The 105,989-nt window shown below is 72.1% G+C and carries 139 protein-coding genes, 2 tRNA genes and 1 pseudogene (2 of these 142 running past the window's edge); 113 read left to right on the forward strand and 29 right to left on the reverse strand.

Translation table 11 applies throughout. The features are described 5' to 3' along the window. Both ABZ883_RS14455 and ABZ883_RS14460 read left to right on the forward strand, forming a co-directional pair. On the forward strand, positions 1–1,211 hold the 3' portion of the coding sequence (locus ABZ883_RS14455; protein ID WP_360905941.1) for a PucR family transcriptional regulator ligand-binding domain-containing protein. The gene continues 295 nt to the left of window position 1, outside the view; 1,211 of the gene's 1,506 nt are visible here — the last part of the coding sequence; its start codon lies beyond the left edge, outside the window; it ends in the stop codon at positions 1,209–1,211. Positions 1,212–1,329: 118 nt separating this feature from the next. Beyond that, positions 1,330–2,130 carry a phosphatase gene (locus ABZ883_RS14460; RefSeq protein WP_360905942.1) on the forward strand — a complete coding sequence of 267 codons (801 nt, stop codon included), beginning with the start codon at positions 1,330–1,332 and terminating at the stop codon, positions 2,128–2,130. Between the two features lie 25 nt (positions 2,131–2,155). Here the strand turns inward: ABZ883_RS14460 and tesB are convergent, their stop codons facing one another. Genes tesB through ABZ883_RS14475 form a run of 3 tightly spaced genes read right to left on the reverse strand, consistent with a single transcriptional unit; the run spans position 2,156 to position 4,896 of the window. Next, a complete protein-coding gene (gene tesB, locus ABZ883_RS14465; RefSeq protein WP_360905943.1) occupies positions 2,156–3,040 on the reverse strand; it encodes an acyl-CoA thioesterase II in 885 nt (294 codons plus the stop codon). A 34-nt stretch (positions 3,041–3,074) separates the two neighbouring features. Next, positions 3,075–4,232 (reverse strand): acyl-CoA dehydrogenase family protein, encoded by a 1,158-nt coding sequence (locus ABZ883_RS14470; RefSeq protein WP_360905944.1) that lies wholly within the window; start codon positions 4,230–4,232, stop codon positions 3,075–3,077. Positions 4,233–4,272: 40 nt separating this feature from the next. Continuing rightward, entirely contained in the window at positions 4,273–4,896 is a 624-nt protein-coding gene (locus ABZ883_RS14475) for a TetR/AcrR family transcriptional regulator (RefSeq protein WP_319661518.1), read from the reverse strand. 139 nt (positions 4,897–5,035) lie between these two features. On the opposite strand from ABZ883_RS14475, the gene ABZ883_RS14480 reads away from it, so the two are divergent. From ABZ883_RS14480 to glmS, 6 genes are all read left to right on the forward strand, one after another. Next, positions 5,036–6,664: a carboxyl transferase domain-containing protein gene (locus tag ABZ883_RS14480; protein ID WP_360905945.1), complete on the forward strand. Its 1,629-nt coding sequence runs from the start codon at positions 5,036–5,038 to the stop codon at positions 6,662–6,664. A gap of 22 nt (positions 6,665–6,686) precedes the next feature. Next, the gene (locus ABZ883_RS14485) at positions 6,687–8,699 is read left to right on the forward strand and encodes a biotin carboxylase N-terminal domain-containing protein (protein ID WP_360906157.1); all 2,013 of its coding nucleotides are present in this window, start codon (positions 6,687–6,689) and stop codon (positions 8,697–8,699) included. Further along, positions 8,696–9,652 carry a hydroxymethylglutaryl-CoA lyase gene (locus tag ABZ883_RS14490; protein WP_360905946.1) on the forward strand — a complete coding sequence of 319 codons (957 nt, stop codon included), beginning with the start codon at positions 8,696–8,698 and terminating at the stop codon, positions 9,650–9,652. Before ABZ883_RS14485 ends, ABZ883_RS14490 begins: the two co-directional genes overlap by 4 nt. Before the next feature lie 8 nt (positions 9,653–9,660). After that, a complete protein-coding gene (locus ABZ883_RS14495; RefSeq protein WP_360905947.1) occupies positions 9,661–10,827 on the forward strand; it encodes an acyl-CoA dehydrogenase family protein in 1,167 nt (388 codons plus the stop codon). Positions 10,828–10,899: 72 nt separating this feature from the next. Continuing rightward, on the forward strand, positions 10,900–11,175 hold the full coding sequence (locus ABZ883_RS14500) for a hypothetical protein (protein WP_360905948.1): 276 nt from the start codon (positions 10,900–10,902) through the stop codon (positions 11,173–11,175). Positions 11,176–11,264: 89 nt separating this feature from the next. Next, the gene (gene glmS / locus ABZ883_RS14505) at positions 11,265–13,079 is read left to right on the forward strand and encodes a glutamine--fructose-6-phosphate transaminase (isomerizing) (protein WP_360905949.1); all 1,815 of its coding nucleotides are present in this window, start codon (positions 11,265–11,267) and stop codon (positions 13,077–13,079) included. 73 nt (positions 13,080–13,152) lie between these two features. Here the strand turns inward: glmS and ABZ883_RS14510 are convergent, their stop codons facing one another. Together ABZ883_RS14510 and ABZ883_RS14515 are read right to left on the reverse strand one after the other, a co-directional pair. Beyond that, positions 13,153–13,749: an acetate uptake transporter gene (locus ABZ883_RS14510; RefSeq protein WP_360905950.1), complete on the reverse strand. Its 597-nt coding sequence runs from the start codon at positions 13,747–13,749 to the stop codon at positions 13,153–13,155. 107 nt (positions 13,750–13,856) lie between these two features. Further along, a complete protein-coding gene (locus ABZ883_RS14515; protein ID WP_360905951.1) occupies positions 13,857–14,378 on the reverse strand; it encodes a universal stress protein in 522 nt (173 codons plus the stop codon). A gap of 992 nt (positions 14,379–15,370) precedes the next feature. On the opposite strand from ABZ883_RS14515, the gene ABZ883_RS14520 reads away from it, so the two are divergent. From ABZ883_RS14520 to ABZ883_RS14535, 4 genes are all read left to right on the forward strand, one after another. Beyond that, positions 15,371–16,639: a helix-turn-helix domain-containing protein gene (locus ABZ883_RS14520; protein WP_360906158.1), complete on the forward strand. Its 1,269-nt coding sequence runs from the start codon at positions 15,371–15,373 to the stop codon at positions 16,637–16,639. Positions 16,640–16,644: 5 nt separating this feature from the next. Further along, complete coding sequence (orn, locus tag ABZ883_RS14525; RefSeq protein ID WP_360905952.1) at positions 16,645–17,256, forward strand: oligoribonuclease; 612 nt, start codon at positions 16,645–16,647, stop codon at positions 17,254–17,256. Positions 17,257–17,346: 90 nt separating this feature from the next. Further along, a tRNA-His gene (locus ABZ883_RS14530) sits at positions 17,347–17,419 on the forward strand. Between the two features lie 109 nt (positions 17,420–17,528). Continuing rightward, positions 17,529–18,797: a site-specific integrase gene (locus tag ABZ883_RS14535; RefSeq protein ID WP_360905953.1), complete on the forward strand. Its 1,269-nt coding sequence runs from the start codon at positions 17,529–17,531 to the stop codon at positions 18,795–18,797. 14 nt (positions 18,798–18,811) lie between these two features. Here the strand turns inward: ABZ883_RS14535 and ABZ883_RS14540 are convergent, their stop codons facing one another. Further along, the gene (locus ABZ883_RS14540) at positions 18,812–19,276 is read right to left on the reverse strand and encodes a hypothetical protein (protein WP_360905954.1); all 465 of its coding nucleotides are present in this window, start codon (positions 19,274–19,276) and stop codon (positions 18,812–18,814) included. A gap of 180 nt (positions 19,277–19,456) precedes the next feature. Beyond that, on the reverse strand, positions 19,457–19,870 hold the full coding sequence (locus ABZ883_RS14545; protein ID WP_360905955.1) for an XRE family transcriptional regulator: 414 nt from the start codon (positions 19,868–19,870) through the stop codon (positions 19,457–19,459). Between the two features lie 309 nt (positions 19,871–20,179). Between ABZ883_RS14545 and ABZ883_RS14550 the strand changes: the two genes are divergently transcribed. The 47 genes and pseudogenes from ABZ883_RS14550 to ABZ883_RS14780 all read left to right on the forward strand — a co-directional run bounded on the left by ABZ883_RS14550 (position 20,180) and on the right by ABZ883_RS14780 (position 40,829). Continuing rightward, on the forward strand, positions 20,180–20,449 hold the full coding sequence (locus tag ABZ883_RS14550) for a helix-turn-helix transcriptional regulator (RefSeq protein WP_360905956.1): 270 nt from the start codon (positions 20,180–20,182) through the stop codon (positions 20,447–20,449). Next, positions 20,446–20,697: a DNA-binding protein gene (locus ABZ883_RS14555; protein WP_360905957.1), complete on the forward strand. Its 252-nt coding sequence runs from the start codon at positions 20,446–20,448 to the stop codon at positions 20,695–20,697. The genes ABZ883_RS14550 and ABZ883_RS14555 overlap by 4 nt, the downstream gene beginning before the upstream one ends. 98 nt (positions 20,698–20,795) lie before the next feature. After that, positions 20,796–21,335, forward strand: coding sequence for a hypothetical protein (locus ABZ883_RS14560; protein ID WP_360905958.1), 540 nt, complete (start codon positions 20,796–20,798; stop codon positions 21,333–21,335). Continuing rightward, entirely contained in the window at positions 21,332–21,748 is a 417-nt protein-coding gene (locus ABZ883_RS14565) for a hypothetical protein (RefSeq protein ID WP_360905959.1), read from the forward strand. The genes ABZ883_RS14560 and ABZ883_RS14565 overlap by 4 nt, the downstream gene beginning before the upstream one ends. After that, positions 21,745–22,161, forward strand: coding sequence for a hypothetical protein (locus tag ABZ883_RS14570; RefSeq protein ID WP_360905960.1), 417 nt, complete (start codon positions 21,745–21,747; stop codon positions 22,159–22,161). Before ABZ883_RS14565 ends, ABZ883_RS14570 begins: the two co-directional genes overlap by 4 nt. Before the next feature lie 44 nt (positions 22,162–22,205). Further along, complete coding sequence (locus tag ABZ883_RS14575) at positions 22,206–22,613, forward strand: hypothetical protein (protein WP_360905961.1); 408 nt, start codon at positions 22,206–22,208, stop codon at positions 22,611–22,613. Then, positions 22,610–22,792, forward strand: a complete 183-nt coding sequence (locus tag ABZ883_RS14580; protein ID WP_360905962.1) for a hypothetical protein — start codon at positions 22,610–22,612, stop codon at positions 22,790–22,792. The genes ABZ883_RS14575 and ABZ883_RS14580 overlap by 4 nt, the downstream gene beginning before the upstream one ends. Then, a complete protein-coding gene (locus ABZ883_RS14585; RefSeq protein ID WP_360905963.1) occupies positions 22,789–22,998 on the forward strand; it encodes a hypothetical protein in 210 nt (69 codons plus the stop codon). Before ABZ883_RS14580 ends, ABZ883_RS14585 begins: the two co-directional genes overlap by 4 nt. Continuing rightward, positions 22,995–23,252: a hypothetical protein gene (locus tag ABZ883_RS14590; RefSeq protein ID WP_360905964.1), complete on the forward strand. Its 258-nt coding sequence runs from the start codon at positions 22,995–22,997 to the stop codon at positions 23,250–23,252. Before ABZ883_RS14585 ends, ABZ883_RS14590 begins: the two co-directional genes overlap by 4 nt. Beyond that, positions 23,249–23,608, forward strand: a complete 360-nt coding sequence (locus ABZ883_RS14595; protein WP_360905965.1) for a hypothetical protein — start codon at positions 23,249–23,251, stop codon at positions 23,606–23,608. The genes ABZ883_RS14590 and ABZ883_RS14595 overlap by 4 nt, the downstream gene beginning before the upstream one ends. Next, the gene (locus ABZ883_RS14600; RefSeq protein WP_360905966.1) at positions 23,605–24,078 is read left to right on the forward strand and encodes a hypothetical protein; all 474 of its coding nucleotides are present in this window, start codon (positions 23,605–23,607) and stop codon (positions 24,076–24,078) included. Before ABZ883_RS14595 ends, ABZ883_RS14600 begins: the two co-directional genes overlap by 4 nt. After that, on the forward strand, positions 24,075–24,299 hold the full coding sequence (locus ABZ883_RS14605) for a hypothetical protein (RefSeq protein ID WP_360905967.1): 225 nt from the start codon (positions 24,075–24,077) through the stop codon (positions 24,297–24,299). Before ABZ883_RS14600 ends, ABZ883_RS14605 begins: the two co-directional genes overlap by 4 nt. Beyond that, entirely contained in the window at positions 24,296–25,345 is a 1,050-nt protein-coding gene (locus ABZ883_RS14610) for a lambda-exonuclease family protein (RefSeq protein ID WP_360905968.1), read from the forward strand. The genes ABZ883_RS14605 and ABZ883_RS14610 overlap by 4 nt, the downstream gene beginning before the upstream one ends. Further along, complete coding sequence (locus tag ABZ883_RS14615) at positions 25,342–26,124, forward strand: ERF family protein (protein WP_360905969.1); 783 nt, start codon at positions 25,342–25,344, stop codon at positions 26,122–26,124. The genes ABZ883_RS14610 and ABZ883_RS14615 overlap by 4 nt, the downstream gene beginning before the upstream one ends. Next, a complete protein-coding gene (locus ABZ883_RS14620; RefSeq protein ID WP_360905970.1) occupies positions 26,121–26,945 on the forward strand; it encodes an exonuclease domain-containing protein in 825 nt (274 codons plus the stop codon). The genes ABZ883_RS14615 and ABZ883_RS14620 overlap by 4 nt, the downstream gene beginning before the upstream one ends. Beyond that, a complete protein-coding gene (locus ABZ883_RS14625; RefSeq protein ID WP_360905971.1) occupies positions 26,942–27,262 on the forward strand; it encodes a hypothetical protein in 321 nt (106 codons plus the stop codon). Before ABZ883_RS14620 ends, ABZ883_RS14625 begins: the two co-directional genes overlap by 4 nt. Then, positions 27,259–27,387 (forward strand): hypothetical protein, encoded by a 129-nt coding sequence (locus ABZ883_RS14630; RefSeq protein WP_360905972.1) that lies wholly within the window; start codon positions 27,259–27,261, stop codon positions 27,385–27,387. The genes ABZ883_RS14625 and ABZ883_RS14630 overlap by 4 nt, the downstream gene beginning before the upstream one ends. Next, complete coding sequence (locus ABZ883_RS14635) at positions 27,384–27,911, forward strand: RusA family crossover junction endodeoxyribonuclease (protein ID WP_360905973.1); 528 nt, start codon at positions 27,384–27,386, stop codon at positions 27,909–27,911. The genes ABZ883_RS14630 and ABZ883_RS14635 overlap by 4 nt, the downstream gene beginning before the upstream one ends. Further along, entirely contained in the window at positions 27,908–28,678 is a 771-nt protein-coding gene (gene dcm / locus ABZ883_RS14640; RefSeq protein ID WP_360905974.1) for a DNA (cytosine-5-)-methyltransferase, read from the forward strand. Before ABZ883_RS14635 ends, dcm begins: the two co-directional genes overlap by 4 nt. Continuing rightward, positions 28,675–29,022 (forward strand): WhiB family transcriptional regulator, encoded by a 348-nt coding sequence (locus ABZ883_RS14645; protein ID WP_360905975.1) that lies wholly within the window; start codon positions 28,675–28,677, stop codon positions 29,020–29,022. Before dcm ends, ABZ883_RS14645 begins: the two co-directional genes overlap by 4 nt. Next, a complete protein-coding gene (locus ABZ883_RS14650) occupies positions 29,019–29,348 on the forward strand; it encodes a WhiB family transcriptional regulator (protein WP_360905976.1) in 330 nt (109 codons plus the stop codon). The genes ABZ883_RS14645 and ABZ883_RS14650 overlap by 4 nt, the downstream gene beginning before the upstream one ends. Continuing rightward, positions 29,345–29,560, forward strand: a complete 216-nt coding sequence (locus tag ABZ883_RS14655) for a hypothetical protein (protein WP_360905977.1) — start codon at positions 29,345–29,347, stop codon at positions 29,558–29,560. The genes ABZ883_RS14650 and ABZ883_RS14655 overlap by 4 nt, the downstream gene beginning before the upstream one ends. A gap of 38 nt (positions 29,561–29,598) precedes the next feature. Then, entirely contained in the window at positions 29,599–30,036 is a 438-nt protein-coding gene (locus tag ABZ883_RS14660) for a hypothetical protein (RefSeq protein WP_360905978.1), read from the forward strand. Positions 30,037–30,115: 79 nt separating this feature from the next. Beyond that, a complete protein-coding gene (locus tag ABZ883_RS14665; protein ID WP_360905979.1) occupies positions 30,116–30,892 on the forward strand; it encodes a hypothetical protein in 777 nt (258 codons plus the stop codon). Continuing rightward, positions 30,892–31,773 carry a hypothetical protein gene (locus ABZ883_RS14670; protein WP_360905980.1) on the forward strand — a complete coding sequence of 294 codons (882 nt, stop codon included), beginning with the start codon at positions 30,892–30,894 and terminating at the stop codon, positions 31,771–31,773. Before ABZ883_RS14665 ends, ABZ883_RS14670 begins: the two co-directional genes overlap by 1 nt. Positions 31,774–31,845: 72 nt before the next feature. Next, on the forward strand, positions 31,846–32,709 hold the full coding sequence (locus ABZ883_RS14675; protein WP_360905981.1) for a hypothetical protein: 864 nt from the start codon (positions 31,846–31,848) through the stop codon (positions 32,707–32,709). 3 nt (positions 32,710–32,712) lie between these two features. Then, on the forward strand, positions 32,713–33,072 hold the full coding sequence (locus ABZ883_RS14680) for a hypothetical protein (RefSeq protein ID WP_360905982.1): 360 nt from the start codon (positions 32,713–32,715) through the stop codon (positions 33,070–33,072). 44 nt (positions 33,073–33,116) lie between these two features. Next, the gene (locus ABZ883_RS14685; protein WP_360905983.1) at positions 33,117–33,458 is read left to right on the forward strand and encodes a hypothetical protein; all 342 of its coding nucleotides are present in this window, start codon (positions 33,117–33,119) and stop codon (positions 33,456–33,458) included. A gap of 112 nt (positions 33,459–33,570) precedes the next feature. After that, positions 33,571–33,786, forward strand: a pseudogene (locus tag ABZ883_RS14690) (LuxR C-terminal-related transcriptional regulator); the annotation flags it as partial. Next, positions 33,783–33,938 carry a hypothetical protein gene (locus ABZ883_RS14695; RefSeq protein WP_360905984.1) on the forward strand — a complete coding sequence of 52 codons (156 nt, stop codon included), beginning with the start codon at positions 33,783–33,785 and terminating at the stop codon, positions 33,936–33,938. The pseudogene ABZ883_RS14690 and the gene ABZ883_RS14695, both read left to right, overlap by 4 nt. 50 nt (positions 33,939–33,988) lie before the next feature. After that, on the forward strand, positions 33,989–34,150 hold the full coding sequence (locus ABZ883_RS14700; protein ID WP_360905985.1) for a hypothetical protein: 162 nt from the start codon (positions 33,989–33,991) through the stop codon (positions 34,148–34,150). Positions 34,151–34,227: 77 nt separating this feature from the next. Then, a complete protein-coding gene (locus ABZ883_RS14705) occupies positions 34,228–34,908 on the forward strand; it encodes an SAM-dependent methyltransferase (RefSeq protein ID WP_360905986.1) in 681 nt (226 codons plus the stop codon). Continuing rightward, a complete protein-coding gene (locus ABZ883_RS14710) occupies positions 34,905–35,102 on the forward strand; it encodes a hypothetical protein (protein WP_360905987.1) in 198 nt (65 codons plus the stop codon). The genes ABZ883_RS14705 and ABZ883_RS14710 overlap by 4 nt, the downstream gene beginning before the upstream one ends. Positions 35,103–35,113: 11 nt before the next feature. Then, the gene (locus ABZ883_RS14715; protein WP_360905988.1) at positions 35,114–35,479 is read left to right on the forward strand and encodes a hypothetical protein; all 366 of its coding nucleotides are present in this window, start codon (positions 35,114–35,116) and stop codon (positions 35,477–35,479) included. After that, a complete protein-coding gene (locus ABZ883_RS14720; protein WP_360905989.1) occupies positions 35,476–35,868 on the forward strand; it encodes a hypothetical protein in 393 nt (130 codons plus the stop codon). Before ABZ883_RS14715 ends, ABZ883_RS14720 begins: the two co-directional genes overlap by 4 nt. Next, positions 35,865–36,074, forward strand: coding sequence for a hypothetical protein (locus ABZ883_RS14725; protein WP_360905990.1), 210 nt, complete (start codon positions 35,865–35,867; stop codon positions 36,072–36,074). The genes ABZ883_RS14720 and ABZ883_RS14725 overlap by 4 nt, the downstream gene beginning before the upstream one ends. A 2-nt stretch (positions 36,075–36,076) precedes the next feature. Beyond that, the gene (locus tag ABZ883_RS14730; RefSeq protein ID WP_360905991.1) at positions 36,077–36,463 is read left to right on the forward strand and encodes an SLOG family protein; all 387 of its coding nucleotides are present in this window, start codon (positions 36,077–36,079) and stop codon (positions 36,461–36,463) included. Then, a complete protein-coding gene (locus tag ABZ883_RS14735) occupies positions 36,460–36,663 on the forward strand; it encodes a hypothetical protein (protein WP_360905992.1) in 204 nt (67 codons plus the stop codon). The genes ABZ883_RS14730 and ABZ883_RS14735 overlap by 4 nt, the downstream gene beginning before the upstream one ends. A gap of 13 nt (positions 36,664–36,676) precedes the next feature. After that, positions 36,677–36,979, forward strand: a complete 303-nt coding sequence (locus ABZ883_RS14740; protein ID WP_360905993.1) for a hypothetical protein — start codon at positions 36,677–36,679, stop codon at positions 36,977–36,979. Between the two features lie 34 nt (positions 36,980–37,013). After that, positions 37,014–37,463: a hypothetical protein gene (locus ABZ883_RS14745; protein ID WP_360905994.1), complete on the forward strand. Its 450-nt coding sequence runs from the start codon at positions 37,014–37,016 to the stop codon at positions 37,461–37,463. 57 nt (positions 37,464–37,520) lie between these two features. After that, complete coding sequence (locus tag ABZ883_RS14750) at positions 37,521–37,700, forward strand: hypothetical protein (RefSeq protein ID WP_360905995.1); 180 nt, start codon at positions 37,521–37,523, stop codon at positions 37,698–37,700. After that, positions 37,697–38,314, forward strand: a complete 618-nt coding sequence (locus ABZ883_RS14755) for a hypothetical protein (RefSeq protein WP_360905996.1) — start codon at positions 37,697–37,699, stop codon at positions 38,312–38,314. The genes ABZ883_RS14750 and ABZ883_RS14755 overlap by 4 nt, the downstream gene beginning before the upstream one ends. Further along, positions 38,307–38,462, forward strand: coding sequence for a hypothetical protein (locus ABZ883_RS14760; RefSeq protein ID WP_360905997.1), 156 nt, complete (start codon positions 38,307–38,309; stop codon positions 38,460–38,462). The genes ABZ883_RS14755 and ABZ883_RS14760 overlap by 8 nt, the downstream gene beginning before the upstream one ends. Beyond that, a complete protein-coding gene (locus ABZ883_RS14765) occupies positions 38,459–38,686 on the forward strand; it encodes a hypothetical protein (protein WP_360905998.1) in 228 nt (75 codons plus the stop codon). Before ABZ883_RS14760 ends, ABZ883_RS14765 begins: the two co-directional genes overlap by 4 nt. Before the next feature lie 106 nt (positions 38,687–38,792). After that, a complete protein-coding gene (locus tag ABZ883_RS14770; RefSeq protein WP_360905999.1) occupies positions 38,793–39,149 on the forward strand; it encodes a hypothetical protein in 357 nt (118 codons plus the stop codon). A 99-nt stretch (positions 39,150–39,248) separates the two neighbouring features. Further along, positions 39,249–40,028, forward strand: a complete 780-nt coding sequence (locus ABZ883_RS14775) for a hypothetical protein (protein WP_360906000.1) — start codon at positions 39,249–39,251, stop codon at positions 40,026–40,028. A 15-nt stretch (positions 40,029–40,043) separates the two neighbouring features. After that, positions 40,044–40,829, forward strand: coding sequence for a hypothetical protein (locus tag ABZ883_RS14780; RefSeq protein ID WP_360906001.1), 786 nt, complete (start codon positions 40,044–40,046; stop codon positions 40,827–40,829). Between the two features lie 123 nt (positions 40,830–40,952). On the opposite strand, the gene ABZ883_RS14785 is transcribed toward ABZ883_RS14780, so the two are convergent. After that, positions 40,953–41,372, reverse strand: coding sequence for a DUF6221 family protein (locus ABZ883_RS14785; protein ID WP_360906002.1), 420 nt, complete (start codon positions 41,370–41,372; stop codon positions 40,953–40,955). Next, on the reverse strand, positions 41,365–41,643 hold the full coding sequence (locus ABZ883_RS14790) for a hypothetical protein (protein WP_360906003.1): 279 nt from the start codon (positions 41,641–41,643) through the stop codon (positions 41,365–41,367). The genes ABZ883_RS14785 and ABZ883_RS14790 overlap by 8 nt, the downstream gene beginning before the upstream one ends. 147 nt (positions 41,644–41,790) lie before the next feature. On the opposite strand from ABZ883_RS14790, the gene ABZ883_RS14795 reads away from it, so the two are divergent. The 13 genes from ABZ883_RS14795 to ABZ883_RS14855 all read left to right on the forward strand — a co-directional run bounded on the left by ABZ883_RS14795 (position 41,791) and on the right by ABZ883_RS14855 (position 51,616). Then, a complete protein-coding gene (locus ABZ883_RS14795; protein WP_360906004.1) occupies positions 41,791–42,057 on the forward strand; it encodes a hypothetical protein in 267 nt (88 codons plus the stop codon). Beyond that, entirely contained in the window at positions 42,057–42,236 is a 180-nt protein-coding gene (locus ABZ883_RS14800; RefSeq protein WP_360906005.1) for a hypothetical protein, read from the forward strand. The genes ABZ883_RS14795 and ABZ883_RS14800 overlap by 1 nt, the downstream gene beginning before the upstream one ends. Before the next feature lie 80 nt (positions 42,237–42,316). Next, complete coding sequence (locus ABZ883_RS14805) at positions 42,317–43,642, forward strand: glycosyltransferase (protein WP_360906006.1); 1,326 nt, start codon at positions 42,317–42,319, stop codon at positions 43,640–43,642. A gap of 131 nt (positions 43,643–43,773) precedes the next feature. Beyond that, on the forward strand, positions 43,774–44,520 hold the full coding sequence (locus ABZ883_RS14810) for a DUF2637 domain-containing protein (RefSeq protein WP_360906007.1): 747 nt from the start codon (positions 43,774–43,776) through the stop codon (positions 44,518–44,520). Continuing rightward, entirely contained in the window at positions 44,520–44,693 is a 174-nt protein-coding gene (locus ABZ883_RS14815) for a hypothetical protein (RefSeq protein ID WP_360906008.1), read from the forward strand. The genes ABZ883_RS14810 and ABZ883_RS14815 overlap by 1 nt, the downstream gene beginning before the upstream one ends. After that, positions 44,690–45,241 (forward strand): hypothetical protein, encoded by a 552-nt coding sequence (locus ABZ883_RS14820; protein WP_360906009.1) that lies wholly within the window; start codon positions 44,690–44,692, stop codon positions 45,239–45,241. Before ABZ883_RS14815 ends, ABZ883_RS14820 begins: the two co-directional genes overlap by 4 nt. Continuing rightward, the gene (locus ABZ883_RS14825; RefSeq protein WP_360906010.1) at positions 45,238–45,873 is read left to right on the forward strand and encodes a hypothetical protein; all 636 of its coding nucleotides are present in this window, start codon (positions 45,238–45,240) and stop codon (positions 45,871–45,873) included. Before ABZ883_RS14820 ends, ABZ883_RS14825 begins: the two co-directional genes overlap by 4 nt. A 503-nt stretch (positions 45,874–46,376) precedes the next feature. Then, on the forward strand, positions 46,377–46,601 hold the full coding sequence (locus tag ABZ883_RS14830; protein WP_360906011.1) for a hypothetical protein: 225 nt from the start codon (positions 46,377–46,379) through the stop codon (positions 46,599–46,601). Positions 46,602–46,704: 103 nt separating this feature from the next. Then, entirely contained in the window at positions 46,705–47,019 is a 315-nt protein-coding gene (locus ABZ883_RS14835) for a hypothetical protein (RefSeq protein ID WP_360906012.1), read from the forward strand. Between the two features lie 140 nt (positions 47,020–47,159). Then, positions 47,160–47,699 carry a helix-turn-helix domain-containing protein gene (locus ABZ883_RS14840; protein ID WP_360906013.1) on the forward strand — a complete coding sequence of 180 codons (540 nt, stop codon included), beginning with the start codon at positions 47,160–47,162 and terminating at the stop codon, positions 47,697–47,699. Beyond that, positions 47,689–48,972 carry a PBSX family phage terminase large subunit gene (locus ABZ883_RS14845; RefSeq protein WP_360906159.1) on the forward strand — a complete coding sequence of 428 codons (1,284 nt, stop codon included), beginning with the start codon at positions 47,689–47,691 and terminating at the stop codon, positions 48,970–48,972. The genes ABZ883_RS14840 and ABZ883_RS14845 overlap by 11 nt, the downstream gene beginning before the upstream one ends. 24 nt (positions 48,973–48,996) lie before the next feature. Beyond that, complete coding sequence (locus tag ABZ883_RS14850; protein WP_360906014.1) at positions 48,997–50,532, forward strand: capsid protein; 1,536 nt, start codon at positions 48,997–48,999, stop codon at positions 50,530–50,532. Beyond that, positions 50,513–51,616, forward strand: coding sequence for a phage minor capsid protein (locus tag ABZ883_RS14855; protein ID WP_360906015.1), 1,104 nt, complete (start codon positions 50,513–50,515; stop codon positions 51,614–51,616). The genes ABZ883_RS14850 and ABZ883_RS14855 overlap by 20 nt, the downstream gene beginning before the upstream one ends. On the opposite strand, the gene ABZ883_RS14860 is transcribed toward ABZ883_RS14855, so the two are convergent. Then, entirely contained in the window at positions 51,613–51,927 is a 315-nt protein-coding gene (locus tag ABZ883_RS14860; RefSeq protein ID WP_360906016.1) for a hypothetical protein, read from the reverse strand. The two genes, ABZ883_RS14855 and ABZ883_RS14860, sit on opposite strands and share 4 nt — an antisense overlap. Before the next feature lie 147 nt (positions 51,928–52,074). On the opposite strand from ABZ883_RS14860, the gene ABZ883_RS14865 reads away from it, so the two are divergent. The 5 genes from ABZ883_RS14865 to ABZ883_RS14885 all read left to right on the forward strand — a co-directional run bounded on the left by ABZ883_RS14865 (position 52,075) and on the right by ABZ883_RS14885 (position 55,168). Further along, the gene (locus tag ABZ883_RS14865; RefSeq protein WP_360906017.1) at positions 52,075–52,887 is read left to right on the forward strand and encodes a hypothetical protein; all 813 of its coding nucleotides are present in this window, start codon (positions 52,075–52,077) and stop codon (positions 52,885–52,887) included. 12 nt (positions 52,888–52,899) lie between these two features. After that, positions 52,900–53,823: a P22 phage major capsid protein family protein gene (locus tag ABZ883_RS14870; protein ID WP_360906018.1), complete on the forward strand. Its 924-nt coding sequence runs from the start codon at positions 52,900–52,902 to the stop codon at positions 53,821–53,823. An 87-nt stretch (positions 53,824–53,910) separates the two neighbouring features. Beyond that, positions 53,911–54,294: a hypothetical protein gene (locus ABZ883_RS14875; protein WP_360906019.1), complete on the forward strand. Its 384-nt coding sequence runs from the start codon at positions 53,911–53,913 to the stop codon at positions 54,292–54,294. Then, entirely contained in the window at positions 54,291–54,656 is a 366-nt protein-coding gene (locus ABZ883_RS14880; protein WP_360906020.1) for a hypothetical protein, read from the forward strand. Before ABZ883_RS14875 ends, ABZ883_RS14880 begins: the two co-directional genes overlap by 4 nt. Then, on the forward strand, positions 54,656–55,168 hold the full coding sequence (locus ABZ883_RS14885; protein ID WP_360906021.1) for a hypothetical protein: 513 nt from the start codon (positions 54,656–54,658) through the stop codon (positions 55,166–55,168). The genes ABZ883_RS14880 and ABZ883_RS14885 overlap by 1 nt, the downstream gene beginning before the upstream one ends. A gap of 21 nt (positions 55,169–55,189) precedes the next feature. Here ABZ883_RS14885 and ABZ883_RS14890 read toward each other — a convergent pair whose 3' ends face one another. Further along, positions 55,190–55,954: a hypothetical protein gene (locus ABZ883_RS14890; RefSeq protein ID WP_360906022.1), complete on the reverse strand. Its 765-nt coding sequence runs from the start codon at positions 55,952–55,954 to the stop codon at positions 55,190–55,192. A 32-nt stretch (positions 55,955–55,986) separates the two neighbouring features. Between ABZ883_RS14890 and ABZ883_RS14895 the strand changes: the two genes are divergently transcribed. The 15 genes from ABZ883_RS14895 to ABZ883_RS14965 all read left to right on the forward strand — a co-directional run bounded on the left by ABZ883_RS14895 (position 55,987) and on the right by ABZ883_RS14965 (position 71,980). Further along, entirely contained in the window at positions 55,987–56,433 is a 447-nt protein-coding gene (locus tag ABZ883_RS14895) for a hypothetical protein (protein ID WP_360906023.1), read from the forward strand. Between the two features lie 16 nt (positions 56,434–56,449). Continuing rightward, complete coding sequence (locus ABZ883_RS14900) at positions 56,450–59,386, forward strand: hypothetical protein (protein WP_360906024.1); 2,937 nt, start codon at positions 56,450–56,452, stop codon at positions 59,384–59,386. Positions 59,387–59,388: 2 nt separating this feature from the next. Then, the gene (locus ABZ883_RS14905; protein WP_360906025.1) at positions 59,389–60,063 is read left to right on the forward strand and encodes a hypothetical protein; all 675 of its coding nucleotides are present in this window, start codon (positions 59,389–59,391) and stop codon (positions 60,061–60,063) included. A gap of 142 nt (positions 60,064–60,205) precedes the next feature. Further along, entirely contained in the window at positions 60,206–60,523 is a 318-nt protein-coding gene (locus ABZ883_RS14910) for a hypothetical protein (protein WP_360906026.1), read from the forward strand. A 9-nt stretch (positions 60,524–60,532) separates the two neighbouring features. Then, positions 60,533–60,883 (forward strand): hypothetical protein, encoded by a 351-nt coding sequence (locus ABZ883_RS14915; protein WP_360906027.1) that lies wholly within the window; start codon positions 60,533–60,535, stop codon positions 60,881–60,883. A 66-nt stretch (positions 60,884–60,949) separates the two neighbouring features. Further along, positions 60,950–61,384, forward strand: a complete 435-nt coding sequence (locus tag ABZ883_RS14920) for a minor capsid protein (protein WP_360906028.1) — start codon at positions 60,950–60,952, stop codon at positions 61,382–61,384. Positions 61,385–61,394: 10 nt separating this feature from the next. Beyond that, a complete protein-coding gene (locus ABZ883_RS14925) occupies positions 61,395–61,856 on the forward strand; it encodes a hypothetical protein (RefSeq protein WP_360906029.1) in 462 nt (153 codons plus the stop codon). Beyond that, entirely contained in the window at positions 61,856–62,359 is a 504-nt protein-coding gene (locus ABZ883_RS14930; RefSeq protein ID WP_360906030.1) for a hypothetical protein, read from the forward strand. The genes ABZ883_RS14925 and ABZ883_RS14930 overlap by 1 nt, the downstream gene beginning before the upstream one ends. Before the next feature lie 202 nt (positions 62,360–62,561). Continuing rightward, complete coding sequence (locus tag ABZ883_RS14935; protein WP_360906031.1) at positions 62,562–65,891, forward strand: hypothetical protein; 3,330 nt, start codon at positions 62,562–62,564, stop codon at positions 65,889–65,891. A gap of 8 nt (positions 65,892–65,899) precedes the next feature. Beyond that, positions 65,900–69,238, forward strand: a complete 3,339-nt coding sequence (locus ABZ883_RS14940; protein WP_360906032.1) for a hypothetical protein — start codon at positions 65,900–65,902, stop codon at positions 69,236–69,238. 10 nt (positions 69,239–69,248) lie between these two features. Continuing rightward, positions 69,249–69,767, forward strand: coding sequence for a hypothetical protein (locus tag ABZ883_RS14945; protein WP_360906033.1), 519 nt, complete (start codon positions 69,249–69,251; stop codon positions 69,765–69,767). A gap of 59 nt (positions 69,768–69,826) precedes the next feature. After that, positions 69,827–70,777, forward strand: a complete 951-nt coding sequence (locus ABZ883_RS14950) for a peptidoglycan-binding protein (protein WP_360906034.1) — start codon at positions 69,827–69,829, stop codon at positions 70,775–70,777. Between the two features lie 50 nt (positions 70,778–70,827). Beyond that, positions 70,828–71,184: a hypothetical protein gene (locus tag ABZ883_RS14955; protein ID WP_360906035.1), complete on the forward strand. Its 357-nt coding sequence runs from the start codon at positions 70,828–70,830 to the stop codon at positions 71,182–71,184. 29 nt (positions 71,185–71,213) lie between these two features. Further along, positions 71,214–71,606, forward strand: a complete 393-nt coding sequence (locus ABZ883_RS14960) for a hypothetical protein (RefSeq protein ID WP_360906036.1) — start codon at positions 71,214–71,216, stop codon at positions 71,604–71,606. Between the two features lie 119 nt (positions 71,607–71,725). Further along, on the forward strand, positions 71,726–71,980 hold the full coding sequence (locus ABZ883_RS14965) for a hypothetical protein (protein WP_360906037.1): 255 nt from the start codon (positions 71,726–71,728) through the stop codon (positions 71,978–71,980). A 66-nt stretch (positions 71,981–72,046) separates the two neighbouring features. On the opposite strand, the gene ABZ883_RS14970 is transcribed toward ABZ883_RS14965, so the two are convergent. Genes ABZ883_RS14970 through ABZ883_RS14980 form a run of 3 tightly spaced genes read right to left on the reverse strand, consistent with a single transcriptional unit; the run spans position 72,047 to position 73,308 of the window. After that, complete coding sequence (locus ABZ883_RS14970) at positions 72,047–72,334, reverse strand: hypothetical protein (protein ID WP_360906038.1); 288 nt, start codon at positions 72,332–72,334, stop codon at positions 72,047–72,049. A gap of 10 nt (positions 72,335–72,344) precedes the next feature. Next, positions 72,345–72,524, reverse strand: coding sequence for a hypothetical protein (locus ABZ883_RS14975; protein ID WP_360906039.1), 180 nt, complete (start codon positions 72,522–72,524; stop codon positions 72,345–72,347). 19 nt (positions 72,525–72,543) lie between these two features. Further along, positions 72,544–73,308 carry a GntR family transcriptional regulator gene (locus tag ABZ883_RS14980; RefSeq protein WP_360906040.1) on the reverse strand — a complete coding sequence of 255 codons (765 nt, stop codon included), beginning with the start codon at positions 73,306–73,308 and terminating at the stop codon, positions 72,544–72,546. 124 nt (positions 73,309–73,432) lie between these two features. Here ABZ883_RS14980 and ABZ883_RS14985 point away from each other — a divergent pair, with 124 nt between their 5' ends. Then, positions 73,433–73,846, forward strand: coding sequence for a hypothetical protein (locus ABZ883_RS14985; RefSeq protein ID WP_360906041.1), 414 nt, complete (start codon positions 73,433–73,435; stop codon positions 73,844–73,846). A gap of 226 nt (positions 73,847–74,072) precedes the next feature. Further along, positions 74,073–74,582 carry a hypothetical protein gene (locus ABZ883_RS14990; RefSeq protein WP_360906042.1) on the forward strand — a complete coding sequence of 170 codons (510 nt, stop codon included), beginning with the start codon at positions 74,073–74,075 and terminating at the stop codon, positions 74,580–74,582. 265 nt (positions 74,583–74,847) lie between these two features. Here ABZ883_RS14990 and ABZ883_RS14995 read toward each other — a convergent pair whose 3' ends face one another. From ABZ883_RS14995 to ABZ883_RS15005, 3 genes are all read right to left on the reverse strand, one after another. Continuing rightward, a complete protein-coding gene (locus ABZ883_RS14995) occupies positions 74,848–75,087 on the reverse strand; it encodes a helix-turn-helix transcriptional regulator (protein WP_360906043.1) in 240 nt (79 codons plus the stop codon). Between the two features lie 515 nt (positions 75,088–75,602). Then, on the reverse strand, positions 75,603–76,397 hold the full coding sequence (locus ABZ883_RS15000; RefSeq protein ID WP_360906044.1) for an SAM-dependent methyltransferase: 795 nt from the start codon (positions 76,395–76,397) through the stop codon (positions 75,603–75,605). Positions 76,398–76,523: 126 nt separating this feature from the next. Beyond that, positions 76,524–76,733, reverse strand: coding sequence for a hypothetical protein (locus tag ABZ883_RS15005; protein WP_360906045.1), 210 nt, complete (start codon positions 76,731–76,733; stop codon positions 76,524–76,526). Between the two features lie 108 nt (positions 76,734–76,841). Between ABZ883_RS15005 and ABZ883_RS15010 the strand changes: the two genes are divergently transcribed. Then, on the forward strand, positions 76,842–77,621 hold the full coding sequence (locus tag ABZ883_RS15010; RefSeq protein WP_360906046.1) for an isocitrate lyase/phosphoenolpyruvate mutase family protein: 780 nt from the start codon (positions 76,842–76,844) through the stop codon (positions 77,619–77,621). A 7-nt stretch (positions 77,622–77,628) separates the two neighbouring features. On the opposite strand, the gene ABZ883_RS15015 is transcribed toward ABZ883_RS15010, so the two are convergent. The 7 genes from ABZ883_RS15015 to ABZ883_RS15045 all read right to left on the reverse strand — a co-directional run bounded on the left by ABZ883_RS15015 (position 77,629) and on the right by ABZ883_RS15045 (position 82,988). Further along, positions 77,629–78,132 (reverse strand): pyridoxamine 5'-phosphate oxidase family protein, encoded by a 504-nt coding sequence (locus ABZ883_RS15015; RefSeq protein ID WP_360906047.1) that lies wholly within the window; start codon positions 78,130–78,132, stop codon positions 77,629–77,631. A gap of 55 nt (positions 78,133–78,187) precedes the next feature. Further along, positions 78,188–78,376: a hypothetical protein gene (locus tag ABZ883_RS15020; protein ID WP_360906048.1), complete on the reverse strand. Its 189-nt coding sequence runs from the start codon at positions 78,374–78,376 to the stop codon at positions 78,188–78,190. A 120-nt stretch (positions 78,377–78,496) separates the two neighbouring features. Beyond that, a complete protein-coding gene (locus ABZ883_RS15025) occupies positions 78,497–79,525 on the reverse strand; it encodes a LacI family DNA-binding transcriptional regulator (protein WP_360906049.1) in 1,029 nt (342 codons plus the stop codon). A 52-nt stretch (positions 79,526–79,577) separates the two neighbouring features. Then, the gene (locus ABZ883_RS15030; protein WP_360906050.1) at positions 79,578–79,856 is read right to left on the reverse strand and encodes a DUF397 domain-containing protein; all 279 of its coding nucleotides are present in this window, start codon (positions 79,854–79,856) and stop codon (positions 79,578–79,580) included. Then, entirely contained in the window at positions 79,853–80,668 is an 816-nt protein-coding gene (locus ABZ883_RS15035; protein WP_360906051.1) for a helix-turn-helix transcriptional regulator, read from the reverse strand. Before ABZ883_RS15035 ends, ABZ883_RS15030 begins: the two co-directional genes overlap by 4 nt. 51 nt (positions 80,669–80,719) lie before the next feature. Next, complete coding sequence (locus tag ABZ883_RS15040) at positions 80,720–81,490, reverse strand: GNAT family N-acetyltransferase (protein WP_360906052.1); 771 nt, start codon at positions 81,488–81,490, stop codon at positions 80,720–80,722. 154 nt (positions 81,491–81,644) lie between these two features. Further along, on the reverse strand, positions 81,645–82,988 hold the full coding sequence (locus ABZ883_RS15045) for a tetratricopeptide repeat protein (protein ID WP_360906053.1): 1,344 nt from the start codon (positions 82,986–82,988) through the stop codon (positions 81,645–81,647). A gap of 261 nt (positions 82,989–83,249) precedes the next feature. Here ABZ883_RS15045 and ABZ883_RS15050 point away from each other — a divergent pair, with 261 nt between their 5' ends. Together ABZ883_RS15050 and ABZ883_RS15055 are read left to right on the forward strand one after the other, a co-directional pair. Then, positions 83,250–83,615, forward strand: a complete 366-nt coding sequence (locus tag ABZ883_RS15050; RefSeq protein WP_360906054.1) for a hypothetical protein — start codon at positions 83,250–83,252, stop codon at positions 83,613–83,615. A gap of 31 nt (positions 83,616–83,646) precedes the next feature. Beyond that, positions 83,647–84,501 (forward strand): fused MFS/spermidine synthase, encoded by an 855-nt coding sequence (locus ABZ883_RS15055; protein ID WP_360906055.1) that lies wholly within the window; start codon positions 83,647–83,649, stop codon positions 84,499–84,501. A gap of 15 nt (positions 84,502–84,516) precedes the next feature. Here the strand turns inward: ABZ883_RS15055 and ABZ883_RS15060 are convergent, their stop codons facing one another. Then, the gene (locus ABZ883_RS15060) at positions 84,517–85,092 is read right to left on the reverse strand and encodes a hypothetical protein (RefSeq protein WP_360906056.1); all 576 of its coding nucleotides are present in this window, start codon (positions 85,090–85,092) and stop codon (positions 84,517–84,519) included. Positions 85,093–85,202: 110 nt separating this feature from the next. Here ABZ883_RS15060 and ABZ883_RS15065 point away from each other — a divergent pair, with 110 nt between their 5' ends. The 4 genes from ABZ883_RS15065 (at position 85,203) to ABZ883_RS15080 (ending at position 89,351) form a co-directional block, all read left to right on the forward strand. After that, entirely contained in the window at positions 85,203–85,880 is a 678-nt protein-coding gene (locus ABZ883_RS15065; protein WP_360906057.1) for a response regulator transcription factor, read from the forward strand. After that, the gene (locus tag ABZ883_RS15070) at positions 85,877–87,268 is read left to right on the forward strand and encodes a HAMP domain-containing sensor histidine kinase (RefSeq protein ID WP_360906058.1); all 1,392 of its coding nucleotides are present in this window, start codon (positions 85,877–85,879) and stop codon (positions 87,266–87,268) included. The genes ABZ883_RS15065 and ABZ883_RS15070 overlap by 4 nt, the downstream gene beginning before the upstream one ends. Positions 87,269–87,336: 68 nt before the next feature. Beyond that, complete coding sequence (locus ABZ883_RS15075; RefSeq protein WP_360906059.1) at positions 87,337–87,597, forward strand: hypothetical protein; 261 nt, start codon at positions 87,337–87,339, stop codon at positions 87,595–87,597. Between the two features lie 263 nt (positions 87,598–87,860). Further along, positions 87,861–89,351, forward strand: coding sequence for a cellulose binding domain-containing protein (locus ABZ883_RS15080; RefSeq protein WP_360906060.1), 1,491 nt, complete (start codon positions 87,861–87,863; stop codon positions 89,349–89,351). 120 nt (positions 89,352–89,471) lie between these two features. On the opposite strand, the gene ABZ883_RS15085 is transcribed toward ABZ883_RS15080, so the two are convergent. Continuing rightward, positions 89,472–90,170, reverse strand: coding sequence for a TetR/AcrR family transcriptional regulator (locus ABZ883_RS15085; protein WP_360906061.1), 699 nt, complete (start codon positions 90,168–90,170; stop codon positions 89,472–89,474). 243 nt (positions 90,171–90,413) lie between these two features. Here ABZ883_RS15085 and ABZ883_RS15090 point away from each other — a divergent pair, with 243 nt between their 5' ends. The 7 genes from ABZ883_RS15090 to ABZ883_RS15120 all read left to right on the forward strand — a co-directional run bounded on the left by ABZ883_RS15090 (position 90,414) and on the right by ABZ883_RS15120 (position 96,636). After that, on the forward strand, positions 90,414–91,343 hold the full coding sequence (locus ABZ883_RS15090; protein ID WP_360906062.1) for a phosphatase PAP2 family protein: 930 nt from the start codon (positions 90,414–90,416) through the stop codon (positions 91,341–91,343). Between the two features lie 46 nt (positions 91,344–91,389). Beyond that, positions 91,390–92,493, forward strand: a complete 1,104-nt coding sequence (locus ABZ883_RS15095) for a hypothetical protein (RefSeq protein WP_360906063.1) — start codon at positions 91,390–91,392, stop codon at positions 92,491–92,493. After that, positions 92,484–94,025, forward strand: coding sequence for a hypothetical protein (locus ABZ883_RS15100; RefSeq protein ID WP_360906064.1), 1,542 nt, complete (start codon positions 92,484–92,486; stop codon positions 94,023–94,025). Before ABZ883_RS15095 ends, ABZ883_RS15100 begins: the two co-directional genes overlap by 10 nt. Beyond that, on the forward strand, positions 94,022–95,362 hold the full coding sequence (locus ABZ883_RS15105) for an AAA family ATPase (RefSeq protein WP_360906065.1): 1,341 nt from the start codon (positions 94,022–94,024) through the stop codon (positions 95,360–95,362). The genes ABZ883_RS15100 and ABZ883_RS15105 overlap by 4 nt, the downstream gene beginning before the upstream one ends. A gap of 87 nt (positions 95,363–95,449) precedes the next feature. Next, on the forward strand, positions 95,450–95,818 hold the full coding sequence (locus ABZ883_RS15110; protein WP_360906066.1) for a hypothetical protein: 369 nt from the start codon (positions 95,450–95,452) through the stop codon (positions 95,816–95,818). 144 nt (positions 95,819–95,962) lie between these two features. Beyond that, the gene (locus ABZ883_RS15115) at positions 95,963–96,490 is read left to right on the forward strand and encodes a bifunctional DNA primase/polymerase (RefSeq protein ID WP_360906067.1); all 528 of its coding nucleotides are present in this window, start codon (positions 95,963–95,965) and stop codon (positions 96,488–96,490) included. Positions 96,491–96,563: 73 nt separating this feature from the next. Next, positions 96,564–96,636 (forward strand) — tRNA-Lys (locus ABZ883_RS15120). A gap of 3 nt (positions 96,637–96,639) precedes the next feature. Here ABZ883_RS15120 and ABZ883_RS15125 read toward each other — a convergent pair. Together ABZ883_RS15125 and ABZ883_RS15130 are read right to left on the reverse strand one after the other, a co-directional pair. After that, entirely contained in the window at positions 96,640–97,938 is a 1,299-nt protein-coding gene (locus ABZ883_RS15125) for a M6 family metalloprotease domain-containing protein (RefSeq protein ID WP_360906068.1), read from the reverse strand. A gap of 3 nt (positions 97,939–97,941) precedes the next feature. Then, entirely contained in the window at positions 97,942–99,102 is a 1,161-nt protein-coding gene (locus ABZ883_RS15130; RefSeq protein WP_360906069.1) for a M6 family metalloprotease domain-containing protein, read from the reverse strand. A gap of 462 nt (positions 99,103–99,564) precedes the next feature. Between ABZ883_RS15130 and ABZ883_RS15135 the strand changes: the two genes are divergently transcribed. Then, positions 99,565–101,433, forward strand: coding sequence for an EAL domain-containing protein (locus ABZ883_RS15135; protein WP_360906160.1), 1,869 nt, complete (start codon positions 99,565–99,567; stop codon positions 101,431–101,433). Positions 101,434–101,500: 67 nt separating this feature from the next. Next, on the forward strand, positions 101,501–102,592 hold the full coding sequence (locus tag ABZ883_RS15140) for an LLM class flavin-dependent oxidoreductase (protein WP_360906070.1): 1,092 nt from the start codon (positions 101,501–101,503) through the stop codon (positions 102,590–102,592). Positions 102,593–102,642: 50 nt separating this feature from the next. On the opposite strand, the gene ABZ883_RS15145 is transcribed toward ABZ883_RS15140, so the two are convergent. Beyond that, the gene (locus ABZ883_RS15145) at positions 102,643–104,127 is read right to left on the reverse strand and encodes an NAD-dependent succinate-semialdehyde dehydrogenase (RefSeq protein ID WP_360906071.1); all 1,485 of its coding nucleotides are present in this window, start codon (positions 104,125–104,127) and stop codon (positions 102,643–102,645) included. Between the two features lie 141 nt (positions 104,128–104,268). On the opposite strand from ABZ883_RS15145, the gene ehuB reads away from it, so the two are divergent. The 3 genes in view from ehuB to ehuD are tightly spaced (at most 9 nt apart) and all read left to right on the forward strand, a layout consistent with a single transcriptional unit that may run on beyond the window. Then, positions 104,269–105,186 carry an ectoine/hydroxyectoine ABC transporter substrate-binding protein EhuB gene (ehuB, locus tag ABZ883_RS15150; RefSeq protein WP_360906072.1) on the forward strand — a complete coding sequence of 306 codons (918 nt, stop codon included), beginning with the start codon at positions 104,269–104,271 and terminating at the stop codon, positions 105,184–105,186. Between the two features lie 9 nt (positions 105,187–105,195). Further along, positions 105,196–105,897 (forward strand): ectoine/hydroxyectoine ABC transporter permease subunit EhuC, encoded by a 702-nt coding sequence (gene ehuC, locus ABZ883_RS15155; protein ID WP_360906073.1) that lies wholly within the window; start codon positions 105,196–105,198, stop codon positions 105,895–105,897. Continuing rightward, on the forward strand, positions 105,897–105,989 hold the start of the coding sequence (gene ehuD, locus ABZ883_RS15160) for an ectoine/hydroxyectoine ABC transporter permease subunit EhuD (RefSeq protein WP_360906074.1). Its footprint extends 543 nt past the window's final position; only the first 93 of its 636 coding nucleotides appear in the window; it begins with the start codon at positions 105,897–105,899; the stop codon falls past the right edge of the window. Before ehuC ends, ehuD begins: the two co-directional genes overlap by 1 nt.

The following is a 105,989-nucleotide window of genomic DNA, read 5'->3' on the forward strand; positions in this document are numbered from 1 at the left end:
GCCTCGCCCCTGTGCACGACCGGATCCCGGCGGCACTGGTGGAGGCCTGCGACCGCCACGGGCTGCCGCTCCTGGAGGTGCCGCCGCGGACCCCGTTCACGGCCGTGGCCCGCGCCGTCTGGCAGGCCATGGGCGAGGCGCGGACCCGTGAGCTGCGGCATGTGACCGAGGCGCAGCAGGCGCTCGCCGCGGCGGCCGCCCGCCCCGACCCCGTCCCGGCCGTGCTGCGCCGGCTGGCCGGGCGCCTCGGCGCCTGGGCGGCGCTCGTCGGGCCGGACGGGTCGGAGGTGTACGCGGCCGGTACCGCGCCGGAGGCCGGAATCCGCGCGGCGGCGCACCGGCTGGCCCACGTGGTCGGCGACGCCGGGCCCGCGGATGCCGCCCGGCCGCCGTCCTCGGCCACCGACACCCACGACGGGACGCGGCTGTCCGCGTACGCCCTGGCCGGCGGCGGCACAGGGGGGCGGCCGGCGCTCGTCCTCGCCTCCGCGCACCCCGACCCGGCCGACCACGCGGTGGCCAATGTGGCGGCCGTCCTGCTCTCCCTCCTCACCGGGCCGCACCTGGGGACGGCGGAGGCCGCGCGGTCGGCCGCACTGGTGCGGCTGCTGCTCGGCGCGGCCCCCGAGGAGGTCGCGCCCCTGCTGGGGCCGGACGGGCCGTGGCTCGTCGTGCACGCCCTGCGCCGCGGCGCCCCCACCGACCCGCGGGCCGCCGCCGCACTCGGTGCCGCCCTGGGCACAGCGCTGCTGGAGGCCGGGGAGGAGGCGGTGCGCCTGCTGCTCCCCGCGGACCGCGAGGTCCCGGCCCAGCCCGGCTGGACGCTCGGGGTGAGCGCGCCGGTGCCCGCCGCCGCGCTGGCCGACGGGGACCGCCAGGCGGCGGGAGCGGTGCGCCGGGCCGTCGCGGGCCGCGACGCGCTGGTACGGCACCGGAGCGGGCACGGCGGCATGGCGGACCTGGTCGCGCCCGACGACGCCAGAGCACGGGCCCACCAGGTGCTGGCTCCCGTCGCCGGCTCCCCCGCCCTGGTGGAGACCCTGCGCACCTGGATCGGGCTGCACGGCAGCTGGGACCGCACCGCCCTCGCGCTCGGCGTGCACCGCAACACCGTGCGGCAGCGGATCGCCCGCGCCGCCGCCGCACTGGACGTCGATCCGGACGACCCGGACGTGCGCATGGAGCTGTGGTTCGCGCTCCGCTGGCTGTGAGCGGGAGCCGGGGCGCGGCCGGACCTCCCGGCTTTCTGACGCCCCGGCAGGAGATCACGCCTCGGCGTCGATCCCGTCCCGGCCGCACGGACCTCCGGCGGCACGGGAGAATGGGGGCATGCTGCCCCATGTCACCGTGCCCTCCCGCCAGGAACTCGCCGACCACCTCGTCGCCACGCGCATAGCGGGCGACGTCGCCACTCCCCGCGAGAACAACCGCTCCCACTACGCCCGGCTCGCCGAGGGCGACCGCCACTACTGGCTCGGCCTGGAACTCGCGGACCGGTGGACGGACGAGGAGGCGGTGCTCGCGGTCATGGCCGAGCGCTGCGGCGTCGTGGCCGACCCCGGGTACCGCGTCGGGCAGGACACGATCGACCCCGAGCTCACGATCAGCGCTCTGGAGCGGGCCGCCCGCGTGCTCTGCAAGGCCGTGGAGGACGGGCAGCGGGTGCTGTTCGCCACCGGCCACCCCGGCGGCCTCCTGGACGTCCACCGCACCCTGGCCGCCGCCCTGCGCGCGGCGGGCTGCGAGGTCATGTCCGTCCCCGGCGGCCTGTCCACGGAGGAGGGCGGGGTCTTCCAGTTCTGCGACGTGACGATGCTGGAGCGCGGCGCCACCTTGTGGCACACCCACTCCCCCGCCCCCATGGCGGCGGTCCTGGACGCGCTGGAGGCGCAGGACCTGCCGCTGCCCGACCTGGTGGTCGCCGACCACGGCTGGGCCGGATGCGCGGGACAGCGCGGCATCACCGCGATCGGCTTCGCCGACTGCAACGACCCGGCGCTCTTCCTGGCCGAGGCGGAGGGCACGGTGTCCGTCACCGTCCCCCTCGACGACCACGTCACCGACCCGCGCTTCTACGACCCGATGACCGCCTTCCTGCTGGACGCCGCGGGGCTGAACCGCCCGGCGTGACCGGGGGTCCCCGTGGGCGGCGCGGTCAGGACGTGCGCGGGACCCGGACCAGGCCCTCCTGGATGACGGAGACGGCCAGCCGCCCGTCCTGGGTGTAGATGCGGGCGGTGCCGAGCCCGCGGCCGCCGGAGGCGGACGGGCTCTGCTGGTCGTAGAGCAGCCACTCGTCCGCGCGGAACGGCCGGTGGAACCACATGGCGTGGTCCAGGCTCGCGCCCACCACGTCGCCGAGCGCCCAGCCGCCGCGTCCGTGCGCGAGGAGGACGGAGTCCAGCAGCGTCATGTCCGACACATAGGTGGCCAGGCAGACGTGGAGCAGGGGGTCGTCGGCGAGCTTGCCGTTGGTGCGGAACCACACCTGGGAGCGGGCTTCGCGCGGGCCGCGCTCATGGGCGAGGAACGGCGGCTCGTCCACGTACCGCAGGTCGACGGCGGCCCGCGCCTCCAGGAGGCGGTCCACGACCGTGGGGTCGGGGAAGAGGCCCGCGTGCGGCCGCAGCAGTTCCTCGCCGGTGGGCAGGGACTCCGGGTCCGGGGCGGCCGGCATCGGCTCCTGGTGCTCGAGTCCCTCCTCGTACGTCTGGAAGGACGCGGAGAGGTGGAAGATCGGCTGCCCGTGCTGCACCGCCACCACGCGCCGGGTGGTGAAGGAGCGGCCGTCGCGGATCCGGTCGACCTGGTAGACGATCGGGGCGCCGGGGTCGCCCATGCGCAGGAAGTACGCGTGCAGGGAATGGGCGTCGCGCCCCTCGGGCACGGTCCGCCCGGCCGCCACCAGCGCCTGGGCGGCGACCTGGCCGCCGAAGACGCGGGGCACGACGGCCGAGCGGCTGGCGCCGCGGAAGATGTCCTGCTCGATCCGCTCGAGGTCGAGCAGATCGAGCAGGGACTGCAGGCTCGTGTTGGTCACAGCGCTCTCTCGGGCCGGGCGGCGGACCGCTCGGTCACAGGCCCATCGACTTGGCGATGATCGACTTCATGACCTCGCTGGTGCCGCCGTAGATGCGGTGCACGCGGTTGTCCGCGTACAGGCGGGCGATCGGGTACTCCAGCATGTAGCCGTAGCCGCCGTGCAGCTGGAGGCAGCGGTCGATGACCCTGGCCGCCGTCTCGGTGCAGAACAGCTTGGCGCGGGCGGCGTCGGCGGCGTTGAAGTCGCCCTGCTCGTGGGCCTCCAGCGCGCGGTCGACGACGGCCTGCATGGCGTCCACGTCCGAGGCGCACTCGGCGAGCACGAACTTGGTGTTCTGGAACTCGGCGACGGCCTTGCCGAACACCTTGCGGTCGCGCACGTACTGGCCGGCGAAGCGGACGGCCGCGTCGGCCTGCGCGTAGGAGCCCACCGCGATCGCGAGGCGCTCGACCGGCAGGTTGTGGGCCAGGTAGGAGAAGGCCTTGCCCTCCTCGCCGAGCAGGTCCTCGACGGGCACCTTGACGTCGCTGAAGGAGAGCTCCGCGGTGTCGGAGGTGCGCAGGCCGATCTTCTCCAGCTTGCGGCCGACCGCGTACCCCTCGCTCTTGGTGTCGACGACGAGGATCGACAGGCCGCCGCGGCGGTCCTCCGCGGTGGCGGGCGCGGTGCGGCAGACCACGAGCACGCGGTCGGCGACGACGCCGCCGGTGATGAAGGTCTTGGCGCCGTTGAGGACGTAGTGGGTGCCGTCCGCGGAGAGCTTGGCGTTGGTGGTCATGCCGGCCAGGTCGGAGCCGGTGCCGGGCTCGGTCATGGCGATGGCCGTCATCATGTCGCCGCTGATGAAGTCGGGCAGCCAGCGCTTCTTCTGCTCCTCGTTGGCGAACTCCAGCAGGTACGGGAGCACCAGGCCGGTGTGCACGCCGCTGCTGCCGAAGCTGACGCCGGCGCGGGCGCACTCCTCGGTCACCACGGCGCTGAACTTCCAGCCGGTGACGCCGGCGCCGCCGTACTCCTCCGGCACCTCGATGCCGAAGATGCCCAGTTCGCCGAGGCGGTTGTAGAACTCACGGGGCGGGTAGCCGGACTCCTCCCACTGCGGGTAGACAGGCACGACCTCGCGGGCGATGAAGTCCCGGACGGTCTCCCGGAACGCCTCGTGGTCCTCGTTGAACACCGTGCGCCGCACGTGGCGCCTCCTCTGCAGACCGAGCGGAATAAGCAAGCGCTCAGTAAGTTACTTCCCGGTCGCGCGGACTGTCCAGAGCGGCAAAGGCGCCCAGGGCCAGCCGGTGCAGCAGCACGGCGGTCGCCGCGCGCCCGGGCAGCCCGCCGTGCGGTCCGAGGTGCGGCGTGGAGTTGAGCAAGCCGAAGACGGCGTGCACGGCCGCCCGCGCCTCGGCCTCGGCGGCCCCCGGATGGACCTGCCGGACGACCGTGACCCACTGCTCGACGTACTGGCGCTGCAGCTGGCGGACCAGCTTGCGGTCGGACTCGCGCAGCCGGTCCAGCTCCCGGTCGTGGAGGATGATCAGCGCCCGGTCGTCCAGGGCGAAGTCGATGTGGCCCTGGACCAGCGCGTCCAGCGCGGCGGCGGGGTCGCCCGCCTCGGCGACGCGCATCCGGCCCGCCGCGTGCAGCCGGCCGCTGATGCCGACGAGCAGCTCGGCCAGCATCGCGTCCTTGCCCGCGAAGTGCCGGTACAGGCCCGGGCCGCTGATGCCGCAGGCCGCCCCTATCTCGTCCACACCGACGCCGTGGAACCCGCGTTCGGCGAAGAGCCGCGCGGCCTCCTGAAGGATCTGGTCGCGTCTGCCGCTTGCCGCCCTCGCGGCCGTCCTCGTGGGCTCCACACCGCACCTTTCCGGGCGGCGCCCGGCGTCCGGCCGCCCCCGCGATCTCGTGGTCCTCATATTCTAGACAGCCGTGTTAACGACCGCTAACGTAGGGGACATCACAGTTAACGACCGCTAACACCCGGGGGCCCGCGACATGGAAGCACCCGTCCTCGCCAGCGCCGCGGATCCGGCGGGCGAGGCCTTTCACGCCAACGCCAAGGCACACGAGGAGCTGTCCGCGCAGCTGCGCGAGAAGCTCGCCGCGGCCGCCCTCGGCGGCGGCGAGCGGGCCCGCGCCCGGCACACCGCGCGCGGCAAGCTGCTCCCCCGCGACCGCGTGGACGGACTGCTCGACCCCGGATCGCCCTTCCTCGAACTGGCACCGCTGGCCGCCGACGGGATGTACGACGGGCAGGCCCCGGCCGCCGGCGTCGTCGCCGGGATCGGCCGGGTCTCCGGCCGCGAGGTCGTGATCGTCGCCAATGACGCCACGGTCAAGGGCGGCACCTACTACCCGATGACGGTCAAGAAGCACCTGCGCGCGCAGGAGATCGCCCTCGACAACCGGCTGCCCTGCCTCTACCTCGTGGACTCCGGCGGCGCCTTCCTGCCGCGCCAGGACGAGGTCTTCCCCGACCGCGACCACTTCGGCCGGATCTTCTTCAACCAGGCCACCATGTCGGCGCGCGGCATCCCGCAGATCGCCGCCGTGCTCGGCTCGTGCACGGCGGGCGGCGCCTATGTGCCCGCGATGAGCGACGAGGCGGTCATCGTGCGCGGCCAGGGCACGATCTTCCTGGGCGGCCCGCCGCTGGTGAAGGCCGCCACCGGCGAGGTCGTGACCGCGGAGGAGCTGGGCGGCGGCGAGGTCCACTCCCGTGTCTCCGGTGTCACCGACCACCTGGCCGAGGACGACGCCCACGCCCTGCGCATCGTGCGGAACATCGTGGCGACCCTGCCCGCCCGCGGAGAGCTGCCCTGGACGGTCGCGCCCGTGGAGGAGCCCGCCGTCGACCCCGCGGGGCTCTACGGCGCGGTCCCGGTCGACCCGCGCACCCCGTACGACGTCCGCGAGGTGATCGCCCGCATCACCGACGGCAGCCGCTTCGCGGAGTTCAAGGCCGAGTACGGCACCACCTTGGTGACCGGCTTCGCCCGCATCCACGGCCACCCGGTCGGCATCGTCGCCAACAACGGCATCCTGTTCTCCGAGTCCGCCCAGAAGGGCGCGCACTTCATCGAACTGTGCGACCAGCGCGGCATCCCGCTGCTCTTCCTCCAGAACATCTCCGGCTTCATGGTGGGCCGCCAGTACGAGGCGGGCGGTATCGCCAAGCACGGCGCCAAGATGGTGACCGCGGTCGCCACGACCCGGGTGCCCAAGCTGACCGTGGTCATCGGCGGCTCCTACGGCGCGGGCAACTACTCGATGTGCGGGCGCGCCTATTCGCCGCGCTTCCTGTGGATGTGGCCCAACGCCAAGATCTCCGTCATGGGCGGCGAGCAGGCGGCCTCCGTGCTGGCCACGGTCAAGCGCGACCAGATCGAGGCGGCCGGCGACACCTGGGCGGCGGAGGACGAGGAGGGCTTCAAGTCCCCGATCCGCGCGCAGTACGAGGAGCAGGGCAACGCGTACTACGCGACGGCCCGGCTGTGGGACGACGGCGTCATCGACCCGCTCCAGACCCGCCAGGTGCTCGGGCTCGCCCTCACCGCCTGCGCCAACGCGCCCATTCCGCAACGCGATCCCGGGGCGCCCGGCTACGGCGTCTTCCGGATGTAGGGGGACGACCGTGACTCCGCAGATGTTCGACACCGTCCTGGTCGCCAACCGCGGCGAGATCGCGGTCCGGGTGATCCGCACCCTGCGGCGGCTCGGGGTGCGCTCGGTCGCCGTCTTCAGCGACGCGGACGCCGACGCCCGCCATGTGCGCGAGGCCGACACCGCCGTGCGCATCGGCCCGGCGGCCGCCGCCGAGAGCTACCTGTCCGCCGAGCGGCTGCTGGAGGCGGCCGCCCGCAGCGGCGCCCAGGCCGTCCACCCCGGTTACGGCTTCCTCGCCGAGAACGCCGCCTTCGCCCGCGCCTGCGAGGACGCCGGGCTCGTCTTCATCGGCCCGCCCGCCCGCGCCATCGAGCTGATGGGCGACAAGATCCGCGCCAAGGAGACCGTCCAGGCGGCCGGGGTGCCCGTGGTGCCGGGCAGCAGCGGCAGCGGCCTCACCGACGGGCAACTGACCGCCGCCGCGCTGGAGATCGGCACCCCTGTGCTGCTCAAGCCGTCGGCGGGCGGCGGCGGCAAGGGCATGCGCCTGGTGCGCGACAAGGCGCTGCTCGGCGAGGAGATCGCGGCCGCCCGGCGCGAGGCGCGGGGCTCCTTCGGCGACGACACCCTGCTGGTGGAGCGGTGGATCGACCGCCCCCGGCACATCGAGATCCAGGTGCTCGCCGACGGCCACGGGCATGTCGTCCACCTCGGCGAGCGCGAGTGCTCGCTGCAGCGCCGCCACCAGAAGGTGATCGAGGAGGCGCCCTCCGTCCTGCTGGACGAGGAGACCCGCGCCGCCATGGGCGCCGCCGCCGTGCAGGCGGCGCTGTCCTGCGGCTATGTCGGCGCGGGCACGGTGGAGTTCATCGTCCCCGGCGCCGACCCGGCCGCGTACTGCTTCATGGAGATGAACACCCGGCTCCAGGTCGAGCACCCGGTCACCGAACTCGTCACCGGGCTGGACCTGGTGGAGTGGCAGGTGCGGATCGCGGCCGGCGAACGGCTGCCCCTCGCGCAGGAGGACATCGCCCTCGACGGCCACGCCGTCGAGGCGCGGATCTGCGCGGAGGTCCCCTCCCGGGGCTTCCTGCCCTCGGCCGGCACGGTGCTGGCGCTGCGGGAGCCCGCGGGCGAGGGCGTCCGGGTCGACTCCGGCCTGACCGAGGGCAGCGAGATCGGCACGTCCTACGACCCGATGCTGGCCAAGGTCGTCGCGCACGGCCCGGACCGCGCCACCGCGCTGCGCCGGCTGCGGGCGGCGCTGGCCGGTACGAGCGTGCTGGGCCTGGAGACCAACACCGGCTTCCTGCGGCGCCTGCTGGCGCACCCCGACGTCGTCTCCGGCGAGCTGGACACCGGGCTGATCGACCGCGAACTGGCCGGGCTCGTACCGTCCGAGGTGCCCGAGGAGGTCTACGCGGCGGCCGCGCTGCTGCGGCACGCCGCCCTGGAGCCCGCGACCCCGCCGGCGGCGTGGACCGACCCCTTCTCGGTGCCGAGCGGCTGGCGGCTGGGCGGCGAGCCCGCGTGGACGCCGCACTGGCTGCGCGTCCCGGGGCGCGAGCCGGTCGCGCTGCGCGTGCGCGGCCGGGCGGGGGACGCCACGGTGCGCGTCGGCGACGGCCCCGCGGTGCGGGCCCGCCTGGTCGCCGGGGCCGGCCCGCGGGTCACGGTGGAGTGGGACGGCGTCATCCATGCCTTCGACCACGCCGGCGAGTGGCTCGGCCGGGACGGCGACGGCTGGCACGTGCAGGCGTACGACCCCGTCGAGGCGGCACTGCGCGGCGGCGCGGGCACCGGCGGGATGGACACCCTCGCCGCGCCCATGCCCGGCACGGTGACCGTGGTCAAGGTCGGCAAGGGCGACGAGGTCACGGCGGGCCAGAGCCTGCTGGTGGTCGAGGCGATGAAGATGGAGCACGTCATCACCGCCCCGCACGACGGCACGGTCACCGAGATCGACGTGAGCCCCGGCAGCACGGTCGCCATGGACCAGGTGCTCGCCGTCGTCGCGCCGCATCAGGACCCGCGTGAGGAGGAGGCGAAGTGACCGCCGGGGACGAACGTCTCGGACTGCCGCTGTCCGTGCCCCTGGACGGGCTCCCGCGCCGGGTGCGCATCCACGAGGTGGGCGCGCGCGACGGCCTGCAGAACGAGAAGACGACCGTGCCGACCGAGGTGAAGGCGGAGTTCGTGCACCGCCTGGCCGGCGCCGGGCTGACGACCATCGAGGCGACGAGTTTCGTGCACCCCAAGTGGGTGCCCCAACTGGCGGACGCCGAGCAGCTGATGCCGCTGCTGGGCGACCTCGGCGAGGGCGTGCGGCTGCCGGTCCTGGTGCCCAACGACCGTGGTCTGGAACGTGCGCTGGCCCTCGGCGTGCGTGAGGTCGCCGTCTTCGGCAGCGCCACGGAGTCCTTCGCCAAGGCGAACCTCAACCGCACGGTGGACGAGTCCCTGGCGATGTTCGCACCGGTGGTCGCCCGCGCCCGCGCGGCCGGCGCCCGGGTCCGCGGCTATCTGTCGATGTGCTTCGGCGACCCCTGGGAAGGCCCGGTGCCGGTGGCCCAGGCCGCCTCCGCCGCCCGCCGCCTGTACGAGCTGGGCTGCGACGAGCTGAGCCTCGGCGACACCATCGGTGTGGCGACCCCCGGCCATGTGGTGGCCCTGCTGGACGCCCTGACCGGTCTCGGTGTGCCGGTCGACCGGCTCGCCGTGCACTTCCACGACACCTACGGCCAGGCGCTGTCCAACACCCTGGCCGCCCTCCGGCACGGCGTCGGTGTCGTCGACGCCTCCGCCGGAGGACTCGGCGGCTGCCCGTACGCCAAGAGCGCCACCGGCAACCTCGCCACCGAAGACCTGGTCTGGATGCTCGACGGCCTCGGCGTCGAGACCGGGGTCGACATCGGCCGTCTCACCGCCACCAGCGTGTGGATGGCCGGGCACCTGGGCCGACCCAGCCCGTCCCGTACCGTCCGCGCCCTCTCCCACCAGGAGTGATCACTGCCATGACGACCGCCCACCGGCTCCCCGCCGAGTACGAGGAACTCCGCCGCACGGTCGAGGAGTTCGCGCACGACGTCGTAGCACCGAAGATCGGCGAGTTCTACGAGCAGGACGAGTTCCCCTACGAGATCGTCCGCGAGATGGGCCGCATGGGCCTGTTCGGGCTGCCCTTCCCCGAGGAGTACGGCGGCATGGGCGGCGACTACTTCGCCCTCTGCCTGGCCCTGGAGGAACTGGCCCGGGTGGACTCCTCGGTGGCGATCACCCTGGAGGCGGGGGTCTCCCTCGGCGCGATGCCGGTCTTCCGCTACGGCACCGAGGAGCAGAAGCGGGAGTGGCTGCCCCGCCTGACCGCGGGCGAGCAGCTGGGTGCCTTCGGCCTGACCGAGCCGGAGTGCGGCTCGGACGCGGGCGGCACGCGCACCACCGCGCGGCTGGACGAGGCGACCGGCGAGTGGGTGATCAACGGCACCAAGTGCTTCATCACCAACTCGGGCACGGACATCACCGCCCTGGTCACGGTCACCGCCGTCACCGGGCGCGGCGAGGACGGCCGCCCGGAGATCTCCTCGATCATCGTGCCGTCCGGCACGCCCGGCTTCACGGTGTCCAAGAAGTACAGCAAGGTCGGCTGGAACGCCTCGGACACCCGGGAGCTGTCCTTCGCCGACTGCCGGGTGCCCGCGGCCAACCTGCTGGGCGAGCGGGGCCGGGGCTACGCGCAGTTCCTGCGCACCCTGGACGAGGGCCGGATCGCGATCTCGGCGCTGGCCACGGGCCTGGCGCAGGGCTGTGTGGACGAATCGCTGGCGTACGCCAGGGAGCGGGTCGCCTTCGGCCGCCCGATCGGCACCAACCAGGCGATCCAGTTCAAGATCGCCGACATGGAGATGCGCGCCCACACCGCGCGGCTCGCCTGGCGGGACGCGGCCTCCCGGCTGGTGGCCGGCGAGCCGGTCAAGAAGGAGGCGGCGATGGCCAAGCTCTACTCCTCCGAGAGCGCGGTCACCAATGCCCGGGAGGCCACGCAGATCCACGGCGGCTACGGCTTCATGAACGAGTACCCGGTGGCCCGTATGTGGCGGGACTCCAAGATCCTGGAGATCGGGGAGGGCACGAGCGAAGTGCAGCGCATCCTGATCGCGCGCGAGCTCGGCCTTCCGGCGTAGTTTCCACCGCCCCCTGCCCGATATCGGGCAGGATTCTTGCAAACCCTCCCGCCCGTCCCTCAGTATCGAGCGGTGCTCGAACGCCGGACGCCGCATGACGACCTGGTGGACCACCTGGTGCGGACCACGCCGCTGAGCCGCGGCGAGGCCGCCCGGGTGGTCCTCGACGTCCTGGCGTACTTCGACGAGACGGCCGAGGACTTCGTACGGCGGCGTCACCGCGAGCTGCAGTCCAAGGGGCTGCAGAACGCGGAGATCTTCGAACGGATCACCGCCGAGCTGCCGCACCGCGCGGTGGCCCCGCCGGAGTTCTCGCTGCGGCAGCTGCGCCGCATCGTCTACGGCTGACGCACGGTCCGCGGGCGCCTCGCGTCCGGGGCCGGCCCGCCGCACCCCACGGCGTTCGGGCCGCACCACGATCGGGAGGGACAACCACCATGTGCGGAATCGTCGGATACATCGGCAGGCGCGATGTCGCGCCGCTGCTGCTGGAGGGCCTGCAGAGACTGGAGTACCGCGGGTACGACTCGGCGGGCATCGTCATCACGGGCAAGTCCGGCGGCCTGAAGGCCGTCAAGGCCAAGGGCCGGGTCCGCGAGCTGGAGGCCCGCGTACCCAAGCGCTTCGCGGGCACCACGGGCATCGCCCACACCCGCTGGGCCACCCACGGCGCCCCCAGCGACGAGAACGCCCACCCCCACCTGGACACCGAGGGCAAGGTCGCCGTCGTCCACAACGGCATCGTCGACAACGCCGCCGAACTGCGCGCCAAGCTGACCGCCGACGGCGTGGTCTTCGCCTCCGAGACCGACACCGAGGTGCTGGCCCACCTCATCGCGCGCTCCGAGGCGGAGACGCTGGAGGAGCGCGTCCAGCAGGCCCTGTCGCGTATCGAGGGCACCTACGGCATCGCCGTGCTGCACGCCGACTTCCCGGACCGGATCGTGGTCGCCCGCAACGGCTCGCCCGTCGTGCTCGGCATCGGCGAGCACGAGATGCTGGTCGCCTCCGACGTCGCCGCCCTGGTCCGCCACACCCGCCAGGTGGTCACCCTGGACGACGGCGAGATGGCCACCTTGAAGGCCGGCGACTACCGCACGTACACCACGGCCGGCAGCCGCACGTCGCCCGAGCCGACCACCATCGAGTGGGAGGCCGAGAACTACGACCTCGGCGGCCACGACACGTACATGCACAAGGAGATCGCCGAGCAGCCGGACGCGGTGGACCGCGTGCTGCGCGGCCGGATCGACGACCGCTTCTCCACCGTGCACCTGGGCGGGCTGAACCTCGACGCCCGCGAGGCGCGCGCGGTGCGCCGGGTGAAGATCCTCGGTTGCGGCTCCGCGTACCACGCGGGCCAGATCGGCGCCCAGATGATCGAGGAGCTGGCCCGCATCCCGGCGGACGCCGAGCCGGCCTCGGAGTTCCGCTACCGCAACCCGGTGGTGGACCCCGACACGCTCTACATCGCCGTCAGCCAGTCCGGCGAGACGTACGACACCCTCGCGGCCGTCCAGGAGCTCAAGCGCAAGGGCGCGCGCGTCCTGGGCGTGGTCAACGTGGTCGGCAGCGCCATCGCCCGGGAGACCGACGGCGGCATGTACGTGCACGCGGGCCCCGAGGTGTGTGTGGTGTCCACCAAGTGCTTCACCAATACCGCGGTGGCCTTCGCGCTGCTCGCGCTGCACCTCGGGCGGATCCGCGACCTGTCGGTCGCCGACGGCCGGCGGATCATCGAGGGCCTGCGGAAGCTGCCGGGCCAGATCGCGGAGGTCCTGGCCGGCGAGGACGAGATCAAGAGGCTGGCGGCGGAGTACGCGGACGCCAGGAGCATGATGTTCGTCGGCCGCGTGCGCGGCTACCCGGTCGCCCGTGAGGCCTCGCTGAAGCTCAAGGAGGTCTCCTACGTCCACGCGGAGGCCTACCCGGCGTCCGAGCTCAAGCACGGCCCGCTGGCGCTCATCGAGCCGTCGGTGCCGACCGTGGCGATCGTCCCGGACGACGAGCTGGTGGACAAGAACCGGGCGACGCTGGAGGAGATCAAGGCGCGCAGCGGCCGCATCCTGGCGGTGGCGCACCAGGTGGAGGCGAAGGCCGACCACACCATCGTCGTCCCGCGCAACGAGCCGGAGCTCGACCCGGTGCTGATGGGCATCCCGCTGCAACTGCTGGCCTACCACTCGGCGCTGGCGCTGGGCCGGGACATCGACAAGCCGCGCAACCTGGCGAAGTCGGTCACCGTGGAGTAGGTCCCCGCGCCCCCGTGCACAGGGAACGGCCCCCCGCGCCGCTGGGCGCGGGGGGCCGCTTCGTACCGGTGGGTCAGGCCGCGTGCCCGCGGTGCGGGACGCCGAGCCGCCAGCCGTCCGCCAGGGCCCTGCGGCCCCAGGCGGCGTTGGTGAGCAGTGCGGTGCCGCCGTACCAGGCGACCACGCCGGCCACCAGGCCGATCCAGCCGGCCACCTTGCCGAGTCCGCCGTTGGAGGCCAGGGCGGCGATGCCGGACAGTGCGGCGGAGACGGTCAGCAGCCCGAAGGCCGCCTGCGCCACGCCGCCCATCTGCCAGGCCGCCATCGTGAGGGTGAGTGCCAGCAGCGCCCACAGGAGCATGAACAGCCCGACGACCTCCTTGCTCGCACCCGCGCCGGACCCGCCGGACCAGGTCACCCAGAAGGCGCCCAGTGAGGCGAACGCGGTGCCGGTGAAGCCGTTGCCGCCGTAGAACTCCCACATGCCGGCGACGAATTGGGTGATGCCGCCGACGAAGAGCGCGAGCCGCGCGGCGTCGGCCGCCGCGGCGTTGTCGATGACGCCCGTGCTGAACAGCCCGTAGGCGATCAGTGTCAGGCCGAGTGCCAGATATCCCAGAGCCGCTGCGCCGACTCCTGCTGAACGTGCCGTGGAGACGTCGTTGTCCACCGCCGGCCCCCTTCGTGTTCGAGGGAAGAAACTGCAGGTGAGATACCCTTCACAAGGGCACAAGCAATCCCGCGGAGCCGACATTCACGGCAACTGGCGCCGAATCGTTATGGAATGACCACGACAGGCCGCTGGGCACGCCGGGCGAGCCGTCCGGCGACCGATCCGAAGATCTTGCCGATGATCCCGTGCGTCCCGCCCACCACGATGGCGTCGGCCTCGTACTCCCGGCCGACCTCCTCCAGCTCGTGGCAGATGTCCCCGCCGCGCTCGACGAGGATCCAGGGAACCTCCGACAGGTGGTCGGCGCAGGCGAGTTCGAGGCCGAGCACCTCGGTGCGGTGGTCGGGGACGTCGACGAAGACGGGCGGTTCGCAGCCGGCCCACACGGTGGCCGGCAGGCGGTTGGCGACATGCACGATGATCAGCGCGGAACCCGAACGGCGCGCCATGCCGATGGCGTACGCGAGCGCCCGCTCGCTGGACAGGGAGCCGTCGAAGCCGACCACCACCCCGTGCCTGAAGGCGGGGTCGCAGGCAGCGCGCGGCTCGGAGTCCGCCTGCGGCACCGCCGCCGATTCGGCGAGCGGCTTTCCGTCGGCGGGCTCGGGGAGCTCGTAACCGGCCATGATGCGGTTTCTCGGCAAGGTCGGCGCCGGTGGCACCGAGTGGGCGGACAACAACAGTGCGGGGGCCGCGGGACCGACCGGATTTCGACCGGTAAGGGGCTGCCCTTCCCGCTGACTCCAGAGTACGGCGACCCCGTGCCAGTGCCCAGAGGTGCGCGGACCCTCACAGCGTCCCCTTACCCCGGAGTTTCCAGGAGAATGCCGGAGCGAGGCGCCGAGCGCAACGCCACGTCGCCAACCGGACAAGTCGCCCCTCCGCCCCGCGCCGCGGCCTGTCCGCCACCGGCCATATCCGGAATCGTCCTCAGGTCTCCTTCGGGCCCTGGGGGCGCACTCGTTCATCGGCCACATGGGGGGCGCACGACGGGGCGCTGACCTGGGGCGCGTACACTGATTCCCCTCATTTTCAGCCAACTTCCTTGTGGCAAAGGCCACTTGGGACACACCACCGCCAACCGCCCTGTCGCCGGTGAGGAACCGGAATGAGGGGGCGCACAAGCCTTGTGCGCCTGTCCACCGCTTCAAGGCACACTTCACGAGCGGAACTCTTCGTGATCGAATGCTTCACGCCACGTGGTCATGTCGACATACCGGCAGGTGATGAACTTGCCATTGCGGATGCAACTGAGCCAGTAGATTCGATCTTGAGAGACAACGGCGGGGGATCCGTGCAGGACCGAGAGGACGAGTCGACCGAGGGGGGCCCCAGCTCCATGAACCAGGAGTCCAGGACCGGCACCATGGCGGAGATCCAGTCGGCCGCCGGCATGTCCACCGCACTGTCCGTGTCTTCGGGGGCCTTGGGTGCCCCGGGCGTCCCGGCCGCTGCCGCAACTCCGGCGGCTCCGGGTGCCCACGGCTTCCCGAGCCTCCCGGGGGTTCCCGCGGCACCGGCCGCCGGCGCTTCCGCGGCGGGCCCGTCGGTCGCCGCCGCGGCCGGCCGCTCGCCCCGCAAGCTGTCGGCGCGACGCCGTCAGGAGGTCGTGGCCGTCATGCTGTTCAGCGGCGGCCCCATCTTCGAGAGCTCGATTCCCCTCTCGGTGTTCGGCATCGACCGCCAGGACGCCGGGGTGCCCCGCTACCGGCTGCTGGTCTGCGCCGGCGAGGACGGCCCGCTGCGCACCACCGGCGGCCTCGAACTGTCCGCGCCCTACGGGCTGGAGGCCCTGTCGCGGGCCGGCACGGTCGTGGTGCCCGCCTGGCGCTCCATCTCGCAACCGCCGCCCCCCGAGGCGCTGGACGCGCTGCGCCGCGCCCACGAGGAGGGCGCGCGCATCATCGGCCTGTGCACCGGCGCCTTCGTGCTCGCCGCCGCCGGGCTGCTGGACGGCCGCCCCGCCACCACGCACTGGATGTACGCGCCGACGCTGGCCAAGCGCTACCCCTCGGTCCATGTCGACCCCCGCGAACTCTTCGTCGACGACGGCGACGTGCTCACCAGCGCCGGCACCGCCGCCGGGATCGACCTGTGCCTGCACGTGGTGCGCAGCGACCACGGCAGCGAGGCCGCCAACGCGCTGGCCCGCCGGCTGGTCGTACCGCCGCGCCGGGGCGAGTGGGGCGGCCAGCCACGGCATCTGGACCGCTCTTTACCGGAGGAGATCGGGGGCGATCCCCTCGCCGAGGTCGTCGCCTGGGCCCTGGAGCACCTGCACGAGCAGTTCGACGTGGAGACCCTCGCCGCGCGCGCCTACATGAGCCGCCGCACCTTCGACCGCCGCTTCCGCACCCTGACCGGCAGCGCGCCCCTTCAGTGGCTGATCACCCAGCGCGTCCTCCAGGCGCAGCGGCTGCTGGAGACCTCCGACTACTCCGTGGACGAGGTGGCCGCCCGCTGCGGCTTCCGGTCCCCCGTCGCCCTGCGCGGCCACTTCCGCCGCCAGCTGGGCTCCTCCCCCGCCTCCTACCGCACCGCCTTCCGTGCCCGGCGCCCCCACGACGAGGCCGACGCACCCGCGGCCGCCAAGGACCCGCGCGGCCACGAGCCGTCCGGCGGCCCCGTGCCCGCGCCGCGCCGCGGCTCCCCGCAGCAGGCCGAGCGCACCGGCGGCGTGCTCCCGATCCCGGGCCAGGGCGGTCCGCCGGCCGGCGCCGGCATCGTCAAGCAGGACCCCGACGGCTACGCGGCCCGCATCCCCGAGCAGGCCGGCAGCCGCTTCGACGCCCGCGAGGTGCACCCGCTGCGGCGGTCCCGCGACGGCCGGGACGGACGGAGCAGGAACGCGGCTATGCCTGCTCCACGGGATCGCCCCGTAGGGTGAGACGTATGAACGACCGGATGGTGTGGATCGACTGCGAGATGACCGGGCTCTCCCTGGCCCAGGACGCTCTGATCGAGGTGGCGGCGCTCGTCACCGACTCGGAGCTCAATGTGCTCGGGGAGGGGGTCGACATCGTCATCCGCCCTCCCGCGGAGGCGCTGGAGAGCATGCCCGACATCGTCCGCACGATGCACACCGCCTCGGGGCTGCTGCAGGAGCTGGACGGCGGCGTGACCCTGGAGGAGGCCGAGAAGCTCGTCCTGGACTATGTGCGCCAGTACGTGAGGGAGCCCCGCAAGGCGCCGCTGTGCGGCAACTCCGTCTCCACCGACCGGGGCTTCCTCGCCCGCGACATGCCGACGCTCGAGCAGCACCTGCACTACCGCATCGTGGACGTCTCCTCGATCAAGGAGCTGTCCCGCCGCTGGTACCCGCGGGCCTACTTCGCCAGCCCCGACAAGAACGGCAACCACCGCGCGCTCGCCGACATCCGCGAGTCCATCGCGGAGCTGCGCTACTACCGCGAGGCGGTCTTCGTCCCCCAGCCGGGACCCGACACGGAGACCGCCCGCACCATCGCCGCGAAGCACGTCCTGCCTGCGGAAACGGCGAAGTGACCGACCCGCGGAAAAGGTAGGCGCGAGCACCCTCCCGGACCCTGTACACTTTTCCTCGGCCGGTGCGAAGGAAACAAAGCGCCGGACATGGTGGGTGTAGCTCAGTTGGTAGAGCACCTGGTTGTGGTCCAGGTGGCCGCGGGTTCGAGTCCCGTCACTCACCCTGAACGATCAAGGGCTGACCTGGTAAAACAGGTCGGCCCTTTTTCGTGCCCCGACTTTGGGAACACAACGGGAACACAGACCCCCTGCCCCGGTCCTATCGTCGATCCATGGCGAGCATCGTGGAGCGACCCAAGGCAGACGGAACGATCACCTTCCAGGTGAAGTGGCGCGAGGGCGGCGGGCGCACCGACCCCGGCCAGACCGAGCGGTTCGGCGACCGCCCCAGCGCCGAGCAGTTCAAGAAACTGGTCGACGCCCACGGCCAGCACTGGCCCCCCGGCTGGGTACGCGGCGAGGGATTCGTCGAGCAGCCGGCCACCCCCGGGGACATGCCGTTCGAGCAGTGGGCCACCCGGTACGTCAGCCGCCTCACCGGGATCGACGACCGGACCCGCGACGACTACTACCGAGACGTCCGCCTGCACCTGTCCCTGCTCCAGCACACCGAGCCGTCCGGCCGGGTCGTACCGGCCACCATCTGCAACCTCGTGGCAGACGACATCCAGGACTGGGTGCGCCTCCAGGAGGACGGCCTCCCCGACCCGGAGAAGCCGGAGAAGTGGGAGCGCCGGCCCGCGGACCCGAAGTCCATCCGCAACAGGCACGGACTGCTGTACTGCGTCGTGCAGGCCGCGGTCGAGGCCGAGCCGCAGCTCCGCACGAAGAACTGCTGCAAGTCCACCCGCCTGCCGCGGGTCGACGACCACACCGACGAGGAGATGACGTTCCTCGAACACGACGAGTACGCCCGGATCCGGCTGGAGATCAAAGACCCCGCCGCGCGGGACCTCGCCGACTGGCTCGTTGGTACGGGCATGCGCTGGGGCGAGGCAACCGCCCTCATGGTGAAGGACATCAGCCTCACCGGGGCGACTCCGACCGCGAACGTCCAGAGGGCCTGGAAGCGGGCCAAGAAGGGGTCGACCAAGTCTTTCTACCTCGGGCCCCCGAAGACCCGCCGAGCGCGCCGCCTGGTGGCTCTGTCGCCCGATCAGGCGGACATGGTGCGACGGCTGGTGGCGGGCCAGCCGCCGGAGGCGTTCGTCTTCCGGGCCGCGCGCGGCGGGGAGTGGCGGCACGGGAACTACTACAACCGCAAGTGGGTGCCCGCGGTGAAGGCCGCGATCGAGAAGGGCCTGCCGAAGCGACCCAGGATCCACGACCTGCGGCACACGCACGTGTCATGGCTGATCGCGGCGCGGATCCCGCTGCCGGCGATCCAGATCCGCGTGGGGCACGAGTCGATCTCAACGACCGTCGACCGGTACGGGCACCTGGTGCGCGGGCTGGACGACGAGATCACGGCCGCCGTGCAGGCCGCGATGCGGGGAGGAGTGCCGCATCAGGGCCTGCACGCTGTGCGCGACGCGGGCTGAGAAGGGAGCGGCGCTCAGCGGCCGTTACGGCCGGTCCAGCGCTGCTCCCACAACCCCTGCTGGTTGAACACCCGGTCGAGATAGTCGTTGATCTCGTCGACCGCGGGCTGCTCGATGTGCCTGGGATGCAGGAGGGTAAGGATGAACCCCTCCTTGATGACGGGCGCGACGATAAGCCCGTCGGGCAGGGCCCCGTCGTGGTCGATGACGTAGCGGGCGATGAGCCTGCCCTTGCGGTCCGGGTGTTCACCAGCGTCCACCCCCCAGTGGCGCACGAGTCCGCCGTCGTTGAGCATGCTGGCGTACAGCGCGTTCAACTCGGCGCACAGTTTCTTGCTGATGAGTCCTTCGCGGACGCCCACGAACGCGCGGCCTGGTTCCTCCGCGATGATGCAGGCTCGGCCGTCGGCCATGTGGTGGCCGGGAATGGTGGTGAACCACGCCTCTGTTCGCTCGGCGAGGTCGTCTTCGTCTGGCATCTGGCCCCCTATCGGAGCTGGCGCTCACGCTCCAAACATACGACCGCATGTTCGAATAGCCGCGCAAGCGTTCCCAGTGATCACACGCCCCCCAGGCGGATCACCCATGATGCACAAACGGTCACTCTCTGACTAGAGCCGATCCCTAAACTCACGCTTTGGAGGGATGGTGCACGTGCCTCAGGCCTTGTCGTCATCGCTTCGACGCCGCCAGATCGTCTCCGCGAAGTCGAACAACATGGCCTGCTGCTCCTCCGTCATCTCCTCTGTCTGATGCACCAAGACGCGGATCTCGTCAGATGGATGCCAGTGCGTCTGCACGCCGAAGAACTGGGCGGCAGCTGCTTCACGTACACGGCCCAGTGGGATCTGGCCGGCGGCGGCGAGGCCGCGAAGCTCAGCCGGGGTGGGTGGGGTGACGTTCGGCTCCGCGTTCTCCAGGTTGCGGTAGCGGCCGAACTTCCAGGTGGGTCCGGCGTCCTGATCGTCCGGGTCGATGGTGAGGTCGGCGAAATCGCGCAGGCTCAGGCGCAGGGCGGCGCGCCGCTCCCTCACCAGGTCAGAGAGATCTGTCCTGACTTTCTGCTCAGCCATGCCGATCATCCTGCCACTCCGGTCTGCGTAATGGGCCGTGGGGTGTCCATGTAGGGGTTAGTACGCGGACCGGATCGGCCCAGCTCAACACACACCGATGTTCGTTGAGATGGACAGAGTGTCCATCCTCCGATACGGCGCACGCTAGGGCGCAAAGTAGCCATTTACCAAATCCACATACGCGGTCGCGTTCACTCCAAAAAACAGGATGTTCAACACGCTGGACACCGCGTCCATCCCCGCCTATGCTCGTGTTCACCACAAAGAACAACACGTTCTCCGAGGTGAACAGTGACACCAGGACCACCCATGTTCGCGCTGGTCAGCGCGGACCTGCTGCGGACCCTGATGGAGCGCACCGGCACCGGCCAGCCCATCAGCATCCGGCAGCTCGCCGACAGCGTCGGCGTCCCGCACGGCACGATCGGCAACCTCCTCACGGGTGAACAGAAGAGCGTCCCCCAGGACGTCGCCTACAGCATCTGCGAGCGCATCGGCGTAGACCTCCTCATCCTCTTCGCTCCCCTCGGCCGTCAGCGCTCCGTTGCCGCTCCGGTCATCGCGGCGGTGCCGGCATGACCGCGCGGCACACGTACGCCGAGGCCGCCGCGATCCTCCGGGTCGACGAGCGGTGGCTGCGCCGGAACATCGCCCGGCTGCCCCGCACGAAGAAGGGGCGCGTCGTCACCTTCTCTGATGACGACCTGGCACGGATCGACGCGATGTTCCACCGCGAGCCCGAGGCCGAGGCCGGGGCGATCACGACGACGGCCGGACCGCATCCGCTTGCTGCCCTGAAGCCGCTGCCTGCACGGCGCGCCGGCTGACCTACCCCGAGCACAACTGAGGGCCACTCCCGACTTCCCGGCCCGGAGCAGCCCTCTCGACGCTCACCCCGCCCAATCCAGAAAGCGAGGCGCACGCCTTGAGCACCATCATCCCATTCACCTTCCCGGAGACCGGACCGGCTATCTATGCCGTCCGATTCAGCAACGACGTGGTGAAGGTGGGTTACAGCGCACGCCCCCTCAGCCGCCTGCGAGTCCACGACAGGGCCGCCCGGCAGATGGGCATCCAGATCGTTCAGGCGTGGGCGTCTGAGCCGCACGAGAACGCGCGCAAGAACGAGCGCCTGCTCATCGACTTCTGTGCGGCCAACGCGCCACGTGTAACGGGAGAGGGGGCGGGAGAGTACTTCGCTGGAATCGACTTCGGTGACGTCGTGGAGTACGCATCCTCGCTCTGCTGCGAGCTCGTTGCGCCTGCCCACCCGCAGCCCGCGGTGAAGACCTGCGCAGCGTGCGACACCGTGCACGACCGTCCGCTCACGGCGCAGGGGCTCCTGCATCAGGTTGCCCACGGCGAGCTTCGGATCATCGACCGGTTCGGGCGGGACGTCAGCGCCGCGTGGGCTGGGGCTAAGCCCGCGACTTGCTCCGCCGCCCTTGAGGGCGGTGCGCGATGAGTGAGCGCATCACTGAGTTCCCCATCCCCAGGGACCGCACGGTCGTCGTGACCCGCATCCCCGAGCCCGAGGAGCCGTTCGCGGTCCGCTGGGCCCGCAAGCGGGACAACGAGACCACGTTCGAGGTCATGTGCAACCTGGCCGAACGCCGCCTTGTCCGTACCTGGCGCTACATCTCCGCGGACGGCGCGTTCGTGAACGTCCCGGACATCGACGACCTGGCCGACTGGCTCTACGAGTTCGGTGGCGATCTGAAGGTCAGCCGGCCGTTCGAGGGCTTCCGCCAGTACGTCCTGCACACCCGGTCGGAGGCCTTGTCGGACGGCTCGTTCCTGCGGGTGCGGGTGGCGTGTTCGGTGCCGGAGGACGTGGTCGTGCACGAGGACATCCGCTCGAAGGCGGTTGCGGCATGAGCGCCCCGCAGACCGTGACCCGCGCCTCGGCCGAGATCGTGGCCCGCGCCCAGGCCGCCGACGACGTGTTCGGCTGGGCCCGGGAAGTCCTCTTCGGCTACATCGACTTCGAGCACGCCAAGCCGTTTCTCCACGACGACGTAACCGCCGAGCAGTGGGCGGAAGCCGTGCCGGACCCGGCGAAGGTCCGCGACGAGGCGCACGCCTACTACGTGTTCACTCTCGGGAAGATCGAGGACGAGCGGGGGATCTCCGCCGAGCGGTCCGTGATCAAGCTGCGCGAGTACGCGTGGCTGATGGGCCTGGACGACGTGGTCGCAGCGATGGACGAGGCGGCGTACGCGCCGTATGGGGCGCCGAAGGTGGCTGCGTTCGCGGCCGGCCTCGGCTTCACGCCGGACGGTGCGCTGTGAACGTTCGGGCCATCAACGCAGCGGCGGGCGTGATCCTCGCGTCGATGCAGCGGAAGCGGACTGCGGCTGGGATCGCGGCGGACGTCGAGGCCGCGGGGTTGCTGATGTCGCCGGAGACCGCGGCCGAGCTGGCCGGGCTGCGGGCGCGCGTCGCCGAGCTGGACGCCGGGATCGCCTGGCGGGACGCGGAGCGCGAGCGCTGGGCGGACGTCCACTCTCTGGTGGAGCGGGCCATCGACAAGGGCTACAGCAGCGTCGACACGTACCAGTTGGAGGACGCGCTCGGCCCCGAGCCGGAGCCCGCCACCGTCGAGACCACCCAGCCGACTGAGCAGCCGCGTTGCGGCAACGCCAAGTGCGGCACGCCGATCACTCGGGGCGCGCAGTGGTGCAGCACGTGGTGCCACCAGGCCGACGACGCCGCGAAGGCGGAGCCCGGCGGTGCGTCGTGAGCGCATTCGTGAGGGCGTTCCTCTTCTGCGACAAGTGCGGATCGTCGCACGACAGCTCCGCTGTGCCTGCCGCAGAGAACATCGCCAAGGCCCGCAAGGCGGCCCGGGGGTACGGCTGGCACCGCACACGGGCTGGCCGCGACATCTGCCCCGACTGCTGGGCGGAGGGCCACCGATGAGCGACATCGTCTGGCTCGCCTGGCCCACCGGCCTCTACCTCGCCGTGCTCGCTGCGTTCGGCGTCCCGCACCTGATCTGGATCGCGAACGGGCGCCCGGCCGCGCCCGCGGTGACCGACCCCGGGGCCGACGCCCGCCGCGACCTCACCTCCCCTCAGCCCATGCCGACGGGTCGGCACCGACTTCCCTGGAGCTGCACGCGATGACTGGACCCGAGCACTACCAGCAGGCCGAGAACCTGATGACCGAATACGAAGCGATCGTCGAGAACGGCGGCGACCCGGGCGACATGCTCCAGGCCGCACAGATCCACGCGACGCTTGCGCTTGCTGCCGCCACCGCAATGGGCGCACCGGTCGACGGCGAAGCCGACAGCGGCCTCCCGCCGCGCGACGCCAAGGCCTGGTACGACGCGGCTGGCGTCAAGGCGGAGCAGCAGGCGGGCGGTGCGTCCGCGTGACCGACAACCGAACCCGCATCGACGGACCCCACCCCATCACCATCCAGGCCATCCCCGCCGGCGCCCGCATCGACATCTCCCGCACGCTGGAAACGTTCGTCCTCGCCCTGCTCCGCGACTACCGCGAGGAACTGGAGGACCTCGGCAAGATCGACGACGCCGCGGAACACCAGCGCTCGCACGGCAACACCGACTCCTACGCGGGCCACGAGCGGGACGCGAAGCTCCAGGCGCTCATCGAGGCCGTGGGCGGCGACATCGTCATCCATGGCGCGAAGGTCGGCGAGATGGCCGACGCGCTCGGTGAGATCGCCCGGCCGAAGCCGGTCCCGGGGCAGAGCCGGAGGGCGTCATGAGCGCCTACCACGAGCTGCTCGCGCACCTGCGCTGCGGCACCGACGAAGGCTCGCGCCGCGCCAAGGAGCTGATCGGCGACTACCGCGCCGAGGTCCTCGCCGAGACCAGCACGTGGCTGGTCAAGAAGGCCCGCGAGTTCCGCGCCGCCAGCCGGAAGCGCGAGCGGGAGCAGGGCGACACGTGCGCCATTCTCGCGTCACAGATCGCACGCGGTGCCGTCCGGCCGAACAACCTCCGGATGCTGCCCGACGCCGGGTTCTTCGAGGTCGACCGCGAGTACGTCAGCGACACCCAGAAGTTCCGGTGCGAGGCCATCACCCCCAGCCCGGCAACCGGCGAGCGCCGCGCCATCGGGTGGAAGTTCGCGCCGGTCTACGACGTCCACCACTGGCACGCCACCGCGCTCGACCCAGACGACTGGGCGCACGGCGGCTGGACCGAGGCCCCGAAGGCCGGTGAGCAGCGATGACCGAACAGCCCACCCGCCGCACCGTCCTCGCCGCCGCCATACAGCGCGAGACCGGCCCCTGGACCACCACCCACGCCATGGCCATCAACGCCGCCGCCGGATACAGCGGCCACCGCAACACCGCCCGCAAGGACATCCGTGCACTCGTCCGCGCCGGCGTCCTGGCCCCCGCGACGGGGACCGGCAACTGCACCTACGTACTCCCCGGAGGCGACGCATGACGACCACGACCGAGGCCGGGGCCGCCGCCCCGGCCCCGGGCCGCCGCGTCACACCGACCGGCCGCCTCATCCTCCCCGCCGACGCCGACCGCGCCGACTGGCTCACCGCCCGCCGCTCCGGTCTCGGCTCCAGTGACATCGCCGCGATCCTCGGCATCTCCCGCTTCGGAAACGCCCTCACGGTCTGGCACGACAAGTCGGGCGGACTCCCGCTGGAGGGCGACGACTCCGAGCCCGCCCTGTGGGGACGCCTCAACGAGGAGACCGTCGCCCGCGAGTGGGCACGCCGCAACCGCTCGCACGTCCGCCGCGTCGGCCTCGTCGCCAACGTCGACCGACCGTGGCAGATGTGCACCCTCGACCGCCGCGTCCTGGCCTGCCCCATCTCGCAGGACACCACGGAACGCTGCGCCGTCGAGATCAAGTGCCGCGACAAGATGAAGGCCGGCCAGTGGCGCAAGGGCACCCCGGACGACGTCCTCGCACAGACCCTGTGGCAAGCCGACGTCTGCGGCTTCGACCACATCCACGTCGCGTGCCTCATCGGCGGCAACGACTACCGGCAGTTCGTCGTCCGCGTCGCCGACCACACCGACGTCGTCGCCGACTTGCGGGCCGCCGGCGAGCAGGCGTGGCAGCAGATCGTCGCCCGCCGCCCGCCGCTGCTGACCGGCGAGGAGGAGCCCGGCCCGCTCCTCGACCTGTACGCGCAGCTCCACCCGGAGCGGTCCGGATACGTCGAGATCGACCGCGACGGCGACGCGCAGGACGACCTCACCGCGTACATCGAGCAGGCCGCCGCCGAGTCCGCCGCGAAGAAGGCGAAGGAGAAGGCGAAGGCCAAGCTCATCGGCCACCTCGGCGGTAAGCAGGCCGCGTTCTACCAGGACCGCCCGGCCTACTCCTACGACGAGGAGTCCCGCGAGTACGTCGACCGCGAGCGGCTCCGCGAGGAGTTCCCCGCCGCCTACGAGGCGTGCGTCGAGGACCGGGTGTCCCGCCGCCTCAACATCCCCCGCAACGTCCGTGAGGAGTTCACCTCGTGACGACCCTTGCCGATCGTGCGGCCGCTGCTGCTGGCCGCACCGACACCACCACATCGGACGAGGCGGCACCGGCCTACGAACCGCCGACCGTGACCGCTCTGGCACCCGACCTGTCCGCCTACGAGCCCGGCCCTGACGATCCGCCCATGGTGCCCGTGCACATGGCGTGGCTCCGCGTCCGCAAGGACATCCGCAGTATCGAGAAGGGCGAGGAGTACAACGACGGGTACTCGCGCTACAACTTCCGCGGCGTCGACGCCACCGTCACGGCCTTCGCCCCGGTCACCCTCCGGCACGGCGTCAACGTCATCCCGCGCCAGGTCGACGCCACCTACCGCGACACCAAGACCGCCAAGGGCAAGGCCACCCGCGAGTGCACCGTCTCCGTGACGTGGCACATCATCGGCCCGATGGGCGACGTCATCGTTGCCCAGTCGCAGGGCGAGGCCCTCGACTCCGGCGACAAGGGCACTGCCAAGGCACAGTCCGTCGCACTGCGCGTGCTCCTCCTCAACGGCGGCCTCGTGCCGACCGGCGACCCCGACCCCGGCAGCTCCACCATCGACCGCGGCGAGGCCAACGTCCGCTCCGCAGTCAGCTACCTCGACGAGATCACCGACCCGCAGACCAGCGCCGGTCGACTCCGGCAGATCCACCACGAGCTGAAGCAGTCGCAGCAGCTCGGTGCGCTCGTCACGAACGAGGTCGGCAATGAGGAAGCCGTGGGTGACATGGTCGTCCGCATCGGCAAGGAGCGCGCCGCCGGGGGTGGCCAGTGACCCCCTGGCACCTCGGCCGCATGGCCGCCCTTGACTTCGAGTCGAGCGACAAGATCCCCGAGACCGCGCGCATCGTGACCTGCGCCCTCATCCTCGTCGGCGGCGGACTGCCCACCGACACCCGCGAGTGGCTCCTCAACCCCGGCATCCCCATGGAGCCCGGCGCCATCGAGGTCCACGGCATCACCGACGAATACGCCGCCGAACACGGCCAGCCCGCCAAAGAAGGCGTCCACGACATCGCCCAGGCCATCGCCGAAGTCGTCACCGCCGGGATCCCGCTCGTTGGCCACAACCTCGGGGGCTACGACCTCAACCTCCTCAACCACGAGTGCGCCCGGCACCTCGGCGACACCCTCGAAGGGATCTGCCGGGCCCGCATCGACCGTGTCCTCGACACGATGGTCCTCGACCGGCACGTCGCCCCGTACCGGCGCCGCGTCTCGGAGACCCAGGGCCCGTACCAGATGCGTACGACCGCCGAGACGTACGGACTGGGCTGGGACGAGGACAAGGCGCACGGCGCCACCTACGACGCGCTGATGTCCGCCCGGGCCGCCTACAAGATGGGCGCCATTGCCCACGCGGCGCCCCAGGACCGCCCGGTGTGGGTGCACCAGCTGAGGACGCAGCGCTTCGACTCCCTGGCAGGTGTCTCGCTCGAGCACCTGCACCAGATGCAGATCGAGTGGGCCCGGAAGGACGCCGCCAGCTTCCAGGAGTGGCTGCGTACGAAGGCGCCCGCGGAGAAGCGGGATCCGAACGCGGTGATCGACGGCACGTGGCCGCTGCGCCCGGTCGCCGAGGAGGTGCTGGCATGAGCCTCTTCGGACGCCGAGAGAAGAGCCGCATCGCCGAGCTTCAGGCTCGCGACCTCGTCCGCCTCGACCGCATCAGTGACCTGGAGAAGGCCCTCGCCTCCGCCCAGCGCGACCCCTACCTGGCCAAGCGCCGCGAAGCCGACATGGCCGAGCGGATCGTCCGGCTGGAGAAGCAGGTCCGCGCGAAGGACGCCGCGATCACCCTCCTCGGCGAGCAGCTCGACAACGCGATCGGCACGAACAACGAGGGCGACCTCGACGCTGCCGGCCGCCGCGAGACCACCCGCCGCAGCGCGGCGAAGGCAGGTGGCCGGTGAACGTTCCGCTCGCCGTCGGCGGCCTGGTGCTGCTCCTCAGCCTCTCCCTGGCCGCCGTGACCTGCCGCTACCTCCCGCCGCCCCACCGCGGCCGCCACGCCCGCACCACCGGAGGCAACCCGTGACCGCACCGCCCACCGAAACCCCCGTCCCCGCGCTGACCACCCGCGCGGGGGCGGGCACCACCCCCGACCTCACCGTCATCGTCCACGACCACCGCCCGGCCCCGCAGGGCAGCAAGCGCCACGTCGGCCGCGGCCGGCTGCTGGAGCAGTCCAAGCGCGTCGCCCCCTGGCGCGTCGCCGTGGAAGCCGCCGCCAAGGACGCCATGAACGCCCGCTGGCTGGCCGGTGGTGGCGAGGACACCCTCGACGGCCCGCTGTCCGTCGAGGTCGCCTTCACCGTCCGCAAGCCCGCCAGCGCCCCCAAGCGGCGCATCACCTGGCCCGTCACCCGCGACAGCGGCGACATCGACAAGCTGCTCCGCAGCACGTTCGACGCCCTCACCACCGCGGGCGCCATCGTCGACGACTCCGCGATCGTCGAGGTCGTCGCCCGCAAAATGCACCCCGAGGAGGGCCTGGACGCCCTCACCGTCCCGGGCGCGGTCATCCGCGTGTGGCGCCTGGTCCCGGCGGTGACCCGGTGAACGTCCTCTCCCTGTTCTCCGGCATCGGCGGCATCGAACTCGGCCTCGAACGAGCCGGCATGACCACCGTCGGCCAAGTCGAGATCAACACGTTCTGCCGCCGCGTGCTGGCCCACCACTGGCCGGAGGTCCCCCGCCATGACGACGTCCGCACCGCCAACGCCTGGTGGGACTCCGAGCCCCGCCCCCGGGTCGACGTCGTTGCCGGCGGCTTCCCCTGCCAGCCCTTCTCCGTCTCCGGCAAGCAGCTCGGCATCGCTGACGAGCGGTGGATGTGGCCCGCAATGGCTGCCGTTGTGCGCCACGTACGACCCCGATACGTCTTTGTGGAAAACGTCGGAGACCTTGTTCGAGACGCCGACGCCTTCGGATGGCTCCTCGGTGACCTGGCCGCTATCGGGTTCGATGCGGAATGGGCAGTGCTTTCTGCGCTCCAGTTCGGAGCCCCCCACGCAGCCCGTAAACGGGTCTACCTCGTGGCCCACCCCCAGGGCGGCGATGGACACGCACGGGATCGCATGGGCCAGAGCGGAGAGCGGAGAGCACCGTTCGCTACTGGACGACTATCTGGCCTTCCTGTGGCTACGCGAAGGCAGGCCGCGCGTGAGTGGCTTGAAGCCGAACCCCGTGTGGATCGGCTGGTTGATGGGCTTCCCGGCCGGGTGGACGAGCTTGCCGCCTACGGCAACGCCGTCATCCCCGCCGCCGCCGAGCACATCGGCCACCTGATCGTCGCGGATGCTGCCGCTCGGGCGGTGGCCGCATGATCTCCGTCCTGGCGTGCCTGACCGGCACCCGCCACCCCGACACCTGGCACTCCACCAACCCGGCCGAACAAGCCGAAGCCCGAGCCGTCTGCCAGGCCTGCCCCGCCCGCGTCGCCTGCCGCACCCGCATCCTCGCCGCCGAAGCCGGACTGCCCGCCCTGGACCGGGCCGGGATCCACGCCGGCCTCGACCCCGAGGAGCGCGCCGCCCTCGACCCGACCATCCCCACCGCGCCCGTGCGCCAGCTGAAGGGGTGCGGCACCGAAGCCGCACAGCGCCGACACCAGCGCAAGGGCGAGACCTGCGACCGCTGCCACGTCGGCACCAAGGCGGTGGCCGCATGAAGTACAGCCACTACTCCCTCACCCTGCGCCGCTCCGCACCCGACAACCTCGACCCCCCCACCAACTGGCAGAAGAACGGCGCCTGCCGGAACGAGGAATTCGACCTGCACTTCCCCGCAGGCACGACGGGCATCCACTTCGTCCAGGCACAGGAAGCGAAGGCCGTGTGCCGCCGCTGCCCCGTCATGGAGCGCTGCGCCGCCTGGGCGCTCCAGAACCGCGAACCCTTCGGTATCTGGGGCGGGATCGACGAGGACGAGCGGCGCTCCATGCTCCGCCGGCTGGCCCGCGATCGGACGGCCGCCCGCAAGGAGGCTGCGGCGTGACCGGGGGGCCGGGGCAGCCGGTGTGTCTGGACTGGCGGGACTCCCGCCACTGGGGCGGAACCGACAAGCCCTGCCGGTACTGCGGCAAGCCCACACCGCTGCGCGACTCCAAGCGCTCACCCGCCCACAAGGTCTGCGCCGAGAAGCGACTCGTCGAGCAGGCCGCCGAAGCCACTGAGGCCTACGAGAGCGAACGCCTCCAAGGCCTCTGACCCCAACCAGCGCACCACCCACAGAGAAAGGCCACACCGTGCCCAAGCTCAACAGCTTCGACATCCCCAAGGTCAAGCTCGACGCCGCAGCCGCCGCCGTCGAAGCCTCCCTCACCACCGAACAACGCCGCGGCCTCTTCGAGAACCCCGGCACCACCGTCTACGTCATCGCAGCGCTCACCTCCAAGGCCTACACCGGCCACGCCGACGGCGAGGAGAAAGACCCCGAGGTCAAGGTCCGCGTGACCGAGTGCGAAGTCGCCGCCGACGAGGAGGAGGCCGCCGCCCTCGCCGACGCCAAGCGCGCCATGTGGAGGCGCCGCCGCATGGACGGAACCCTCGACGAGATCGGCAACGGCATGCGCAACGGCGGTGCTGTCCTCGACGCGGCGTTCGCCGGCTATCCCACCGAGGCCGAGTACCGGCAGCAGGAGATCGAGAAGGAAGCCGCACGCCGCGGCGACTTCGTTCGCTGACAGCGCTCCTGGCGGCCCGGGACGTGGCACCCCGGGCCGCCCTGGCACCGATCCCCCTTGATGACGAACAGAGGACAGCGTGACCGAGATCGTTAAAGCCTCGACGGCGGAGGAAGCCCGCACTCGCGCGGACCGCATCAGGTCCGGCATGCGAGTCCTCGCCGAGTGGCAGCAGGACGTCATCGCCGCCTACGCGGCCCGCGACTGGGACGCCCTCGGCTACGACACCTGGGACGGCTACCTCGACGGTGAGTACGGCGAGCACCGGGTCCGGCTCCCGCGCGAGCAGCGGCGGGAGATCGTCGCCGGGATGTCGGCCGCCGGGATGTCCACCCGGGCAATCGGCTCTGCCGTCGGGGCTGGCAACGCCACGGTGCACCGCGACATTCAGGCGACTGTTTCAGATGGAACAGACGGTCAGCCGCAGGCGGTGCTTTCCCTCGACGGCCGCGAGCGCCCCGCAACCCGACCGGCTTCCGAGCCGAACATCTGGGTCGAGCCCAGGGCGGACGAGGTAGTCGACGCCGAGGTGATCGACGAACCGCGCCCCGAACCGAAAACCAAACGGCGCCCACTCCCCGAAGCATTCACCGACGCCGGCCGCGACCTCACCCGAGCCGCCGAACGCCTCACCCGACTCACCGAAGACGACCGGTTCGCCAAAAACCGCGACACCACCCACCACCAGGTCCCCGAACTCATCGGCGCCCTGGAACACACCGCACGCCTCATCACGGCCATGAACCTCCCGGCCGCCCAGGCAAGCGAAGAGGCCCGCCGCTGGTGGGCGACGAGCCTCCACAAGATCAGCGACGCCCTCACCGACGTCGCCAACTCCATCGAACAGGAGCAGTAATGCCTAACCCCACCGTACCCGGTCAGAACCCGAACGGCCCCGTCTACAACATCGTCGACATCACACCCGACCTCGCCCGCAAGTGGCTCGCCCAGAACACCCACAACCGCAACCTCCGCGAACGCGTCGTCAACGGCTACGCCGCCGACATGCGCAACGGCAACTGGGTCGAGGACGGACAGAGCATCAAGTTCGCCCAGGGCGACACCGTGCTCCTCGACAACCCGCTCATCTTCGGAGGCCCGCTCCTCGACGGCCAGCACCGTCTCAGCGCCATCGTCACCGCCAACGTCGCCGTCCGCATGCTCATCGTCTCCAACCTCGACGACAGCACGCAGGAAACCATGGACACCGGCGCCAAGCGCAGCCTCGCCGACGTCCTCAAGCTCCGCGGAGAAGAACGGTACGTCCCCCTCGCCGCAGTCCTTCTCCGCGCCTACCTGTGGGAAGTGCAGGGGCAACGCCGCAGCATGAAGGGGGACCGCGCCCGGCCGACCCACCGCCAGCTCCTCCAGTTCCTCGCAGACCACGCCGAACTCCGCCGTGCCGCCGAGATCGGCTCCCGCGTACGAGGCGCCGTAAGCATCTCGGCCAGCACCGCGGGGCTGTGCCACTGGCTCTTCAACCAGATCGACAAGAGCGACTGCGCCTTCTTCTTCGCGCGCCTCACCGACGGCGCCGGCCTCGACACCGACGACCCCATCTACGCCCTCCGCCGGGTCGCAGACAACTTCGCCAAGGACAAGGGCCGGATCAGCGACGAGCACATGACTGCGCTGGTCATCAAGGGCTGGAACGCCTACCGCGAAGGCCGTTCGATCCGGCTCCTCACCTACAAGCCCGGCGGGGCCGCGCCCGAGGCGTACCCCGAGCCCAAGTAGCCGACCCCGCGGGCCCGTCCACCTCGGCGGGCCCGCCCCGGCCCTACCCGCACCCCGGAGAGAAGAGCACACGTGAGCAACGAAGAGCAGGAGCAACGCACCGGAAGCGTCGCCCACGCCTTCGGCCAGGCCCTCGCCACCCAATGGGCGCCCACCATGCCCACCGCGCTCAAGCGGACCGGCCTGCCCATCCTGCTCTACGCGATGCGCCAGCTCTCCAACGCCACCGGCGCCCTGCGCTACACCCGCGACGGGAAGCCCGTCCGCCTGAAGCAGATCGCGGCCGCCGCCTGCTGCGCCGAGAAGGACGCGCGCCGCTACGTGGAGGCCGCACTCCTCGCCGGTGTCGTCCAGATCGACGGGGAGCGGAAGCGTGGATCGATCACCGCCTACCAGCTGATCGTGAACCCGTTCCCGGATTGGGACGCCGCCGTCTCCTACCTGAGGGCGAATGCACGTAAGTCGGGCAAGGCGCGGACGGTGTGGCAGACCGCCAACACCCCCGAAAGTTCGGGTCACCGCGACCCCAACTCGGAAGAGCCGACCTCGGGTCACCGCGACCCCAACTTGAGGCCCGAAACCGACACCGAACCTCGGGTCACCGCGACCCATTGGAGTTCGGGTCACCGCGACCCATTGAGTTCGGGTCACCGCGACCCCAACAACCCATGGAATACCCATGAGGTCTCCCACGACGGGGCTGAGGTAGTTCCCCAACCTCAGGTAGTGGACGGCTGGGATCGCGAAGAACCCGAACCCGACGACCACGAACACGACCACGAGGACGACGAGGCCGCTCCGCGACCCGACACCGCTCAGACCGCCACCGGCTTCGCCCGCTGCGCGATCTGCCACCGCCCCCTCGTGCCCGACCCCAAGCGCCCCGCCCGCACCACCCACGCCCACTGCACCGCGCCTCACGCGAAGGCGAGCTGACCCATGCCCATCCGACCCGAGAACAGGAACCGCTACCCCGCGGACTGGAAGGCCATCAGCCTCCGCATCCGCACCATCCGAGCCGCCGACCGCTGCGAATGCATGGGCGAATGCGGCCGAGGCACCCACACCGGCCGCTGCCCCAACCGCCAAGACCAGCCCGCCTACGGCACCGGCTCGAAGGTGCAGCTGACCGTCGCCCACCTCGACCACACCCCCGAACACAGCAACGACGACAACCTCCGCGCCATGTGCCAGGGATGCCACCTCCACTACGACCGCGACCACCACCGCGAAACCGCAGCAGCCACCCGCCGAGCAGCCCGAGAAGCCTCCGGACAGACCGCCCTCGACATCACCTGACCGCCAACCGCAGACCGCCCCCGCCAACCCCGAAGGAGCCCCGCATGGGCATGCACCACTCCACCTACTTCGCCTACGGCATCCACGTCACCACCGACCGCTACGCCTGGGAGGAGTCCGAGCACGCCGACGAGGCGCTGTCCGAGATCCAGCAGAGCTGCCCGGACATCAGGACCCTCTCCGCCGGCGACTACGACCGCGACCACTTCTTCCTCGTCACCAAGTCGCACGAGGTCAAGCTCGGCACCTTCGAGCACGTCACGCCCAGCACCGCCACCCCCCAGCAGATCACCGACTGGGACCGCCAACTCCTCGCCGCCGCCATCGCCCTCGGCTACACCGACACCTCCGCACCCGGCTGGCTCGTCGTCCCCGATTGCAGCTGAAGCCCAACGCACGGCCGCACCAACGAGACCACCCGTCAACAAGGAGCAGCAGATGACCACCGAAACGGAACCGGTTCGTCCCGGCCGCGCGCACAGGCCCGCCCTCGGCCCGCGTGAGCGGCAGGTGCTGGAGGGCATGGCCCGGGGCCAGTCGAACGGGGAGATCGCCCGGGAGCTGTGCCTGTCCGTGGACACGGTGAAGACGTACGCCCGGGGCGTGTTCGATGCGCTGGGGCCTCGGACGCGGGCGGGCGCGGTGCGTGAGGGCCGGCGGTTGGGTCTGGTGGGCGGGCCGTGCCCGACGTGCGGACGGGACGGCCAGCGATGAGCCCGGCCCCCGCCAGTTGCGAGCAGTGCGGACGAACCGGCAGCCGAGGCTTCCGGACCCTCACCGCCCCCGACATCAAGCCGATCACCGTCTGCGCGAACAAGGCCGCCTGCCGCAAGCGCTGGCCCAAGCCCGCCATCGACGAAGCGTGATTGCCCGCCTGTACGCCGCCCACCCCACCACACACCGAAAGGACCAGCCGATGAACGACAAGCCCCCGCAGCCGCCCGGCGGCCATCTCGCCCGCACCTGCCGCCACTGCTGGACCTGGATCCGCTGGGTCGAAGGCGGCACCTGGACGCACGTCAACCGATCCGACGTCGGCCACACGCCCGAACCGCCCCCGCTTACAGCCGCCCCGTGACCACGCACGGACGCTGCCCCCGGGACCTAGCCGGGGGCAGCGCCGGACCAGCATCCCACCCCGACAAGGAGAACCCCGTGACCGACCTGCCGCCGCTGAACGGCCTCCGCGTTCTCGACGCCTACTGCTGCCAGGGCGGCGCCGGATGGGGCTACCGCCAAGCCGGGTTCGACGTCACCGGCCTCGACCTCGACCCGCAGCCCCGCTACCCGTTCGAGTTCATCCAGGGCGACGCGATCGCCTACATCGCCGAGCACGGCCACGAGTACGACTTCATCCACGCCAGCCCGCCATGCCAGGGCTACAGCGACGCCCAGGTCTTGCAGGGCCGCGACCACCCCATGCTGATCGCCCCCACCCGCGACGCCCTCAACGCGACCGGCCGGCCCTGGGTCATCGAGAACGTCCCCGGAGCCGTCGCCCACCTCCACGACCCGGTCGTCCTGTGCGGGCTCATGTTCGGACTGCGCACCTACCGCGACCGGTACTTCGAGTTCGGCGGCGGCGCCAGCCTGCCGCAGCCGCACCACCCCCGCCACGACAAGCCGATCACCAAGATGGGCCGGCCCCGCCGCGAAGGCGAGATGGCCCACTACGTCGGCAACTTCTCCGGCGTCGCCGAGGCCCGCGACGACCTCGGCGTGCCGTGGATGAACCGCGACGGCATCCGCGAATGCATCCCGCCGGCGTACACGCGCCACATCGGCCAGCACATCGCCGCCGCCCTGCCCGTTCCGGCCGGGGAGGTAGCTGCGTGACTGCCGACGCCTACCTGACCATCCGCTGTGACGACTCCGCCTGTGACGCCGAGGGGTCCTGGCCAGTCCGCCACGACCCGCATACCCATCGCGAACTCCGCCGGCTGCTGAAGGGGCACGGCTGGCGCCGGACCCGGGACGGCCGCGACCTCTGCCCCGACCACGCCCCCGCTCCGGCCGTGTCCGCGGCCTAGGAAGGACCCCCATGACCACGAGCCAGCCGACCTACCCGCACTCCGACGGTGACGTCACCGTCCTCGGCCCCGAGATCTTCGCCAGCCTCGACGGCCAAGTCATCTGCTGGAAGGGCCAGAACTACGTTCAGCAGGCCGAGCTCGACGGCACCGTGCGCCAGGCCGTCGAGTACTTCCTCCAGTCGCAGCAGCCCGACGGTACGTGGGAGTGCGCCAGCAGCTACACCGACGACCCGGAAGAGGCCGCCGGTCGTCTCGTCCGCCGCCGGGAACTGATGCCGGACTTCACGTTCCGGCTTGCCGTGCGCATCGCGATCGTCGCCGTCCAGCCGCTGCCCGAGCAGGACGCCAGCACGGCCGAGGAGGCGCAGCAGTGACCCGCCCGAACCCCTCCCCGGAACAGCAGCTCCTCGACCTCGTCACCCGCGCCGAACGCGGCGCGCTCCTCCCCGACGAGGCCGCACTCCTCCGTACCGCGATCCAGGCCGGCGCCGAGGCGCGTCGCAGCGCGGGCGGGTTGCAGCGTGCGTTGCAGACCGAGCGGGCCCGGGTCCGCGAACTGGAGCACGCGGCCCGGCTTGTGGCTGCGGTCGCCGAGATCGTCGAGGCGAACGGCCTCTGGTGGGCCGCTGACTCGGTACGCCGCGCCCTGACCGGGTCGCTGGCGCCGCAGGAGCCCGCTGGAGGCCCGCACGGCGCCCCGGACACCCAAAGCCCCACCCGAGCCGCGACAGGCGCCACACAGGCCGCAGGAGACCCGCGATGACCACACCCACGCCCGAACCCACCACCACCCACACCACCGCGTGGTTCATCGAAGCCAGCCGCAACGGCAAGTGGCGCGCCACCAGCCTCGACTACGACACCCGCGACGAAGCCCTCGAACGCCTCGCCATCACCCGCGAAGCCGTCCCCAGCCAGCAGTACCGCCTCGTCCGCAGCGAGACCACCGAGACCGTCGAGGAGGCGTAGCGATGACCCCGCAGCCGTACCGCATCCTCGTCACCGGCTCCCGCGACTGGAACCAGATGGACATCGTCCACGGCGCACTCGCAACCGCCTGTTTCCAGAACGTGCCCGCGGTCATCGTCCACGGCGCCTGCCCCTCTGGCGCCGACGCCATCGCCTCCTGGTGGGTCCGGGGCCACCGGATCATCGGCCTCACCGAGGAGCGCCACCCTGCCGATTGGCGCCCCGGCGGCCGCTTCGACCGGGCCGCCGGCTTCCGCCGCAACGCCCACATGGTCGCCCTCGGCGCCGACGTCTGCCTCGCGTTCATCCGCAACGGCAGCAACGGCGCCTCCCACACCGCGGCCCTCGCCGAGCAGGCCGGCATCGAGGTCAGGCGGTGGACCGCGTGAGCCAGTCCGTGGGCGTCCTCGTCGGCACCACCCTCGCCGGGATCGTCGTCGGCGGCTGCGTCCTCCTCGCACTGCTCTTCCTCGGCGCGGGCCTCCGCGACGCCTGGCAGTACCGGCCCCGGTTCCGGCGCGCCATGCCCGCGGTGATCGTCGCCCTCGCCATCGCGGCCGTGCTCGCGGCCGCCGCCTACATCGACTGAACGGACCACCGCCATGCCCAACATCACCCGCGTCTTCACCACCGACGAGCTGGAGGAGGTCGGCGTCCCCTTCGAACTCGACGGCGAAGGCTGCGCCACCGAGATCGTCAACGAGCCGTCCTCGTCCGGCCGCTGGCACGAGACCCGCCGCCTGATCTTCCGCGCGCCCGACGACGGCCACGCCTACCTCATCCGCTACCGCGTCGGCCTCACCGAGCAGCAGGACGTCGAGCCGTTCGACGGCGACACGGTGACCGCGACGCGAGTCGAGGAGCGCGAGGTCACCCTCACTCGCTGGGAACCCGTCCAGGCCTGACCCGGCCGCCCGACGACCGAAAGGACCACCCGCCATGGGCTGGAGCTCCGCCAACAGCATCTTCGACCCCGTCGCCCACGCCCTCATCGACGCCAAGGCCACCCCCGAGGCGAAGCGCAAGGTCCTCGGCGACCTCATCAAGGGCTTGCAGGAGGGCGACTGGGACACCGAGGACGAGTCCCTCGAACTGTTCCTCGGCGACCCGGCCATCGTCCAGGCCTTCGCCGACAACGAGGTCCACCTCTCCGATCGCCGCTGCTGCCGCGTCCTCCTCGCCGACGACCCCCGCGCGCAGCTGCACGCCATGCGGTCCACGGACGCCACCAAGTCCGAGATGGACCGCGCCCTCGACGCCTACGCCCACCAGCTCGCCGAGCTGCTGCGCAAGGACGCCGACCTGCGCCAGACCGAGGGCGAGCAGGACCTCGCGCGGTACGGCCGGGAGCTCGCGCACTACATCGATCCGACCGTCCAGAAGCCCTGACCTGCCCCGGCCCGGCCGCCACCGCGCGCGGCCGGGCCCCACACCCCGGAGCACCACATGACCCAGCCCAGCGCCCTCGACCTCCTCAAGCGCACCGAGCACTACCTCTCCGCCCTCCACACCAGCGTCGGCCGCCACGACAACCTCGCCGCCAACTACGGCTGCGCCGGCTGCGAACTCCGCGACCAGATCGAGGCCGCGCTACCAGCCCTCACCGCGCCCAGGAGCACCACATGACCCCGACCCTCGACCGCATCCTCGCCGCCCTCAACCGCGCCGTGAAGAACGCCGCAAACGCCGACCAGACCGACTACACACTCACGCCCGGGCCGGTGTGCGCTGCGCCCGAAGGCTGCCACCGCGTCGTGCCCTGCGACCCGGGGTGCGGCGCGCGGAAGCCCGTCCGGCCCGCAGCCCAGCAGCCGGTCCGCGACGACGAGGGCCAGCCGATCTGCACTTGCACCTACCGCGAACGCTGCCCCGGCTGCCTCGCCGACGCCATCGAACGCGTCCGGCAGCTCCACACCCGCGTCGAGCCCGAGTCCGGCAGCCCCGCCTACTGCGCCCACTGCGTCCAGTGCGAAGACCGCGCCCCGTGGCCCTGCGACACCATCCGCGCCCTCGACGGCATCCCCGACGCCAAGGAGGCCGAACCGGAACCGCTCACCACCGGCACCGACGACGACTACTGCGGCATCGACCCTCCCCAACGCGCCGACGACCCCGACAGCCAGTGGGGCGACTGCTGGTGCACCCGCCCGTCGGACCACGAAGGGGAGCACCGCTGCGAGCCGTGCACCTCGCGGCACGGCGCGCCGGGCTGGGACGAGAACGGAGCCGTCCGTGCGTGACCTCGCCCGCGCCGTACTCGCCGGCCTCACCACCGCACTCCTCGCCTTGGCCGTGGCCGCGCTCGCCATCGCCGTCGAAGCGCACCACGCGTACCGCGACGCCACCACCGCGCCCAGCCCGAGCCCGAACCAGGAGCCCACACCGTGACCGAACGCACCGTCCGCACGCCCTACGAACACACCCTCGCCGAGATCAACGAGACCAACGCGACGCTGAACGCCATCGGCACCAACCCCGACGGCACCTCGCGCGGCCTCGACGGGCCGACCGCCGTCGGCGCGCTCACCGTCCGCTCGAACCTCACGATCGCCTCGGCGCTGCTCGCCGTGGCCGACGCGCTCATCAACACCGCGAAGGAGCCCCGCCCGTGACCGGCCTCGACCTCGCCGCCGTGATCGCCCTGTGCATCACCGCGATCCTCTGCACCGCCCTCTGGGCCTCGACCAAGACCACCCGCAACCGGAAGGGTTCCTAACCATGCCGTCCCGCCCCCTCGCCGTCGGTGACGTCATCCACGGCTTCGCCCGCGGCATCTTCGGCCGCGACCACTACCACTGCGTTCGCGTCGAAGCCGTCGGCCCGGACTGGATCGTCGCCCGAGGCGGCAGCGACAGCGAGGACCACCCGAGCTTCGCCACCGGCCGCCGAAGCCTGGGCATGGCCATCCAGACCCGCGACGAGCCGTGCGACCGTGACGACCCGTGCCCGCTGGCTTCGAAGCCGCCGCTGACCACGGCAGCGCCCCGGATCGTCGTCGAGCTCAACGGCGGCGAGGACAGGTTCACCGAGTTCGTTCGCGAGTACGTCCGCCGCGAGGGCGGCCCGCTCACCTGACATGGCGAAGGGCGCGCCCAGACCTCCCCAGGACAGACGCGCCCCACAACACCGCAACGCTCCGAGCCTACGCCCCGCCAGCAACACCAGGAGCACGCGATGACCCGCACCCCCATCGACAACCTCACCACCGTGCTCCGGCACTGGGACGACCTCCACGACATGCTCACCACCACCCACGGCACCACCTGGCCCCCCGCCGGCCGCCTCCGCGACCACCTCGCAGCGCTCACCGCCGCCGAACGCGACGAACGAGCCCAACGCCGCGCCGACGAACGCGCCGACTCCACCCCCGACGCCCTCGGCGAATCACCCGCACCGATCCGCCTCCAGGTCCTCGACACCATGCGCGACGTCCAACAGGCCCTCGTCTACTGCGCCGACACCATCGCCGCCGCCGTCCAACGCCCGCCCATGCGCCCGGCCCCCCGCGGCGCCGGCTGGACCCCCGCCGAGATCGCGCAGCGGGATCAGCTCGCCGCGAACGACGCCGACGACCCCCGCCGCTGGACGTGGCCGACGCTCGCCCGCGGCGCCAACGGCGCTGTCACGCGCCCGTACCGCGACCGGCTCGGCGGCCCGCCGATGGCGAGGACCGCGCGGGAGGCCGCGAACTGGCTGATCCTGCGCCTCCAGGGCGAGCCGGGCCCGTTCGTGCCGCTGACCGCGCTCCACCGCGAGCAGATCGCGCAGGCCGCCCGCGCGTGCGCGGAGCAGGTGCAGCGCGCGATCGACCTCGTCCGCGACGCGCACCGCCTCACGGAGCCGTGCCCCGGGTGCCGCGGCCAGCTGCTGCTCCACTCCGGCGACGGGCAGCCGCCGGCCGTGCAGTGCGCGGACTGCGGGCGGACGTGGACCGAGACCGAGACAGCAGCCTGACCGAAGGAGAGAGCGATGACCGAGAACACCGAGCCCGAGTACCTCGCCCGCGTCCGACAGGCATGGGCCAACACCGACGACTCCGGCGAACGCCTCGCCGAACTCGACATGGACCCCCACCGCTTCAAAGCGATCATCGACGGCCAGCAGCGCGCCACCTCGCTGGACCTGGCCGTCATGGCCAGCGCCTTCCGTGTCACCGTCGACTGGCTCCTGGCGGGGGAGCGTCCACGCTTCGGGCTGCCCTGGGAGTCAGGCGTCCAGCACCGCTTCACCGCCTGCCCGGTGTCCGCCGACGAAGAGCGGGCCGCCACCGAACGCGCCCGCCAGGCCGCAGCCGAGGGCGAGAAGGCCACCGCGTGGTCCAGGGACAGCACCACCGAGCGCTACGCCTACGACCTACACCAGGCCCTTGGCCTCCCCGCACACGACGGCGTCCCGCACCAAGGCCACCCGTCCGCGGAAGCGTGGTGGACCGAACTCCTCGCCACCGCCCGCGCCCTCGCCACCCGCCCGACGCCGGCCGCGCGCGCCGACTGGGCCGAAGACCTCGACGACTGGGGCGACCGCGACACCTGCCGCGTCATCGACGTCGACGGGGAACCCATCCGCCTCCACGGCGCCAGCGCACTCACCGAGGACGGCATCGCAGCCGTGGGCCAGGTCATCGCAGCCGCCCGACGCCACGCGGACGCGCACCCGCCGGTCGTGCCAGACGACGACGGCACCGAGTCCGCACTGACCCGCCGTATCCGGGCGCAGCAGCGGGGCGCCATCGTTGCGCCGGACGTGCCAGACTGAGACCCGTTCGGCGTGCGCGAGCCCCAGGCAGGCTCCGGGTGCACCTCGCCGGACACGCGTGTTGGACAGGCAGATGGGCCCGCCCCCAAGCCCGGGGCGGGCCCATCGTCATGCCTGCTGGGGCTACGGGCGCCAGTCGTCGGCGCGGTAGTCCGGATGCCCGGCGTACGGCCGGGCGAGAGCTTCCACCGTGCGGCGCAGCGAGCTGACAGAGCCCGTCAGCCGGTCATAGCTCGACAACGCGGGCCCCGAGTCGTTGAATGCGGCGACGGCGTCCTCGTAGGCCTGCACAATCTGCCGCTTCGCGTCGACCTCGGCGAGCACCCGCCGAGGATCGTGTACCGCGACGTGCTTGCCGACGCCACCCAGTACGTCCGGGATCAGATCAGCGCCACGCGCGGACGCCACCTTGCCGCCGAGTTCGCCCTCCGGCCGGTACACCCAGTCCAGGTTCACCTTGCCGAGCGAGTCGTCCGCCGCGTAGGCGGTTCGCTCGTCCTCGTCGAGCCGGGCCCGCAGGAACTCCACCAGGCCATCAGCCATCTTGCTGCTCCTCGCTCTCCGCCGGGGGCTTGCCCCTCAGGTCCGTACGCCACCCAGGCCGCGTCACCCGATTCCGGAAGTACGGCGCAGCCAGTCGATAGTCCACGGCGTTCGAGCTGCCCACCTTCGAGATAGGCGGGAAGTCCGGATCCGCCTGGGCGATCTTCGACAGCCGCTGATGCGTGATCCGCTCCACGATCCCCTCAGCGACCAGTCTCCGCGCGAGTTCACGGAACGACACCATGTCCGGCCCTCCTTCGGCCTCGGCCATGGGCACCATCCTGTCTGACCCTGTTGCCACATGGCAACAAGGTCTGTACTTTGAAGCTGGCAACAAGACGGCCCTCGTCCCGGCGCCTGGCAGCAAACGGGACGAGGGCCAGACCTCCGAAGCCCGCGAAGACAGACGGAGATCCACGTGAAGCGTACCGACGCACGCCGTCCCCAGCCCAGTACCGCGCCCCAGCTCGGCAACGACGCCCCCGCCCTGCCCGACATCGTCACCAGGCCCCAGCCGCAGCCCCCCACGCCCGCCGTGCTCCAGCTGCTCGCCGACGCTGCCGAGGACTACGCCCAGGCGCAGCACCCCGTCGCCAAGATCGCCTACATCGAGCAGGGCATCGCCGCGCACGCCTCCCTCGTCGAAGCCCTCCACCTCCGGGAGCAGATCCGGAGCGCCAGCTGATGCGCTTCAAGCTGTTCGGCCGCGACGCCGAACTCGCCAAGACGAAGTACGCCGGCCGCGAGTCCGCCACGGACAAGGCCGCCCGCGAACGCCGCACCGGCCACCGCAACGGCGGCGCCGACCGTGCGGCCCGCGCCGGACAGGCCTGGACCGACCGCGAGTTCGACCGCCTCAGGTAACACCCCAGATCGGCCGCGCCCTCGGGTTTCCGTCCCCCACGGCCCGAGGGCGCGGTCTTGACCACCGGAGACCCACGCTCGTGAACCTGCACTGGTACGGCCTCGCCGTCGGCGCCCTCCTCGGCGCCAAACTCCTGCTGTCCATCCCCAGACCCCGCCGCACCCGCACCCAGGCGCAGCGGGCGCTCCCGAGCCTCACCGTCCACGGCGTCGTCACGGTCTACAACGAGGCACCGGCCATGCTCCGGCGCTGCCTCGAATCCCTCCTCGCCCAGACCCGCCGCCCCGCCTCCCTGACCGTCATCGACGACTGCTCCCGCACCCGCGACGCCGAGCACGTCGTCGACCAGCTGCGCCCCGCGTTCACCGAGGCCGGCATCGACCTCCAGCTCATCCGGTTCCCCGTGAACCGCGGCAAGCGCCACGGCCTCGCCGCCGGCTTCAGTGCACAACCGAAGGCGGACGTGTACCTGGCCGTCGACTCCGACACCGTCCTGGCCCCGCATGCCTGCGCCGAACTGCTGCGCCCCTTCGCCCGCCGCCGCGTCCACTCCGTCACCGGCCTCGTCCTCGCCCACAACCGCGCGAGGAACCTCCTCACCCGCCTCATCGACATGCGGTACGTCAACGCGTTCCTCGGCGAACGCGTCGCCTACTCCCGCCTCGGCTCCGTCCTCTGCGCCTGCGGCAGCCTCGCCATGTACCGCGGCTGGGTCATGCGCAAGCACCTCGACGACTTCCTGCAGCAGCGCTTCCTCGGCCAGCCCGCCACGTTCGGCGACGACCGCCGCCTCACCTACTACGCCCTGGCAGAGGGTCAGTCCCTGATCCAGCCCACCGCCGTCGGCTGGACCGACGTCCCCGAGACCCTCAGCCATTACGTCCGCCAGCAGATCCGCTGGGGCAAGTCCTTCATCCGCGAAGGCGCGATCCTCGTCCCGAAGCTCCGGTTCATCACCCGGGCGTTCTGGTGGTTGAACCTTGTCGAGCTCCTCACCTGGCTCGGCTTCACCGCCGGCCTGTTGACCGCGCTCGGCCTCACCGCCGTCCACCCGGCCGGCCTGCAGATCCTCGGCGGGTACGCGGTGTGGGTCTGCGCCATGGCCTGGCTGCGGTCGGTGCACTACCTGCGCTCCGCCCCCGGCGTGCCGCTCGGCGACCGGCTCGGCACGTTCGCCGCGGCCCCGCTGTACGCGCTCCTCAACCTGTGCCTCCTCCTGCCGCTGCGCCTCTACTCCCTCGCGACGCTGCGCCGGAACGGCTGGGGCACCCGCGGCGCCGTCGAGATCGGCGCCCCCGCCGAGCAGCTGGCCGACGACGACACCCTCCGCATCCCCGTCGCCAAGCTCTACGACCCCGACAGCGAGACCACCCTCACCCTCGCCATCCCCGGGCGCCCCGCATGATCCGCCGCCTCATCCGCGACTGCCAGCACGCATTCGTCCTCGGCGCGGCCGTGAGCACCGCCGTCACCGTCCCCGCCCTCATCGCCTACCTCGCCTGCCGCTGACCGACCGCCCCGACGCCTGGAGCCCTCGTGAAGAACCCGACCGCCGCACTCGCAGCGGGCGCCGCCCTCGTCACCATCGCCCTCACCGGCGCCGCCTTCTGGCTCTCCTACGAGCACCTCCACGACATCGCCAGCGGGAATGGCCTCGACGGAGTCCGCGCCTGGGCCTGGCCCGCAACCGTCGACCTGTTCATCGTGGCCGGCGAACTCCTCGTCCTCCGCGCCTCGCTGCGCGGCGTAGTCGACCCGTGGGCGTACGCACTCGCCGCAATCGGCTCCCTCGGCTCCATCGCACTCAACGTGTTCGGCGTCGGCGCCACCGCGCAGCCGATGGAGTACGTCGTAGCCGCCGTCCCGCCGTCGGCTGCACTCGTCGCATTCGGCGCACTCATGCGGCAGGTCCACGACGCGCTGCACCGCATCCAGGACGCAGCCGCCCCCGCTGACGGCGACTTCGAGCGCGCAGCCGAACAGGCCGTCGAGGTCGCCGACGACACCCGCACCGGCCTGGTCCTCGACCTCGCGCCGATGTGGCCGCAGCCGCATCCCGACGTGTGCGCAGCCGCATCCCTCGCAGGCCACGCCCCGTACGCCGTGGCGGAACTCCCGACCGCGGATGCGGACGCGGCGCTGCTGCAGGATGCGCGACGCGTCAACGCAGCCGCACTCGCCGAGACCGGCCGCCCGGCTTCGCTCCGGCGGCTGCAGGCCGATCTCGGCATCGGGCAGCGGCGGGCGCAGCGCATCCAGGCGCAGCTGGCAAGGAGCGCGTGATGCCCCTCGGACTGATCGTCTTCCCGATGCTGACCGTCCTCGCAGCCGCCTGCCTGGCTGCACTCGCGCCCGGCCAGCCGTGGCGGTGGCTACTCCCGGCCGCGCGCACCGCATTCGTCCTCAGCGCCGCCGCCGCCTACATCGTGATCCTGTTCTCCCTGGGGCACTCATGAACCTGTCCGACATCCTGACCACGCCCTACGTGACCCTCGGCGCCCCCACCCTCGGCACGATCGTCTTGCTCCTCGTCCACCTGCGCTGGTGGAAGAAGAGCGGCGGGAAGAAGACCGACGACGGCGGGGGAGGCCGCAGCGTCCTCGCACTGCTGCCGTTCTGGCTGTCCTGGTGCTACGGCATGATCGCCGTCCTCGCCTCGCCCGGCATCAGCGTCCTCGGTATCACCACCCGCGCCGTCCTGTGGAGCGGCAACGGCCTCGGCTACGCCTACCTGGTCTGGGGCATCGGCGGCGACTCGCCCACCGCCACCCGCGCCGCGCCCGTCGTCCTCACCGCCGGCGGCTACGCCGTCTTCGCGATCTGGACCGCCATGGTCATCGGTCATCACCTGTGGTCCAAGCGCATCCCCCGCCAGATGAGCCTGTTCGGGGTCCTGTCCGGCATCTTCATGGGCATGGCCGCCGGTATCGCCGGCGTCGCCGCCGTGCCCCTCGCGAGCGCCATCAACATGGGCGGCGCCTGGTACACGGGAGTCATGCAATGAGCAGCCCTGCCCCCTTCACCACCGTGCACCAGGTCGCCCACGGCGCCGGCATCCTGCTCCGCCAGGCCGGGCCCGCGCTGCGGGCGGGGGAGTGGCGCGAGACCGCCGCCCGCTGGGTCGTCGCGATCATCGTCGGCTCGCTGCTGATCAGCGCCGTCTACCAATACCCCCTGGCCTGGTGGGTCCTCGCTGCTGCGTTCGTGCTGGCCGCACGCGCCGCGGGCAAACCGGAGGAGACCGAGGAGGAGCAGGAGGAGACCCTCGCCGAGGTGGAGCCGCTCACCCCCGAGGGCGTCCTCGAAGTCGTCTGGGACGTCGTCGGCGACCAGCGCGGCGCGCTCCTCACCCTGCTCGCCGCCGAGCTGGGCGCCGCGGACACGAAGGCTGCGCGCGAGCTGCTGGCCGAGGCCGGCATCCCCGTGCGCGCCGGCGTCCGTACACCCGCCGGCAACGGCCCGGGCGTTCACCGCCTGGACCTCCCCTCCCCTGACTCTGGCCGGGCCCCTGTTGGCGTTGTTGCCGCAGGTGAGGCCCCCAACGCCAACGCCAACAACACGTCGGTGGAGGAGGTCGCGGACGGGGTTCGGATCGTGAAGCACGGGCCGTCGCGGCGGCAGGAGGCGGTCCGATGATCCGTCGACTCCTCGTGCGCCTGGTCCCGACGTACTGCGCCAAGTGCGGCTGGTGGACGGAGAACTGCGGGCACTGATCTGCCACACTCGACCCGAGGCCCCGTCGTCACCCCCGTGCGGCGGGGCTTCGTCGTGCACGCCCTCTGTGCAAGTGGATCATTCCGGCGCATACTGGCGGTCCGCTTCACGCCCGGTAGAGGGGCCTCTGCGCGCCTGTTGGTGCGTACCCGAGTTCACGGGACCAGCCGGGCGTGGAGCGCTCCCCGTGCCACACTGGACACGCGCGACCAACGCACCGGGCCGTCACGGCGGCCCTCGTCTGCCGGATCAGGTCGGGCGGCGGCAACGCCAGTCCCTCCCGCAAGCGGTGCCCGAATCAGCGGGACTACATCGCGCGGGGCAGAGGCCCCCGGAGACGTTCGCCCTCGCCCCTCTCGGCCTCTTGCCGTGAGGGGCGTCGTACGCCAGGCTCCTCCCCTCGATGGGACACACGAGGGGGACCGATGCCGCCTTACCAGTCGTCCGACCTGACGCCCGAGCGCCGTTCAGCCCTGGAAGCCGAACTCGTCTTGTACCAATCGTTGGCCAAGCGCGCCGAGATGGACCTGAAGAAGCACGTGGCCAAGGCGAGTGCCGAGGGCTTGACGCTGCGAGACATCGCCAGGGTTCTGAAACTCCAGAGTCCGACCACAGCGTCCCGATGGCGGGACGAGGCGCAGCAGGAGTAGCCGCGCCCACTCCGTCACGAAACCGTCACAACGCCCACAACCCCCGCCGCACCCCGCCACCCTGGGCGCACCCACACGCATCACTACACCGGGGGACAAGCCCATGTACCAGCCGCCGCAACCCCAGCGCCAGGTCATCGAGCAGGGCGCGAACCACACGCTGCACATCATCTTGAGCATCTTCACATGCGGCCTGTGGCTGCCGATCTGGGCCATCGCCGCGGCCATGGGACGCAAGAAGACCATCACGTCGTACGGGCCGCCGGTACAGCAGTCGTACCCCTCGCAGTACCCGCCGCAGGGCCAGTACGGGCCGCCACCCGGCCAACTCCCGCCCGGGCAGACCCCGCCGCCCGGCTACGGCTACCCGCCGCCCCAGCCACAGCAGAACTGGCAGCAGCCGCCCCCCGGGGCGTGACGATCGTCTGCACCTAGTTGCAAAACTGGTGATCGTCCGTCATCCTGGCCTCACGTCCGGCGTGCCCGGACCCATACGACTCCCAACGGCCCCCCGCCACCAGGCAGGGGGCCGTTCTGCATGCCCAGGAGGTGACCGCCATGTCCTACCGCGACAAGGTTGATCCCCTCCCAGAGGAAGAGCGCGACGAGATCCGCGCCCTGCATGCACAAGGTCTCGGCCGCAACGAGATCGCCCGCCGCCTCGGACGCTCCGGCCGTACCATCACCGTCGTCGCCCAGGACATGGGACTGACCTTCGACCGCACCGCCACCGAGGAAGCCACCCGCGCCCGTGTCGCCGACCTCGCCGAGAAGCGCACCATCCTCGCCGAAGCCCTCACCGACGACGCCCTGCGCCTCACCGAACAGCTCTGGCAGCCCGCCGTCGTCTTCAACATCGGCGGCAAGGACAACAAGTACACCGAGAAGCACGTTGACCAGCCCCCCGCGGACGCCAAGAAGAACCTCGTCGCGGCAGCAGGCATGGCCATCGACCGCTCGCTGCGCCTTGTCCCGCCCGCCAACAGCGACGGCGGAGACGACGCCCGATCCGTGCTCGGCCGCATGATGGTCGGCCTCGCCGAGGTCTACCAGCAGAGCCAGGCCGCGCAGGAGAGCGAGGCCGGTGATGCTCCGTGACCTGCCCGTCCCGCTCTCGCACCGGCAACTCGACTACATCGTCAACAGCAACGCGTTCGTCAACCTGTCCGAAGGCAGCATCCGGTCCGGCAAGACGTTCTCCTCGCTCCTGCGCTGGCTCGTCTACGTAGCCACCGCCCCCCGCGGCGGGGAACTCGCCGTCGTCGGCCGCACCCGCGACTCCATCAACCGCAACGTGTTCGGCCCGCTCATGGACCCGTCCCTGTTCGGCTCCCTGGCCAAGCACGTCCACTACACCAACGGCGCCAGCACCGCGACGATCCTCGGCCGCACCATCCACATCCTCGGCGCATCCGACGCCAAGGCCGAGAAGGTCCTCCGAGGCCTCACCTGCGCGGGCGCCTACATCGACGAGCTCACCGTCATCTCCGAGGACTTCTTCCAGCAGCTCCTCGGCCGCTGCTCCGTCGATGGCGCCCAGATCTTCGCCACGACCAACCCCGACTCCCCGGCCCACTGGGTACGGCGCCGCTTCCTGGACCGGCTGGGCAAGCTGGAGGACTGGCGGGTCTGGCACTTCCAGCTCGACGACAACCCGGCCCTGTCGGAGAAGGTCAAGAACCGCTACAAGCGGATGTATACCGGCCTGTGGTTCCGTCGGTTCATCCTCGGCGAATGGGTTGCCGCCGAGGGCGCGGTCTTCGACATGTGGGACCCGGCCCGGCACGTCGTCCCCTGGCAGCGCCTGCCGGCGATGCAGCGGATGCTCGCGCTCGGCTCCGACTACGGCACCACCAACGCGTCCACGGGCCTGCTCCTGGGCCTCGGCGCGGACCGCCGCCTGTATCTGGTCGACGAATGGCGGCATGACCCGCTGCACGCCCAGGCTCGTCTCACCGACGGCCAGCTGTCGGCATCGCTGCGGGACTGGATGACCGAGCCGCACCTGCCGAACGGCGGCCCGGCGTGGCCGGAGTGGGTGGCTGTCGACCCGGCCGCGGCGAGCTTCCGCCTCCAGTTGTTCCGGGACGGCTTGACCTCGCACGAGGCCGACAACGACGTGCTGCGCGGCATCACGATGCTCGCCACGCTCCTTGCCGAGGGCCAGCTCCTGGTGTCCGACCGGTGCGAGGGCTTCATCCGCGAAGCCCCGGGCTACTCGTGGGACCCCAAGGCCACCGAAGAGGGCAAGGACAAGCCGCTGAAGATGGCCGACCACTCGCTGGACGGCGGCCGGTACGCGGTCGCGACGACCGAGGCCCTGTGGCGGCCGCACCTGATCACCCCCGAAGAGCTGGAGATGGCCGCGTAGCAGGCCGCGAGGAGGCGACACCGTATGGCCCTGCCTACCGGCAACATCGAGTGGCCGCCGCCCCGCCTCCGCCCCGCGCTCACCGCCATGAACTGCTGGGACGCCTGGTACGGCGGCGACCCCGAACGCCTCACCGCGCTCTACGGCGGAGGCAGCGCCGGGCCCGACCCCAAGCCCCTCCAGTACAGCACCGGCGTCATGGGCCGCTTCGCCCGCTGGTGGTGGGGCACCCCTCCCGCACCCGGCGAGCAGCGCACCAAGCTCCACGTCCCCATCGCAGGCGACATCTGCGGCGCATCCTCCGACCTCCTCTTCTCGGAGGCCCCGGTGCTGCGAGCCGGCGACGACACCACACAGAAACGCCTCGACGCCATCTCCGACGAGGGCATGCACGCCTCACTGCAGACCGCGGCCGAAGTCGCCGCAGCCCTCGGCGGCGTGTACCTGCGCCCCGTGTACGACCCGAAGCTCCGCGACCGGCCGTGGCTCGACGCCGTCCACCACGACCGCGCCGTCCCCGAGTTCACCTGGGGCCAACTGTCCGCGGTCACGTTCTGGCGGATCCTCGCCCAGGACAACGGCGAAGTGTGGCGGCACCTGGAGCGCCACGAGCCCGGCGCCACCCTCCACGGCCTGTACAAGGGCACCAGCGACAAGCTCGGCATGCTGATGCCGTTGGAGGAACACCCGGCCACCGCCGGATTCGCTTCCCTCGTCGACGAGCAGGGCGCCATCCCCACCGCCTACAAGGGCCTCGACACCGCGTACATCCCTAACCAGAACTCCCGTCGCTGGCGCGGCATCCCCGCCCTCACCGACCTCGGCCGCTCCGACCTGGAATCCACCGAGCCACTCATGGACGCCCTCGACGAGGCCTACGCCTCGTGGATGCGTGACGTCCGCCTCGCCAAGGGCCGCATCGTCGTGCCCAACGCGTTCCTGCAGAACAACGGGCCGGGCAAGGGTGCTTCGTTCAATCCCGATCAAGAGGCGTACGCGGGCCTGGACATGCTGACCAAGGGCAGCGACGGGGCGCAGCTCACCGTGGTGCAGTTCGCGATCCGCGTGAAGGAGCACCAGGACACCGTCAACGACCTCATCGACCAGATCCTGCGCACCGCCGGCTACTCGGGTCAGACGTTCGGGCGCGGCGGCGACGTTGCTGTCACGGCGACGGAGGTGACCGCGCGGGAGCGCCGGTCGATGACGACGCGCGGGCGGAAGACGCTGCGCTGGCAGGACGGGCTCGCGCACGCGCTGGACGCTCTGCTGGCTGTGGACGCGGAGGTGTTCCGGTCCGGGGTGACGCCGCAGCGGCCCGTGGTGGAGTTCGGCGACAGCGTGTCGGAGGACCCGCTGACGCTGGCGAACACGATCGAGGCACTGGCGCGGGCCGAGGCCGCGTCGGCTGAGACGAAAGTTCGGATGCTCAACCCGGACTGGGACGACACGCTTGTCCGTGCGGAGACCGACCGGATCATGAAGGAGTCCGGGCGGCTGGTGGGCGACCCGACGATGCCAGGAGCCGGAGGTATGGCCGGTGGCGGTTTCCCCGGGTGACGCCGAGCACCTTGCCGCCGCTGTAGCAGCCGAGTTCGGAGTCGCCGAGCAGACCGTGGTGCAGCTGCTCCGCGACATGCTCACCCCCGGCATCACCCGGCCCGGCTGGGCGCGCGCCCGCACCGCCGCATCCGGGCTGCTCCGCCGCGCCCTGCAACGCCTCATCCCCGGCCTCCGCCAGCGCGCGGCCGCCGCCGCCGAGCACGCGGTCACCGAAGCCCACCACATCGGCGACCGGGCCGCCCGCGCCGAACTCGACCACCACCGCCTGCCGCCCGGCCCCGACGACCTCGACACCACGCCCGTCGACCGGCTCTTCCGCGCCCTGCATCAGGACTTCGAACCGGTCTACGCCCGCATCCTGCGCCAGCCCGAGGACGTGTACCGCGACGTCATCGCTCGCGCCTCCGCAGGCGTGCTGGAGGGCCAGATCACCCGACGGCAGGCGGCGCAGCGAGCGCTCGATGATTTCGCGAACCGCGGCGTTTCGGGCTTCGTCGACTCCCGCGGCCGGAACTGGGAGATGGCCGCGTACGTGTCGATGGCCGTCCGCACCGTCTGCGGCCGCGCTGCCGTCCAGGCTCACGCCGACCGGCTCACCGCCGCCGGCCACTCCCTCGTGTACGTGGGTGCCCCCGGCGGGTCGTGCCCGCTGTGCGCACCGTGGGAGGGCAAGGTCCTCGCCCTCACGGGCCCGCCCGGCGCCCGCGACGTGCGGCTGCCGCACACCACCGAGCGCCGCCGTACGGTCACCGTGCACGTTGCCGGGTCGCTGATGGAGGCGCGCGCGGCCGGGTTCCAGCACCCCAACTGCCGCCACTCCGTCAGCCTCTATCTGCCGGGTGTGACCGAGCTGCCGACCGCCCCGCCGGCCGCGTACCGCTATGAGGACCTGCAGCAGCAGCGCTACCTGGAGCGGCAGGTCCGCCGGTGGAAGCGCCGCGAGCTGGCCGCGATGGACCAGCAGGGCCGGGACGCGGCACGTCTGCGGATCCGCGGCTATCAGGCGCGCCTGCGCGACCTCACGCGGGAGACCGGGCAGCGGCGCAAGCCGGAGCGCGAGCAGATCGACTACGCCCACTAGGCCATCGGCGACGGACCCTCGCCCGTCAGCTCGATCTCCCACAGAGAGCCGTCCAACGTGACGCTCTGGATGTACGCGCGGCCGGTGCCGACCTCCGGCACGCGGACCTCGACCGGCCCGGGGAGCAGTGCCCAGTCCGAGTTGACCGCGGGGACTTCGCTCCGGGCCGCCTTGGCGGCGCCGTCCCAACTCCTCACGACCCATCCGTCGCCGCCTTCGGCGTGCTCACCGATGCGCACCCGGGCGAACTCGACACCGTTGATCATGGCCGGTCCGTCGTACCTGCTGAGGCTGATCTCGATTGCCGACATGCCTCCAGTGTGACTGCCGCGCCGCACGCCCGGCACACAAAGACTTCGGCCCGCCAGGTGTGGGCCGGGAACCACGGCACCCGCCAGGCGCGGGGCCACCCTCAGCCGTCCGCCAGGCGCGGGCGCAGCACGCCCGGGAGGGCACCCATGAGCAAGAAGACCCTCGCCCGCCAGCGCCGGGACATCGCCTGGTCGCACCCCTACGGCCACGGCCCTTTCTCCCCGTTCCTGTACGCGGACGGCGGGGACGACGACGGCTCCGATTCCAGCAGCAGCGACAGCGGTGACGACCGCGGGACCGACGACACCAGCAGCGACACGGGCGGAGACGACAGCCAGGAAGACGACAGCACGTCGGACTCCGGCGATGACGAGGCAGGCAAGGGCAGCAAGAAGCCCACGGCGAAGGACAGCGGAGGGGAAGACCCCGCCGCGAAGATCGCCCGCCTGGAGAAGCAGCTCAAGGACGCCAACGCGGAAGCGGGCAAGGCCCGCACCACCGCGAAGCAGCAGGCTGCGGACGAGGCCCGCACCTCGCTGGTGCAGGAACTCGGCAAGGCCCTCGGCCTCGTCAAGGACGAGAAGGAGACCCCGCCCGACCCCGCGCAGCTCCAGGCGCACATCGAGCGGGCCACCGCGGCGCACCGCGAGACCGCGATCGAGCTGGCCGTGTTCAAGGGCGCGTCCAAGCACAGCGCGGACCCGACAGCGCTCACCGACAGCCGGGCGTTCATGACCAAGCTCGGCAAGCTCGACCCGTCGGCGGACGACTTCGGCAAGAAGGTCAACGAGGCCATCAAGCAGGCCGTCGCCGACAACCCCAAGCTCAAGGCCGCAGGCCAGGCGCCCGCGTCCTCATCCGGCGATTTCACCGGCGGGACCGGTGAGCCGGACAACACCGACACCGGTTCCGATATCGACAAAGCCCGCGCCGAGCGCCGCAAGCGCCGCGCCGGATAAGGAGGGCCCACCGTGGCTAACACCCTGCTCACCCCGAGCGTCATCGCCAACCAGGCGCTCGCCACCCTGTACGAGTCCACCGTCATGGCGAACCTCGTACACCGCGACTACGAGAACGAGTTCGCACGCAAGATCGGCGACGCGATCACCATCCGCAAGCCCGCCGTCTTCACCGCGAACGAGTACACCCGCTCGTCCGGCATCACCGTTCAGGACGTCACCGAGACCTCGGTCAACCTCACCCTGAACCACATGGCCGACGTGTCGTTCGCCGTCACCGCCGAAGACCTCACCCTCAAGATCGAGGACTTCGACGAGCAGCTCCTCGGGCCGGCCATGGAGGCCATCGCCCAGAAGATCGACCGCGACCTCCTCGCGCTGCGCGACGACATCACCGCCGAGGTCGGCGACATCGCGGCCGCCGGGCCGCCCGCCACCTACCTGTGGTCCGACCCGCGCGTCCTCGTCGAGGCCGGCATGACCCTCGACGTCAAGAAGGTCCCCACCACGGACCGGCGTGTCGTCACCGGCCCGGTCACGGCCGCGCAGTGGATCGCCGACCCCACGTTCCACCAGGCCGACAAGCGCGGATCCACCGAGGGCCTCACCGAGGCCAGCCTCGGGCGCCGCGTCTTCGGCTTCGACCCGTACATGACGCAGAACATCGCCGTGCCCTCCCCGCAGGGCTCCGGCATCTCCACCACCGAGGTCGGCATCGCCTTCCACCGCACCGCCCTCGCGCTGGCCTTCCGCCCGCTGGCCCTCCCCAAGGGCAACCCGAACGCCGCGATCGCGAACTACAAGGGCTTCGGCCTGCGCGTCATCTACGGCTACGACATGGACAAGAAGCAGGACGTCGTCAGCATCGACTGCCTGTACGGCACCAAGGTCCTCGACGCCAACCGGGCCGTGCTCATCAAGGGCGTCGACGGCTGATCCCCGGGGGCGCGCATGCGCCACCCGCCCTGAGGCCCGCCCGAGTGCGGGCCTTTCGCATGCCCACCCTCAGGAAGGGAGCCCCCCATGGGGTACAAGGTCCACAGCGTGGACGGCAAGGCCGGCGAGGTCGACCTCAGCGCCGCCCGCACCTACAGCCAGTCCATCCGCGTCCCGTCCGGCACCGCCGGCACGTACCAGCTCGCCAAGGTCCCGGCCGCGGCCGCCATCATCGCCGTGCGCGCCTACCGCACCGGCGGCTCCGCGGGCACCGTGCAGGTCAAGAAGGGCGCCAGCGACATCCTCGCCTCGGCGCTGGCCACCACCACCGACTCGTGGGCGGGCAGCACCACCGTGCAGAACGCCAGCTGCGCGGCCGGCGACAACATCTCCGTTGTCCTGGCCTCCACGGCCGGGTCACCGACGGAGATCCTGGTACAGGTCGACTACCGGACGGCGGTCCCGGCATGACCGTCCGGTACCACAACGAGAACACGGGCGACGTCGTCGAGTACGACGAGCCCAGTGCCCGCCTGGACGCGCTGTCGAACTGGCGGCGCGTCGATGACGGGCAGGCGCTGCCGCCGCTCGTGGAGGACGGTGTCCTGTCCCGCGGCGCCTCGACCGAGCCCGTACCGAGCCCCGCTCCGCCTGTGGAGCCCGCTTCGGCGACCCCGCCGGAGAACACCAGCCCGCCGGAGCGCTCGGCGCTGAAGGCGGAGTGGGTCGCGTACGCGCTGTCGCAGGCGCAGGACTCCGATGAGGAGGCCGCGATCGGCGACCTGACCAAGGAGCAGCTCATCGAGGCCTACGGCCGGACGGGAGACGAGTGATGGCACTCACCAGCGGCATGTCCGTCGCCGTCAACGGCGACCTCACCTCCGGTCTCGATCTCGGCTCGGCCACGGCGACCATCGCGGCCCGCAAGGCACTCGCGCTGGCGTCCGGCACGGGGGCCGGGAAGGCCGACCGGATCTTCCAGGACCGGCGCACCCTGGCCGCGTCCGCGTCGGAGGATCTCGACCTCGCCGGGGTCCTGGTCGACGCCTTCGGGGCGACGATCAGCTTCGCCCGGGTCAAGGGCCTGTACATCGCGGCCGCGACCGGCAACACCAACAACGTGGTCGTCGGCGGCGCCTCGTCCAACGGCTTCATCTCCTGGGTCGGCGGCGCCACGCACACCGTGACCGTCCGCCCGGGCGGCGTCCTGGCCCTGATGACGGGCGCGGCCGACGCGACCGGCTACGCGGTCACCGCAACCACGGCCGACCTCCTGCACATCGCCAACTCCGGGGGCACCACGGGCGTCACGTACGACGTGGTCATCCTCGGGGCATCGGCGTAGTTGCCCTCCTCGGCGAGGGGGTCAGCGGGATGCCCTGCGAGCGCAGGGCCGAGAGCAGTACAGGCCGCGGTTCGGGCGCGGGTCCGGGTAGGCGACGAACTCGGCCCGGCAGGTGCGGCACTCCCTGCGCTCACCGCGCAGGCGGGTCCCCTTCTTGATGACCTTGTACGTCTCGTCATCGCGGACCGTGCGATCGGCGTTCAGCACGTTGCAGGTCTGGCACGAGGGGGCGAGGTTCCCCAGGGCATCGTTCATCGGGTCCCGGTCGAGGTGGTCAACCACCAAGACACCGGGCGCGGTCTGGTCACCCGGACGCCACGTCACCGGTTCCTTGCAGTGGTGGCAGGGATGGGTGCCGGGGCCGATCGCCTCGTACAACAGGACGCGGGACGCAGGCAGGTAGGGGCTGGTCACCACCAACGGGTGTCCGGGCGCGTGCACCATGCGTCGGCCCGCCTGATCGGGCTTGCGCTGTGCTGCGTAACGGCACTGCGATGAGCAGTACTTGCCGATGTGGGCGGGCACTCGGCTGTACTCGCTGCCGCAGTGATCGCAGTTCCTTGTCGCCGTGCGGCGCAGGGTGTCCGCAGCGCATGCCGGGGAGCAGTACTTCCTGCTCTCGCGCGGCTTGTGTGTGAACGAGGTGCCGCACTGCTGGCAGTTGCTTGCGACGTCCCGCTGCTTCGACTTCGCGTAGCAGGCCCGCGAGCAGTACTTCCCCGCCTCGCTGGCCTTCCGGGTGTACGAGGTGCCGCAGGTACCGCACTCCCGAGTAATTGGCGTCATGCCTGAGTTTATCGCGCCCGGAGGTGCGCCAAATGGCAAATATTGTGTTCAACATTGCGTTGGGCAGGCTGGCGTACTATGCGTCGCTGCCCGCCACGAACGACGCACTGATCATGGTGCCGATCGAGACCAGCGGCATCGTCCTGGATTCGGTCATGCGGGACTACGACGACCTCGGCACGCTGCTCGCCGGAGCCTCCAACGAGCAGACGACCATGGGCCGCAAGACCCTCGCCAGCGTCACCTCGGCGGTCGACGACACCAACGACCGCTGGAACATCGACGCCGCCGACGTCACATGGACCGCAGCCACCGGCAACGCGATCAGCGCGGTGGTCATCTGCTATGACCCGGACACCACGACCGGCACCGATGCGGACCTGGTCCCGCTGACCAAGCACGACGTCAGCATGACCCCCGACGGGTCGGATTTCACGCTGACGATCGCGGACTTCGTGCGCATCTCGTCCGCAGCCTGACCCACGGGGAGGCGTCGTGGCACGGATGTGGACCTGCGGCTTCGAGCTGCAGACCGCTACTGCCGACATCGAGTGGCAGATCACCAACGGCAACGCCGCGATCAACACCACCACTCACCGGGCCGGGGCGGCCTCACTGCGGGTCGCCCCGTCCGGAGCCACGTCGTACATCGAGCACCAGCTCACCAGCGGTGTGGTCATGCGGACGTTCCACCGCTTCTACCTGCGGATCGCCGCGCTGCCCGCCGCCGCGACGAACATCTACGGCATCGGGCAGAACGGGTTCTTTCCCGGCCTCATCCGCCTCCAGACGAACGGGACGCTCATCCTGCGGGACGGGCAGACCAACGTCGACCTCGGCTCCGCCACGTCCGCGCTCAACCTGAACCAGTGGTACCGGATCGAAGCGGACTTCGACGACGTCTCCGGCACCCTCACCTCCGGCGTCTCCGCCTTCAAGCTGTACATCGACGGCACGCTCGCCAGCTCCCAGATGTGCACGAACATCAACGGGTTCTCCCGGCTCCGCGCAGGCGCCCTCAACTCAGCGACCACGCTCGACATCTACATCGACGACATCGCCGTCAACGACAACACCGGCAGCGTGCAGAACGCGCTCCCCGGGCCCGGCTCCGTCGTCCACCTCCAGCCCGCCGGCCAGGGCGACAACAACGGATTCGCGACCGTCGTGGGCGGCACCGCGGGCTCCGCCAACAACTGGACGCGCGTCTCCGAGATCGCCCCGGACGACGCCACGTCCTACAACGCGACCACCGCAACAGGTACAACGACCACCGACGACTTCACCGTGTCCTCGCCGACCACCGCCGGGATCGGCGCCTCCGACACCATCACGCTCGTGTCGGTCGGCGCCCGCGTCGGCTCGACCGCGACGACCACGGCGAGCATCGTCACCCGCCTCAAGGGCCAGGCTTCCGGCACGGTCACGGAGTCCGCGTCCACCTCGGTCGCGGTCAACGGCTGGACCAGCCACAAGAGCGCCGTCCCGAAGCTCTACGGCATCACCGCGTACACCAACCCGCAGGGCAGCATCGCCTGGACCCGTACGGCGCTGGCCACCAGCCAGATCGGCTACCGCTCCAACGTCTCCCAGTCGACGACCCGCCGCGTGACCACGCTGTGGGCGCTGGTCGAGTTCAACCCGCCCAACGTCACCACCATCGCCCTCGGCACCGCAGCAGAGACCGACACCGGCCAGGCTCCCGGCAAGACCAAGACGAAGCCGGCCACCGCGGCGGCCGAGACGGACACCGGCCAGGCCTTGGCCCGCCGCAAGACCCGCGCGGGCACCCCAGCGGCCGAGAGCGCCACGGCGCAGCCGCTGGGACGCCGCAAGACGCTGGCGCTGGGCACCGCCACCGAGACCGATGCCGCACTGACCCCCGGCCGCACGCGGGCGCGCGCCCTGACCCCCGCCGGCGCGACCGGCATAGGACAGGCGCTCGGGCGCACGCGGGCCCGCCCGATCCCGCAGGCTGCTGAGACGACCACCGGGCAGGCTCTGACCCGCGCGAAGCGCAAGGCACTCCCGCTGGCCCAGGCGGGCGAGGCAGCCCAGCCGCTGGCCGGACGGAAGACACAAGCTCTCGCCCGGGCCGCCGAGACCGGTACGGCGCAGGCCGCAGGCCGACGGAAGTCCGCGGCTCTTGCACCCGCGGCGGAGAGCAGCACGGCGCAGGCGACCAGCAGGGGGAAGCGGTTCGCGCTCGCCCCGGCCGTAGAGATCAGCGCGGCTCTGGCGGTCGCCCCGGCCTCCGGCCTCCGGGCCGCCGACGAGGTCAGCACAGCCCGGACCGTGGGCCGCCTGAAGACCCTGACGCTGGGGGTCGCAGCCGAGGCTGTGGCAGCACTGCCCCTGCTCCCGGCGTCCGGGCTGCAGACCGCGCAGGAGACCGGCACAGCCCGGCCGTTGGGCAGCGCGAAGGCGCGCCCGCTCGGCACGGCCGACGCGGTGGACGCGGCCCGGCCACTCACCCGGGCCAAGCTCGGACAGTCCAGCCCGGCCGCGGAGGCCGCCGCCGCGCGGCCGCTGAGCACCGGCAAGCGCGTCAGCCTGCCAACTGCTGCGGAGACCGAGACGGCCAGCTCGCTGACCGGGGCGGCGGCCCAACAGTTGGGCGCCGCAGTCGAGACGGCCCAGGCGCTCGGCCTGACGCCTATCTCCGCGGGCGCGCTGACGCTCACGAGCGAGACGGATACGGCCCGACCGGCCGCCGGCCGCAAGACGAAGCCCCAGGCCACAGCCGCGGCGGTCGAGACCGCGCAGCCACTGACCGGCCGCAAGACCGCCTTGCTGGGAGTGGCCGTGGAGGCCGCCGCCGGGCGCCCGATCGGCCGGGCCAAGCGGGCCGCGGTAGCTACGGCCACCGAGACGAGCACGGCACAGCGCCTCCTCGTCCCGGGCGCCGTCGCACCCGCCGAGGAGACCGCGACCGCACGCCCCCTCACGGGGAGCAAGCGGGCGCCCCTGCCTCCCGCCGCTGGCATCGACACGGCGCGGCCGTTCGGCCAACAGGCCACCCTCCAGCTCGGGCGCGCCGAACAGTCCGACAGCGCCCTGCCCGCCGGCCAGCGCAAGACCCGCTCGCTGACAGCCGCCGCGGTATCGACGCTCGCCCGGCCACTCGCCACAGGCAAGACCCGGGCGCTGGGTGTCGCACTGGAGACGGACCGGGCGCTCATCGGCCCGGCGATCCGCCTCACATGGGCCACCGACCGCGCCCAGGCACAGGCCCTCACCGGCCGCCGCCAGCAGCCCGCCGACCACCTCGACGCAACCGCGGCCGGGCCAGTGCTCACCCCGAGCGCGGCCGGGCCGGTCCTGGCCCCGGGCACCACCGCCCCGGCACTCTCCGCCGCCGTGCGCGTCCCGGCGCTGACGGCATCGGCCGGCGGGCCACGGCTCACCGCCACCACTACATCAGGAGGCTGACGATGCCCGACGTGGGAGACCTGGTCACCGCACGCCTCGCGGTCGACCCGGCCGACGGGACCACCGCGGCCACGCTCACGGTGACCCGGCCGGACGGCACCACCGTCTCTCCGGTGGTCACAGGCGCGGACGCGGGCGCCACGTGGACGGCCCCGGTGACGTACACGCTCGCCGGCGTGTGGGTCCTGGACTGGACCGTCACGGGGACCGGCGCCGGCCGCGAGGTCCAGCGTGTTGGCGTGGCCCCGGGCATCGTCACGGAGACTGGCCGGGTCTACGCGAACAGCACGCAGCTCGCGAACTACCTGCACACCGCTCCGCCGTTGGATGCGGACCGGCTCCTGGCCCGCGCGTCGGAGCTGCTGGACTCCGAGGTGCTCCTCACCGCGGTGTACGACACCGACGACGACGGCCTGCCCACCGACCCGGACGTGGCGAAGGCGTTCGCCCTCGCGGCTTGCGCGCAGGTGGAGTTCTGGGGCGAGGTCGGCGAGGACACCGACACCGCCGGGCCGATCCAGGGCGTGTCCATCGGGTCGGCGCAGATCCAGTACGGCGCCGGGGACAACCGGGTCAGCCCTACGACCAGTGGCGCCCGGGTGTACCGCGCGTTCGCGGCGCTCCCGGCCGACAAGTTTTTGCGGGGCGTGACCACCGGCTCTTGCGGGTGGCGGTGATGGACCTCGACGACTACTGCCCCCGCTGCGGATGCGCCTTCCGCATCCCCGGAGCTCGGGCGTCCGAGCTGTGCACGCCGGACAAGTGCTGGTGCGAGGGGAACCCCGCCAGCTCCACATGGCATGCCACAGAGGAGGACTGATGGGCCGCCTGCCCCGTCGCTTCATGCGGCGCGAGGTCACCGTCGAGCCCTACCTCGGCGACGGCTCCCACGGCCCCCTCTACGGACCGCCCACGACCGTGCGCTGCTTCCTCGAAGAGCGCACCCGCCGAGTCCGAGACGCCGAAGGCCGCGAGGTCACCAGCAGCAGCACGGTCTACAGCGACCTCGCCGCCAACTGCCCGCCGGAGTCCCGCGTGACCCTCCCCGGCGGCCGGCAGACCACCGTCATCGCCGCGCTCCGGCACGACGGCGGCGGCCTCCCGACACCTGACCACCTCGAAGTCCAACTGCAGTAGGAGGCGGCGATGGTGCAGCGCGTCACCATGCAGTGGGAGGGCAGGCGGCTGTGGTTCGGACGCGGCCAACAGGCTGCGGCGCGGGGCCTGCGGAACGCTCTGGAGCACACGCTCGGCAAGGCGAAGGAAATCGTGCCCCTCGACGAGGGCCCGCTGATGAACTCCGGCAAGGTCAACATCGACGGCCTCAACGGGGACATCACCTTCGACACGCCGTATGCCGTGGTCCAGCACGAGGACCTGACTTTCCGGCACGCCCCGGGACGACAGGCGAAATACCTGGAGCAGCCGATGCTGAACGAGCGCGAGGCGATGCTCCGCATCATGGCAATCCCGTTGCGTGCGCTTTTCCGCAGCTGACCTATTCCGCCCCGAGCCCCGGCAATTCCTGCCGGGGCTTTTCGCATGCCCCGAAGGCGGTGACCGGTGGGCTACACCAGCGACCTCACAGCGGGCCTCGCCCAGCTCCTCGACGACGAGAACATCGGCGCCTACCGGCCGAACGGCCCGCCGTTCACCAGCGCGGACACCGCGATCGTGCTCGGCAACATGCCCAGCAGCCCGGACCGGGTGATCTGCCTGAACCCCTACCCGGTCGAGGACACCGGCCTGAGCAACGCCATTACGGCCGTGCAATTCCGCTTCCGCGCGGGCGCCGATCCGGCCGCCGTCCTCGATATGGCCGACGCCGTATTCGACGCGCTCGACAACCGAGAGCACTTCACCCTCGGCACGGTCCCCGTGGACCTGGCCTGGAGGTTCTCGCAACTCCCCTGGGGCGCCGACACGCTCGGCCGCGAGGAGCTCACCGCGAATTACTACCTGCGGACCATCCGGGCCGCGACCTACGCCTACGAATAGGAGATGGGCCATGTCCACACCCACGGAGACCGCACTCGCTCGCCGGTGGCGCCTCGACGTCAACATGGGCTCGCCGGACTACCAGCTGTGCCCCGCCATCACGAACTTCCAGTGGGAGGCCCCGCCCAACATCGAGGACAGCAGCACCTACGACGACGAGGGCTGGAGCGACAGCGAGAAGACCGGCCAGTCCTGGTCCGCGACGGCCACGTTCAACCGCAAGGCGAGCCCGGACTCCACCACCTACAGCCCGGTGCACGAGGCGCTGCGCCAGGCCGCGTTCGGCTGGGGCGACGACGCCAAGGTCGACGTCCGCTTCTACGACCGCAACGGCCTGCCGGAGGCCTACCAGGGCTACGCCCTTGTCACGTGGGCGCCGTCCGGCGGCGAGCGCACCGCCCTGGACCAGGTCGAGGTCACTCTCACCGGCAAGGGCCCCCTCACCCCCATCACGAACCCGGTGACCCCCTGATGGCGGCCCGCTTCGACGCCCTGGACGAACTGTTCGACGACTCTCTCGAACTGCCCGTCGGCGGCAAGACCTACCGCATCCCCTCTCCGTCCGCCGAGGACGGCCTCAAGGTCCAGAAGATCGCCAACCTCGCCGTGCGCCTCATGGCAGGCGGAGAAGTCTCCGAGGACACCGAACTCCTCGACGACGACGGCGAACTCGACCTGATCAAGCTCTGCCTCGGCCCCGTCTACGACGAACTCACCGCCGACGGCGTCTCCTGGGCGTGGGTCCGGCACCTCGGCATGACATCCATGCTGTGGATCACGCAGGGCATCGACACCGCCCGCAACTACTGGAAGGCAGGCGGCGACCCTTCTCAGATGGCCCCGAACCGGGAAGCCCGTCGCGCGGCCAAGAAGAGTGGATCGGCCGCGGCGAGCAAGACCCGGTCACGGGGCTCTACGAGTGGTACGAGCGCCCGCCCGGCTGGCAAGAGAAGCCCGCAGGTCGCGAAGGCCTGACGTGGGCCGCGCTGCTGGAGCAGTGGCTGCTCATCGAGGCGGACCTCCACCAGACCTACGGGGTCGACGTGGGGACGCCAGGGCTGCTCCAGCAGCGCACCTGGCCCTGGCTGCGCACCCGCATCCTCGGCCTGCTCTCCACTGACACCCGCCTGAACCGGCACTTCACACCCCCAGCAACACCCCGAGGAGGTGCCCGGTAATGGCCGTGTCCGTTGGCGAGCTCGTCGCCCACATCAACGCCGACCCCTCCGGCATGACCAGCGGCCTGGCCCGCGCCGAACTCGCCATGCGCGGCTTCCAGGTCGACACCGAAGGCCGACTCCGTCACCTGAACGGCCGGTTCGCCTCCACGGCCGAGCAGGTCTCGCTCGGCCTCGGGCACGTCGGGCAATCCGCGCGCCATGCAAGTCGCGCAGTGGGCGACATCGATCGCGACAGCAACCGGGCCCGGGCCGCTCTCGCGCGGATCGGAAGTGCCGCGGGCGCGCTCGCCGGAGTCGCCGGGCAGGCAGGGCTCATTGCACTCAAGCTGGCTGCAGTGATCCCGGTCGCAGCCGGCCTGGCGGCCGCGCTGGTGAACATCGCGCCGGCGGCCGCGGTCGGCGCCTCGGCTGTGTTCGCGCTGGGCTCGGCTCTGGGCGCACTGAAGGTGGGCACCTCCGGCGTGGGTGCGGCCCTGTCTGCGGTGTTCGCTGGCAAGGGCGGCGGCGGAGGAGGGGGCGGTGGCGGCGGGGCCACCGGTGCCGCAAAGGCCCACAAGGCCGCACTGGAGGCTGTGAAGGACGCCACCGAGCAGGCCGCACTCGCCAACCAGCGCGCGGCCCGCCAGGTCGAGGACGCCGAGCGAGGAGTCGCCGACGCCCAGAAGGCCGCCAAGCGCGCGCAGGAGCAGCTCACGCAGGCCCGCGAGGACGCCACCCGCGAGCTCGAAGACATGAACAACTCCCTCGACGACGCCCGCCTCAGCCAGCGGCAGGCCGTCCTCGACCTCCACGACGCCGAGAAGGAGCTGGCGCGCGTCCGCGCCATGGGCGCCGAGGCGTCCGCGGACGAGATCGAGGCCGCACAGCTCGGCTACGACAAGGCCGTCGAGGCCCTGGACCAGCAGCAGACCGAGACCAAGCGCCTGGAGAAGGACACCAAGAAGGCGAACGACGCCGGCGTTGAGGGGTCGAAGACCTACACCGACGCGCAGCAGGACGTCGCCGACGCCCAGCGCGACGTTGCTGACGCCGTCCGCGCTCTGAAGGACGCGCAGGAAGAACAGTCCCGCACCGCGGCCGAGGGGCTGAAGAACATCAAGCGGGCACAGGACGCCCTCAACGATGCGACGTCGGGGGGCGGCGGCGGTGGCGGAGGCGGCTTGGACCCGCTCGCCGAAGCCCTCAAGAAGCTCAGCCCGAACGCGCGGGCGTTCGTGCAGGAGATCATCCGGCTGAAGCCCGCACTCGACGCCTTGAAGCTGAAGGTGCAGGACGCCCTCTTCAAGGGTCTCGCGGGCGAGCTGCGGACTACCGCGTCCGCGGTCCTGCCGATCCTGGAGAAGAACCTCGTCAGCAGCGCGGGTGCCCTGAACAAGATGGCCAAGGGCGTCGGGGCCAGTGCGCGCGAGCTGGCTTCCAACGGCACGCTTGGGCAGGCCCTGTCGGCCGCGTCGCAGGGGCTGCACAACCTGTCGGGCATCCCCGGCATGGTTCTCAAGTCGTTCACCCAGTTCGCGGCCGCGGCCGGCCCCAGCTTCGAGCGGCTGACGTCCGCGCTGGGCCAGGGGGCGGAGAGGCTCGGCGACAAGCTGAGCAAGTCGTTCGCGTCGGGGCGGATGCAGGAGTCCATCGAGCGCGCCATTGACCTCATTGGCCAGCTCATGGCCATCGGTGTCAACGTCGGGCGCATCCTGGGCGGCATCTTCGACGCGGCCGACGAGTCCGGCGGCAGCTTCCTCGACACGCTCCAGACCATCACCGGCGCGATCGCGGACGCGGTCAACAGCCCCGAAGTGCAGGGCGGCCTCAAGGCCCTGTTCGGTACGTTCGGCGCGCTGGCCAAGGAGGCCGCGCCCCTGCTCATCGAGGCGCTCAAGCAGCTCGCCCCGGTCTTTACTGCGCTGGGCCCCCCGGCAAAGATCCTGATCAGCGCTTTGGGGGACGCCCTCAAGCCGATCATCAAGGCGCTCGGCCCGGTCTTGGTTGCCGCGGCCACGGCGGTCGGTGACCTGGTGGAGGCCTTCGCGCCGCTGCTCCCGGTCCTCGGCGAGCTCATCGCCGACCTGCTGCCCCCGTTGACGCCGGTCTTCAAGACGATCAGCCAGGTCGCCAAGCAACTGGCCCCCGTCATCGCACAGCTCGCTGCCGCGCTCGGCCCGACGCTGACGCCGATCATCGAGGGCCTGGCGGACGTCATCGTTGAGCTGGTCACCAACAACGGCGACCTGATCGTCCAACTGGTCCAGGAGCTCGCGCCGGCCATCCCGCAGCTCGTGCCCCTGCTCATCGAGATGGGCAAAAGCTTCGGGAAGATCCTGGAGGCGCTGGCCCCGCTCCTCCCGGACCTGACCGAGCTGGCCACGATGTTCATCCTGCAGCTGCTGCCAGCGCTGCTGCCGCTGCTGCCGCCGCTCATCGAGCTGGCAACCAAGTTCCTGAACATCAGCACGATGATCACCGTGCACGTGCTGACGGCCCTGGACTCGCTGATCGACTGGTTCAAGGAGATGGAGCGGAAACTCCAGCCCGCGATCGATGCGGTGAAGAAGGTCACCGAGTGGATCCGCGACAAGTTCCAGTGGCTGTACGACGTGCTGGTCGGGCACAGCATCGTCCCCGACATGATCAACAAGATCGTCGGCTGGTTCGCGGGCCTCCCGCGCCGCGCCTACGACGCCCTGGCCTCGCTCGGCTCGAACATCGCCGGGCGGGCCTCCGCCGCAGGCACCTCCATGGTCAACGCGATCAAGAGCCGCCTCGACTCCGCAGTCTCGTGGATCCGCGGCCTCCCCAGCCGTGCCAGCAAGGCCCTCGGAAACCTCGGCAGCGTCCTCTACAACAGCGGCCGCGCCCTGATCCGAGGGTTCATCGACGGCATGGGCTCCATGTGGTCCGGCGTCACCAGCACCGCATCGAGCCTGATGCGTGCCGCCCGCGACTACTTCCCGTTCAGCCCCGCCAAGAAGGGACCCTTCAGCGGCAAGGGATGGGTCTCCTACTCGGGTGAGGCCATCGGCAAGACCCTCGCCGCCAGCATGGCCCAGCAGCAGGGCCTCGTCGGCGCCTCCGCCAACGCGCTCATGACCGCGGCGCAGCAGGGCCTCGCTGCGGACGGCACCCCGATGGGCAACCTCACCGCCTCCCCGGCCGCGGCCGGCGCGACGGGCTACGGCCCAGGCGGCAGCGCTGCGGGCGCCGGTCGGTCGGGCAAGCCTCCGCGGATGATCGTCGAATTCCGCGGTGGCCAGGACAAGTTCACCCAGTTCGTCAAGGAGCTCGTCCGCGTCGACTTCGGCGGCGATGTTCAATCCGCTTTCGGGCAGTAGGAGGGTCCATGCCGTTTCCCACCGACCCGCTCGGCACGCTCATCGAGTTCAACCTCGGCGGCACCTGGACGGACGTCACACCCAAGTGCCGGCTGACAGACCCGGTCACGATCACACGCGGGCGGGGCGACGAATCCGCCCGCGTGGACGTGTCCAAGTGCCGCTTCACCATCAACAACAAGGACGGCCAGTTCAGCCCCGACAACCCGATGTCGCCCTACTACGGGCAGATCGGCACCAACACGCCTGTCAGGGTGTCCGTCCACGCCGGCAGCAACCTGCTGTGGCTCACCGGCGGCACCGACCGGGCCCGCGCCACCGACACCGCGGCGCTCCGCCTCACCGGCGACCTCGACATCCGCTTCGAGGCCCAGCTCGACGACTGGTCCGGCGTCCCGTTCGCGCTGGACCTCGTCGGCCGGTGGGGCACCCCGAGCAACAAGTCGTGGCGGGTCATCGTCTTCCAAGGGCGGGTCTGGTTCTACTGGACCACCGACGGCAGCACCGACATCCTCAAGCAGTCCACCGCGCCACTGATGGTCCCGCCGTCCGGCCGGATCGCGATCCGCGTCACCCTCGACGTCAACAACGGCGCCAGCGGCAACACCGTGACGTTCTACACCTCGGACAGCATCAACGGGACCTGGACGCAGCTCGGCAACCCCGTCGTCACCGCGGGCACCACCAGCGTGTTCGCCGGGACCGCCCTCACCGACGTCGGCGCCATCTCGAACAGCAACTTCATCGACCCGTCCGGGTCCTTCTACGCCTTCCAGCTCCGCAACGGCATCAACGGCCCGGCCGTCGCCAACATCGACTTCACCGCGCAGACCAAGGGCGCCACCTCCTTCGTCGACACCTCCGGCATCACCTGGACGCTCGACGGCGGAGCCCTGCTGACGAACCGGCGGCGCCGCTTCGTCGGCGAGATCCCGTCCTGGCCGTCGGAGTGGGCGCCGAACGGCGGGAACGCCTACGTGGTCCTGGAGGCCACCGGTATCCAACGCCGCCTCGGCCAAGGCGCCAAGCCCCTCGACTCCACGCTGCGCCGTCGCATCCCCAGCGAGCCCACCCTCGTGGCCTACTGGCCCATGGAGGAAGGCGCCACCGCGACGCAGGCCTACTCGCCGATGCCGGGCGTGCGCCCCCTCAAGACCAGCGGCATCACATACGGCCAGGACGACTCCCTCGCGGGCTCCTCCGCGCTCGCCTCGGTATCCGGGCTGGGCAGCCTCACCGGCACCGTCCCCGCCCCGGCGAGCCCCCAGACGTCCTGGCAGGGCGAGTTCATCTTCTTCCTCCAGGCCGGGCCCTCCACCGCGCGCACCGTCATGTACTACGAGACCACCGGCACCATCCGGACATGGCGCCTCATGGTCGACTCCGGCGGCGCCCAGATCCACGCCTACGACTCCGACGGCACCGAGATCCTCAACCAGGGTGTCTTGACCACCACCATCTACAACCGATGGACCCGCTGGCGGTTCACCGCAACCCAGAACGGCTCCAACGTCGACTGGCTGTCGCTGTGGATCCCGATCGGAGGATCCGGTGGCCAGGTCAACGGCAGCCTCGCCGGAACCGCAGGCCGCGTCACCGGCGTCCACGGCCCGCCCGGCGGCGGCTACTCCGCGGACCTCGACGGCATGCGCCTCGGCCACATCAGCGTGTGCAGCCCCGCCGGATCGCTGATCTACAACTCGGCGAACACCGGCTTCAACGGCGACACCGCGGGCGGCCGCATGTCCCGCCTGTCCAGCGAACAGAAGATCCCCGTCACCGTGTACGGCGACACCAGCCTGCAAGAGAAGGTGGGCCCGCAGCGCCCCGACGTGTTCCTGACGCTGCTCCAGGACGCGGCCGACGTCGACGGCGGCATCCTGTACGAGCCCCGCAGAACCCTCGGCCTCGCGTACCGCGACCGACGGAGCCTGTACAACCAGCCCGTCAAACTGGCCCTCGACTACAAGGGCACGGGGCACATCGCCCCGCCGCTACGCCCGAAGCCGGACGACCAGGGCGTCCGCAACGACATCACCGTCCAGCGCACCGGCGGCAGCAGCGGCCGCGCGACCCTCGACACCGGGCCGCTGTCCACCCAGGACCCGCCCGCGGGCATCGGCCTGTACGACGACTCGATCCAGCTCAACCTGTTCTCCGACGACCAGCCCGACCAGCACGCCGGATGGCGGCTGCACCTCGCAACCTCCGGCAAGCCGCGCTTCCCCGAGGTCACCCTGCTCCTGCACAAGGCCACCGACCTCATCGACGCGGCCTCGGGCATGGACATCGGGGACCGCTTCACCATCGCCAACCCGCCGCCGTTCATCCCGCCCGGCACGATCGACCAGCTCATGCAGAGCTACACCGAAGTCCTGCACGAGCGGTCCTGGAAGATGACGCTCAACGGCACGCGAGCCGCGCCATGGGACGTGGCCGTCACCGACGACCCGGTGCGCGCCCGCGTGAACACAGCGGGGTCGCAGCTCGCGTCGTCGGTCACCTCGTCGGCCACGGCGCTCAGCGTGGCCACCACGTCCGGGCCGGCGTGGACCCTCGACCCCGCGCACGTTCCGTTCGACGTGCAGGTGGGCGGCGAGGTCATGACGGTGACCCGCGTCATGGGCGCCGTCCACGACACGTACGGGCGGACCGTGTCCGGCGGCTGGGGCACCACCGACACCGGGCAGGCCTGGACCACCAACGGCGGCTCCGGGTCCGACTACTCGGTCACGAGCGGCACCGGCCGCGCCTCCATGGGCAGCGTCAACGTCTCCAGGTGGACAACCGTGCCGTGGGCGTCGGCCGACCTGGACACCATCGCCAGCATGGCCACCGACAAGCTCGCGACCGGCGGGTCGCACTTCCTGCACCTGGTCGGGCGGTTCGCCGACGTGAACAACTGCTATCTCGCCCGGCTCGACTTCAGCACCACGCAGACCGTGACCCTGACCCTGCGCAAGCGGGTCGGCGGGACCGAGACGCTGCTGGCGACCGCTCCCGATGTCGGCCTGGTCCACGCGGCCGGACGGCAGTTCTGGGTGCGCCTCACTATCACCGGCAGCACGCTGTCCGCGAAGACATGGCAGGACGGCACCCCCGAGCCATACATGCCGTGGCAGGTCACCGTGACCGACACCAGCCTGACCGCGGCCGGAGCGATCGGCACCCGCTCGATCCTGTCCACCAGCAACACCAACACGCTGCCCGTCGTCGCGTCGTACGACGGCTTCCAGCAGTTCGCGCCGCAGACCATGACCGTCGTCCGCTCCGTCAACGGCGTCGTCAAGGCCCAGACCTCCGGCACGCCCGTCACGGTCGCCACGGCCGCGACCGCCGCCCTGTAGGAGGAGCCCCGTGCCCTACCCCGCATACGCCGCCGGTGCGGAGCTCACCGGCGCCGACCTCTCCCTGTCCGACCTGATCGGCCGGACCGTGTTCTCCGCAACCCGCGACACCGCGCAGTCCATCGCCACCAACACGAACCCCGTGGTCGGCAACGCCATCTCGTGGGAGACGGTCGAGGCCGACCTCTTCGGCGCGTGGGCCGCCGGCAACCCGACCAGGTGGACTGCGCCGTTCGCGGGCTGGTGGACGCTGATGGGCGCCACCGCCATCAACGCGGTCGCCAGCAGTGCCGGCCTCGCGCGTTTCAACGCGTGGTTCATCAACGGGAGCCTGGCTGTCGCCGGGTCGAACCGGATCGCGGCCGCGCCCAGCAACGCGACGGCAACGACGAACGCCCGCACGAGGGCGTACCTGCTGGCGGCCGGTGACTATGTGGAGCTGATCGCCGGTCAGGATTCGTCCGGCGCGGTGAACAGCTCCACGGGCAGCCTGCGCCCCTACATCCAGGTCCAGTTCAGCGGCAACTGATCCTCGTTCCGTCCGTACGCCCCCGCCGAGGGGCGTTTTTTCATGCCTGGAGGCGCAGCATGACCACTCGCACAGGCCCGCAGAGATACCCCGGGGCCGACCAGACCCACCGGTACCAGGACGACTACCCGGGCGACCCGATGGAGGTCAACGCGGTCGTCCTCCACACCACCGAGGGCCGCACCCTCCCCGACTACGAGGGCGGCGCCACCGCGCCGAACCTGACCGCGAAGCCCGACTGCAAGGCGCAGAAGCTGGGCTGGTACCAGCACTTCGACATCGACATCTCCTCCCGCGCCCTGGAGAACCGGCCCGGCGGCGTGCAGACGAACACGCTGAACGTCGTACAGGTGGAGCTCGTCGGCACCTGCGACCCCGAGACCCGCAACCGCTGGATCAAGGCCGGGGACAAGCAGAACGAGGACTTCGTGTTCTGGCCCGAGGCCCCCGAGTGGGCGCTCCGCGAACTGGCGAAGTTCCTCGCCTGGGCCCACACCGAGCACGACGTGCCGCTGACCGGCCCGTCCCTGTGGCTGCCCTACCCCAAGAGCTACGGCGCCACCTCGGCCCGCATGAGCTTCCCGCAGTGGAACGCCTTCGAGGGCATCTGCGGCCACCAGCACGCCGCCGAGAACTCCCACGGCGACCCGGGCGCGATCAACTTCGCCAAGCTCCTCGGCTACGCCCGTGCCCTCGTCGGCACGCCCGTCTCCGGCACCCCGACGAAGCCCCCGGTCAAGAAGCCCCCGGCCAAGCCGAAGTACGAGCCCTTCCCGGGCGCGGGCTGGTTCACCGTCGGCCGCAAGTCGCCGATCGTCACCGCAATGCGCAAGCGCCTCGTCGCCGTCGGCTGCAACAAGTACAAGTCCACGGCCAACCAGGACGTCATCGGCTCCGGCGACATCGCCTCCTACGAAGCCTGGCAGCGCGCCTGCGGCTATACCGGCGCCGACGCCAAGTGGCCCCCCGGCAAAGCCACGTGGGACCGGCTCCGCGTCCCCAACGTCTGACCCCGCGGGCGCGCCCGCGCCCCGCGGCACTTCCCGCAGAAGGAACCGTCATGCCCCTGCGCATCTTCGGCCGCGAACCCGCGGTCATCCTCGGCATCATCTCCGCCGCGCTCTCCCTCCTCGTCACCTTCAACGTCGGCCTCAGCCCCGAGCAGGCCGGCGCGATCGTCGCGGTCATCTCCGGAGTGTTCGCCGCGATCACCGCCGCCCTCACCCGCCCGATCGCCCCGTCCGCGTTCACCGGCCTCGTCACCGTGGTCGTCGCGCTCCTCGCCGCGTTCCACTTCGATGTGGCGCCCGCGACCGTCGGCGCGATCAATGCCCTCGTCCTCGCCCTCCTGGTGTTCCTCACCCGCGGCCAGGTCTCCCCGGCCGCACCCGCCGGCGCCCGCGCGGGGTCGGTCTGATGTGCCGTGCGGCCCGGCAGGTCTCGCGCATGCTGGGCCGCCGCGGCGCGATCCTGTCCTGCTACGGCGCCGTGTGGGCCGTGTACGGGTGGGCGCAGCTCATCTCCCCCCAGCCTGACCAGCGCGGTCTCCGGCCCCTGCTGGCGACGATGCCACTGACCGCGTGGGCGTGGCTGTGGGTGGCGTCCGGCCTGATAGCCGCGGTCTGTGCCTGGCTCCCACAGGGCCGGGACTGGCCCGGGTTCCTGGCGCTACCGCTGATCGTCCTGCCGTGGACGGTGTCCTACCTCGTGTCGTGGATCATCGGGGACTTCCCGAGGGGGTGGGTATCCGCCGTCGTCTGGGCCGCGATCGCGGCGCCCGTCCTGGTGGTAGCGGGGTGGGGAGAGTCGCCCCGGAGCAAGATTGGGGTGGTCCGGTGACCGCGGACATCTGGATTCAGGGTGCAATCGGGCTGGTCAGCGCGGCCGGGGGTGTCGTCGCCGCACGAGCCGCGCGCCGGACTCGCAGGCAGGAGAAGCGGGATGACTTCACTGCGATCGTGAAGGAGCTCCGCACCAGCATCAGGGAGCTGAAGACGGACCTCGCGGAGCAGAAGGCGGAGGCCGAAGAGCAGAAGGTCGAGGCCGAGGCCCAGAAGGCCCGCATCACCGCCCAGGACTACACGATCAGGTACCTCGCAGGCTGGGTCCGGGGTCTGGTCGGGCACATCCGCGCCTCGGGTCTGGAGCCTCCGGCACCTCCGCAGCCGGTGCCGGATGAGGTCAAGCCCTACCTGCACGACGTCGGTGTCTGAACACGTACAACGCCCCCGTGTCTGGCCTTCGGGCCGGGCGCGGGGGCGTTTTCGTCATGCCCGCGGTCAGGCGCCTGGCCGGATCATGCGCATGGCCGCGGAGTCCCACCAGTACCCGCGGACCAGCCACACCCAGCCGACCTCGCTCGGCAGGTACACGTCGCACAGCACGCGGATCCGCCCGTCCGGCCAGTCCTGCCGCTGCATCACCTGCGCGTCCCGCCAGGTTCCGTCGACCCGGATCCGCATCCGCGGCCGCTCGCTGTACCGCCGGACACGCGGGCCGGGCCGCTGCGCGGGATCCCACGGCGGCGCCTCGACCGCGTCGGCCTCCGGGAGTGGCTGGTCAGACATGCCTTTGACCCTAGGCCGTGGCCACCAGCTCGGCGCGGCGGGCCCGCAGCCACTCGCCCTGCAGCGCGACCAGCTCGTCGAGCTCCGCGGCCGTCCACCCCGACCGCCCCGCCAGAAGAGCCCTGATCGCGTCGTTCACCACCGCGGCAGAGCGCGCAGGCGCAGCCGAAGACGGCAGGTCAGAGGGCATAGTCCAAGCGTAGCGGGGCTCACTCCGGCTGCTCTATACCGATCTCGTAGGCGATCTCCCACCGCACGTCAGGCACGGTGATGTCGGCGGTCTCCACCGGCCGCCCGTCGGCGTCGTAGTACGTCCGCTCGATGCGCATCAGCAGGTCACCCACGCTGATCCCCAGCATGTTGGCCTCCTCCTGGGTGGCCCGGCCCGGCCGCGGCACCTCGACGGCCGTGTCGATGACCACGCCGATCGTCCGCATCCGCTCGACCACGCCCATGCCCGCCAGCGGCCCCAACTCGGGGAGCACGATCGGCGTGCCGTCCGTGATGGCCATCGGCTCCCAGCTCGTCGACAGCTGCACCGGCATGCCGTCCGCGAGGAACTCGTAGGCCGTGCGGACGCAGTGGTCGCCTGGCTGAATGGCGAGCCGGTGGGCGATGCCGTCGGGCGCCGGCACCCGGGCCTGGCTGTGCGACTCCCAGGTGCCGCGCTTGCCCTGCTCGGCCATGTCGGAGCGGAACGGACTGCCGCCGCGGCGCTCGCGGTGACGGGAGCGGACCATGCGCAGGCGCTCGCGCGGGGTGCGCACGTAGGTTCCGGAGCCGGCGCGGCCTTCGAGGAGGCCTTCGATGATGAGGCGCTCGACGGCGCGTTGCATCGTCATCGGGCTGACGTCGTACTCGGCGGCGAGGTGTGCGCGGGACGGCAGGCGTTCGCCGACCGGCCAGTCGCCGGCCCGGATCCGTGTGCGCAGGGCGTCGGCAATCGGCAGGAATGAGGCCGGTTGACGTGGCATTCGCTCTCCCGTTGCGCGTTTGGCCCGGAGGCCTTGCTATGTCCGTTGACAAATCTAATCGATCAGGTCCAAGCTAAGCGATTAGAAATACGTTATGTGACATCGCGCTCACCTGGGGATACCCATGCGTCCACGAATCGAGAGCATCGCCGCACGGCTTCTCGCAGCCACGGGGACCGAGGTCGAGCGCGCCGAGGACGCCGACGGCGTACGCCTCACCGTCCCCGTCCCCGCCGACATCGACGACACGCAGCGGGCGTTCCTCCTCGCCGCCCTGGCCGACGCCGACGGCTACGGCCACGAGCAGACCGCCGACGGCACCGAACGGGCGTGGGCCCTGATCGCGCGAGACCTTCGCTTGGGCGGATTCGACGCCGCCGCGTCGGTCAGCGTTCCCGTAGTCAAGACCCTCCCGGGCGGTGAGCAGGAGGTTGTTGAGGCCCGCGTCGTCGGCCCCGCCGAGCTGCTGCCGATCCCCGGCCGCACGGCCTTCCCCTGCACCTGCCCGAAGTGCGCCGAGAACGGGGTGACGTCGTGACGCTGGGCCCCCGGCCGTGTGAGTTCTGCGCGCTGGCCGAGCAGCATCCGCAGTGGTACGCCGGCGAGCACCGGAACTGCCGCGGCTCGGAGACGGTTCGCCTGCCGAGCGCCCAACCGGGTGAGGCCCCGCTGTTCTCGTCCGTGTGCTCGTGCAAGTGCGGCGAGCGTCGCTGACACACCCCGCTTCTAGACTGGTCCGGCCGCGACGGAAGGAAAGATCACAAATGCGACCCCAGCGTTTCGAGGACACCCTCAAGGCCCTGCTCCAGCAGTCGGGTGGCCAGGTCAAAAAGGTTGCCCCCGCGAGGGACGCCGGCTGGGACCGGAACCCCTTCGGCCTTGCGGTGACCTACCAGACCGGCGCCCGGGTCCTCCTCCAGATCATCGCCACGAGCGCGGACGGCGAGAAGTACGACCAGCCGGAAGGCGCGCCCGCCGAGGGCGAGACCGCCCTCGCCCCCGTACCGGTGCCCGACGTCTTCGACAGCGGCAAGGTCCAACTCGGCCTCGTCGACCAGCACCTGGCCGCGCTCCTGGTGAACTCCGGCAGCCGGGAGCTCGCCCGGGTCGAGGCGTACAGCAGCGAGCCCGAGGCGCACAACGCCATCAAGTACGGCGTCCGCGCGACCTACCACGACGGCAGCCGGATCAACGTCTACGTCGTCCACGCACTCCCCGCAGGCCGCAGCGACTGGCCGCGCGGCGGAGAGTTCAGCGTCCCGTTCGCCGTCTGACCGGCGGCCGGGCACAGCACCACCAGAAGAGCACCACACCGACTCACCTGGAGGTACGCGTGAACATCGACCCCGGCAAGACCGAAGGATCCTGCGGGCACTGCGGCGCCAACACATCCGCGCCTTCTGGCAGCCCCGTCCCGCCGCACCAGCCGCTCGGCGGCAACCGCGGCATGTGCCCGGGAGCAGGCACCCCGGCCCAGTGATCTGAGCACGTCCTCGGCCCCCGTCGCTTCGCTGCGGCGGGGGCCTCCTTGTGCGGCGGCTACTCCCGGACGAGGTCGGCGAGCGGCATGTCGAGTCCGTCCGCGATGGCGAGGAGGGTGTCCAGGAGCGGGCTGGCGTGGCCGTTCTCGATGATGCTGATGGCCTGGCGGTCGACGCCGGCGCGTTCCGCTAAGGCCTCTTGGGTGAGGTTGGCGGCGCGGCGCGCCTCGCGGATGTGGTGGCCGATGGCCCGTCTGCGGGCGAGGACCCGGTCGGACGGGTTGCTGATCGGCGGCACCCGACCAAGGTCGTTCGCGCATAGTTGAAAGTCTGTACATTCAACCGTACATTTTTCGATCATGAGTGGGGGCGAGACTCCACTGACCCCGCGAGCGGCCCTCCCCCAGACCTGCCCCCCAGGCGGTCGGGGCGAGCGGCCAGAGCTGAGCCCCGACGGACGCGTCGGGGCTCAGTGCGTTCCGGGAAAGGTCTTTTGCACTCACCCCCTGCAGCGCCCGCCGGGGTGTTCCCGCGCCGTGTTCCCGCGGGAGCACGCAGCCGTCAGCGAGTGGTCTGCCGACGTGCCGAGTGGTACTGAGTGGCGTCGAATACCGCCCGAATGTCCGGGTATTCGGCATCACCGCAGGTCACAACTAGGTATCAGATCTGGTTCGAGTCCCGTCACTCACCCTGAACGATCAAGGCCCGGTCTGCGCGAGCAGGCCGGGCCTTCTTCGTACCGTGCCGGGCCGTACCGGACCAAGGAGGGCCCCCGCGGCGCAGGGGCCCTCTCCCGGTCGTCCGGCCGGACGCCTAGGCCTTGCGGGCCACGCCGCCGTAGAAGCCGATCTCGCCGGAGCGCGGCGAGGGCTCGGTGTCCGGGTGCCAGAACGGGACCTGGACCAGACCGGGCGCGACCGGCTCGAAGCCGTCGAAGAAGCTCTCGACCTCGGACCGGGAGCGCAGGTTCAGCGAGGCGGTGGCCTTGTTGTAGACGGCCTGGGCGTCGCTGCGGTCCGCGAAGTCGCCCGTGGCGTGCGACAGCACCAGGAAGCTGCCGGCCGGGAGCGCGTCGCGCAGGTCGGCGACGACCTGCCCGGGCCGCTCCGCGTCGGTGAGGAAGTGCAGGACGGCGACGAGCAGCAGGGCGACCGGCTCGTCGAAGTCGATGACCTTGCGGACGTCGGGGTGGTCCACGATCCCCCGCGGGTCGCGCAGGTCGGCGAGGACGACGCTGGTGGCGCCGGAGCGGCTGAGCAGCGTGCTGGCGTAGGTGTTCACGATCGGGTCGTTGTCGACGTACGCGATGCGCACGTCCGGCGCGGTCTCCTGCGCGATCTCGTGCACGTTCGGCGAGGTGGGCAGCCCGGTGCCGATGTCGAGGATCTGGCGGACGCCGCTGCCGACGACGTACCGGACGGCGCGCTGCAGGAAGCCCCGGTTGGCCTGTACGCCGATCCTCACCTCGGGTGCCGCGACGGCGAGTTCGTCGCCCGCGTGGCGGTCCACCTCGTAGTTGTCCTTGCCGCCCAGCAGGTAGTCGTAGATCCGCGCGGGGTGCGGCCTGCTGGTGTCTATCTCCTCGGCGCGGAAGCCGTCCTGTCTCACGCTGCGCTCCTCTCGACGACCGTCCGGGCTCCCGGCCCGCGGACGGCAGACGACAGCTTCGCACATCAACATCGCAGGGCACGGCCCTGGTTGATCACTGTGCGGCACAGCGTGAGAAAGCGCCGATCACGGCTTCCAGTGGTACTTGGCGCCACCGACCCAGCGCACGACGGCCGGGTCGTCGAGGTCCACATGGTCGATCCCGGCCTTGTGGCAGATACGGACGACGTCGAGGAGGTCATGGGCGATGCCCACGGTCTCCCCGCCGATCTGGACGATCCGGAACGGCGGGTCCCCCTCGTGGACGAGGGAGACGACGATGGGGGTGTCGGTCACCCTTCCAGCTTGCGGCAGACCCGCGCCGGGCGCACCCGCCAGGTGGCCCACCGGAACGGGCCGCGATTGGACCGGGCGGCGGGGTGGCGGCCCGCCTACGGTGAGCCCATGAGCACCCCGGACTCCTCCCCCGCGCGGCTCGCCGACCGCCTGCGCGCACTGCACGTCCCCGGCCGGCCGCTGATCCTGCCCAACGTGTGGGACGCCGCCTCGGCCCGCGTGGTGGCCGAGGCGGGGTTCCCCGCCGTCGCCACCGGCAGCGCGCCCGTCGCGGCGTCCCTGGGCCACCCCGACGGGGAGGTCGTGCCGCCGGCGGAGATGCTGGCCGCCGTCACACGCGTCGTGCGGGCCGCCGGGGTCCCGGTGACGGCCGACATGGAGCGGGGCTACGGATTGGCCCCGGCGGAGTTCGCCGAGCGGCTGGCCGCGACCGGGGCCGTCGGCTGCAACCTGGAGGACACCGATCCGCGCACGGGCCGCCTGGTGGACGCCGGTGAGCAGGCCGACTTCCTCGCCGCCCTCCGCGCGGCCGATCCGGACCTGGTGATCAACGCCCGCACCGATGCCCTGGTGCGGGAGCCGGCGCCGGCGCACGAGCGGCCCGCGGAGGCCGCCCGGCGGATCCGGCTGTACCTGGAGGCGGGGGCGGACTGCGTGTACCCCTTCGGCCCGCTGGACGAGGAGGCCACGGCGGCCCTGGTCGCCGCCGCCGGCGGACGCCCCGTCAACGTCATTGCCCGGCCGGGCGGTCTCACGACATCCCGGCTGGCGGAGCTGGGGGTCGCCCGGATCAGCTACGGCCACCAGCTCCACACCGCGGTCCTGCGGCACCTGGCGGACCTTGTCGCGGTCGTGCGCGACGGCGGCAGCCCCTTCGCGGCGGGCTGACCCGGGCTCAGTCCCCCTCGCGCGGGGGTTCGTCGCCGGCGCCGCGCCGCAGAGTGCGCACGGGAAGTCCCGGCCGCCAGACCTGGAGCACGATGTCGGGGTCGTCGACGTACGTCCGCACGACCTCGCCCAGGTCGGCGGCGAAGAGGTGGAACGGGCCCTCCGGCACGGTCACCTCGCCGGTGAAGCGGGCGACGGCCGCGGGGTCGGTGACCTCCACGGCACGGCCGCTGATCCTGATGTCGCCGCCGTCCATCGAGGTGCCGGGACCGGGGTTCACATGGAGGGAGAAGCGCGGGTCGCGACGCAGGTCGAGGGCCTTGCGCGAGTTCGGCATCATGCCGAACCACAGCTCCCCGAGCCGGAACTCGGCCTCGATGCCGGTCACCCGCGGGGAGCCGTCGGCCCGCAGCGTGGCGAGCACATGGTGCTTGTAAGGGCTGAATCGTGTGGTCACGGCCTGCGCGAGACCGGGTTCCGCGGCCTCGAAGTCCGCCCAGCGTGTTGTCATACGACGATGCTCCCCGGCATACCCGACATCTTGTGTCGGCATTGCCGGGGAGTTCCTACTCCTCGCCCTTGCGGCCCTGCGTACGGCCGCGGCCGTGGCCCTGACGGGCGGCCTGCCAGATCGCGCGCAGGCGGTCCAGCTCGGCCAGTTCGGCGCGCGACCAGGTACGCCGGCCCGCCACATACCGCCGTATGGCCTCGTTGGCGGCCTCGACGGATCGGCGGTCCAGAACGGTCGGTGACATACCCGTGATGTTATCGGCCGGGTCCGACAGCGACCCCCGGCCGAACCCCCCGCCGGGCGATATCACACCGTGACCCTTCTCACTGTGGCGGGGGTCACTTCCGGGGAACCGGCCCCGGCGTCACGCCGATTCGCGCCGCACCAGCTCGGTGGCGAGGACGACGTGCCGCCGGGTCGGGGTGTCCGCCCCGATCTCCTCCAGCAGCACCCGGGCCATGGTGCGGCCCATCTCCTCGATGGGCTGGCGCACGCTCGTCAGCGGCGGATCGGTGTGCCGGGCCACCGCGGAGTCGTCGAAACCGATCAGCGCCACGTCGTCCGGCACCCGGCGGCCGGACTCGCGCAGCACCTGCAACGCGCCGCTCGCCATGACGTCCGAGGCGGCGAAGACCGCGTCGACGTCCGGCCGCCGCTCCAGCAGGGCGCGCATCGCGGCGCGGCCGCCCTCCTCGGTGAAGTCGCCACGGGCGACCAGCGCGTCGTCCGGGACCAGCCCGGCGTCCCCGATCGCCTGGCGGTAGCCGTCGAGTCGGCAGCGGGCGACATACATGTCCAGCGGCCCGGTGATGGTGGCGACCGCCCGGCAGCCGCGGCCCAGCAGATGCGCCACCGCCGAGCGGGCGCCGCCGACGTTGTCGGAGTCGACGTACGCCACCGACTCCCGGTCCGAGCGGCGGCCGCTGAGCACCGTGGGCATCGCCATCTGCTCCAGCAGGTCGGGCAGCGGGTCGTTCTCGTGGACCGAGACCAGCAGGACGCCGTCCACCCGGTGCGCCCCGAGGTACTGGGAGAAGCGCTGCCGCTCCTTGGGGGTCCGCAGCAGCGTCAGCAGCAGTTGCATGTCGGTGTCGGCCAGTGCGGCGCCCACGCCGCGGATGATGTCGGAGAAGTACGGCTCCGCGAACAGGCGGGTCTCCTCCTCCGGGATGACCAGCGCGATGGCGTCGGTGCGGTTGGCCGCCAGGGCACGGGCCGCCCGGTTGGGCACATAGCCGAGCTCGGCGATGGCGGCCTCGACGGCGGCCTTGGTGTGCTCGCTGACCCGCGGCGACCCGTTGATCACCCGGGAGACCGTGCCGCGGCCCACACCGGCCCGCGCGGCGACCTCCTCCAGCGTCGGCCTGCCGCTGCGCCGTCCGCCCATCACCATGCGGTCTCCCCATCACAAGTGGTAACGGCGCCACCTTAGAGCGTCGACCCCCTCAGGCGCGGTCCGGCAGCCCGATCCCGGCGAAGCGGCGCTCCGCCGCGACGGCGGCGACGAACTCCGCCCACGCGGCGGGCACGAACGCGAGCGTGGGACCCTGCGGGTCCTTGGAGTCCCGGACGTGCACGGCGTCGACGGCCGGTGCGACCTCGACGCAGTCGCTGCCCTCGGTGTCGCTGTAGGTGGACGTGCGCCAGGACAGGGCGACCTCGACGCAGTTGCCGCCCTGGTCGTCGCTGTAGCTGGACTTGAACCACACCGACTGTGCGCTCATATCGTCTCCGCCACTCGCCCGATGAACTGCGCGGACTCCTCGACCCCAAGGGCCTGCATGCGGATGATGCCATGACGCTGAGTCAATGTGCTGACCCGTGCGGGATCCGAGTAGAGCGCACTGGTCTCCTGACCTTCGACATAGGCATAGCGCTCGTGATCCCCCGTCTCCAGCAGGACCAGTGAACCGCCGAGCGCGGGACAGGGGGCGCGGTCGGCCGGCAGCACCTGGACAGCGACATTGCGCAGGGATCCCACGTCGACCAGGTGGCGCAGCTGACTGCGCATCACGGCAGCACCACCCACCCGGGAATGCAGCGCCGCCTCATAGATGACAAAGCCGAACAGCACCGTCGGCTTTCGCCAAAGCCTCTCCTGGCGCGCTATACGAGCCGTGACGCGCTCCTCGATGGTCTCGTCGTCGAGAGGCGGACAGCTGTTGCCGATGAGTGCGCGGGCATACGCCTCGGTCTGCAGGAGACCAGGAATCAGCAGCGGCTCATAGCCGTACAGCGCGATGGCCTCTGACTCCGCCTGCATGAACTCCCGCGTCCGCTCAGGGAACCTCTCCGGCTTCAAGAACTCCTGCGCCGCCAACAACTTGCCGCCCGCGCCGCACAAGTGGTCGGCCACTTGAAGCAGTCGCAGCATCGGGCGCCTGCGCCCGAGCTCCATCGAGCGGACCGTCTCGACGCCGTAGCCCGCCTCGTCGGCCAGCCGCTCGCGCGTGACGCCCGCCTGCTCACGCCAGAGCTTGACCTGATTGCCGCAGTACCGCCACGCCATCGGCGGCTGGGTCGCCTCGCCGGTCATCCGCACACACCCCCGCACGCTCCGTAGTCCCCAGAGTACGGACGGGCACTGTCAGTCGCGGGCGAAGCTGTGGAAACGGCCGATGACGGTGAAGCCGCGGCGGCCGTACCAGTACCGCGGCCAGTCGTCGGCGTCGGCGATGAGGAAGCGCGTGGCGCAGCCCGCGTCGACGGCGCGGCGCAGGGCGGTGGACAGCACGGCGTCGGCGTAGCCGCGGCCGAGGTGGTCCTCGGCGGTGATCAGGTCCTCGATCTGGGCGATGCCCGCCACCGGGTCCATGTAGAGATCGGCCCAGGACGCGACGTCCCCCTCCGCCGTCCGGGCGCCGATGAAGGCGACGGAGTCCGCGCCGCGGCGCCGGGTCTCGCGGCGGTCCACGAGCTGACGGACGGCGTCGTCGCCGGCCCGCGGGAGGAAGCCGCGCCAGCGCCGCGCGAGGGGGAGACGGAAGGCGTCGAGTTCGACGTCCTCCGCCGGGCCGCCGTCCGGTACGGGGCCTGTGTGCAGCATCACGAGTTCGGAGGAGTGGCGGTAGCCGGCGCGGGTCAGGGGTCCGGCGCAGGCCGTGCCGGTCGCGTCGTCGAGCACGGTGATCGCGCGGTGCTTCAGGTGGACCAGCGCCTGGTCGGCGAGGGCGGGCAGTGCCTCGGGGTCGACGTCGCCGGGCACGCTGTTGACGACCACGCGGTTGTTGCCGTGGGAGTACGCGAACGCGTCGTCCAGTACGGCGAAGCCGCCGGGCAGCTCGACGGTGCGGACCGCCTGGCGGCGGGCGAAGGCGGTGAGAAAGGCGCGGATCTGCCGCAGTTCCGGTCCTGACATGGCATCAGCCTAGGCGGGGCCGCCGCGTTCGCGTGGGGAAACGGCACAACTGTGCGATACCGGGTCATCACGTCGGCCCCAGGGGCGAGTTCGCCCTCCCGGGCGCCGTAGGCAGATGCCCCCGCGCTCCACAACAAGGCACCGGGCGCGGCCCTCAGGCCGTGCGGGATTCCGCCTGCCGGCGCAGGAAGCTCGCGACGTCCGGGCGGCGGGCGTACGGCTGGAGGGTCTGGGCGGCCGAGGCGAGCATGCCTCGTACGCGCGGGGACTGGACGCGGCCCAGCAGGTCCAGGACGCGGGCGCCCGTGGCGGCGGCCTCGTCGACGCGACGCGCGCAGGCCAGGTTGCCGGCGAGTTCCGCGGTGTAGAGCGCGATGTTGCGGGTGAAGTGGGGGGCCTGGAGCCCGACGGCGCGGCGGGCGTGCTCCACCGCGCGGTGGTGGTCGCCGAGCGCGGCCCACGACTGGGCCTCCAGGCCCGCGAGTTCGGCCTCGCCGTAGAAGGTCATCCACTGCGGGTCGGCGTCGCGGGAGCCGCGGCCGAAGAGCGACTGGGCGCGCAGCAGGGCGCGTTCGCAGCCGGAGCGGTCGCCGAGCCCGGCCCGGCCGCCGGCCTCGCGCAGGGCCAGCAGGGAGAGCAGCCGGGGCGATCCCAGACCGCGGGCGGCTTCCTGGGCGGCCTGGGCGGCGCGGACGGCCTCGCGGGGGCGGCCGGCGTCGCGGGCGAGGAAGGAGGCGTTGCAGAAGGCGTGCGCCTCCAGGGCCTGGTCGCTGGCCATGCGGGCGGTGGCGAGGGCCTCGCCGTAGTACGAGCGGGCCTCGGCGTGACGGCCGGAGTCGTGGGCGAGCCAGCCGACGGAGATGGCCAGTTCGCCGGCGCCCGCGTGCAGGTCGTCGGCGACGGCCTGGCCGTAACGGCCCTCGTCCAGCAGGCGGTAGGCGGCGCCGAGCGAGTGGCCGGCCTGCCGGTAGAGCGCGCCGGCGCCGTGCCGGTCGTCGTGCAGCCGGATCTCGCGAACGGCGTCCTGCACCGCGCGGACCTGGGATCTGCCGACCCGCTGCACCGGCTCCGCCGCGGCCGGCGGCCCCAGCACCCACGTGGTGGCGATGGCGGCCGGGCCGCCGGTCATGAACGCGCGACGCAGCACGTCGCTCTCCTCATCGGGTTCGGGCTCACGGGGGCCGGCCGCCACCGTGAGCTGTGGTGCCGGGGCGCCGGCCGCACGCCGGCCGCGGACGGACTCGCGGGGCTCGAAGCCCAGGTCGGCGAGGCCGAGTCCGGGGAACATGTGCCGGAAGACCCGTTCGTACGCGTAGTTGGGGCAGCGGATCTCCCCCGACTCCACGCGTCCGATGTAGCGGGCGTCGCAGCTGACCTGCTCGCCGATCTCCCGGGCCGCGCGGCGGACGGCGGCGGCGAACTCACCGGGCGACCGGTCCGCGCGCAGCAGCCGGAAGGCGGCGTTGGGTGTGGTGGGGGTGGAAGGTGACGAGGGCATCGCCTGACTCCCGGGAGCGGTCGGTGCGGAGCGGTGCTTGTCGCGGTGCGCCGCCGGGCGGCAGCGGAGCGTAGCGGCAGGGGCGACCGTACTCGGTACCGGGAGGGGCAGAGCGCCGGTTTGGCTACAAAAGGGATATCTCACCCACCATCCGCCATGAAACGCCACCCTCCAGGCGTCACACGGGCGTTGCCGTTGACGCGGTGGGCGCGTTGGACAACAGGCAACCAACCGTGCGTCCGACTCCTAGGAGGACCCGCCTTGTTGGACGAGCCATGGGACCTGGTGACCGTCCCGGCCCGCCAGGGACTGGAAGCCGTGGACATCCTGCGCCTGCGGACCGGCCCGGTGCCGGGCCTGGGGCCCGTGCTGCACGACAGCTCGGGCGACAGCCTCGGCTTCCTCGTGCCGCCGGGCACGGCGGCCGGCTGGGACGTGCCGGGCAGCGCCTGCACCCAGACCTCGGGACGCGGCTTCGCGATCCCCGGGGAGCTGCGTGAGCCGCCGGTGACGGGCACCGACTGGCTGGTGCCTCCCCAGAACGACGCCCCCGTCACGGACCCGGCGGTGCTGCGCGCCGCGCTGGGCGAGGCGGCCCGGATGATCGAGCTCGCGGACCGGTTCTGACCGGCGGCGGCGCCGCGCCCATACTGGGTGCATGGCGCAGCGCAGGACGAAGGACCCGGAAGGGATACGCGAGCAGGTCGGCGGAGGTCTCGCCGAACTCGTACCGGACCGGGACCGGCCGCGCGGCCGCTCGCTGCTGATCGACGGCGCCCCGCAGTCGCACGTCGACCTGGACGACCCGGGCCACCTGGACTTCGCGTACCAGCGCCGGCTGGGCCATGTGATCGATCTCGCCGCGCCGCCCGGCCGCCCGCTCAAGGTGCTGCACCTCGGCGGCGGCGCGCTGACGCTGGCCCGCTACACCGCCGCCACCCGGCCGCGCTCGACCCAGCAGGTCGTGGAGGTGGACACCGCCCTGGTCGACTTCGTCCGGCGGGAGTTGCCCTGGGACCGCACGTGGCGCATCAAGGTGCGCGGCGGGGACGCCCGCGCGGGTCTGGCGAAGGTGGCCGAGGGCTGGGCCGACCTGGTCGTCGCGGACGTCTTCAGCGGCGCGCGCACCCCGGCCCACCTCACCAGCACCGAGTTCCTCGCCGAGGTGCGCCGCACGCTGGCACCCGGCGGGCTGTACGCGGCCAACGCGGCCGACGGCGGCCGGCTGGAGTTCCTGCGCGGGCAGATCGCCACCGTCAGGGCCTGTTTCCCGCACGCCTGCCTGGCCGCGGATCCGGCGGTGCTGCGCGGGCGGCGGTTCGGAAACGTGATCCTGGTGGCGGGCGACGGGGAGCTGCCCGTCGCGGAGTTCACCCGCCGGGTGGCCTCGGACCCGCATCCGGGGCGGGTGGAGCACGGGCGGGAACTGGACGCCTTCGCGGGCGGCGCGGTACCGGTCACGGACGCGACGGCGGCGGCGTCGCCGGCTCCCCCGGAGTCCGTGTTCCGTTGATGACGGCGCCGGGTCCTACGGGCCCCCGGCCGTGTACGTCTCGACGGTCGGCGGGTGCCCGTTCCAGGTGCAGAACAGCGAGGACGTGGTGCCGCCGGAGGTGAAGTCGACGCGGATCCAGGCGGACGCGGACTCGTTCCAGACCTTCATCTCCCAACCGGCCTCGGGGGTCGCGGAGACCAGGGTGGCCGAGGTGTCGCCCAGGTCGAGCACGACCCGGCCGCCCTCGACCGGGTAGCTGTGGACGTTGCCGGTGGCGCCGGTGGCGGAGGACGCGGGCGTCGGGGTGCCCGGCGGCCGGGCGGGCGCGGAGACCGACGGCTTCACGGCGGGCGACGTGCCCGGAGCGGTGGCGGTCGGTGTGCGGGCCGGGCTCTCGCGGCGCCGGGAGGCGGAGGCGGAGGGCGCGGACGGCGGCGGGGACGAGGGCGGCGGAGGCGCCGACGCGGCCGCCGGCTCCGCGAGGGGCAGCGCGCGCGGCGGGTCGTACGCGGTGCCCGCGAGCACATGGTGGACGCCGAACCAGGACATCGCGACGGCGGCGCTCGTCGCCAGTGTCCACGCTCCGGCGTGCGCCAGTGCTCTTCGCATGCGCCCATACTGCCGGACGCGCCCCTTCCGGGGAGTTGAGGGTTGCGCACGCGGCCCGGACGTGCTCGGACCCGCCCGGGGCGTCCCCCGGATGGGCTAAGTTGCGGGCCATGGCAAGTGTGCTCGTCGTCGAGGACGACCAGTTCGTGCGCTCCGCCCTCATCCGGCACCTCACCGACGCCACGCACTCCGTACGGAGCGTGGGCACCGCCCTGGAGGCGCTGCGCGAGGTCGCGCAGGTCGGCTTCGACGTGGTGATCCTCGACCTCGGCCTGCCGGACCTCGACGGGGCCGAGGCGCTGAAGATGCTGCGCGGCATCACGGACGTACCGGTGATCATCGCGACCGCGCGGGACGACGAGTCGGAGATCGTCCGGCTGCTCAACGCCGGTGCCGACGACTACCTGATCAAGCCGTTCTCGGTCGAGCACCTGTCGGCCCGCATGGCGGCCGTGCTGCGCCGCTCGCGTGCCCGCGAGGCCGCGGAGGTGATGCGCGTCGGCGGGCTGCAGATCGACGTCCTGCGCCGGCAGGCCGTCCTCGACGGCACGCCGCTGGACCTGACACGGCGTGAGTTCGACCTGCTGTCCTTCCTGGCGGCCCGGCCCGGGGTGGTGGTGGCGCGGCGCGAACTGCTGTCGGAGGTCTGGCAGCAGTCGTACGGCGACGACCAGACCATCGACGTCCATCTGTCCTGGCTGCGCAGGAAACTGGGCGAGACCGCCGCCCGCCCCCGGTACCTGCACACCCTGCGCGGGGTGGGCGTGAAACTGGAGCCGCCGCTGTGAGATGGGCCCTGGTCAAGGTCTGCGTCGCGGTCACGGCGATGGTCGTGGTGGCCTTCGCGGTGCCGCTGGGACTGACGGTCAAGGAGATGGCGCGCGACCGCGCGATCGGCAACGCCGAACGCCAGGCCGCGGCCATAGGCCCGGCACTGGCGATCACCACGGACCGGGTCCAGCTGGAGCGCGCCGTCGCCTCCACGCAGGCGGGCGCCGACGGCCGGATCGCGGTGAGCGTGCCGGCCACGGAGGGCACCGACGGCGTGCGGATCGGCCGCCCGCACGCCCCGGGCGCCGACGTGGAGCGGGCCTCCCGGCTGGGCCGGGCCGCCACGGTGCCGGTCCCCGGCGGGTACGCGCTGCTCCAGCCGACCGCCGTCGGCTCCGGATCCGTGGCGGTGGTCGAGGTCTACGTCCCGGACGGCGAGGTGACCCGCGGGGTCACCACCGCCTGGGCGGTGCTCGCGGCCGTCGGCGTGGGGCTGATCATCGGGGCCGTCGCGGTCGCCGACCGGCTGGGGACCCGGATGGTCGGCCCGGCCAAACGGCTCGCGGACGCGGCCAACGGACTCGGCCGCGGGGACCTGACGGTGCGCGTCCCGGAGGACGGCCCGCCCGAACTGCGCTCGGCCGCCGTCGCGTTCAACGCCATGGCCGACCAGGTCGTGCAACTGCTCGCCAACGAGCGGGAACTGGCCGCCGACCTCTCCCACCGCCTGCGCACCCCGCTCACCGTGCTGCGGCTCAACGCCGCCTCGCTCGGCGACGGCCCGGCCGGCGAGCAGACCCGGCACGCGGTCGCCCAGCTGGAGCGCGAGGTCGACCAGATCATCCGCACCGCGCGCGCCCAGCAGGCGCAGGACAAACCGGTGGCGGTGGGCTGCGACGCGGCCGCCGTGATCCGCGAGCGGATGGCCTTCTGGTCGGCGCTCGCCGAGGACCAGGGCCGCGAGGCCCGCACGGCCGGCGTCGACCGCCCGGTACGGGTCCCGGTGGCCCGCGCCGACCTGGTCGCCTCGCTCGACGCGATGCTCGGCAACGTCTTCCGCCACACCCCGGAGGGAACCGCCTTCGCGGTGGACGTGCACAGCGGTGAGGACGCGGTGATCGTCCTCGTCTCCGACGCGGGCCCCGGCATCAACGACCCCTCCGCCGCGATGCGTCGCGGCCAGGGCGCGGGCGGCGACGGCTCCACGGGACTCGGCCTGGACATCGTGCGCCGCCTCGCGGAGTCCACCGGCGGCGACGTCCGCATCGGCTCCTCGGTGCTGGGCGGCGCCGAGATCCGCGTCTGGATAGCCCTGCGCCCCTACGCGTCGGGCGGCAAGCGCACCCACCGCGTCGTCCGCCGCCGCCGCGGCCGCCGCCCGGCGGGCGCACGGCCCGCCGGCTGAGCCGGTGGAGGGGCACATGGAGATCTGGTCGGTCGTGGAACGACGCCGACCGTGCGCGGTGGACGCTCGTGCCCTTCAGAAGCGTCGGACCGCTCCGGTTCGGGATGAGCCCCGAGGACGCGACCGAGGTGATGGACGCAGGCGGCTTCGAGGCCGAACCGGACAACCCGTTCCGGCACGGGCCCCTGACACAGCGGGTCCACTACCGCGTGAGGGGCGGGCAGCTCCATCAGCTCGCGGTCACGGCCTACTTCAGGCAGTCGGGTGAACTGGCGTCCGTCGCGGTCGACGCCCTTCGCGGGCCGCAGGTGAGCTTCGACGGCATGTAATCCGCCCCCAGCGGGCCCGCGACCGCCTTCTGACGCGGGCGTTCTTCACCGCCGGGTACGACGACTGGGCGGACACCCTGTTCGACACCGTCCCGGCGCAGGAGTGGGGCTTCCGCTGACGCCGCCACCGCGGCCACCGCGGCCACCCCAGGGACCTGGTGCCTCAGGCGTCGCTTAGCCGCACCTTAAGTGCGTCATAAGAAATCGAACGCACGCCCGGCTCGGGGCGTTTGTCCGAATACCCCTCGGTAGCGTGCCGGTTCATGAGGAACTCACATCGTCGTCGCCCCACGCGCAAGGCCGCCCTTCTCGGTGGCCTCACCGCGGGCGCGGTCGTCGCGGCCGGCGCCTTCGCTCTCGCGGGGTCGGCGCAGGCCGCCACCGTCGGTGCCGCGTACAGCAGGACCAGCGACTGGACCACGGGCTACACCGGCCAGTACGAGATCAGCAACTCCTCGGCATCGACGCTGTCCGACTGGACGCTGACGTTCGACCTCCCGGCGGGCACCAGCATCAGCTCGCTGTGGAACGCGACCTGGACGGCGTCGGGTCAGCACGTGACCGTGCGGCCCGCGAACTGGAACAAGGACATCGCCGCCGGGCAGTCGGCGCAGGTGGGCTTCGTCACGAAGTCCTCCGCGACGGCGGGCAACCCCCTCAACTGCCGGATCAACGGCGCGAAGTGCTCCGTGGACGACGGCGCGCCCGCCTCCCCCTCCGGCCGCCCCACCGCGTCCGCCACTCCGACGGCAACGCCCTCCCCCTCCCCCACCCGGACCGCGACGGCGACGCCGACCCCGACCCGGACCGCGACCCCCACGGCCACCCCCACCGCGACCGCGCCCCCGGCCTCCGGCACGACCGCCCGCTTCGCCCCGTACGTCGACACCTCGCTGTACCCGGCGTTCGACCTGCTCGCGCACTCCAGGTCGACCGGTGTGAAGCAGTACAACCTGGCGTTCGTCACGGACGGCGGCGGCTGCACCCCCAAGTGGGGCGGTGTGACGGACGTGGCGGCCGACGCGGTGGCCGCCCAGATCGGCGACCTCCGCAAGGCGGGCGGCGACGTCCGCGTCTCCTTCGGCGGCGCGTCCGGCTCCGAACTGGCGACCACCTGCTCCTCGCCCGCGGCGCTGGCCGCCGCCTACGGCAAGGTCGTCGACACCTTCGGGCTCACCAAGGTGGACTTCGACGTCGAGGGCGGCGCCATCGCCAACGCCAACGCCAACTCCCGGCGTGCCAAGGCGATCGCGCAGCTCCAGGCGGGCCACAGCGGCCTGGAGGTCTCCTACACCCTGCCCGTCATGCCGACCGGCCTCACCCAGGACGGCGTCAACCTGCTCGCGGACGCCAAGGCCAACGGGGTGCGCATCGCCGCCGTCAACATCATGGCGATGGACTACGGCGCCTCTTTCAGCGGCGACATGGGCGGTTACGCCATCGACGCCGCGACGGCCACCCAGGCGCAGGTCAAGAGCGTGCTCGGGCTGTCGGACGCGGCCGCCTGGAAGGCGGTCGCCGTGACGCCGATGATCGGCGTGAACGACGTCAGCAGCGAGGTCTTCAGGGTCGACGACGCCTCGCAGCTGGTGGCCTTCGCCAAGTCCAAGGGGCTGGGCTGGCTGTCGATGTGGTCCGCGACCCGCGACCGGCAGTGCCCCGGCGGCGCGAAGAACTCCGCCGACGCCACGTGCAGTTCGGTCGTCCAGGACGCGAGCGCGTTCTCGAGGGCCTTCGCCGCCTACAACGGCTGATCCCGCGGGATCACGCCGGCTCCTCCGGGGGTCACCGCCCCCTCACCAGCCATCTCCCGATCCCCCCACACGAGCGCCCCGGCCGGCAGTTCACATCCGCCCCGGCCGGGGCGCTCTTCTTCATGTGCGGGGCCGCACGGGCCCGTTCAGCAGTCCGTCCAGGAGCGCGGCGAGCCCGGCCTCGTACTGCGCGCGGCCCGACTCCTGCGCGGCGCTGAGCTCGGGGGCCAGGCCGGTCAGCGACGGGTAGCTCTCCGCGGGGAGTTCGGCGAGGCGCTCGCGGATCTGCTCGCGCAGATTGACCTCCTCGTCGCACAGGGCGCGCTTGCGGCGCACGGCCCACATGGCGGAGCCGACCGTGTACTGCATGAGCGCGACCTGCCCGGCGGCGGCCGCGGCGGGCTCCAGGCCGGCGGAGCGCAGCAGGCTGAGCATGCGGTCGATGACGGACAGCGCCTCGTCGCCGCGCAGCGGACGGCTCGCCAGCAGCTGGAGGGCGGCGGGATGTTCGCTGAAGAGGCGGTACACCCCCACGCAGAGCTCGATGAGCTGCTCGCGGGGCGCGCCGGTGTCCGGGGGGATCTCGATCTCGCCGAGCAGCCGCTCGTTGACGGCGTCGCTGATCTCCTCCTTTCCCTTGAAGTGCGAGTAGACGGCCATCGTGCCCACGCCCAGCTCCTGGGCGAGCGCGCGCATGGTGAAGGCCTCGGGCCCGTCACGGTCGAGCAGCGCGACGGCCGCGTCGAGGATGCGGTCGGGGTTGAGCGTGTTGCGGGGGACGCGGCGCCGTGGGGAGCGGGCCGGCGGGGTGACAGTCATGAGGGATGCGTGTCCGGTCATGGGGAGCGGTCGGTGAGCGGTTTCCTTGATTCTCCCGCGTTCACAGGCAACCCATGACGGTCGCGCGGCGTCTTTTCGCACGCGTTCACGAGCACACATAGTTGAACCTCGGACGAACCAGGAGTTACCGGAATAGGCGGGGGTGGTGTTCAGGTTGCCTAGCGTACGTCGTACGGTATTCCGCATGACCTCTCACAAGGAGAGAACGGGGAGAACGGCCCGATGACCATGACCACCACCGCGCCACGAGCCGCCGCCTACCGGGGCGGCCTGCGCTGGTGGACCGAGCTGCCGCTGATCGCGGTGGTGTACGGCCTCTACACGACGGGACGCCTCCTGGTCCGCGGGGACGTGGCGCGGGCGGTGGACCACGGCATCGCCATACTCCACCTGGAGACGGCGCTGACCCTGGACCCCGAACGCTGGCTCAACACCCTCTTCAGCCGTTACCGGGCGCTCGGCATTCCCGCCGACTTCTGGTACGCCTCCCTGCACTACGTGGTCACCCCCACCGTGCTGGTCTGGCTCTGGCGGCGACGGCCGACCGTCTACCGCTTCGCCCGCACCTGGCTGATGACCTCCACCCTCATCGGGCTGATCGGCTTCACCCTGGCGCCGACCGCCCCGCCCCGGCTGCTGGCCGGGGGGCACGGCTTCGTCGACACCATGGCGCAGTACGGCTCCTACGGCTGGTGGGGCGGCGACGCGAGCGCCCCGCGCGGCCTCGGCGGGCTCACCAACCAGTACGCGGCCATGCCCAGCCTGCACGTCGGCTGGTCCCTGTGGTGCGGCATCGTCCTTTGGCGCCACGGGCGCACCCGCTTCGTGCGCGCGCTCGGCATCGCCTACCCGCTCGGCACGGTGCTCGTCGTCATGGGCACCGCCAACCACTACTTCCTCGACGCCGTCGCCGGCGCGGCCGTCATGGGCCTGGGCTACCTGCTCACGCGGCCCTTCCTGCGCGCCGTGGACGGCCTGCGGGACGCGGTCACCGCACGGTTCGCCGGTCCGGCGCGGCCCGTCACCTCCACCGTCGTCGCCTCCTCTCGCGCCACCGCCCCGGCGGAGCCCGCGGCGGAGCGCCCGGCCGGTCACGCGGCCGTCCCGGCCCAGCGCGCGGCCCGCCCACCCGCACGGGAATCCCACGGCTGAACCGCGGTGGCCCCCGTTGTCGGTGGGGAGTGCGAGACTTGCGCGGGTGAGCACTACGCACGATCTGCGAGAGCGGTTGGCGGGGCTGCGCGGCCCGGGTACCGACCCGCGCCCGTTGGACGCACGGGCACTGGCGGCGCTGGCGGCGAACCCGGGCTGCCGGCGCCGGGCCCTGCTGGACGCCGCGGGGGTGGACAAGGCGGCCGTGGCCGGCGTGCTGGGCAATCCCGCGCCGTTCGGGCAGTCGCAGTTCGCGTTCATCCGCGGCCACGCCTTCGAGGCCCGGGTCAAGGGGAACGGCTGCGCCGAACTGCTGCGCCTGCTGGGCGCGCCCGAGGACACCGAGGTCGCGCTGCCCGACCTCACCGCACCCGGCCCCGAGGGCCGCGTGGCGCGCACCCGCCTCGCCCTCAAGGAGGCCACCGCGGCGGCCCGGTGGACGGTGCTCGACCATCCGCTGCTGGCCCTCGAGGTCGCCGACTCGCCCGTCTACCTGGAGCCGGACGCGATCGCCGTGCGCCCCGACGGGTCGTGGACGGTGATCGAGGTCAAGTCCTTCCCGATCCTGGACGGTTCGGCGGACGCGGTGAAGGTCGGCGCCGCCGCCCGGCAGGCCGCGGTCTACGTCCTGGCCCTGGAACGGCTCGGTTTCGGCACCCCGGACCACCGGGTGCTGCTGGTGTGCCCCAAGGACTTCTCCAACCTCCCGGTCGCCGAGGTCGTCGACGTCCGCAAGCAGCTGTCGGTCACCCGGCGGCAGCTCGCCCGGCTCACCCGGATCGAGGAGATCGCCGACACCCTGCCCGAGGGCACGAGCTTCGACCTGCGGCTCGCCGACGACCGGCGCACCCCCACCCGCTCCGCGGCGGAACTGCGCGCCGCGGTGGAACTGCTGCCGGCGGCGTACGCCCCCGAGTGCCTGGCCAGTTGCGAGCTGTCCTTCCACTGCCGCGACCAGGCCCGGGCCTGCGGCGCCGTGGAGGCGCTGGGCCGCGGGGTCCGCGCGGAACTGGGCTCGCTCACCGACGTCGAGCAGGTGCTGGCGGCCGCTCTCGGCGACAGCGGCGCCGAAGCCGGACCCGACGACCCCGCCGTGGCCGCGCTGCGTCGCGCCGCCGCCCTCCGTGCGGAGGCGCTGGGATGTCGCTGATCTCCGTACTGGCCAGGGCGGAGGCGATGGCGACCGGGCGGGCGACCCCGCTCGCGACGGTGCGCCACCGCCATCTGTCGGACCGGCCGCTGGTCCTGGTGCCGCTGACGACCGCCGGCGAGGTCGGCGCGCCGCTGGGCGCACTCGTCGGGACCGAGCGCGCCGAGCCCCGGCTGCTGACCGTGCCGCAGCCGCGCGACCGCGACCTGCGCTTCGCGTTCCTCGCCGAACTCGCCCAGATCGTGCTGCCCTACCTGGAGAGCTTCGCCGACGACACCGAGACCGAGCCCGCGACCCGCAACCGGGAGGAGTCGGAGGTCTGCGCCGACGCGCCCCAGCTGCTGGTGGCCAACTCCGCGGCCGTGGAGTACGTCCGGCTGCTCGGCCGCTCCACCCGCTTCCGCCGCACCGCCGAGGACGACCCGGACGAGCCGCACCCCGTACCCGCCCGGGTGCCGCTGCTCGGCCGGTGGCTGACGCACTACGGGGAGCGCGCCCGCACCCCCGGCTCCTCGCTGCTGCTGTCGGCGACCGAACTGCTGACCCGGCACTGGGCCACCGGCCAGAGCAATCTGGAGGACCAGCACCTCGGCGCCCTGCTGGCCTGGATCGCCCCGCCCGAGGACGTGCCGGGCGCCGAGGCGGCACGCCGCGCGGAGAGCGGACGCCGCGCCGACGGGCTGCTGGAGTGCCCGCCGGCCGGACCCGCCACTGACCCCGTGTTCGACAACACGGTGCTCGCGCCCGCCACCGCCCGCTTCGACGCGGGCATCCCCGGCGCGGCGGACGAGATCGCCGCGCTGCTGGACAGCCAGATGCGGCCCACCTGGGACGCGATCTGGCGCTCCGTCGACCTGCTGCGCGCGCTCCCCGAGGGCGCCCACGTCGAGGAGCGGTGGAAGCGCGACCGCTGGTCGTACACCTCGCACCGGGACCGGGTACGGGCCGGGGAGCCGCCGCAGCCGCGCCGCGACGACGCGGTCTCCGCGGCGCAGAAGCTGGCCGGGCGGGAGACCGCTCAGGTGCGGCTGGAAGCGCAGGAGGCGCTGGACGACCCGCTGGAGATGGCGGGCCGGCGGCTGGCCGGCCAGGCGTTCGCGGGCGAGGTGACGGACGTGCTGATGGCGATGAGCGAGGGCAAGATCCCCAAGCCGCGCCCGCTGGTGACCGTGACGACCGAGGACCGGCCCCATCTCGACCCGGACGCCAAGGTCTACCGCGCCCTGCCGGACGGGCGTACCCAGCAGGCGCAGTTCGTGGAGTGGGCCGGGCCCGGCGCCGTGCTGCTGCGGGTCGTCAACGGCATGGGGCGGTCCAAGGTCCCCGACCCCGGCACCGTGCCGGAGCCCGGGGACGGCGTGTGCTGGACGCTGTTCGAGCACGCCCCGCGCGGCGGCGCCGCACTGCCCGATCCGGAGGACACCCCGTGGACCCACGGCGGACCGCCGGGCGCGGCGGGAGCCACCGTCGCCGGCACTCCCGCCGCGCCCGCCGAGAGCGCCGACCCCGCGACCGCAGAGGACTACCTGTGAGCCCGAGCCCGGTGAGCGAGGCGGCCCGCGCCGCCGACGCCGCGACCGAGCGGATCCTGCACGACACCCTCCACGGCACGCACCGCGGCGTGGTCGTGGACTCCCCGCCCGGCGCGGGCAAGTCCACGCTGGTGGTGCGCGCCGCCCGGGAACTGGTGGCGGCGGGCGAGTCCCTGATGGTGGTCGCCCAGACCAACGCCCAGGTCGACGACCTCGTGGACCGGCTCGCGACCGCCGACCCCGGCCTGCCCGTCGGGCGGCTGCACGGCAGCGACTCCCCGCCGGACCCGGCGCTCGACCGGCACCCGTCGGTGCTGAGGTCGACCAAGGCAGCCGACCTGAAGGGGGCGAAGGTGGTGATCGCCACCGCGGCGAAGTGGGCCTTCACCGCGGCCGCCAAGGACGTCGAGCCCTGGCGGCACGCGATCGTCGACGAGGCGTACCAGATGCGCTCGGACGCGCTGCTCCAGGTCGCCGGGCTGTTCCAGCGGGCGCTGTTCGTGGGCGACCCGGGGCAGCTCGACCCGTTCAGCGTGGTGGGCTCCGAGCAGTGGGCGGGGCTGAGCTACGACCCGTCGGCCAGCGCGGTGGTCACCCTGCTGGCCCACAACCCGGGGCTGCCGCAGCACCGGCTGCCGGTGTCGTGGCGGCTGCCCGCCTCGGCGGCACCGCTGATCTCCGGCGCCTTCTACCCGTACACCCCGTTCCGCAGCGGCACCGAGCCCGGTGAGCGGCGGCTGTCCTTCGGCGTGTCCGGCGACGGATCCGGCCCCGACCGCGTGCTGGACGAGGCGGCGCTGTCCGGCTGGGGGCTGCTGGAGCTGCCCGCCCGCCGCACCCCCCGCACGGACCCGGAGGCGGTGCGCGCGGTCGCGCTGGTGACGCGGCGGCTGCTGGACCGCGGCGGAGTGGCGCACTCCGAGCGCGGCACGGCCCCGGTCGGCCCGGACCGGATCGCGGTGGGCACCGCGCACCGGGACCAGGCGGCGGCGGTCCGGGCGGCGCTGGCCGACCTCGGCGTCCGGGGTGTGACGGTGGACACGGCCAACCGGCTCCAGGGCCGGGAGTTCGACGTCACCGTGGTGCTGCACCCGCTGTCCGGGCGGCCCGACGCCACGGCCTTCCACCTGGAGACCGGCCGGTTGTGCGTGCTGGCCTCGCGGCACCGCCACGCGTGCGTGGTGGTGTGCCGGGCGGGCGTGCCGGAGCTGCTGGACGAGCACCCGTCGACGGAGCCGGTGCAGCTCGGTGTGACGGTGAAGTTCCCGGACGGCTGGGAAGCTCATCACGCGGTGCTCTCCCACCTCGCCGAGCACCGTGTGACCTGGCATTCCTGACGCGACCCCGCCCACTCCCCGCCTCCCGGAGGTCCTCTTGCGCGAGGCGGGACAATGGAAGGCGCCGACGAACCTGGAGGTACGTACATGTCCGAGCCGCAGTCGGCTCACGACGCGGCGGGCAAGCCGCCCGCCCCTCGGCTGAAACCCGCCCAGCTGCTCTTCGAACCGGCGGCGATCGCCGAGGACGAGGAGCACTTCTTCGACCTGGAGTCCATGGAGGACCCCCGGGAGCTGCTGGCGCGCTCCACCGAGCTGGCGCTCGCCTTCCGGGCCGCCGCGGACCGCGCCACGGAGTTCCAGGCCATGGCCGCGGCGCAGCTCGCCGATCCCAAGCGGTTCGACCGGCTGGTGCCGGCGGCGATCGCCGAGCAGGCGGGCTGGTCGGAGGACTACGCCAAGCGGATGATCGAGTTCGGCCAGGGCCTGCTGCAGGGCGGCCCCAGCACCTCGTAACGCACGCATATATGCGGTCGGGGCACGGTACCCGACCAGCGGCCCGCCTGTCCCTCCTTCTACCGGATTGGCGTAACGAAACGTTCACGCACGGTAGTTGTATATGTCATGAGTGATGGGCAGTGGCATACATGGCCGGGGGGCATGATCGATTCTGCTTCCTCAGGCGTACCCGACGCGGCGGCCCCCGCCGCGTACCGGCACACGCAGTACGTGACCCCCGACGGGGCCGACTGGCTGGCCTCCGCCAGCTCCTTCCCGCGCAGCGTCCGCGCGCTGTGGTCCGCCCGGCCCACGGCTCCCACCGTGCTGCCCTGCGGCACGGCGTTCGACGTGGTGAACCTGCCCGCGCTCCTCGGCCGCCGGGTGCTGGAGCAGTTGTGGTCCGCGGGCCCGGGCTCCGGGCCGGCCGCCGAGTGCCGCGGGCGCATCCTGCTGCTCGTCGCGCCCGGCGCCGCGCAGCGGCTGCCCGCCCTGCTGTCCTGGGAGGAGTGGGGCAGACCCGTGCCGCCCCTGCTCTGCCACGGCGAGGGCGACTCGGTCTCCCTGCCCCCGCCCTACGCCGACTGCTCCACCGCCCGCTCCCGCTGGCTCGTCGCCCCCGACACCCGCCGCCCCTGGCTCCCGGGCGCCGCCGAGGTGCTGTGGGCCTGCGTACGGGCGGCTTGCTGACCGGCCGGACGGGCATCCGAATATCGATTTTTACCGGCCCGCAAGCGGATGCTAATCTCTACGACGTGAGCGAGCGCCGCTAGCTCAACTGGCAGAGCAGCTGACTCTTAATCAGCGGGTTCGGGGTTCGAGTCCCTGGCGGCGCACCTTCATCGACGGGCGTCCTCCCTCCGGAGGGCGCCCGTCGTCGTGTGCGCGACAGCACGCTCGGCACCCCCCTTCTCCGTCCGCCACGGGTGGCGGTTGGTGACCCGTACGGTCCAGCCGTCGTCGTCCCGGTCGTGGGCGAGGACCTCGACGGTGAGACCGGAGGCGGGATCGGCGAAGTGCTCGCCGGGGCGGAACGGCGCGTCGTTCAGGGAGTTGAACGAGGCGCTGCTGTACTCGCAGGCCCCGGTGGCCGGGTGGGCGTCGCGGACGGTGACGGGTCCGTGGCCCGAGTCGACGTCGGTGCGGATCCGGTAGACGAGGACGCCCTCACGGCAGGCCTCGACATCGTTGCCGCGGGCCGCGCGGGCCTCGACCACGTAGGCACTGGTACGGCCGAGCGGGACGACCACCGCCTTGCGGCCGCCGGCGACCTCGACCGGGGAGAGCCGCACCAGGTGCGTGGTGGCGTCGCGGACGCAGAGGATCTGCGCGTCGTCGAGCCAGCCCAGACGCCACTTGTGCCAGGCGAACAGGTCGCCCTGGAGCCCCCAGTCCAGGGACATGCTGTCCCACTGGCCGGCCAGGCGGTCGGTGCGGCCGAACTCGTCGACGGAGTACAGGTCGGGCAGCCCGAAGGCATGGCCGTTCTCGTGGCTGAGCACCCGTGCGCCCGACTGGTCGTGACCGTATATCAGCGACACCCGGTCCAGGCGGGCGCCGTCGTCGGTGGTTGCCGCGGCGGCGCCGGTCCAGGTGACGGACAGGACCGCCTGGTCGGCGGGCGGGCCCGCGTTGGGCGTGACCAGGACGTTGACCAGGCTGTAGCCGGAGAAGTCGACGGCCTTGTCGGCGACCCGCAGCAGGTCGCGCATCATCGCGGTGTGCGCGTTCCAGCCGTAGCCGCGCCCTATGCCGTACGCGGAGAAGGGGCGGGGCATGCGGATCCAGCGGAGCACCGGTGTGGAGGCGTAGCGCAGCCTGCCGTACGAGGCCCGGTGGAACCACTGCCGCACCGCGGGGAAGAACTCGCGGTAGCGCTCCTCCGCCGGGTAGGGGGCGCGCTTGTCGGGGAAGTCGACCATGAGCGTCAGGGCGCGCACCTCGCCGGTGGCGGCGGCGAAGTCGTGCCCGCCGCCGCCGAAGCCCTCGGACATGGCCGTGCCCGGCGCCGCGCGCAGGGCGCAGGGCCGGTCGGCGGGCGGCAGGCCGGCGGCCGTACCGCTGCGGGTGACGGCGCTGCTGCCCGCCGCGAAGAGCAGCACGCAGGCCGTGACGGCCAGCGCCCTCGATCCGCGCACCGCCTAGCCCTGCGTGACCCGGACGGTCCAGGAACCGTCCTGGTGGCGGGCGATGACGTCGATCCGCGAGTCGGAGCCGACCTGGTACCCCTCGCCCGCGCGCAGCGGCGCGTCGGCCAGCGGCGGATAGACCGAGACCGGCGAGCAGCGGGAGGTGCGCGGGTGGCCGTCGATGACGTCCACCGGCCCGTCGCCGGAGGCGACGTCGGCCCTGACCCGGTACAGCAGGACGCCCTCGGTGCAGGTCAGCCGGTCGTTGCCGGTGGCGGCGCGGACCTCGACGGCGACGACGGACTTGAGCCCGGCGGGCACGACGAGGAGCTTGGTGCCGCCCGCGCGTTCGACGGGGGTGACCCGGTAGGTGTGCGTGCCGCTGTCGACGACGCAGTGGACCTGTGAGGAGCGCAGCCAGCCCAGCTTCCACTTGTGCCAGGCGAACAGGTCCGGTGCCAGTCCGAACTGACTGCCCATGATGTCCCAGTCCCCGACGTGGGTGTCCCAGTCGGCGCGGCTGCCGGCCGGCGGCCGGTAGTACAGGTCGGGCAGGTCGAAGGCGTGACCGGTCTCGTGCGCCAGCACGTTGACGTCCGGCGGGTGGCTCTCGAAGACGGTGACGAAGCGGCGCAGTTCCACGCCGTCCGCGTGCAGCGGCGAGCCGAGGCTGACCACCTTGGTGGCGTCCGGGTCGACGCCGGGGGCGTCGGGGTCGGCGACGAGGTAGACGACCTTGTAGCGGCGGAAGTCCACGCGCCGGTCGGCGGCCGCCACCGCGTCGGTGAGGAAGCGCGAGCGCACGGGGGAGCCCCAGTCGCGTGCTATCGCGTACGCGGTGGAGGGCAGCGGCATGCGCAGCCAGACCGGCACGACGTGCGGACGCAGCCGGAAGGCACCGTAGGAAGCGCGTTCGAAGTACTGGGCGGTGGCCGGGAAGTGGTCCTCCGCCAGCTGGTCCGGGGTGAGGCTGGGCCGCGCGTCGGGGAAGGACAGGAAGATCATCACCGCGTCGACGTCCCCGTGGGCCCGCGGGTAGGAGGGGTCCCTGGACGACACGCCCTCGGAGTGGTGGGCGGTGCCCCGGGGCAGTACGCAGACCTCACCGCCGGCGCCCCCCGCGGAGGGTCCGGTGACCAGGGTCCAGGCGACCACGGCGGCGAACACGCTCATCGCCGCGACGGCGGCCCGCAGTGCGCGACGGGCGGCGCGCCGGGAGTCACTCCTGCGAACACGCCGATGCGCACGTATGGGTAGCCCTGGCAGCGGCACGTGGACCTCCCGGACGGTGTCGGGACACCCACATCACGCTGCTATGTTTTGCGGTGGTTCGCCCCCTTGTGCTGCTCCGCCCGGGTTACCGTCCGATCACTACAGTGCGTAATGAGTGACGAAAAACGATCAATTCAATTCACGACGCGATGAGAAATGACCAACGCCACACTCCGCACTTCGAGAATCACCGCGACGGCGGTGGCCGCGCCATTCGGGAAACCTCTATGATCGGCACATTTCCAGCATGAACACCGCCCCTTGGCGGACATCCGATCCCTCCACGGCCATGTGTGCGAGACGACAGCAATACGGGAGTCAGCGATGGGCGGACCCGCGGGAGGCCCCGACCTCGACCCCGAGATGACGGCCCCCACAGTCACTCAGTGTCATGCTCCGGCCCCGGAACGGTCAGCCTCCGAGGCCCACGACTACCGCGCCGCCTTCAACGTGGCGCGACTGCCGATGGCGCTGATCGGCACCGACGGACGGGTCCGCGAGGCCAATCCGGCGCTCGCTCAGCTGCTGGGCGCCGACCCGGGCCGGCTCACCGCGCTCACCGCCGCCGAACTCGTCGGCCTCGCGGGGGGCGCCGGCCCCGACGACCGGCCGCCGGCCCCGCAGCCGGAGCACGCACGGGCGGCTGAGCCCACAGAGCACGCCGAGGGCACCGAGGACACCGAGAGCCCCGAGAACGCGGCGAGAGCGGAGTACGCCGAGTACGAGGCCGTACTCACCGGCCGCCGCGAGGAGTTGCGCCGCACGCGGCCGGTCCGCGGGCCGGACGGCCGCACCGTGTGGGCCGAGGTCGTCGTGGTGCCCGTCCCCGGCGGCGGGCTGCTGTCCGTGGAGGACCTCGGCGAACGGCACGAACTGCGCGAGCAGCTGCGGCATCTGCGCATGCACGACCCGGTCACCAAACTCCCCAACCGCCAGCTGTTCTTCGAACGCCTGGCCACCGCGCTGGAGGGCGCCGGCAGCAGGACCGGCCGGATCGGCCTGTGCTACCTCGACCTCGACGGCTTCAAGGCCATCAACGACACCCTCGGCCACCGCACCGGCGACCGGCTGCTCAAGGCCGTCGCCGACCGGCTGACCGACTGCGCGGCGCGGCTCGGCCGCGGCGGGACGCTCGTCGCCCGGCTCGGCGGCGACGAGTTCGCCGTCCTCGTCGAGGACTCCACCGGCACCGGGCAGGCCACCGCGCTCGCCGAGTCCGTACTGACCGCGCTACAGCACCCGTTCGACCTGTCCGGGCACCGGCTGGCGGTCTCCGCGAGCATCGGCGTGGTCGAACGGGAGGCGTCGGGGACCACGGCCACCGGCATCATGCAGGCCGCCGACACCACGCTGTACTGGGCGAAGGCGGACGGCAAGGCGCGCTGGACGCTGTTCGACCCCGAGCGCAACGCGCACCGCATGACCAAGCAGGCGCTGTCCAGCACGCTGCGGCAGGCCGTGGAGCGCGGGGAGTTCGTCCTGGAGTACCAGCCGCTGGTCGAGCTGGGCAGCGGCGCGCTGCGCGGCGTCGAGGCCCTGGTGCGCTGGGAGCACCCGCACTTCGGGCTGCTCGGGCCGAACCGGTTCATCCCGCTGGCCGAGGAGAACGGCTCGATCGTCCAGCTGGGCCGCTGGGTGCTCGCCGAGTCGTGCCGCCAGGCACGGGAGTGGCAGAAGGACCACCCGGACGACCCGATCTTCGTCAGCGTCAATGTGGCGGTCCGCCAGGTCTGGGACTCCGACCTGGTCGCGGACGTGGCGGAGATCCTGGACGACACCGGGCTGCCGCCCGAGCTGCTGCAACTGGAGCTGACGGAGTCGGCGGTGATGGGCTCGGCGGGCCGGCCGCTGCAGGCCCTGCACGCCCTGCACGAGATGGGCGTGCACATCGCCATCGACGACTTCGGCACCGGCTACTCCAACCTGGCCTACCTCAGCCGGCTGCCGGTCTCCGCGCTGAAGCTCGACGGCACGTTCGTCCGCGGCTTCCGCGACACCCTGCACCCCAACCCCGCCGACGAGACGATCGTCGAGGCGCTGGTGCAGCTCGCCCACCGGCTCGGGCTGACCGTGACCGCCGAGTGCGTGGAGAACGCGGAACAGGCGGAGCGGCTGCGGCGGATCGGCTGCGACACCGGCCAGGGGTGGCTGTACTCGCGCCCCGTCCCCCCGGAGCGGATCGCCGAACTGCGGCGGGACGGCGGGACCGGGGAGCGGGCACCCGGGGAATAGGCGGAGCCGCTCTCCGGTTGTGCCTGGCCGTACGCAGCATCGACCGGCCAGGAGGCGACCGACCGCCGTGGAGACGAACGACCCCGTGCGAGGCAGCGCCCTCGGCACCGCACCCGTGCCCCTGTCCGTGCTCGACCTGGCGACCGTCGGCGCGGGCCTGACCGCGAGCGACGCGCTGCGCACCGGCGTCGAGCTGGCCCGGCTCGCCGAGGCCCGCGGCTACGAGCGCTACTGGGTCGCCGAGCACCACTCCATGCCCGGGGTGGCCTCGTCCTCGCCGGCGGTGATCCTCGCCCATCTCGCCGCGCACACCGAGCGCATCCGCCTGGGGTCAGGCGGCGTCATGCTGCCCAACCACGCCCCGCTGGTCATCGCCGAGCAGTTCGGCACGCTGGAGGCGCTCGCCCCGGGCCGTGTCGACCTCGGGCTCGGCCGCGCGCCGGGCACCGACGGCGCGACCGCCGCCGCGCTGCGCCGCACCGACCGGCTGAACGAGAGCGCCGACGACTTCCCGCAGCAGCTCGCCGAGCTGGTGCGGTTCCTGGACGACGACTTCCCGAGCGGCCACCCGTACGCCCGCATCCACGCCATCCCCGGCCCCGTGCAGGGCACCTCCCCCGGCGGTGTGCAGTCGCCCGCGCGGCCGTCGGTGTGGCTGCTCGGCTCCAGCGGCTTCAGCGCCCGGCTGGCGGGCGCCCTCGGCCTGCCCTTCGCCTTCGCGCACCACTTCTCCGCGGCGAACACCGTGCCGGCGCTGGAGCTGTACCGCGAGTCCTTCCGGCCGTCCGCGGTCCTGGACAAGCCGTACTCCCTCATCGGCGTCGCGGCCCTCGCGGCGGACGACGAGAAGGAGGCCGCCCGGCAGGTGCTCACCGGAGCGCTGTCGATGCTGCGGCTGCGCATGGGGCGCCCGGGCCTCGTCCCGACCCCCGAGGAGGCCGAGGCGTACGAGTTCAGCCCCGCCGAGCGGGAGTTCGTCGACTCCTGGCTGGTCAACATCGTGCACGGCACGGCCGAGCAGGTCCGCGACGGGCTGAACGCGCTGGTGCGGCGCACGGGGGCGGACGAGCTGATGCTGACCGTGAACGCGCACAGCCCGCAGGCCCGCCTGCGCTCGTACGAACTGGTCGCCGACGCCTACGGACTTCCCGCGGCCTGACCACCGGCGCCGGCCGGGCGGGGGGCGGTGCCCCCGGCCGGCGGTCCGCGTCACACGTCGACGGCGACGTACTTGATCTCCAGGTACTCGTCGATGCCGACGAAACCGCCCTCGCGCCCGATGCCGGACTGCTTGACGCCGCCGAAGGGCGCCGCAGGGGTGGACACCACGCCCTTGTTGAGGCCGAGCATGCCCGTCTCCAGCCGCTCGGCGTAGCGGATGCCGCGCCGCAGGCTCTCGGTGAAGACATAGGAGACGAGGCCGAAGACCGTGTCGTTGGCCAGCCGGATCGCCTCGTCGTCGTCCGTGAACGTGACGACGGGCGCGACGGGCCCGAAGATCTCCTCGCGGAGCATCGCCGCGTCCGCGGGGACGTCGGCCAGCACGGTCGGCGGGTAGAAGTACCCCGGCCGGCCGGACAGCGGTTCGCCGCCGGTAACCACGCGGGCCCCGACGCCCACGGCGTCGCGCACCAGGCGGTCGACCTTGCCGAGGCCGGCACTGTCGATGAGCGGGCCGACCTGCGCGTCCGGCTCGGTGCCCCGGCCGACGACCATGGAGCCCAGCTTCTCGGCCAGCCGCCCGGTGAACGCCTCGGCCAGGTCCTGGTGCACGTACATGCGGTTGGCGGCGGTGCACGCCTCGCCGATGTTGCGCATCTTGGCGATCGCGGCGCCCTCCACCGCCTTCTCCAGGTCCGCGTCCGCGCAGACGATCAGCGGGGCGTTGCCGCCGAGCTCCATGGAGGTGCGCAGCACGCCCGCCGCGCTCTGCCCGATCAGCTTCTGCCCGACGCCCGTGGAGCCGGTGAAGGAGAGCTTGCGCAGCCGCGGGTCCTCCAGCAGCGGCGTGGACACCTCGCCGGGCCGTGAGGTGGTCAGGACATTGAGGACACCGTCGGGCAGCCCGGCATTGCCGAGGATCTCGGCCAGGGCCAGCATCGACAGCGGTGTCTGGTGGGCCGGCTTGACGATCATCGTGCAGCCGGCGGCGACGGCCGGCCCGATCTTGCGGGTGCCCATGGCCATCGGGAAGTTCCACGGGGTGATCAGCAGCGCCGGTCCCACCGGCTGCCGCATCACCCAGATCCGGCCGTTGCCGTCCGGCGCGGTCGCCCAGCCGCCGTCGACGCGGACCGCCTCCTCGGCGAACCAGCGGAAGAACTCGGCGGCGTAGAGGATCTCGCCGCGGGACTCGGCGACCGGCTTGCCCATCTCCAGCGTCATCAGCAGCGCGAGATCGTTCTGCCGCTCGACGATGAGCTCGTACGCGCGCCGCAGGATCTCCCCGCGCTCGCGCGGCGCGGTGGCCGCCCAGCCGGCCTGCGCGGCGGCGGCCGCGTCCATCGCGGCACGGGCGTCCTCGGCGCCGGCGTCGGGCACGGCGCACAGCGGCTGCGCGGTCGAGGGGTCCTCCACCTCGTACTCCCGGCCGTCCTTCGCCGGCCGCCACCGGCCGCCGATCAACAGCCCCTTCGGTACCCGCTCCACGACCAGCTGCTCGCGCTTGGCGCTCATGTCGGTGCTGTCGCTCATCGCGGCTCCCTGCCTCTCGCGAACGGTCCGCGCAGTCGGGTACCCCTCAACACTCGCACGAATGCCTCCCGTGCGCCGGGGTAGGCGCGGCCCTCGTGCGGTCGGGTACCGCACGGCGACGAACTACCGGAGGTCTGGCACATGACGGAGCGCAGCGACACCACCCGGCGGGGATTCCTCACGCGCACCGCGGCGGCGGGCGCGCTGGCGACGGTCCCCGGGCTGCTGTCGGCGTGCAGCCGCACGCAGGTGGGGACGGGAGCGCCCACCGGCGACGGCGACCTGCTCGCGCGGCTGAGGAAACAGGGCTACGTGCGGGTGGGCTTCGCCGGCGAGGCCCCGTACGGCTACCAGGACGGCGGCCGGCTGGAGGGCGAGGCACCGACCCTGCACCGGGAGATCTTCAAGGCCCTGGGGGTGCCGGAACTGCGGCCCACCCTCACCGACTTCGGGGCCCTCATACCCGGGCTGAGCGCCGACCGCTTCGACGTGGTGAGCGCGGGCATGGCCATCACCCCGGACCGCTGCCGCAAGGTGATCTTCTCCGAGCCCGAGTTCGTCTCGCCGACCTCGCTCATGGTCCGCGAGGGCAACCCCGAGGGGCTGAGCGACCTGGCCTCCTGCGCCCGCGAACAGGCCACGGTCGGCGTGCTGACGGCCGCGGTCGAGGCGGGCTACGCGGATGCCGCGGGGGTCCCCTCGTCGCGGGTGAAGGCGCTGGCCAAGCAGCAGGACGGGGTGGACGCGCTGCTCGCCGGGCGGATCGACGCCTTCGCCCTGACCGGGATCTCGCTGCGCTGGCTCGCCCGGACCAACAAGGGCGCGGCCGTGGAGGTGCTGGCCCCCTTCCTCCCGGTGATCGGCGGGAAGAAGCAGTACAGCCCGGGCGGCGCGGTGTTCCGTCCGGGAGCCGAGGAGCTGCGCGACGCGTTCAACGGGCAGCTGCAGAAGATCACCTCCGACCCCGACCACTACACCGGGCTGATCGGCCGGTACGGCTTCACCAAGGCGGAGGTGCCACCGGCGAATCTGCGGACCGCCCGGCTGTGCGCCGCGTGAGGCCCGCCTGTGACCACCGAGGCGAGCGAGTCCCTTTCCGTGTTCACCGAGTTGAGCCGGTCGCTGCCGAGCCTGGGCGCCGGCCTGTGGGTCACCGTGCAGGCCACCGTCCTGGGGGCGCTGACCGCGCTGGTGCTCGCCTTCGTCCTGGGCTTCATGGCGCGCTCGCGCCGGGCCCCGGTGCGCGGGGTGTCCCGGGTCGTCGTGGAGTTCTTCCGCGGCACCTCCTTGTACGTGCAGTTGTTCTGGCTGTTCTTCGCGCTGCCCATCCTGGGCTTCAAGCTCGTGCCGCTGGCCTGCGCGGTGGTGGCGTTCGGGCTCAACTACGGGGCGTACGGCTCGGAGGTGGTGCGCGGCGCGATCGACGCGGTGCCCAAGGGGCAGGCGGAGGCGGCCGTCGCGCTGAACATGACGCCGTGGCAGCGGATGCGGCTGGTCGTCCTGCCGCAGGCGTGGCCGCAGATGATCCCGCCGTTCGGCAACCTGCTGGTCCAGCTGCTCAAGGCCACCCCGCTGCTGTCGCTGATCACCGTCTCCGACCTCACCTTCCGTATGGACCAGGTGCGTTCGGCCACCGGTGACACCGCGACGGTGTACCTGCTGCTGCTTGTCGTCTACTTCGTCCTGGCCTCGCTGCTGACGCTGGCCATGAACGGCCTGGAGTCCGCGGCCAGGGCGCGGCTCGGGCAGCCGGCGGGGGGTCGGGCCTGATGTGGGACTGGGAGACGGTCCGCGAGGGCCTGCCGCCGATCCTGCGCGGCTTCGAGGTGACGCTGCTGGCGACCGTGCTGGGCTCGCTGCTG

Origin of the sequence: Streptomyces sp. NPDC046977 (assembly GCF_040644455.1) — a bacterium.
Lineage (GTDB): Bacteria > Actinomycetota > Actinomycetes > Streptomycetales > Streptomycetaceae > Actinacidiphila.

What these genes read in the sequence shown, in the direction of transcription:
- ABZ883_RS14460 (WP_360905942.1), top strand. Translation starts at nt 1,330, where the DNA reads ATGCTGCCCCATGTCACCGTGCCCTCCCGCCAGGAACTCGCCGACCAC.
- ABZ883_RS14480 (WP_360905945.1), top strand. Translation starts at nt 5,036, where the DNA reads ATGGAAGCACCCGTCCTCGCCAGCGCCGCGGATCCGGCGGGCGAGGCC.
- ABZ883_RS14485 (WP_360906157.1), top strand. Translation starts at nt 6,687, where the DNA reads ATGTTCGACACCGTCCTGGTCGCCAACCGCGGCGAGATCGCGGTCCGG.
- ABZ883_RS14495 (WP_360905947.1), top strand. Translation starts at nt 9,661, where the DNA reads ATGACGACCGCCCACCGGCTCCCCGCCGAGTACGAGGAACTCCGCCGC.
- glmS (WP_360905949.1), top strand. Translation starts at nt 11,265, where the DNA reads ATGTGCGGAATCGTCGGATACATCGGCAGGCGCGATGTCGCGCCGCTG.
- ABZ883_RS14515 (WP_360905951.1), bottom strand. Translation starts at nt 14,378, where the DNA reads ATGGCCGGTTACGAGCTCCCCGAGCCCGCCGACGGAAAGCCGCTCGCC.
- ABZ883_RS14520 (WP_360906158.1), top strand. Translation starts at nt 15,371, where the DNA reads ATGCTGTTCAGCGGCGGCCCCATCTTCGAGAGCTCGATTCCCCTCTCG.
- orn (WP_360905952.1), top strand. Translation starts at nt 16,645, where the DNA reads ATGAACGACCGGATGGTGTGGATCGACTGCGAGATGACCGGGCTCTCC.
- ABZ883_RS14535 (WP_360905953.1), top strand. Translation starts at nt 17,529, where the DNA reads ATGGCGAGCATCGTGGAGCGACCCAAGGCAGACGGAACGATCACCTTC.
- ABZ883_RS14540 (WP_360905954.1), bottom strand. Translation starts at nt 19,276, where the DNA reads ATGCCAGACGAAGACGACCTCGCCGAGCGAACAGAGGCGTGGTTCACC.
- ABZ883_RS14545 (WP_360905955.1), bottom strand. Translation starts at nt 19,870, where the DNA reads ATGGCTGAGCAGAAAGTCAGGACAGATCTCTCTGACCTGGTGAGGGAG.
- ABZ883_RS14550 (WP_360905956.1), top strand. Translation starts at nt 20,180, where the DNA reads ATGTTCGCGCTGGTCAGCGCGGACCTGCTGCGGACCCTGATGGAGCGC.
- ABZ883_RS14555 (WP_360905957.1), top strand. Translation starts at nt 20,446, where the DNA reads ATGACCGCGCGGCACACGTACGCCGAGGCCGCCGCGATCCTCCGGGTC.
- ABZ883_RS14565 (WP_360905959.1), top strand. Translation starts at nt 21,332, where the DNA reads ATGAGTGAGCGCATCACTGAGTTCCCCATCCCCAGGGACCGCACGGTC.
- ABZ883_RS14570 (WP_360905960.1), top strand. Translation starts at nt 21,745, where the DNA reads ATGAGCGCCCCGCAGACCGTGACCCGCGCCTCGGCCGAGATCGTGGCC.
- ABZ883_RS14575 (WP_360905961.1), top strand. Translation starts at nt 22,206, where the DNA reads ATGCAGCGGAAGCGGACTGCGGCTGGGATCGCGGCGGACGTCGAGGCC.
- ABZ883_RS14585 (WP_360905963.1), top strand. Translation starts at nt 22,789, where the DNA reads ATGAGCGACATCGTCTGGCTCGCCTGGCCCACCGGCCTCTACCTCGCC.
- ABZ883_RS14590 (WP_360905964.1), top strand. Translation starts at nt 22,995, where the DNA reads ATGACTGGACCCGAGCACTACCAGCAGGCCGAGAACCTGATGACCGAA.
- ABZ883_RS14600 (WP_360905966.1), top strand. Translation starts at nt 23,605, where the DNA reads ATGAGCGCCTACCACGAGCTGCTCGCGCACCTGCGCTGCGGCACCGAC.
- ABZ883_RS14605 (WP_360905967.1), top strand. Translation starts at nt 24,075, where the DNA reads ATGACCGAACAGCCCACCCGCCGCACCGTCCTCGCCGCCGCCATACAG.
- ABZ883_RS14610 (WP_360905968.1), top strand. Translation starts at nt 24,296, where the DNA reads ATGACGACCACGACCGAGGCCGGGGCCGCCGCCCCGGCCCCGGGCCGC.
- ABZ883_RS14625 (WP_360905971.1), top strand. Translation starts at nt 26,942, where the DNA reads ATGAGCCTCTTCGGACGCCGAGAGAAGAGCCGCATCGCCGAGCTTCAG.
- ABZ883_RS14645 (WP_360905975.1), top strand. Translation starts at nt 28,675, where the DNA reads ATGATCTCCGTCCTGGCGTGCCTGACCGGCACCCGCCACCCCGACACC.
- ABZ883_RS14650 (WP_360905976.1), top strand. Translation starts at nt 29,019, where the DNA reads ATGAAGTACAGCCACTACTCCCTCACCCTGCGCCGCTCCGCACCCGAC.
- ABZ883_RS14670 (WP_360905980.1), top strand. Translation starts at nt 30,892, where the DNA reads ATGCCTAACCCCACCGTACCCGGTCAGAACCCGAACGGCCCCGTCTAC.
- ABZ883_RS14680 (WP_360905982.1), top strand. Translation starts at nt 32,713, where the DNA reads ATGCCCATCCGACCCGAGAACAGGAACCGCTACCCCGCGGACTGGAAG.
- ABZ883_RS14685 (WP_360905983.1), top strand. Translation starts at nt 33,117, where the DNA reads ATGGGCATGCACCACTCCACCTACTTCGCCTACGGCATCCACGTCACC.
- ABZ883_RS14695 (WP_360905984.1), top strand. Translation starts at nt 33,783, where the DNA reads ATGAGCCCGGCCCCCGCCAGTTGCGAGCAGTGCGGACGAACCGGCAGC.
- ABZ883_RS14700 (WP_360905985.1), top strand. Translation starts at nt 33,989, where the DNA reads ATGAACGACAAGCCCCCGCAGCCGCCCGGCGGCCATCTCGCCCGCACC.
- ABZ883_RS14715 (WP_360905988.1), top strand. Translation starts at nt 35,114, where the DNA reads ATGACCACGAGCCAGCCGACCTACCCGCACTCCGACGGTGACGTCACC.
- ABZ883_RS14725 (WP_360905990.1), top strand. Translation starts at nt 35,865, where the DNA reads ATGACCACACCCACGCCCGAACCCACCACCACCCACACCACCGCGTGG.
- ABZ883_RS14730 (WP_360905991.1), top strand. Translation starts at nt 36,077, where the DNA reads ATGACCCCGCAGCCGTACCGCATCCTCGTCACCGGCTCCCGCGACTGG.
- ABZ883_RS14740 (WP_360905993.1), top strand. Translation starts at nt 36,677, where the DNA reads ATGCCCAACATCACCCGCGTCTTCACCACCGACGAGCTGGAGGAGGTC.
- ABZ883_RS14745 (WP_360905994.1), top strand. Translation starts at nt 37,014, where the DNA reads ATGGGCTGGAGCTCCGCCAACAGCATCTTCGACCCCGTCGCCCACGCC.
- ABZ883_RS14750 (WP_360905995.1), top strand. Translation starts at nt 37,521, where the DNA reads ATGACCCAGCCCAGCGCCCTCGACCTCCTCAAGCGCACCGAGCACTAC.
- ABZ883_RS14755 (WP_360905996.1), top strand. Translation starts at nt 37,697, where the DNA reads ATGACCCCGACCCTCGACCGCATCCTCGCCGCCCTCAACCGCGCCGTG.
- ABZ883_RS14770 (WP_360905999.1), top strand. Translation starts at nt 38,793, where the DNA reads ATGCCGTCCCGCCCCCTCGCCGTCGGTGACGTCATCCACGGCTTCGCC.
- ABZ883_RS14775 (WP_360906000.1), top strand. Translation starts at nt 39,249, where the DNA reads ATGACCCGCACCCCCATCGACAACCTCACCACCGTGCTCCGGCACTGG.
- ABZ883_RS14780 (WP_360906001.1), top strand. Translation starts at nt 40,044, where the DNA reads ATGACCGAGAACACCGAGCCCGAGTACCTCGCCCGCGTCCGACAGGCA.
- ABZ883_RS14785 (WP_360906002.1), bottom strand. Translation starts at nt 41,372, where the DNA reads ATGGCTGATGGCCTGGTGGAGTTCCTGCGGGCCCGGCTCGACGAGGAC.
- ABZ883_RS14790 (WP_360906003.1), bottom strand. Translation starts at nt 41,643, where the DNA reads ATGGCCGAGGCCGAAGGAGGGCCGGACATGGTGTCGTTCCGTGAACTC.
- ABZ883_RS14800 (WP_360906005.1), top strand. Translation starts at nt 42,057, where the DNA reads ATGCGCTTCAAGCTGTTCGGCCGCGACGCCGAACTCGCCAAGACGAAG.
- ABZ883_RS14815 (WP_360906008.1), top strand. Translation starts at nt 44,520, where the DNA reads ATGCCCCTCGGACTGATCGTCTTCCCGATGCTGACCGTCCTCGCAGCC.
- ABZ883_RS14820 (WP_360906009.1), top strand. Translation starts at nt 44,690, where the DNA reads ATGAACCTGTCCGACATCCTGACCACGCCCTACGTGACCCTCGGCGCC.
- ABZ883_RS14825 (WP_360906010.1), top strand. Translation starts at nt 45,238, where the DNA reads ATGAGCAGCCCTGCCCCCTTCACCACCGTGCACCAGGTCGCCCACGGC.
- ABZ883_RS14830 (WP_360906011.1), top strand. Translation starts at nt 46,377, where the DNA reads ATGCCGCCTTACCAGTCGTCCGACCTGACGCCCGAGCGCCGTTCAGCC.
- ABZ883_RS14835 (WP_360906012.1), top strand. Translation starts at nt 46,705, where the DNA reads ATGTACCAGCCGCCGCAACCCCAGCGCCAGGTCATCGAGCAGGGCGCG.
- ABZ883_RS14840 (WP_360906013.1), top strand. Translation starts at nt 47,160, where the DNA reads ATGTCCTACCGCGACAAGGTTGATCCCCTCCCAGAGGAAGAGCGCGAC.
- ABZ883_RS14845 (WP_360906159.1), top strand. Translation starts at nt 47,689, where the DNA reads ATGCTCCGTGACCTGCCCGTCCCGCTCTCGCACCGGCAACTCGACTAC.
- ABZ883_RS14850 (WP_360906014.1), top strand. Translation starts at nt 48,997, where the DNA reads ATGGCCCTGCCTACCGGCAACATCGAGTGGCCGCCGCCCCGCCTCCGC.
- ABZ883_RS14860 (WP_360906016.1), bottom strand. Translation starts at nt 51,927, where the DNA reads ATGTCGGCAATCGAGATCAGCCTCAGCAGGTACGACGGACCGGCCATG.
- ABZ883_RS14865 (WP_360906017.1), top strand. Translation starts at nt 52,075, where the DNA reads ATGAGCAAGAAGACCCTCGCCCGCCAGCGCCGGGACATCGCCTGGTCG.
- ABZ883_RS14875 (WP_360906019.1), top strand. Translation starts at nt 53,911, where the DNA reads ATGGGGTACAAGGTCCACAGCGTGGACGGCAAGGCCGGCGAGGTCGAC.
- ABZ883_RS14880 (WP_360906020.1), top strand. Translation starts at nt 54,291, where the DNA reads ATGACCGTCCGGTACCACAACGAGAACACGGGCGACGTCGTCGAGTAC.
- ABZ883_RS14885 (WP_360906021.1), top strand. Translation starts at nt 54,656, where the DNA reads ATGGCACTCACCAGCGGCATGTCCGTCGCCGTCAACGGCGACCTCACC.
- ABZ883_RS14890 (WP_360906022.1), bottom strand. Translation starts at nt 55,954, where the DNA reads ATGACGCCAATTACTCGGGAGTGCGGTACCTGCGGCACCTCGTACACC.
- ABZ883_RS14895 (WP_360906023.1), top strand. Translation starts at nt 55,987, where the DNA reads ATGGCAAATATTGTGTTCAACATTGCGTTGGGCAGGCTGGCGTACTAT.
- ABZ883_RS14905 (WP_360906025.1), top strand. Translation starts at nt 59,389, where the DNA reads ATGCCCGACGTGGGAGACCTGGTCACCGCACGCCTCGCGGTCGACCCG.
- ABZ883_RS14910 (WP_360906026.1), top strand. Translation starts at nt 60,206, where the DNA reads ATGGGCCGCCTGCCCCGTCGCTTCATGCGGCGCGAGGTCACCGTCGAG.
- ABZ883_RS14915 (WP_360906027.1), top strand. Translation starts at nt 60,533, where the DNA reads ATGGTGCAGCGCGTCACCATGCAGTGGGAGGGCAGGCGGCTGTGGTTC.
- ABZ883_RS14925 (WP_360906029.1), top strand. Translation starts at nt 61,395, where the DNA reads ATGTCCACACCCACGGAGACCGCACTCGCTCGCCGGTGGCGCCTCGAC.
- ABZ883_RS14930 (WP_360906030.1), top strand. Translation starts at nt 61,856, where the DNA reads ATGGCGGCCCGCTTCGACGCCCTGGACGAACTGTTCGACGACTCTCTC.
- ABZ883_RS14935 (WP_360906031.1), top strand. Translation starts at nt 62,562, where the DNA reads ATGGCCGTGTCCGTTGGCGAGCTCGTCGCCCACATCAACGCCGACCCC.
- ABZ883_RS14940 (WP_360906032.1), top strand. Translation starts at nt 65,900, where the DNA reads ATGCCGTTTCCCACCGACCCGCTCGGCACGCTCATCGAGTTCAACCTC.
- ABZ883_RS14950 (WP_360906034.1), top strand. Translation starts at nt 69,827, where the DNA reads ATGACCACTCGCACAGGCCCGCAGAGATACCCCGGGGCCGACCAGACC.
- ABZ883_RS14955 (WP_360906035.1), top strand. Translation starts at nt 70,828, where the DNA reads ATGCCCCTGCGCATCTTCGGCCGCGAACCCGCGGTCATCCTCGGCATC.
- ABZ883_RS14960 (WP_360906036.1), top strand. Translation starts at nt 71,214, where the DNA reads ATGCTGGGCCGCCGCGGCGCGATCCTGTCCTGCTACGGCGCCGTGTGG.
- ABZ883_RS14970 (WP_360906038.1), bottom strand. Translation starts at nt 72,334, where the DNA reads ATGTCTGACCAGCCACTCCCGGAGGCCGACGCGGTCGAGGCGCCGCCG.
- ABZ883_RS14975 (WP_360906039.1), bottom strand. Translation starts at nt 72,524, where the DNA reads ATGCCCTCTGACCTGCCGTCTTCGGCTGCGCCTGCGCGCTCTGCCGCG.
- ABZ883_RS14980 (WP_360906040.1), bottom strand. Translation starts at nt 73,308, where the DNA reads ATGCCACGTCAACCGGCCTCATTCCTGCCGATTGCCGACGCCCTGCGC.
- ABZ883_RS14985 (WP_360906041.1), top strand. Translation starts at nt 73,433, where the DNA reads ATGCGTCCACGAATCGAGAGCATCGCCGCACGGCTTCTCGCAGCCACG.
- ABZ883_RS14990 (WP_360906042.1), top strand. Translation starts at nt 74,073, where the DNA reads ATGCGACCCCAGCGTTTCGAGGACACCCTCAAGGCCCTGCTCCAGCAG.
- ABZ883_RS15010 (WP_360906046.1), top strand. Translation starts at nt 76,842, where the DNA reads ATGAGCACCCCGGACTCCTCCCCCGCGCGGCTCGCCGACCGCCTGCGC.
- ABZ883_RS15015 (WP_360906047.1), bottom strand. Translation starts at nt 78,132, where the DNA reads ATGACAACACGCTGGGCGGACTTCGAGGCCGCGGAACCCGGTCTCGCG.
- ABZ883_RS15020 (WP_360906048.1), bottom strand. Translation starts at nt 78,376, where the DNA reads ATGTCACCGACCGTTCTGGACCGCCGATCCGTCGAGGCCGCCAACGAG.
- ABZ883_RS15025 (WP_360906049.1), bottom strand. Translation starts at nt 79,525, where the DNA reads ATGGTGATGGGCGGACGGCGCAGCGGCAGGCCGACGCTGGAGGAGGTC.
- ABZ883_RS15030 (WP_360906050.1), bottom strand. Translation starts at nt 79,856, where the DNA reads ATGAGCGCACAGTCGGTGTGGTTCAAGTCCAGCTACAGCGACGACCAG.
- ABZ883_RS15035 (WP_360906051.1), bottom strand. Translation starts at nt 80,668, where the DNA reads ATGACCGGCGAGGCGACCCAGCCGCCGATGGCGTGGCGGTACTGCGGC.
- ABZ883_RS15040 (WP_360906052.1), bottom strand. Translation starts at nt 81,490, where the DNA reads ATGTCAGGACCGGAACTGCGGCAGATCCGCGCCTTTCTCACCGCCTTC.
- ABZ883_RS15045 (WP_360906053.1), bottom strand. Translation starts at nt 82,988, where the DNA reads ATGCCCTCGTCACCTTCCACCCCCACCACACCCAACGCCGCCTTCCGG.
- ABZ883_RS15055 (WP_360906055.1), top strand. Translation starts at nt 83,647, where the DNA reads ATGGCGCAGCGCAGGACGAAGGACCCGGAAGGGATACGCGAGCAGGTC.
- ABZ883_RS15060 (WP_360906056.1), bottom strand. Translation starts at nt 85,092, where the DNA reads ATGCGAAGAGCACTGGCGCACGCCGGAGCGTGGACACTGGCGACGAGC.
- ABZ883_RS15065 (WP_360906057.1), top strand. Translation starts at nt 85,203, where the DNA reads ATGGCAAGTGTGCTCGTCGTCGAGGACGACCAGTTCGTGCGCTCCGCC.
- ABZ883_RS15080 (WP_360906060.1), top strand. Translation starts at nt 87,861, where the DNA reads ATGAGGAACTCACATCGTCGTCGCCCCACGCGCAAGGCCGCCCTTCTC.
- ABZ883_RS15085 (WP_360906061.1), bottom strand. Translation starts at nt 90,170, where the DNA reads ATGACTGTCACCCCGCCGGCCCGCTCCCCACGGCGCCGCGTCCCCCGC.
- ABZ883_RS15090 (WP_360906062.1), top strand. Translation starts at nt 90,414, where the DNA reads ATGACCATGACCACCACCGCGCCACGAGCCGCCGCCTACCGGGGCGGC.
- ABZ883_RS15100 (WP_360906064.1), top strand. Translation starts at nt 92,484, where the DNA reads ATGTCGCTGATCTCCGTACTGGCCAGGGCGGAGGCGATGGCGACCGGG.
- ABZ883_RS15110 (WP_360906066.1), top strand. Translation starts at nt 95,450, where the DNA reads ATGTCCGAGCCGCAGTCGGCTCACGACGCGGCGGGCAAGCCGCCCGCC.
- ABZ883_RS15115 (WP_360906067.1), top strand. Translation starts at nt 95,963, where the DNA reads ATGATCGATTCTGCTTCCTCAGGCGTACCCGACGCGGCGGCCCCCGCC.
- ABZ883_RS15130 (WP_360906069.1), bottom strand. Translation starts at nt 99,102, where the DNA reads ATGAGCGTGTTCGCCGCCGTGGTCGCCTGGACCCTGGTCACCGGACCC.
- ABZ883_RS15135 (WP_360906160.1), top strand. Translation starts at nt 99,565, where the DNA reads ATGACGGCCCCCACAGTCACTCAGTGTCATGCTCCGGCCCCGGAACGG.
- ABZ883_RS15145 (WP_360906071.1), bottom strand. Translation starts at nt 104,127, where the DNA reads ATGAGCGACAGCACCGACATGAGCGCCAAGCGCGAGCAGCTGGTCGTG.
- ehuB (WP_360906072.1), top strand. Translation starts at nt 104,269, where the DNA reads ATGACGGAGCGCAGCGACACCACCCGGCGGGGATTCCTCACGCGCACC.